Genomic DNA, 113706 nt, shown 5'->3' with positions numbered 1-113706 from the left:
GCGGCACGGCCGCCGGCGAAGTAATAGCGCGCGTAGATTTCATCCGCCATGATCCAGAGATCATGCTTGCGGGCGAGCGCCAGGATATCGCCGAGATCTTTCTTCGTCGCGGTCCAACCCGTTGGGTTGGAAGGGGTGTTTATGAAGATGCCTCTGGTCCCGGGTGTGATGGCGGCTTCGACACGCCCGAGATCGACCGTCCATTTGCCGCCTTCGAACTGCAGCGGGACGCCGACGGAGCGGGCACCTGCTATTTCGAGGGCTGCGGCAATATTCGGCCAGGCGGGGGTGAGATAAACGAATTCGTCGCCAGGCGAAGTCAGCGCCTGCACGCAGATCTGGATCGCCTGCATGCCGGAGCCGGTGACATAGAAATGCTCGGCCGGAAGGCGGACGGCGAAATGCCTGTGGTAATAATCCGACAGCGCCCGGCGAAGCTCCGGAATGCCGCGCTGCCAGGTATAGAAGGTCTCGCCTGCTGCAAGCGCTTCCATCGCCGCCCTGCTGATGAAGTCGGGGGTCGGCAGATCGCCTTCACCGACCCAGAGCGGCAACAAGCCTTCGCGGCCGCGAGCATAATTGACGACTTCGACGATCCCGCTTTCGGGCGCCGCTATGGCGCGCGGGCTGAGGCTTTTCACGATCGACATGCATATCTCCGGTTTCCGCCTTCATAGCGGATTTGCGCCGGTAAATCCCATGATAACAAGTGATGGCATATCGATTTTCGTGATGAATGACGGCCCGCCCGACAGCGGGCCGAAGACCCATCAGACGGCCGGGCGTTTGGCCAGCAGATCGCGAATCTCGGTCAGCAGCTGGACGTCGGCCGGCGGCGGCGGCAATTGTTCCGGCTCCTGCTTTTCCTGACGCTCGACCTGCTGGCGCAGATAGTTCACTGCCTTGACCATCAGGAAGATAATCCAGGCAAGGATCAGGAAGTTGATGAGAACGGTGAGGAAGCTGCCATAGGCGAAGACCGCCCCTTGGGCGCGGGCGGCGGCAAGTGTCGGCGCGTTGACGGCCGACGAGAGCGGCAGGAAATAATTGGAAAAATCGAAGCCCCCGAAAATGGCGCCGACGATCGGCATGATAAGGTCGTCGACCAGCGATTTGACGATGCCACCGAAGGCACCGCCGATGATGACGCCGACTGCAAGATCCATGACATTGCCGCGGGCGATAAAGGCCTTGAACTCATTGAGCATCGGATCCGTCTCCCTTCGATCCCATTTCAGAGATATGCCGTTGTTTCGATTAGCTACATTTTCGTTGCAATTAATCAATTGCAAATCGCAATTATCTGGTGAAGTCGCCACCAGGCCTTTGACTTAAGGTGTAGATGGACGGGAATTTTCAAGGCACCTGAAATGCCTTAAGCTGACTTCGTTGCGGGAGGTGCCGGCGGCTTTTCGCCGGCGGAGGACTAATGCTTCCAGGCTGGGTCATATTCGCGTCTGCCTTCGGCTATCTGCTCCTGCTTTTCGCCGTGGCAAGCTACGGCGACCGCAAGAACCGCGGTCCGGGCGCGCTCGAAGGCGGATGGCCCGTCGTCTATGCGCTCAGCCTTGCGATCTATTGCACCTCCTGGACCTATTTCGGCAGTGTCGGGCTTGCCGCCCAACGCGGCCTGGAATTTGCCGGCATCTATATCGGCCCCATCCTCGTCTTCACCTTCGGCATGCCGCTGCTTCGCCGCATCATCGAGCTTGCCAAGGCGGAGAAGCTCACCTCCGTCGCCGATTTCGTTGCCGCGCGTTACGGCAAGAATCCAACGGTCGCGACGATCGTGGCGCTGATCTCGCTGATCGGCACCATTCCCTATATAGCCTTGCAGCTGAAAGCGATCTCGAGCACCGTCAGCGCGATGGTCAATCCGTCCGACTACGGCATCGGCAGCGGTAATCTCTATTTCCTCGACCTGCCGCTCATAGCCACCCTGGTGCTTGCCTGCTTCGCCATCATGTTCGGCACGCGGCATACGGATGCGACGGAACATCAGGACGGCCTCATCCTCGCCGTCTCGATGGAATCGGTCGTCAAGCTCGTCGCCTTCCTGACAGCCGGGGTCTGCGTCATCTGGTTTCTCTTCGATGGCCCGGCGGACCTCTGGAGCAAAACCGTCGAGAACGACCTAGTCATGTCGGCGCTTAGCTATCATACGCCGATCAGCCGCTGGATCACGCTGATCGTGCTGTCGGCCTTCGCGATCATCATGCTGCCGCGGCAATTCCACGTCACCGTCGTCGAAAACCGAACGGCAAAGCAGCTGAAACTCGCGGGCTTCCTGTTTCCCAGCTACCTCGTCGCCATCAATCTCTTCGTGCTCCCGGTGGCGATCGGGGGCCTCCTGACCTTCGGCGGCACTGGCAATGCCGACTTCTACATGCTGTCGCTGCCGCTTGCCGGCCAGATGCCGGTGGTTTCGCTCATCACCTTCATCGGCGGCTTCTCCGCCGCAACGGCAATGGTCATCGTCGATTCTGTGGCGCTGTCGATCATGGTGTCGAACGACATCATCATGCCGATCTTCCTTCGGCGCAAACTTGCCGGCCGCGCCGGCCAGCGCGACGATTTCGCCAAGACGCTGCTCAACATCCGCCGCAGCGCCATCTTCGCCGTGCTGCTGTTCGGCTATGCCTACTACCGCTCGACCGACAGCACCGCCGGGCTCGCCTCGATCGGCTTGCTGTCCTTTGCGGCGATCGCGCAGATTGCGCCTGCGCTGTTCGGTGGGCTGATCTGGCGGCGGGCAAATGCGCGCGGCGCCATCCTCGGCCTGACCTCCGGCTTCACCATTTGGGTCTATCTGTTGTTCCTGCCGTCGCTCGGCGGTCCCGACTATTCCTATGTGGCGAGCGCCGTGCTCGGCTTCATCTTTCCGGGCGCGACGCTGTTTACCGCGCCCGACGCCGACCCGCTGGTCAATGCGACCGTCATGAGCCTGCTCGTCAACACGGCCTTCTTCATCGTCGGCTCGCTCACCCGCAATGCCCGACCGCTGGAGCGCATCCAGGCCGGCATCTTCGTCAAGCGGCATTCGCGATCGCAGTTTGCGACACGCGGCTGGAAGACCCGCATCAGCGTCGGCGATCTCAAGGCGGCGATCTCGCGTTATCTCGGCGAAGAGCGCATGCAGCGCTCGTTCACGACCTATGAGCAAAGTTCCGGCCGCAAGCTGGAGGACGAACAGCAGGCCGATATGGCACTGATCCATTTCAGCGAACAGTTGCTCGGCAGCGCCATCGGCTCGTCCTCGGCAAGGCTGGTGCTATCGCTGATTCTGCAGAAGATCGAGGACGCCTCGTCCGACACCGCATGGCTGCTCGACCAGGCAAGCGAAGCGCTGCAATATAACCAGGACATGCTGCAGACGGCGCTGTCGCAGATGGATCAGGGCATTGCCGTCTTCGACAGTTCCAACCGGCTGACGATCTGGAACCGACGCTTCCGGCAACTGCTTGAGCTGCCCGAGAGTGCCGGCCAGGTCGGCTTTCCCCTGTCGGAGATCGTTACCACACTCAGCCAGCGCGGGGACATCGCGCCCGGCGATCTCAACCAGACGGTGCGGCATTTCCTGACGCTCGACAAACCCTTCGCGCTGGTGCTCGGCGGCGGCGAGCGGATCATCGAGGTGCGCTCAAACGCCATGCCCGATAAGGGCATCGTCGCCACCTTCACCGATATCACCCAGCGCGTCAGCGCCGACCAGGCATTGAAGCAGGCGAATGAAACGCTGGAGCAGCGCGTCGCCGAACGGACGGCGGAACTCACCCGCGTCAACCGCGAACTTGCCGAGGCGCGGGCGGCCGCCGACGAGGCGAATATCGGCAAGACCCGCTTCTTCGCCGCCGCCGGCCACGACATTCTGCAGCCGCTCAACGCCGCCCGGCTCTATTCCTCGGCGCTGGTCGAGCGCATGGCGCAATCCGACAACAGCCCGATCGTGCGCAATATCGATTCGGCACTGGAATCGGTCGAAACCATCCTAGGCGCGGTGCTCGACATCTCCAGGCTCGATACCGGCGCCATGCGGCCGCGGCTCGCTTCGGTCGCGCTTTCCGACCTCCTGGAGCGAATCGAGACCGATTTTGCGCCGATCGCCCGTGAGAAACAGCTGAAGCTGGTGGTCATGCCGACATCGCTCAGGGTCCGCTCAGACCCGAACCTCCTGCGCCGCCTGGTGCAGAACCTCGTTTCCAACGCCATAAAATACACGATCACCGGCAAGGTGCTGGTCGGGGCGCGGCGGCGCGGGAACCAGGTGATCATTCAGGTGATCGATTCCGGCATCGGTATTCCGCCATCGAAATTTCGCACCGTGTTCAAGGAATTCGCGCGGCTGGATGAAGGCGCCAAGACTGCCTCCGGCCTCGGGCTCGGCCTTTCGATCGTCGACCGCATCTCCCGCGTGCTCAACCATCCGGTCGAGCTGCTCTCGACGCATGGCAGGGGCACTGAATTTCGCATCTCCATGCCGCTCGACGTCTCACGCCCGGCCGAGGCTGCGGTAGCCGTCACCCTCGCCGACCGCCCGGGGCAGCCGCTCAAGGGACTGAAAATCCTCTGCATCGACAACGAGCCGAATATCCTCGAAGGCATGCGGCTGCTGCTCAGCGGCTGGGGTTGCGAGGTGACGGCGCTTGATTGCCTTGCCGACGTGATCGCCATGGACGGCCGGGACGGGCCGCCGGATCTTGCCATCGCCGATTATCATCTCGACGACGGCACCGGCCTTGCCGCAATACTGCATCTGCGCCGACAGTTCGGCATCGACATCCCCGCCTTGCTTGTTACTGCCGACCGCACGCCTGAAGTGCGCAGCGAGGCGGAGCGGCACGATATCGCCGTTCAGCACAAACCGGTACGGCCGGCGGCGCTGCGCGCCTATATCACCCAGATATCCGGCCTCAAACGCGCGGCTGCGGAATAGCCGGCAAGCTCAGCCGGCCGGGCTGATGACGCGAGAGACGAGATCGCGCACACGCGCAGTATCCGGCACCTCGCCAAACAGGATGCGGTACATGATCGGCGCCACAACCTGATCCATCACAAGATCGACGTCCGGGAAGGTTTCGCCCCGCGCCTTTGCCCTGTCGGCGATGACGACGATCTGCTGTCGCGTATATTCGCAGCATTTGCTGGCGTTGGCGCCGGCCTGCGCCGCCAACACGTCGCGGATCATCTCGCGGCCCGGCCCGGAGGACATTTCATCGGCATATTGCTCGGCCCAGGCCTGAAGATCGGCCGTGCCGCTGCCGGCGTCGACCGGCTGCATATCGGGCCGCAGCCGCTCGACGGCGACATCAGCGAGAAGCTCCTGCAGGTCGCCCCAGCGGCGATAGATGGTCGACGGCGTCACGCCTGCCCTGGCGGCGATCAGCGGGATCGTCACCTCGGCGCGGTTCATCTCGGCCAACAGATCGCGTGCCGCCTTGTGCACCGACGCCTGGACCCGGGCGCTTCTGCCGCCCGGACGGAGATTCTCTTTCACTGCCATGCCTGCAACCCGACCTTCATCCTGACATCGATGGTTCAAAATCTTTGACAGGAGCATAAACGCAAATAATTTGCCTTTGCGAGGCATCCACCCTACATCGAGCTAACGCAACAGGTTAGCTTTAAGGGGTTTATATATGTTCGCCGCAGCCAAATCCACAGAGAATGCGCCGCGCCCCTCGATCGGTTTCCATGCGCTGACGCTCGCCACCTTCTTCGGCGCCTCCTCGGTGCCGACGCCACTCTACCGGATCTATCAGGAGAATTTCGCGATCTCGCCGGTGCTGATCACCGTTATTTTCGCCGTCTATGCCTTCGCGCTCTTGGCGGCGCTGCTGACAGCCGGCTCGATCTCAGATCATCTCGGCCGCAGGCCGGTAATCTTTTCCGCCCTGCTGCTCGAAATCGTTGCCATGATCCTATTCGTCGTCGCCAGCGGCCCCGGCTGGCTGATCGCGGCGCGGATCGTCCAGGGCATTGCCACCGGCATCGCCGGCGCCTCTCTCGGAGCAGCCCTTGTCGATGTCGACCGGGCGAAGGGACAGATCGTCAATTCGATCGCGCCGCTTTCCGGCATGGCGCTGGGTGCGGTCGGCACCAGCGCCCTGATTCAGTACGGCCCCTTCCCGATGCATCTCGTCTATGCGCTGCTGCTCGTCGCCTTCGCGTTGCAGGCGGCCGCCATCTGGCTGATCCCCGAGAGCGGCGGCACGCGCCCCGGCGTTTTCGGCTCGCTGGTCCCGCGCGTTTCCATTCCGCCGCAGGCGAGGCGGCCGCTCTCGCTGGTGACGCCGATCAATATCGCCAATTGGACGGTCGGCGGTTTCTACCTTTCTCTGGTCCCCTCCCTAGTCGCTACCACGACCGGCAGCGCCGCACCGCTGACGGGCGGAGCAGTCGTCGCCGCTTTGACGGCGAGCGGCGCGATCGCCGTCTATCTCAGGCGCGGCAGGACGGCCACGGCCAATCTCGGCTTCGGCGTATCGGCAAAGACGCTCGGCATCCTGACGGTCGTCGCCGGCGTGCATCTCGCCAATGTGCCGCTGCTGTTGATCGGCACTATTCTTACCGGCGCCGGTTTCGGCACCAATTTCCTGGGCTCGCTCGGCACCATCATGCCGCTCGCCAAAGCGGACGAGCGGGCCGGACTGCTGTCGGCCTTCTACGTGCAGAGCTACCTCGCCTTCAGCCTGCCGGCGATATTGGCAGGCTTCCTGGCGAAATCCGCCGGCTATCAAGTGACGACGGACATTTATGCGACGGCGATCCTGCTGTTGCTGGGCGTCGGCATCGTGGCCCTTCGCGCCGGCCGAGGAAAGACTGCGGAGAATGCGGCCTAATTCCGGAGGGAGGGTTCACGGCTGGAGATCCAGCAGTGCCCGGCCGCTGCCATCCATGGCGAAAGGCACCGAGGCGTGCTGGTGGGCGACCAGCCAGCGGCCATCCTGCTTGACGAGGCCGAGGGTCTGACGGAACCAGAGATCGACTTCGGTGCCATCGGTCTTCGTCCCGGTCATCCGCGTGAGGCCACTCCAGAAAGCGACATCCTCGCCGACCGTCAGTTTGGCATCGCGCACCTCGCCGCCAATCGGGCCTTCCCAGGTGTCGAACCAGGCCTGCAGGCCTGCCTTGTCCTTGCCGTTGATGACCAGCGGCGGCGCCAGGGAAAATTCCACGGAATCTTCGGCCTCGTAGGAAAGCGCCTCCTCGGCGTTCTTTTCCCCCAGCGCCTTGGCCCGCATCATCAGCATGGCGATGACCGCCTCTTCCTCGTGCCTAACAATTGCTTCGTCTTTCACGGCCGTTCTCCTTTTCCGCTATGGACAGAGGACGAGCGGCAGGAGAACGATCCGACAATGATGCATTTCACTCTCGGCAATTTCGGACACAAGATCGCTGCGTTCTACCGGAATTACTTCAGAGATAACTCGTCACTGCGGGCTCGTTCCACCAGGCATCGTGCCTGCCATCGGCGTAACGAACCGGCAGCCCCGCCAGTTCCTCCGGCCTAATATTATCCAGGCAGGCGATGTTGATCGAGACATAGGCGCCGCCGATCGCCTCGACATAACCGTCGCCATAGGCCGGCACCCCGCAGGTGCGGCAGAAGCGGTGATGGCCGCTCATCGTGTTGAACTGGTAATCGGATGTCTCCGCCGGGTCGGACATCAGGCGGAAATCCTCGGGCTTGACGTTGGCGCCCCAATAGCGCCGCTTGGCACAGATCGAACAATTGCAGCGGCCGGTGCCGGCTTCGAGGTCGATATCCACCTCGTAGTGCACTTTGCCACAATGGCAGCTTCCCTTGTAAGTCTTCTTCATGGCGATCTCCCCATCGGCGTTGCTTTCAGCATGTCAATATGACAATGTGTTGTCATTATGAATGAGATACAGAATAGACAACATGTTGTCAAACAGAATCGGCCGGAGCGAACGGTGGAAGGGGATGCCTTTTCCGCTTTCGCGATCACAGCCCTGCGTCTGGCCGCTCACCTGACGGCGGCCGGCGACCGGTTGGCGAAGCCTGCAGGACAGACCAGTGCGCGCTGGCAGGTGCTCGCCGCGGCAGGGCGCGGCGACCTGTCGGTGGCGCAGATCGCCCGCGCGCTCGGCCTCGCTCGTCAGGGCGTTCAGCGGCTAGCCGACGTGCTGGAGAGCGAAGGGCTGATCGCCTATGCCGACAACCCGCAGCATCAGCGCGCCAAGCTGGTGCGACTGACGACGGACGGGGCGGCACGGCTCGGGGCGATCGAGGTGGCGCAGGCAGGATGGGCAAACAAGCTCGGCGCCGCGTTTACCTCAGCCGAGCTCGATGTGGCGCGGGCTGTCATGGCGCGGGCAATGGAGGCGATGGAGGTGGACGAGGCGTCCGGCGGTTGAGCAATTCGCCCCGCGGTGATGCGCCCGCCGTGGACTGAAAACGAAAAAAGGCCGGGCTAACCCGACCTTCCCTGCCACCTCGACGAACCGTGCCAGTACATCCGTGGTCACGATCCGGAGATGATATTCAAGCCCCGGAGGCTCAGGCCGCCTGGAGGCGGTCTGCCGACATCTTGCCGGATTTGTTGTCGCGGACGAGATCGTAGGACAGCTTCTGGCCATCCTTGAGGTCACGCATGCCGGCGCGTTCAACGGCCGAGATGTGGACGAAAACGTCGGCAGCGCCGTCGTCCGGCTGAATGAAGCCGAAGCCCTTGGTTGCGTTGAACCACTTTACGGTACCTGTGTTCATGACGATATCCTTTCGAATCGCTCATAGAAGATTGCAGCCCGGAAATACCGAACGGCGATGAAAACCGATTTTGGAGGAAGGTCGCCAGGAACGACGCAAGCGCCGTTTCAAAGTTCATCTAGCAAGATCGATGTGCACGGGTGTAATCGGAAATTGTGTCCGCGGCAAGGCGTCGGCAAGGAAAAGTGGAATTCGGCGAACTGGAGAAAGCGGGATTCTTTTGCGCCATGACCTGGCATCCCTCTGCCCTGCCCGGCAGAGGGTGGCTACGTTTGGCGGAAACGATAGCAAAAACAGATTACGCTGCCGCCTTCGCGCCTGCATAGGGATCGAACCGCCCATAAAATGTCTCACCCTTGGCGGCCATATCCTTCAACAGCGGCGTCGGCTTGAAATGCTCTCCGTAAGCTGACGCTAACTTTTCTGCCAGTTCCACGAATGCCTTTACACCCATCCCATCGATATAGCTCAGCGCCCCGCCGGTGTAGGGCGCGAAGCCAAAGCCGAGGATCGAGCCGACATCAGCTTCGCGCGGATCTGTGACGATGCCTTCCTCGACCGTCCGGGCGGCTTCGAGCGCGATGGTGACGAGGAAACGTTGCTTGAGGATGGCGACGTCGACCTCGTCCGGGCTTTTCTGCGGATAGAAGCTCTTCAGCTCCGGCCAGAGCGACTTCTTCGCCGGTTTCGGCGGATAGTCATAGAAGCCCTTGGAATTCTTGCGGCCGAAGCGTCCTTCCTTTTCGACGATGCGGGAGATCAGCTCCATGTGCCTGGGATCGACAGCCCTTTCGCCGAGATCGGCGACCGTCGCCTTGAGGATCTTCAGCGAAAGGTCGATCGCCACCTCGTCGTTCAAAGCCAGCGGCCCCACAGGCATGCCGGCCATCTTGGCGGCATTCTCGATCATGGCGGGCGGCACGCCCTCGATCAGCATGTCGTAGCTTTCCGACATGTAGCGCAGCACGCAGCGATTGACGAAGAAGCCGCGGGTGTCGTTGACGACGATCGGCGTCTTCTTGATCGCCGCGACATAATCGAGTGCGACGGCGAGCGCCTTGTCGCCGGTTTCGCCTCCGAGGATCACCTCGGTCAGCATCATCTTTTCGACCGGCGAGAAGAAGTGAATGCCGATGAAGTCGGCGGGGCGTTTCGAATTCTTCGCAAGGCCCGTGATCGGCAGCGTCGAGGTATTGGAGGCGAAGATCGCGCCCTCGGGCAGCACTGCTTCGACCGCCTCGATAACAGCCTTCTTGACTTCGCGATCCTCGAACACGGCCTCGATGACGAGGTCGGCATTGGCGAGATCGGCATAATCGGCCGACGGCGAGATGCGGGAAAGAAGGGCTGCCGCTTCGTCCTGCGTCAGCCTTCCCTTACCGATCGAATCCTTAACGAGCCCTTCGGAGACGGCCTTGCCCTTGGCGGCCGCTTCCATATCGCGGTCGATCAGAGTCACCGGAATGCCGGCGGCGGCGGTGACATAGGCGATCGAGGCGCCCATGAAGCCGGCGCCGACGACGCCGACATGTTTCAGCTCCGTCTTCGGGATACCGGCCGGGCGGCGTGCGCCCTTGCCGAGCTCCTGCATGGAGATGAACAACGAGCGGATCATCGAGAAAGCTTCCCGGGTCTGCAGCACCTCGGTGAAATAACGCTGCTCAATCTTCAGACCGGTGTCGAACGGCACCTGCAGGCCTTCATAGACGCATTTCAGGATGGCGAGCGCTGCCGGATAATTGCCCGACGTCTCGCGGCGCAGGATCGCCGGCGCGGCCGGCCAGAGCTGCGCGGAGGCCGGCGTCCAGATGCCGCCGCCCGGCAGCTTGAAGCCTTTCTCGTCCCACGGCGCGACCGGCTTCAGGCCATCCCTGATCATTTGCTTGGCGGCGGGGATCAGCTGATCCGGCTCGACCACCTGGTGCACGAGGTTCATTGCCTTGGCGCGCGAGCCGCTCAACGACTGGCCTGTCGTCATCATCTGCAGCGCGTCCTGGGCATTGGCGAGGCGCGGCACGCGTTGGGTGCCGCCGGCGCCGGGGAAGATCCCGACCTTGACCTCGGGCAGCGCGATCTTGACGCTCTTGGCATTGGAAGCGACGCGGCCGTGGCAGGCAAGCGACAGTTCGAAGGCGCCGCCCATGCAGGTGCCGTTGATCGCCGACACCCAGGGCTTGCCGGAGGTTTCGAGCTTGCGGAACAGGCCGCTCATCCGGCCGACCAGACCAAAGAGCGTCTGCACCGCCGTCTCCGGGCTCTTGGCTTTCTCCTCCTGGTAGGAGCTGAACATCGACTTGATCATCGAAAGATCAGCGCCGCCGGAGAAGGAGGATTTGCCTGAGGTGAATACGACGCCCTTGACGGCGACGTCAGCGGTCGTCGCGTCGATGATGGCGTTGAGCTCCTCCATCACCTCGGCGGTGAAGACATTCATCGATTTCCCGGGCATGTCCCATTTGACGAGAGCGATGCCGTCGGCGTCGGTTTCGAGCGTGAAATTGGTGTAGCTGCTCATTGGGAATTCCTCTCCCTGAATTCTCTTGCGGTGAAGCCCTCCCCTTGTGGAGAGGGTCGCGATCCCATCAGACGCGTTCGATAACCGTTGCCGTGCCCATGCCGGCGCCGATGCAGAGCGTCACCAGCGCGGTGTTGAGGTCGCGGCGCTCCAGCTCGTCGAGCACGGTTCCGAGGATCATCGCGCCGGTGGCGCCGAGCGGATGGCCCATGGCGATGGCACCGCCATTGACGTTGATGCTGTCGTGATCGATGTCGAAGGCCTGCATGTAGCGCAGCACCACGGCGGCGAAGGCCTCGTTCAACTCAAAGAGGTCGATGTCCGACAGGCTCATGCCGGTCCGCTTCAACAGCTTTTCGGTCACGTCGACGGGGCCGGTCAACATCAGCGCCGGATCGGAGCCGATATTGGCGAAAGCCTTGATGCGGCCACGCGGCTTCAGCCCCATGCTCTCACCGCCAGCCTTCGATCCCAGGAGCACCGCAGCGGCGCCATCGACGATGCCGGAGGAATTGCCGGCATGGTGGACGTAGTTGATCCGCTCGATCTCGGGATGGGCCTGGATGCCGACGGCTTCGAAGCCACCCATCTCGCCGGGCATCTGGAAGGAGGGGTTGAGAGAGGCAAGCGCCTGCATATCGGTGCCGGGGCGCATGTGCTCGTCCTTATCCAGGATCGTCAGGCCGTTCTGGTCCTTGACCGGGATCACCGACTTGTCGAACCAGCCCTGCTGCCAGGCATGGGCGGCGCGCTTCTGGCTCTCGACGGCGTAGGCATCGACATCGGTTCTGCTGAAGCCGTATTTGGTGGCGATGAGATCGGCCGAGACGCCCTGCGGCATAAAATAGGCCGGGAAATTCACCGACGGATCCATGAACCAGGCGCCGCCCGACATGCCCAGGCCGACGCGCGACATGCTTTCCACACCGCCTGCGATGACGATGTCGTCGGCGCCTTGGGCGATCTTGCCGGCGGCGAAATTGACGGCATCGAGGCCGGAGGCGCAGAAGCGAGAGATCTGCATGCCGGGCGCACGGGTGGAATAACCGGCTTCGAAGGCGGCAGCCTTGGGGATGACGGCGCCGGCATCCATGACCGGGTCGACGCAGCCCATGATGATGTCGTCGACGGTTGTCGTGTCGAGCCCGTTGCGGTCGCGGATCGCTTCCAGCGTCTTGGCGGCGAGGCGGACGGAAGGCACCTCATGCAGGGCGCCGTCCTTCTTGCCGCGGCCGCGCGGCGTGCGGACGTGATCGTAAATGAAAACCTCGGTCATTGTCTCGTCTCCCTGATGGCGCAGACGCGCCTTTGAATTCTGCGAAGACCAAATAGCCCTTCGTTTTAAGCTCAGGGCGTTCGGCGCTCGAAACGATTCACCGGATCGTTTCGTCGGCTGCGCCGACCGCTTTCTCACCCCCAACCCTCCCCACAAGGGGAGGGAGAACCGGCTCAAAACGCTTCCGCGGCCAACGCCATCATCGTGTCGGCGCCGGCTTCGATGCGGGTCTTGCGAAGGGCGGTTTCCGGCATGATCCGCTCCATGAAGAATTTCGCCGTGGTCAACTTGTTCTTCAGGTAATCCTCGCGGGCGGCATCGCCCGAGGCAAGGCCGTCCTCGGCGGCCTTCGCCATCTTCGCCCACATATAGCCGAGAACGACGAGACCGAAGAGATGCATGTAATCGGTCGAACCGGCGCCGGCATTGTCGGGCTTGGCCATGGCGTTCTGCATGAACCACATGGTCGCGGCCTGGACGTCGTTCAAGCCCTTCTTCAGATGCTTGGTGAAGAAGGAGAGCTTTTCGTCGCTGCGGTTCTCCTCGCAGAAATCGCCGATTTCCTTGAACAGCGCCATGGCGGCGCGGCCGCCGTTGAGCGCGAGCTTGCGCCCGACGAGATCGAGCGCCTGAATGCCGTTGGCGCCTTCGTAGATCATGGCGATGCGGGCATCGCGCACATACTGGCTCATGCCGTGCTCTTCGATATAGCCGTGGCCGCCGAAGACCTGCTGGGCCATGACGGCGTGGTCGAAGCCCCTGTCGGTCATCACACCCTTGAGGATCGGGGTGACGAGGCCGAGAATGTCGTCAGCGGTCTGGCGCTCTTTCTCGTCGGTGGCGCGGTGGGCGATATCGGACTTCAGCGCGGTCCAGAGCAAAAAGGCGCGGCCGGCCTCGTTGAAGGCGCGAATGGTCATCAGAGTCCGGCGGATATCGGGATGGACGATGATCGGATCGGCCTTCTTATCCGGCGCCTTGACGCCGGAGAGCGAGCGGCCCTGGATGCGGTCGCGGGCATAATTCGCGGCGTTCTGATAGGCGATTTCGGAAATGGCGATGCCCTGCAGGCCGACCATCAGGCGCGCCTCGTTCATCATCACGAACATGGCATTGAGGCCGCGGTTTTCGGCGCCAATCAGGAAGCCGGTCGCCTCGTCGTAATTCATGACGCAGGTGGCGTTGCCGTGGATGCCCATCTTGTGCTCGATCGCACCGCAGGACACGGCATTGCGGTCGCCAAGAGCGCCGTCCTTGCCGACCAGGTATTTCGGGACGATGAAGAGCGAGATGCCCTTGGTGCCCTCGGGGGCCCCCTCGATGCGAGCCAGAACCAGATGGACGATGTTGTCGGTCAGATCGTGCTCGCCGGCAGAGATGAAGATCTTCTGGCCGGATATTTTATAGCTGTCGTCGGCCTGCGGCACCGCCCGGGTGCGCAGCATGCCGAGATCAGTGCCGCAATGCGGCTCGGTCAGGTTCATCGTGCCGGACCAGGAGCCGTCGACCATCTTCGGCAGATAGGTCTCCTTCTGCTCCTGCGTGCCATGGACGAGGATCGCGGCGATCGCACCCTGCGTCAGGCCCGGATACATCATCAGCGACATGTTGGCGGCGGAGGTATATTCGCCGACGGCGGCATGCAGCGTATAGGGAAGCCCCTGGCCGCCGAATTCTTCCGGCACGGCAAGGCCGATCCAGGCGCCTTCGCGATAGGCATTATAGGCTTCCTTGAAGCCCTTCGGCGTCGAGACACTGGCGTCGTCCTGACGTCTGCAGCCTTCCTGGTCGCCGGAATAATTGACCGGAAAAAGAACTTCTTCGGCCACCTTGGCTGCCTCGCCGAGGATCGCCTCGATCATATCGGGCGTCGCATCGGCAAACCCGGGAAGATTGTTGTAGCGTTCGAGGCCCAGCACGTCGTTCAAAACGAAAAGCGTATCGTTCACCGGGGCCTTGTAGACTGGCATCTCTCAATTTCCTCCCATTCGGATAACCGGATCGCGCCGGCCTTGGTCATCGTCTTACAAAATATTGACGTTTGCGTAAACGTCAAATCCTGCAACTGCGCTCGCTTTTGTGAAAAAAAATCTGATCCTGTGCATCTGCGCCCCATGAGGAGACGTCAACTCCCCTTCCTTGTCCATCGCTGAACGGCGTATAAGCGGAGGCGTCTTTCAATCCGCAAATCGCAATGCTTCAGGGGGAACCGCGGCATGATCAGTTTCGAGGCGATAAGGCAGCGTGCGGAAGAGCGAAAAGGGGGTGCGGCCGCGCTGCAGGCAATGCTCGAGAAGCACCAGCCGGATCACGACCGGTTGCGCGCCATGCCGGATGACCGCATCCTGGCCGACATGACCCGCCGCATCTTCTACAGCGGCTTCGTGCAGAAGGTGATCGATGCGAAATGGCCGGGCTTCGAGGCGGCGTTTTCCGGCTTCGATCCGGCGGCGCTGAATATCGCGCCCGACGATTACTGGCATGAACTGACATCGGACGAGCGGATCATCCGCAACGGCGCGAAGATCATGTCGGTTCGCGCCAATGCCGCCTTCGTCAGAGAGCTGGCGAGGGAATATGGCAGCGCCGGCGCCTTTTTCGCCGACTGGCCGCGGGAGGACCAGATCGGCCTTCTCGATCTGTTGAGTAAACGCGGCAGCCGGCTCGGCGGCATGACTGGCCAGTATTTCCTGCGCGGCATCGGCCGCGACAGCTTCGTGGCCACGATCGACGTGCTCGCCTGCCTGAGATCGGCCGGCGTGCCGCTCTCCTCCTCCGGCACGACCAAGAAGGACAAGCAGCTGATCCAGCAGGCCTTCAACGACTGGGCTGCCGAGACCGGCCTTCCTTTCATCCACCTCTCGCGCATCAGCGCCTATTCGATCGATGCCGCGCACTGAAATTCCGGCCTGGCGATGTCTATCCGATCCGGCGAATTTCACGGCAATTGCCGCCTAAAGAAGCCTTTCGGCTGCAAACGTTAAAAAATTCTCATCTATCTTAACGGCTTGTTTACCACGTTTCGTGAAAGGTGCGGATTGAGCCGTAGTGATCCGCATTCCTTTTCCCAGTCCCGCGTTCCTAAAGAATGCCGCTACATCGTTCAGCCTGAGGAAAGTCTAATTGACTATCTTCTTATGGATGATGCGCTCCGGTCCGCGTGAAGACGTGGGCAGCAGACGAAGAAGCCACGGATCGAGCTCTGACGAGAGGTCGAGCAGTCGAAGCGAGCAAGAAGATGAACGGATCGCGATCAAATCCTTCCCGACAGTCCGACAGGACCTCGCTCGATGCGCTGAACCGCACGATCGAAGGGCTGGAGGCGCGCATCGAAGGGCTGATGGGCAGCGGACGCGATCAGCGGACGCGCACGCCAACGGCCGAGCGCGATCCTTATGCGGCCTCCAATGCGCCGCGCCCCACACGAGCGCCGGTCGAGCCGCGGCCGGATCCGCTGGCGGAAATTCGCCAGCGCCAGCGCGTATTGGAAGCGGGCCGCGAACGCTCCTATGGGCGCGAGCAGGCCACCCAGCTGCGTGACCCCGCACCGCGCGCCGCCGCGCCACTGGCCGCCTCTGCCTTGCGGGCCGGCGACGACACGATGACCGAGATCGCCCAGGCGCTCGTCAACCTCAGGCAGGACTTGAAGCGCGATATTTCCGAGGGCGTGACCCGCGAGATGAGCGCACTGCGCGCCGAACTGCGCGAGATCAAGGCGACCGCCGGAGACAGCCGCTTCGCCGACGACATTCGCGCCGACATGAACCGCCTGGCCCAAAGCATCAGCCAGTTGACCGGCCGCTCGAGCGGCCCGGAGGCCGTCGGCCTGCGCGAGGATTTCGAGGAGCTGCGATCGCTGATGGACGGGCTGGCGCGCGAGGAATCGCTGCGCCATATGGAAAACCGCTGGGACGGCGTCGAGAGCCGGCTTGCCGCACTCGACACCGAGGGGCTGCAGGAAGAGCTCGTTTCGCTGGCCTACCGACTCGACGATATTAAGCGCCATCTCGGCGGCATGGGCGAAAGCCCCGCGGTCCGAGCGCTGGAAGACAAGCTCATCGCCATCGCCACGGCGATGGAGCAGTTCGGCAACATGATCCAGCCGCATGACCGGGTCATGTCCGAGCAGTTCGCCGCCATGGATATGCGCCTCGACGAGATCAGCCGGGCGATTGCGGCAAGCGGCCGCGCAGCTGCCGCCAACGATCCGACGCTGATGCAGCGGCTGGAAAGCCGCCTGTCGTCGCTCGCCGACCAGATCGACCTGATGAGCCACGACGCGGCCAGCCGGGCAACCCCAGCCGACGAGCTGGCGATGCGGCTGGAAGCGCTGACGGAGCGCGTCGAGGAGCTGGCCAAGGCGGAAACGACGTCCCGGCTCGACGAGCGGCTGGAACATCTATCCTACCTGCTGGAGCGCACGCAGAAGGCGGCCGCGCAACCCGACCTCACCGGCCCGCTTTCCGACATCTCCCGCAAGATCGATGCGCTCGAGAATGGAGCGGTCAATGACGTGCTGGCGCAGCGGCTCGATTATCTCGCCCGGCGGATCGACGAGATGGCGTTTCAGCAGCCCGCGCCTGCCGTGGCGATCGATGACAGAGCTTTCCAGCGTCTCGAAGGTCGGCTGAGCGACATCGCCGCCCGGCTGGAAGAAACAACGGCGGCGCCGCCGACCGATCCGCAAGCGCTGAAGAACCTCGAAGACCAGATTGCCAACCTTTCGGCGCTGATGAGCGAGCCGCGCGAAAGTGCCGCGATCCCGGCCGACCTCGACCGGCGCATGGGCGCGATCGAAGATTATATGGCGACAAGCGACGAATATATCATCGAGGCGGCGCGTCAAGCGGCGGAGGCCGTCGTCGAGGCCTATTCGCGCAATGGCGGCCTGCAGGGCGGCGTGCCCGCCGCCGACATGTCGGCGCTGACGGCGCTGGCCGAGGATCTGCGCCATCTCGAGGATATCAGCCGCGACAGCGAGGAGCGCACGCACAAGACCTTCAAGGCGCTGCACGAGACGCTGGTCCACATCGCCGACCGGCTCGACGGCATGGAAGAGCGCGGACGGCCGATCGCTCAGATGCCGATGGCCGACGTCGATTTCGATGTCGACCCCTATGCGCTGATGGTGGCTGAAGCCGCCCAGACGGCGGACGTGCCCCCGGCAGCGAAAGCCTCTCCGGTCATCCGCACAGCCGAGGTCGCGGCGGAACCTGCCGCCCCCGCCCAGGCCGCGAGCATGAGCGCAACAAGCGCGATCGCCATCGAAGCCGCGACGCGGCCGCCGGAGACCCAGACACCGGCGCCGGGAAAAACCAGCCTGTTCGCCAGCCTTGGCAAGCGGCTGCGGCCCGGCAAAAAAGCCGAGGCGCAGGCGAAGGAACGACCGGTGATCGACCCTGCGCCGTCGATCGATCCCGCCGACGTGGTCCCGACGGATGCGGCGAACGAACTGCTCGAGCCGGGTTCGGGCGCGCCCGACGTCAAGAAGATTCTTGAACGGGTGCGCGCCAGCCAGAGTGCCCAACGCGGCAAGCCTGCCATCGAGACGGATCGGGCCGACTACATTGCGGCTGCGCGCCGGGCGGCGCAGGCAGCCGCAATGGAAGTGGACGCCAATCCAAAGCAGGCGGCAACCAAGGCCGACAAAAAGGCCGCAAATGCCGACAAGACGAGCAAGACCGACAAGGCGGGCAAGCCCAGCGCCTTTTCGCGCTACCGCCGACCGATCCTTCTCGCCGTCGGCGCCGTCTTGCTCGCCATCATGGCCTTTCCGCTGGCGCGGACGTTGACGAGCGGCGAACCCGCACCGCAGCCGCCGGCGGAGGTCTCTGCGCTGACGGGGGCGACGGAAAACCCGCAGCCGGTTCCGCCTGAGGTGACACCCGCCCAGCCGGACACCGGCGCTGCCGATCTGAACGTCCCTGCAGCGGCGAGCGCACCGGCCGCCGATCAGGCGCAACCGGAAACAGCCTCGCCGGCCGCAGGCGATCATCTGACCGATGCAACGCCGCTCGATGGCGAAGGGGCTGCAACTTTGGCCCCCGCCGGTTCGTCCGCGACAATGCAGGAAACATCGAGCTTCACTCCGAACAGCCCGACCGCAGCGGCGGCCGCGCCGCAGGCAGCGATCACCATCCCCGACACCGTGCAGCCGAAATCACTTGCCGATGCGGCACAGGGCGGCGACTCCCTGGCGCTGTTCGAGATCGGCGCACGCTATTCGGACGGCCGCAACGGCATGACCGTCGATCAGAAACAGGCCGCAGGCTGGTACCAGCTTTCGGCCGACAAGGGTTTTGCGCCGGCACAATACCGGCTCGGCAGCATGTATGAGAAGGGCAACGGCGTCGAACGCGACATCGCCAAGGCGAAGGGCTTCTACGAGCAGGCGGCGAACCGGGGCAATGCCAGCGCCATGCACAATCTAGCCGTTCTCTACGCCTCCGGCGCGCTCGGCCAGCAGGATTATGCGACGGCGGCCTCGTGGTTCACCAAGGCCGCCAATCTCGGCATCACCGACAGCCAGTTCAACCTGGCGATCCTCTGCGCCAGGGGCAACGGCGTTCCGGCGGATCTCGAAGAATCCTATAAGTGGTTCGCGATCGCCGCCAAGGCCGGCGACAAGGATGCAGCACAGAAGCGCGATGAAGTGGCCAACGCCATGAAGCCTGACCAGCTCGAACGGGCGCGCGCCAAGGCCGACCTCTGGAAGCCGGAACCGCTCGACCATCGCGCCAACGGCATCGACATCCCCGACGAATGGGCTGGCACAGGCATGAAGACGGCAACCGTCGACATGAAGAAGGCGATCCGCAACATCCAGGCGATCCTCAACAATAACGGTTTCGACGCCGGCGTGCCCGACGGCGAAATGGGGGCGAAAACCGTCGCCGCGATCAAGAGCTTCCAGAAGTCGATCGGCCAGGAGCCGGACGGCAAGGTGAGCGACGCGACCGTGAAGGCGCTGCTCGAACGCAACAAGCAGGTCGCCAAGGCGATCTAAGGTGCGTCTACGGAGGTCGAGCCGCCGGGGAAGACCCTGCCCCACAAGGGGGAGGGGCTTGCATGCCGCGCCGACGTTATCTCTTTCACGGATTCACCCGCGGAAACGTTGATGTTGCTGTGGGGTGATGCCGCGCATAGCCCTCCCCTTGGGGAGGGTCTTCGCAGGCCTTGCGGCACTAAGCCGCAAGCTTTTCCGAATTTTTCCCACCCTCGTCACAAAACCTGAAAAAAGCCCGATTATGCCGGACATATCGATCCGCGCATCGCCGAATCTCCCGCCATCGATCTCTATCAATCGGGGCCGATCGAAAGCCTCTGGCAACGATTTCACAGTATGGTGCGCATTCGAACGGGGACGTGACAGGAACCGCCCGGCAGGGGCGGTCATCATTCGGGGTCGGTTGTGACAATTTATCTGCCCATCGCAGAATTGTCGGTGAACATCTTCATCATTCTCGGCATGGGGGCGGCCGTCGGATTCCTGTCCGGAATGTTCGGCGTCGGCGGCGGTTTTCTCATCACCCCGCTATTGATCTTCTACAATATCCCTCCCGTCGTCGCCGTCGCCACCGGCGCCAACCAGGTCGTGGCGTCGTCGATTTCGGGTGCGATCACCCATTTCCGGCGCGGCACGCTCGACGTCAAGCTCGGCACAGTGCTCCTGGTCGGCGGTCTTACAGGGGCGACCGTCGGCATCTGGATCTTCTCGCTGCTGCGCGCCGTCGGCCAGCTCGACCTGATCATCTCGCTGATGTATGTCATCTTCCTCGGAGCGGTCGGCGGGCTGATGCTGCTCGAAAGCATCAATGCCATGCGCCGCGCCGCACGCAACGAGCCGCCCGCGCCGCGCAAGCCGGGCCACCAGCATTGGGTGCACAAGCTGCCGCTCAAGGTGCGCTTCAAGAAATCGAAGATTTTCCTCAGCGTCATTCCGATCATTGCGCTCGGCTTTGCGATCGGCATCCTGACCTCGATCATGGGTGTCGGCGGCGGCTTCATCATGGTGCCGGCAATGATCTACCTGCTGCGCATCCCGACCAATGTCGTGGTCGGTACCTCGCTTTATCAGATCATTTTCGTGACCGCCTATACGACGATCGTGCAGGCGGCGACGAACTTCTCTGTCGACATCGTGCTTGCCTTCATCCTGATGGTGGCGGGTGTCGTCGGGGCGCAATACGGCGTGCGCGTCGGCCAGAAGCTTCGCGGCGAGCAGCTGCGCGCCCTGCTCGGCCTGCTGGTTCTGGCCGTCGGCCTGCGTCTGGCGATCGCGCTGGTCGTGACCCCTGCCGACGTCTACTCGGTGGTGATGGGGACCGGCAACTGATGCGCCTGCTTGCCTCGATCCTCCTGCTCCTGTGTCTGCTGCCGGCGGTTGCCGGGGCGCAATGGCTGCCGGGACAGGCAACGGAAGCGGTGCGGGAGGGGCTGGAGATCGGCACATCGACCAGCGAAATCGCCATCACTTCGGATTTCCACGGTGCCGATCTGACGATCTTCGGGGCGCTCTCGAACACCGACCAGCTGCTGCTCGCCATTGGTCAGTATGACGTGGTGGTGGTGCTGGAAGGCCCGCGCGAGGATGCGACGGTGCGCAAGAAGGAGCGCGTCTTCGGCATCTGGGTGAACAGGCGCTCGATGACTTTCGAGGCGGTGCCGCATTCCTATTCGATGTCGAGCTCGCGCATGATCGACGATCTGACGACGCCGCTGGAACTCACCGACCAGGGGATCGGCATCGACCACATTCCGCTGACGCCGGTCGGCTTCGTCGGCGACGGCAGCAATCTCGGCGAGTTCCGTCAGGCTTTCCTGCGGCTGCAGCAGGTGGGCGCGCTTTACGACCGGAACCCGAGCGGCGTGCGGTTCGTTTCATCGAACCTCTTCAAGGCGAGCCTGCGCCTGCCGGCAAATATTCCGAACGGGGTGCACACGGTGCGCGCCTATCTCTTCAAGAGCGGCAATCTCATCACCGATAAATCGCTGCCGCTGCGCGTCATCAAGACGGGCATCGAACAGATGATCACCGATGCGGCCCATGATCAGCCGATCCTCTACGGATTTGCGGCCGTGGCGCTCGCCGTCGTCACCGGCTGGAGCGCCAGCCTGATCTTCCGCAAGGAGTGATCCGGCGCCGCGAACCGTCGCGCTCGTGTCTCATGTCTTTAGGAAGGCGAGCCGCTCGTCGACGCGTGCGGGGGCAATTTCCAGAATATCGGCGCTGACGACGCCTTCGGCTACGAAAGGATCCTGCAGAATCCTGTTTTCGAGTTCGGCGCGCGAGGTGTTGTGAGCGACGACTGCTCCACCTGCGCTCGGCTGAAGGCCGCCGGCGAGAAGAAAAATCCCGTCGTCGAAGCCTCGTTTGAGCCAGGCATTATGCGCTTCCATCAGAACCGGTGCTTTGGCCCTGCTTTCAGAAAATTTCAGAGTAATGAAAAACATGCAGTGTCTCCTTCAGGAATGCTGTCGTGAAAGGGTGTCGGGAAAGGCGGGTGTTTCTGGCCGCTGCTCCGCCAGCCACGCGCGCATATTTTCCACCTCGTTTTGAACAAAGATTTCGTCGCGATAGGCGGCCGCAAGCGTCGCAACACCTTGGCTCCGCATCAGAATGTGCATGGCAAGCGCATCGGCTTCAGCCTCGCCGCCAAGCTCGCTGAATTGACGTGAGAGCCAATGGCGAAACAGATCGAAAAGTTCGGCAGCACGGCTCTTGGCAATGTGATCGAGCTTGGCGAGTTCGGCGCAAAGCGTGCCGACCGGGCAACCGTGGGCCATGATTTTCGACTGATTCACGATGAGGAGATTGACGAAGCTGAGAATACGCTCGTCAGGTGCCTCGGCCTGTGCATCCCACTCATCGAGCATTGACCTGGTTTTGAGGAGGCGATGGGTGATCACCGCATCGAGAAGCTCGTCCTTCGCCTTGAAGTGATAATAAAAATTGCCTCGCGAGAGTCCGACTGTACCCGCAATGTCGGCAAAGGACGTTGCTTCAAAGCCTCTCTCGTAGAAAAGCCTGTCGGCTGCTTCGACAATTTGCTGCCGGGTGGCCGCAGCGACCATTTTCATTCTCCCTTTCTGTCCGCGAAGCTACGATTCGTAGGTCAATTGACCTAGGAATTAGGACAATTGACCTAGAAGAGTCAAGCGCCGGAACTTCTTGTCGGCGGCCCCTTTGCCTCCAGGACCGCTTGCGTATCGCAACCAGTTGAATTACTGTGAACCAGTTGCTTATTAAAAGCGGTTTGAGGAGGATGAAATGCGGAAGCTTGTCGTCTGGAACCTGATGACGCTCGATGGCTATTTCGAGGGAACGAAACCGTGGGAGATCGACTTCCACAATCTCGCCTGGGGACCGGAGCTCAAGCGCTGTGCCGAGCAGTTCGGCGAGGAAGGTGACCTCCTGGTCTTCGGCCGCAAGACCTATGAGGGCATGGCCGCCTACTGGCCGACTGCCGAGGACGAAGACAAGATCAAGGCCTATATGAACGGCATCGCCAAGATCGCCGTCTCTCGAACAATGACCGATCCCGGCTGGAACAATGCGCGCATCGTCAGCGATCCGATCCCCGAATTGACGAGGCTGAAGCAGGAGGACGGCAAGACGATCTTCATCTTCGGCAGCGCCGCGCTTGCCGACAGCCTGCTGAAGGCGGGCCTTATCGATGAGATCAGGGTCTGCGTGGTGCCGGTCATTCTCGGCGGCGGCAATCCGCTCTTCAAGCCGGCCGAGGCCCAGGTGCCGCTGAGGCTTATTGAATCCTCGACCACGCAAAGTGGCGCGGTGATCCTGCGTTATGAGCCGGTCAGGGCGTAGCGGTGGGTCATGGCTGTCTAGTTCCTGAAAAAGACCCCTCCCCACCCCCCAACAATGGGGAGGGTTGGGGAGGGGTTTTCATAATAACCCCCTCAGAAAAGCTCGTATTCGACTAAAAACCGGTTTTTAACATTTACGAGTTAGTAATCTCTCGGAAATGAGAGGTTCTGTTATGCGTACTCGTATCGTTCTGACCGCCGTGGGTCTCGCGCTGCTTGCCGGCTGCGCGACGGCGCCGAAGCAGACGAGGAACATCTGCGCCGTCTTCGATCAGCGCGAAGGTCTTTTCTCCAGCTGGCAGAGGGCGGCAGAGCGGACGGAGAAGAAATACGGCGTGCCCGTGTCGATCCTGATGGCGACGATGTACACCGAATCGGGTTTCCAGCCCTACGCGCGGCCGCCGCGCACCAAGCTCTTCGGCTTCATTCCCTGGACCCGGCCTTCGACCGCCTACGGCTATTCGCAGGCGCTCGACGGCACATGGGATCACTATCAGTCGCAGACGGGGAACTGGGCGGCGCGGCGCACGAACTTCGCCGACGCGATCGATTTCATCGGCTGGTATCATTACCAGAACAGTGTGGAGACCGGTATTCCGCTCAACGATGCCTATAATCTCTATCTCGCCTATTATTCGGGGCCGACGGGATATAAGCGCGGCGACTGGCGCTCGAACGGGCAATTGCAGCAGACGGCACAGAAGTTCGCGCGAATGGCGGGGACATATCAGCAGCAATTGCAGGGGTGTGATTAAGTTCAAAGGCGTGCAGTGTGGCACCCCCCCACGGCACACATCGAGGACAGACGCTACCCCCGCAAATTCCCATACCTGACCGAATAAATCCGATCGCGTCCCAACAGATGCGCGATCAGCGATTCCTTTTCGAACAAGCCCTTCATCGCATGATGGCCGAGATCGAGGCCGCCGCTCATCACCCCAAAGGCCGGCATGAGGAGGCGAGCGCCGTCCGTGGCGAAGCAGGGGCGGCGGATTGATCGTTCGCGCCGGCGCACGGTCGCCGAAGGATGCAGGTGGCCGGCGATTTCGCCGCTCTGCAAGCCGTTCCTCGGCTCGTGGCGGAAGGTCAGGCCGGCATAATGCACCTCGTCGGCGCAAGCGCCGGGCAGATCGACGATGCCGTCGGGATCATGGTTGCCGTTGATCCAGATCCATTCGCGGCCGCGCGCCATACCGACGATCAGCGCGCGAAAATTTTCCGGCAGATGCTTCGAACCGATGCGGTCGTGAAAATTGTCGCCGAGCGAGATGACGAGCTTCGGATCATAGCGGGAGATGACGGCGGCAAGCACGGTCAGCGTCGCCAGCGTGTCATAGGGCGGCAGCATCATGCCACGGCGCGCGAAGGCTGCGCCTTTTTCGAGATGCAGGTCGGAGACGACGAGCAGTCCGGCATCCGGCAGATAGAGGGCGCCGAGCGGATCGCAGACGGCGGCAATGCCGTTCACCGATGTCTCGATGCCGGGGATCGCAGCCAATCCGGAAATGTCGCGCGCCAGCGCCAGGCGGTTCATCACAGTCGTATTTTTCCCAGTCATCATCATGCCAGAGCTTCGGCGATCAGATCGTCCGCCGCCTCGGCCAATAGCGCATCATGGGCCTCGCCCGGCACCGCCTCCCGGCCGATTTCCAACATCACCGGCACGGCGAGCGGGGAAATATGGTCGAGCGGGCGGTGGGTGATGTGGCCCCTGATTCGCATCAGCATATCGCCAAGACGGCTTATATCCAAAAGCCCCGTCGCCGCGTCCTGTCGCGTTGCCTGCAGCAGGATGTGATCCGGCTCATGGCTGCGCAGCACGTCGTAGATCAGGTCGGCCGAGACGGTGATCTGGCGGCCGCTCTTTTCCTTGCCCGGATGGCGGCGCTCGATCAAGCCCGCAATCACGGCGCAATTGCGGAAGGTGCGCTTCAACAAGAAAGATTCGGCGAGCCAAGCCTCGAGATCGTCGCCGAGCATATCCTCATCGAAGAGGTCGGAGAGGCTCAACCGGCCATTGGCGATCATCAGCCCCATATCCTCGAGACCCCAGACGGCGAGCGAATAATCGGTGGCGACGAAGCCGAGCGGCTTGGCGCCCGCTCGCTCCAGCCGGCGGGTCAGCAGCATGCCGAGCGTCTGGTGGGCAAGACGGCCTTCGAAGGGATAGGCGACCATATAGCCGCGGCTGCCGCGCGGGAAGGTTTCGATCAGGAACTCGTCGCGCTTCGGCAGCATCGACTTGTCGGTCTGCAGCGACAGCCAGTCGCGCACCTGATCCGGCAAGTGGCGCCAGCGATCGGGATCGGCGATCATCGCCCGCACCTGCTCGGCGAGATAGGTCGACAGCGGAAACTTGCCGCCATTATAGGCGGGGATCTTCGGATCGAGCGAAAAGGCCTGCGACGCCAGGCATTCATTTTCGCGTATGCCTTCGAAACGCAGCACCTTGCCCGAAAACACGAAGGTGTCGCCCGGCGACAATTGCTCGAGGAAATATTCCTCGACCTTGCCCAGCGTGGCGCCGCCGCGACCGAGCCGGCCGCCCTCGCCGCGCTTGACCATGCGGATGTTCAGCATCGGGCTTTCGACGATGGTGCCGAGATTGAGACGGTATTGCTGGGCGACCGCCGGATTGGAGACGCGCCAGCGGCCCTCCTTGGTCTTGCGGATGCGAGCGTAACGCTCGTAGGTCCTAAGCGCATAACCGCCGGTCGCGACGAAATCGACGACGCGCTCGAAGGTCTCCCAGCTAAGATCGGCATAGGGCGAGGCGCTGGTGACCTCGTCATAGAGCTCCAGCATGTCGAAGGGTTCGGCGCAGGCCATGCCGAGTACGTGCTGGGCGAGCACGTCGAGAGCGCCGCGGCCGACGGGCGGCGTGTCCTGGGCGCCGATATAATTGGCGTCGAGGGCTGCCTGGCACTCCATGACTTCAAAGCGATTGGCCGGCACGAGGATCGCCTTCGAAGGCTCGTCCATGCGGTGGTTGGCGCGGCCGATGCGCTGGGCAAGGCGTGAGGCGCCCTTCGGCGCTCCGACATGGATGACGAGATCGACATCGCCCCAGTCGATGCCGAGATCGAGCGTTGAGGTGGCGACGACGGCGCGCAAGCGGTTTTCGGCCATCGCCGCCTCGACCTTGCGGCGCTGGGCGACATCGAGCGAGCCGTGGTGGAGGGCGATCGGCAGGTTGTCGTCATTGATCGTCCAGAGTTCCTGAAACAGCATCTCGGCCTGGCTGCGGGTATTGACGAACAGCAGCGTCGTCTGGTGTTCGAGGAGCTGCTTGTAGACATCGGGAATGGCATAGCGGGCGGCATGACCGGCCCAAGGAATGCGCTCTTCGGTCGACAGGATCGAGATATTGGGTTTGGCGCCGCCTTCGACGACGACAAGACCAGCGTGATGTTCCCTCCCCTCCTCCTGGGCGACCAGCCATTTCTGCAAGTCCATCGGCTCGGCGACGGTCGCCGACAGGCCGATGGTCTTCAGGCCGGGGGCAAGGCGGCGGAGGCGCGCAAGGCCGAGCGACAGCATATGGCCGCGCTTGGAGGTGACGAGCGAATGAAGCTCGTCGAGCACGACATATTTCAGGTCCTTGAAGAAGCGCTCCGCCTCACGGTTCGCCAGCAGCAGGGCAACCTGCTCCGGCGTCGTCAGCAGAATATCCGGCGGATTGAGCTTCTGCCGCTGGCGCTTGGCAATCGGCGTATCGCCGGTGCGGTTTTCGATCGTGACGGGCAGGCCCATCTCTTCGACCGGCTTCATCAGGTTGCGCTCGATATCGATCGCCAGCGCCTTCAGCGGCGAGACATAGAGCGTGTGGATGCCGGTAAAGGCGGAGCCTGGCGGAATGCGGCCGCGGCGGGTGAGATCGGTGAGCGAGGGCAGGAAGCCGGCCAGCGTCTTGCCGGCGCCGGTCGGCGCAATCAGCAGTGTGCTCTGGCCAGCCTCGGCGCGGGCGATCAGTTCCAGCTGATGGGCGCGCGGCCGCCAGCCCTTTTCCGCAAACCAGCGGGTAAAGGCGGCAGGAAGCAAGGTGTCGGAATCGATCTGGTCCACGCCCTGAAGGTAGCGAAAAGCGGGCGAAAAAGAAGAGCTGGGACGCCGCTTACATCGCGATATAGCGGTCCTTGCGGTGATTGATGGCGAGCGTCAGGTTGAGCACGACGGCGCCGAGCACCGAGCAGGCGATGATGAAGGGGCTGGCGACGAAGAAGGAGAGCGCCAGCACGATGCCGTCAAAGCCGAGCTGGACGAGGCCGGCGCGCCAGCCGAAGCGATCCTGGATATAGAGGGCGAGAATGCCGATGCCGCCGAGGCTGGCGCGGTGGCGGAAGAGCGCCAGCATGCCGGCGGCAATGACGAGGCCGCCGAAGAGCGCTCCGGCAACCGGATGGACATGCGTAACGCCGATGAAGCCGGGCACGAATTCGGACAGGACCGAGGTCAGCCCGATTGCGACGAAGGTCTTGATGGTGAAGGCCGGGCCCAGACGGCGGAAAGCGAGATAATAGAAGGGCAGGTTCACGGCAAAGAAGCACAGGCCGAAACTGATCCCGGTGGCATAGTGGGCGAGGAACGCAAGGCCCGCGGTGCCGCCGGCGAGCAGGCCGGCGCCGGAAAGAAGCGTGACGCCGAGCACGGCGAGCATGCTGCCGGCGACGATGCCCTGCGCGTCGTCGAACAGCGAATGCCGATCCGCGCTGGAATTCAGAAGGCCTGTGAAGGCGTTGGATGCCATGATGTTCCCCTGTCGGCTTTTTCCGTCTTCTACCCGGCGTAGCGATAAAGGCAAGCAGGGACGGCGCCTCTTGACATCAGCGCTAATCGTGGATATTTTTTATCTACGAATTGAGGAGCCCACGAGCATGAAGATGAGCGACGGGGTCGAGCAGGCCATTCACAGTGTTGCCATGCTTGCCGGCCTCTCCGCAGGCGGCGTGCTTTCGGCGGCCGCACTGGCGGAATTCCACGGCGTGTCGACGAGTTATCTGTTGAAGCATCTGCAGGCGCTGTCGGGCGCCGGCATCCTCGATACCGTGCCGGGGCCGAAAGGCGGGTATCGGCTGGCGAAGGCGCCGGAGGAGATTTCGCTGCTCGACATCCTGCTCGCCGTCGAAGGACCGGCACCGGCCTTCCGCTGCGCCGAAATCCGCCAGCGCGGGCCGAACCCGGTTTCCGACCGCTTCTTTTCCAAGCCCTGCAACATCAGCGCGGCGATGCTGCGCGCCGAACGGGTCTATCGGGCAGAACTCGCCAAGACGAGCATTGCCGATCTCGGCATCGAACTGAATGCCCTCGACGACGGATCGATCGCAGCCCGAGGCTGCGCCTTCCTTGAACTCCATGAACGCAAGACGGCTCGCTGAGCCACTCACACAGGAGAAAGACCATGCAACCCCGTTTCAACTTCGCCAAAGCCGCTCCCGAAGCCTACAAGGCGGTCGCAGCCCTCGAACAATATGTCCAGTCCTCCGGGCTGGAGCGCCGCTTCATCCATCTGATCAAGCTGCGCGCCTCGCAGATTAACGGCTGCGCCTATTGCGTCGACATGCATGTGAAGGAGGCCCGCCACGAAGGGCTCAGCGAACAATGGATCAACCTGATGTGCGTCTGGCGGGAATCACCAGTCTACGACGCGCGCGAACGGGCCCTGCTCGGCTGGGTCGACGCGGTGACCAGTATCGCCAAGACAGGCGCGCCGGACGCCGACTACGAAGCGCTGAAGGCGCATTTCTCCGAGAAGGAAATGACTGAGATTACCGTGGCGATCGGCGCAATCAATATCTGGAACCGCCTTGCCGTCGGTTTCCGGTCGCAGCATCCGATTGATCGCGCAACCAAGGCTGCGTGAGGTTTGCCCAACCGAAAGATGGTATGCGTGGTATTGCCCCTCACCCTAACCCTCTCCCCGTAAACGGGGCGAGGGGACGTGCCTCGCGAGACGTGGTGGGTACGGAGAGGCTGCGACATGTTCCCTTCGCCCCGTTTACGGGGGTCTGAAGGACGGGTCGAGACCAGTGGCTCGACCCCGGTCGGTGGCGGCAGCCGGATGAGGGGCTAGCGTCTCGACGCGGCGATTGTAGGCGAGCAACCCACCTCATGACCGACCCGAAAATCTCGGGTCGGTCGAATATCGGGTCAATCGTGATCTCTGGCGGCCCACAGGGCAACGACGTCAGACCTATTGTCCGAGAGGTCGATGCTGTTGAATATGTCGCGGACGACCTTCGTAATTTCCTCTGCGGAAGCGCCCTTGGCGTATTCTTCCTGCATGCGGCGTCTCACAAGTTTTTCCAAATCTGACATAGTTCACCTCATCAAATCCGGCGCGAGTGGAGTGTCGCGCCGGGGTAGGTCTGAGGCAAGTTACGAATTGTTTAGAATGGGTTACGGATTTGTAAGGTTAGTCCGTTTGGTGAAGGTCGAGTAGGGCACGTCCCCTCTCCCCGTAAAACGGGAGAGGGTTAGGGCGAGGGTAAATCACATGGAACGACTTCAATGAGAGGCCCGAAGCCCAAAACCACGGCCCGCGCGCGATTGCTGCGTCAGTCGGATAACGAGGCAGAGGACAAATTATGGAACGAGCTGCGTGACCGCCGGCTCAACCGATACAAGTTTGTCCGGCAATTACCGGTCGGCCCCTATTTTGCAGACTTCGCCTGTCGCGAACTGCGGCTTGTCGTAGAAATCGATGGCAGCCAACATGCGGAAAGCCGACGGGATCGAATTCGTGATGCCTTCATGATCACCAATGGCTGGTCGGTTGCTCGCTTCTGGAACGTGGACGTGTTGAGAGCGCTGCCATCCGTGCTGGAGACGATCGTTGCAATCTGCGACGGGCGGCTGGTCGAACGCGTCGACGCGACAGATTTGCGATTCTATCCAACTGCGAGCCAATAGCGATGGCGTGCCGAGGGCTGCCCCTCACCCTAACCCTCTCCCCGTAAACGGGGCGAGGGGACGTGCCCTATGGAAGGCCTGCGAGGAACGGAGGGGTTGCGGCACGTCTCCTTCGCCCCGCGTGCGGGGAGAAGGTGCCGGCAGGCGGATGAGGGGCAAATCACACGGAAGGGCTTCAATGAAGGGACGCAAGCGGCCCCGGGTCAGCCGCAAATCACCCCTACAGTGCGATGTAGCGGTCGGCGCGGTGGTTGATCGCGACGAAGAAGTTGAGGACGACGGCGCCGAGGACCGAGTAGAAGACGACCGGCGGCGTGGTGACGAAGAAGGCGGCGGCGAGCACGCACATGTCGATGGCGAGCTGGACGAGGCCGGCGCGGATGCCGAAACGTTCCTGCAGATAGATGCCGAGAATGCCGACGCCGCCGAGGCTGGCGCGGTGGCGATAGAGCGCCAGCAGGCCGAAGCCGAGCAGCAGGCCGCCGAGAAGGGCAGCCCAGGCCGGATGAATGCTCGAGATCGAAAAGAAACGCGACTGCACATCAGCAAGCACCGAGGTCAGGCCGATGGCGATGAAGGTCTTGATGGTGAAGGCGATGCCGAGGCGCTTCCAGGAGAGATAGAAGAACGGCAGGTTGAGCAGGAAGAAGGCAAGGCCGAAATTGACGCCGAAGGCATAGTGCAACAGGAAGGCGACGCCGGCGGTGCTGCCGGTGAGCAGGCCGGCGCTGGCGAGCACATAGAGGCCGAGGGCGGCGACAAGGCTGCCGGAAAAAATACCCTGCACATCTTCGATCGGGGTATGGCGGGTCGCGCTGGTGTTCCAGACGCCAAGGGCATTGATGAGCTGTGTCATGGCGCCAGTCTCCACGGTGGACGAGTTCGTGAAGCCTCCGACGAAATCCCGGAAGCGATGAAATATTCGATTTGTCAAATGAGCCGGAGGGCCAGGCGTGTTATCGCCCGCACTCGCTGCCGATATCAGTGCAATATCAGGCTTTTGCCATCGATATCAAGCGAAATAGGTAAGCATTGCTGACCTATTAAAAAATCGCAAGAAATGTTCGCTCATGCCGCCTTGCGCGTAAGGAACAGAATGCCGGAAACCAGTTTTCCGCCATCTTTGCGAATGACCGTCTTCACGGTTTGCAGGGTTTCGAAGCCGTGACGGGAAAGCAGCGCCCTCACATAGGCTTGCGAATGCGCATAACGCAGCGACGGCGCAAGATGGAAGCCATCGCCGTCGCCCGCATCCTCGACGGAAAAGGCGAAATCCGCGGTGGCGGCGGCGAGTTCGCCGACGATCGCAAAGACGCTCTCGAGATTGCCGAGATACATCAATACGTCGGCGGCCGTCACGAGGTCGGCGCGCCGGGGTTCCGCATCGACAAACAGGCCGGAGAGATCGGGCGTAAGCGACAGATCGGCCTGGGCGAGGTGATCATAAACCTGTTTCTCGGCGGCCTTGGTCAGCATGTTCTGCGAGAGGTCGAAGCCTTCGAGACGGCCGACGCAGGCGCGGATCTCCGGGCCGAGCAGGCCGGTGCCGCAGCCAAGATCGACGGCGCATTCGTAACGTCTGCCGGTGGAGGCGATCAGCGCCGCCAGCTTTTGTGGGACGCTGTAATCGAGTTTGTCGACGAGAGCGGTTTCGAACCGGTCGGCATAATCGTCGAACAGGCGCTCGACATAGCGGCTCGGCGGCCGGTCGGGCGTGTCCGCATCGCCGAGAAGGGCAAGCTTCAGGGTGGCGCCGAACATATCCTCGGGATCGAGGGTGAGCGTCCTGCGATAGGCTTCGATCGCGGCATCACCCCTGCCCGCCTTTTCACGATAGGTGGCGAGGCAAAACCAGCCGGCGGCCCAGGCGGGTGCGAGCTCCAGCGCCTGCTCCATCAGCTCGGCCGCCGCCTCCGGCTCGCCGCCCTCTTCGAGCATCCTCGCATAATCGGCGCGGCGGTCGGCGATGACGTCGCCTGAGGAAAGCTGGTGGTGCATCAAAGGACCTGTTGTTTCGTTTGCATTTGGCGGCGGCCACAAAAAAACTCAAGTCCTATCTCAGAGGCGAAGCAGCCAATCTCGGAAAGGGCTTGCGGGCGGCGCACCGCGACCTTATTCCAAGGGCAAACAGGAGATGGCGCATGTCCGATCAGGTGAACAGGTTCCTCGGCGATTCGCTCGGCCGCACATTGATAAAACTCGTCGTGGTGTCGCTGATCGTCGGTTTCGTCATGACCGTGTTCGGCCTGACGCCGTGGAACATCATTTATGGGTTCCGCGACTTCGTCCTGGACCTCTGGCACCGGGGCTTTTCGGCGCTCGGGCGCGTCGGCGACTATCTCCTCCTCGGGGCGACGATCGTCATCCCCATCTTCATCATCCTTCGCCTTTTCAGCTTTAACCGCTAACATGACCTCGATCGATCTTTCCAGGCGCGGACTGCTCCGCCTCTCCGGACTTGCGCTCGCCGCCGGTATTGCCGGCTGCACCACGACCCCACGCCTTGCCGGCACGCCGTCGAACGGCGAGGACGAAACGGTGAGCGTGCTGCCGCTCGTCAACCAGCTCCGAGCCAAGAACGGCCTGCCGCCGCTTGAGGCCGATCCGGCAGCCCAGACGGCTGCCCTCTTCCAGGCGAAACGCATGGCGAGCGCCGGCAAGATGGCGCATCTGATGGGAATGACCGACAGTTTCGGCGCCCGCGTCACGGCGAGCGGCGTCCGCCTGCCGGCGGCGGAGAACATCGCCTCCGGCCAGCAGAGCGTCGATGCCGTGGTGACGGCCTGGATCAACTCGCCGCATCACCTTGAGAACATGCTCGGGCGCTATGACGGCCTCGGCGTCGCCGTCGCCCATAATACGTCTTCCCGGAACCTGCCCTATTGGGCCATGGTGCTTTCGAGCTGAGGTGATTCCGCCTTCAAAGCATGTCGCGCAAAAGTGTGCCGCGGTTTTGCGGCAACGACATGCGTAAGACAAGAACCTAAAGTGCCAGAAGCGAATCTGAAAGATCGTGACGCGCTTTGGACGAGGCTTCTATGGATACCCGCAGCAATCACAATGCCCTCGCTTTCGAAGTGACGCACCGGCTGGTGCTATCGATCGCCATTCCGATGACGCTCGGCTTCATGACGACGCCGCTGCTCGGGCTGACGAACACCGCCGTCGTCGGCCGTATGGGCAATGCGGAGGCGCTGGCGGGGCTGGCGATCGGCGCAATGCTCTTCGATCTGATCCTCGGCAGCTTCAACTTCCTGCGCGCGTCGACGACAGGGCTGACGGCGCAGGCTTACGGGCGGCGCGACCGGCACGAACAGCGGGCGGTCTTCTCCAGGGCGCTGATCTCGGCGCTCGGCTGCGGGCTGGCGCTGCTCTGTCTTTCGCCGCTGCTGAGCGCGGCGGGGTTGAAACTGATGGGCGCGGAGGGAGCAATCGCCGAGGCGACCAGCACCTACTTCTCGATCCGCATCCTGGCCGCACCCGCGGCGCTTGCCAATTACGCCATTCTCGGCTTCGTGCTCGGGCGCGGACAGGGCAATGTCGGATTGTTGCTGCAGGCTGTTATCAACGGCATCAATATCCTGCTTTCCATCTATCTCGGCCTGACGCTCGACTGGGGCGTGGCGGGGGTCGCCTGGGGAACGATGGCCGGCGAAACCGTGGGCGCGATCGCCGGACTTGCCATCGTGCTGCGTGGCTTCGGCAAGGCGGAGCGGCCGGCCTGGGCGGAGATATTTTCGCGGCACCGGCTGGCGGAACTTTTCGCGCTCAACCGCGATATCCTGATCCGCACCTTCGTGCTGATCGGCGCCTTCACCGTCATGACGCGGATCGGCACCAGCTTCGGCGCGGTGACGCTTGCCGCCAATGCCGTGGTGATGAATTTCTTCCTGCTGTCAGGCTATTATCTCGACGGGCTTGCCAATGCCGCCGAACAGATCATCGGCCGGGCGATCGGCGCGCGTTACCGGCCGGCCTTCGATCGCGGGCTGAAGCTGACGACCTTGTGGTCCTTCGGGCTGGCGGCGATCGGCGCTGCCTTCTTCTTCCTCGCCGGACCCTGGCTGATCTCGGTGCTGACCACCTCGCCCGAGGTGCGGCAGGCGGCCGAAACCTATCTGCCCTGGGCAGCGGTGACCGGGCTGACCGGCGCGCTCGCCTTTCTGATGGACGGGGTCTTCATCGGCGCGACATGGTCGGCCGACATGCGCAACCGGATGTTGATGTCGTTTGCCGGCTATCTCCTGATGCTCGCGGTTTTCGTGCCGCTCTTCGGCAATCACGGCCTGTGGCTGGCGATGAATGCCTTCCTGCTCTTCCGCGGCGTCTTGCTGGTGATGCTGGTCAAGCCGCGGGCCGATCAGACTTTTCGCGCTGCCCAATAATCCAGCCTGGTATCGCGCAGCTCACGGATCGAGCCGGCCTTTTCGCGGTCGAGCAGCCCTGAGAGACCGCGGACGATATCGCCGGGCAGGCCCGGACCTTCATAGACCATGCAGGAATAGAGCTGGACGAGATCGGCGCCGGCCCTCACCTTCTCCAGCGCGGTTTCGGCCGAGGAGACACCGCCGACGCCGATGATCGGCAGATCGGGGCCGACGCGCTTGCGCATCCGGGCCAGTACGGCCGTCGACTTTTCGAACAGCGGCACGCCGGAAAGGCCGCCCGTCTCCTTGGCCTGGCGCTGATCCTTGAGGCCTTCACGCGACAGCGTCGTGTTGGAGACAATCAGTCCATCAAGCGCATGCGACAGCGCTTCCGCGGCGATATCGTCCATGCCTTCCTCCGTCAGATCGGGGGCGATCTTCAGGAAAACCGGGATCTTGCGGCCGGACTTCGCCGCCTGCTCGTCGCGCGCCGCCAGCACGGCCGAAAGCAGCGCTGCCAAGCTTTCGCGCGCCTGCAGGTCGCGCAGGCCGGGCGTGTTCGGCGAGGAGATGTTGGCAGTGAAATAGCGCGCGAGCGAATAAAAGCGGCGGATGCCGGCGACATAATCGGCGATGCGGTCCTCGCTGTCCTTGTTGGCGCCGATATTGACGCCGACGATGCCGTTGCCCCTCAGCGCGGCAAGGCGCCCATAGGCAGCATCATGGCCTTCATTGTTGAAGCCAAGGCGATTGATGACGCCTTCATCCTCGACAAGGCGAAAGATGCGCGGGCGCGGATTGCCGGATTGCGGTTTCGGGGTCACCGTGCCGATCTCGGTAAAGCCGAAGCCGAGTTTCAGCAGCGCCTCCGGCACTTCGGCATTCTTGTCGTAACCGGCGGCCATGCCGAGCGGGTTGTCGAAGGTAAGGCCGGCGACGGTCTGGCGCAGACGCGGATCCGGGGTGATCTGACAGGCCGGGACCAGACCGGATTTCAGCGCGGCGATCGACATGCCATGCGCCGTTTCCGGATCGAACAGGAAGAGGCCCTTGCGGGCGAGATGCTTAAAGGGACCGATCATGGCGTAAGCTCCGGGAAGACATGGGCGCCGCTGCCGTCGAGCGGCAGCACCGCCTCCCAGAGCACGGCGGTTAAAGGCAACTCGGCATAGAGATGCGGAAAAAGGTCGCCGCCGCGCGAGGGTTCGAAAATCAGCCTGTCGCCAAAGCCGCTGCCGTCGATGGCGATCAGCAACAGGCCGGACTGGCCGGCGAAATGCAGGGCGGCGGTCTGCTTCACCTGGGCTGCCGTCGACAAATGAATGAAGCCATCCTTGAGATCGATGCCGGCGCCATGAAAAATGCCGGTTTGTCTGGCTTCCTGCCAGAGCGCTTCCGTCACGATCTTGTAAAGGGTCGGTGTCACGCTCATCATGGCCTCACGATAGCTGGTCCTCGTCATGAGCGCTTTGCCGGAAAGAGGCGGCGATGTCCACGCCCCGCGCTCAAAAAGCAGGACCGGCACAAGCAAATCCGGAGGATGAGATGATGAAGGTTTTGGTTTTGACCCTTGCTATTGGTCTTCTGCCGCTCGCCGCCGCGGCGACCGACGCCGATGCGAGCCGCTTCCAGCTCGAAAGGAGCGGCGACCATTTCGTCCGGCTCGACCGGCAGACGGGAGCGATGTCAATCTGCCAGGACAAAGACGGCGCGCTGGTCTGCCGCATGGCAGCCGATGAGCGGGCGGCCTATGAAGACGAGCTCGACCGGCTTTCCGAGCGGGTGACGAAGCTGGAACAGGGCGGCCTCGTCCAGCGTGCGCTGCCGAGCGATGCCGAGATCGACCGCTCGATCAGCATTATGGAGCGGATGATGAAGAGTTTCATGGGGATGGTGAAGGAGCTCCAGTCCGAGGACAAGGCCAATCCCCTTCCGCAGAAGACCTGATCTGATATAGTCATCCCGAGAAAGCGGCCTGCGGCGCGGAGGGATGGCGACGCAAGCGGCGTGATCGAGCTCTTGGGAGGGAGTCTTCGATGCAGGAACAAACCATCATCATTGCGGACGATCATCCGCTGTTTCGGGACGCATTGCGTCAGGCGGTCATCGGTATGGAAGGCCGGCAGGCGATCGTCGAGGCCGGCGATTTTGCGGCCGCGCGCCGGGCGGCCGGCGCCCATGCGGATGCCGACCTGATGCTGCTCGATCTCGCCATGCCCGGCGTCAGCGGCTTTTCCGGCCTGATGGCGCTGCGGGCCGAATTCGCCAGCCTGCCGATAGTCATCGTTTCGGCCAGCGACGACGCAACGACGATCCGCCGGGCGCTGGAACTCGGCGCTTCCGGCTTCATTTCCAAATCCTCCGGCATCGAGGACATCCGCCGCAGCATCCAGACGGTGCTGGCCGGCGATATCGCCACGCCGGAAAGCTACCGCGACGGGCAGGAGCAGGATCCCGACGTCGCCGATCTGATCCATCGCCTGCACACACTGACGCCGCAGCAAAGCCGGGTGCTGACCATGCTGGCCGAAGGGCTGTTGAACAAGCAGATCGCCTATGAACTCGGCGTCTCCGAGGCGACGATCAAGGCGCATGTCTCGGCGATCCTCTTGAAACTCAATGTCGACAGCCGCACGCAGGCCGTCATCCAGCTCGGCAAGATCAATATGGCGATGGTCGCCTGAGAGGAGCCGAAACCGCCGATCGCAGGATTTTATTCCTCCTTTACCTTTACGGGCGCTGCGTGGTCGGTTAAGATTGCGTCCGGCTGAAGCGCGGCCTGAAACAGGCTGCACGGAATCGGGCGCGCATATGCTGTCACACGAGCAGATCTGGGAGGCGATCGACAGGCTTGCCGAACGGCACGAGCTGACGCCCTCCGGTCTTGCGCGCCGCGCCGGGCTCGACCCCACCTCCTTCAATAAATCGAAACGACTTTCCGCCGATGGGCGTCTGCGCTGGCCGTCGACGGAATCGATCGCCAAGGTGCTCGATGCGACAGGGGCGAGCATGGAGCAGTTTCTCGCCTTCCTGCGGCCGGCCGCCAGTTCTCCCGGAGAGCGGACCGACGAACGGGCCGGGCACCCGCAAGGCGGCGCCATTCCGCTGCTCGGCTTCGCGCAGGCCGGCGCCGGCGGCTTCTTCGACGATGGCGGCTTTCCGGCCGGCCAAGGCTGGGACGTGGTGGAATTTCCGGCCAACCCATCGCAGAAATCAGGGGTCTACGCGCTGGAGGTGCAGGGCGAGAGCATGATGCCGCTCTATCGCGATGGCGACGTGCTGATCGTCGAACCGGGGGCGCAGGTGCGCCGCAACGACCGCGTCGTCGTGCGCACCAACGAGGGCGAAGTGATGGCCAAGGTGCTGCTGCGCCGGAGCCCGCGGTCGATCGAGCTGATGTCGCTCAATCCCGAACATCCCAACCGCACACTCGATCTGTCCGACGTCGATTGGATCGCCCGGATCATCTGGGCCAGCCAGTAGGAAGATATTCCATGCGTCCTGCCGCCTTCATCACCGGTATTGTGGGGATGGCGGTCGTGGCCGGCCTGCTTATGGCTGGGGAAGCACGGCTGCGCGGCGGAACAAGCGGGAAAGAGACGGCCACGATAGAGCAGCCGGCAACCGGAACGGCGGCGGACCCTACCTCCAAGCCCAACCGCCCGGCAGCGCCGATCTCGGATACAGATGCCGAAATCATTGCCCGCGCGGCGCAGCCTGCGCCTCCACCCTCCCCCGTGCCGCCTGCCGCGGCTGCCGCCGAACCGGCCGATACGGTGCGGCAGCAGGACGCCGCCGCCGGGCAGGCGGCGGGTTCGGCGGCGCAAAAGCCGATGGAGCTGACGCGGCCGGTGGCGGAGAATGCCGGCATTCTTTCGTTTGGCGGGCGCAGGCTTCAGCTTGCCGGCATCATCCCGACGCCGGTCGACAGGATCTGCGGGCCGGCAGGCCGGCAATGGCCGTGCGGCATGATGGCCAAGACCGCGCTGCGCCAGCTCTTGCGCAACCGCAGCCTCACCTGCGACCTCGACACGGCCGAATGGCAGGGAACGGTGATCACCGCCTGCCGGCTCGGGGCGCAGGATCTCGGCACATGGCTTGCCGAAAGCGGCTGGGCACAAGCAGGGCCGGGATCACCGCTTGCATCGGTCGCCGAGAAGGCGAAGCAGGCGCAGAAAGGCATTTACGGCGGCGACCCGCGCCGCAAATGACGGGCCGCCGGCGGCGCGAGATGGAGTCGATCCCTTGTAAAGGCTGCCGCCAATTCCTAATCTCGGCTGATCAAAAAGGAATCAGAGATGAACAAGCCGCTTTCCGCCCATGATGCCCTGATCTACGTGATGGTGATGGCCTCCGCCGTCGACAGCACCATGAACGACAGGGAGATGGAAAGGATCGGCCAGCTGATCGGCTTCCTGCCGGTATTCCGGGATTTCGACGACGACAAGCTGATTTCGGTGGCGCGCGACTGCGCCTCGCTTCTGGCCGGGCCCGAGGGCCTCGACGTCGTTCTCGAAACCGTGCGCGACACGCTGCCGGCAAAACTCTACGACACGGCCTATGCGCTTGCCGTCGAAGTGGCCTCCGCCGATCTCTCGGTCAAGGCGGAGGAACTGCGGCTGCTCAGCCTGCTGCGCGACCGCCTCGGCCTCGACAAACTCACCTGCGCGGCGATCGAACGCAGCGCCATTGCCCGCTTCCGCAAGGGATAGGCCCGACACTCCTTGTTTTAGGTATGACGTTATCCCAAAACCGTTGCGCAGTTTTGGGCGCCATTAGGTCAGTAGAGCCCATAGGGGAAATAGCGCAGATAGATTTCCTGGAGACGGCCATTGCGCGACAGCGCGGCAAGCGCGTGGTCGATGGCCGAGGTCAGCACGCTGTCCTTCTGCCGCAGCATGATCGTCATGCCCTCGCCGAGGAAATGTTCGGAGAGGTAGGGGCCGTCAAACAGCGCGCAGCATTTGTCCGATCCCGGCGAAGAGACCCAGAAAGAAAGCTGCAGCGCATCGGCGAAGGCGGCATCGACCTTGCGCTCCTTCAGGCCCGCAAGCAGGGCCTCCTTCGTATCGAAGGCCTGTGCTTTCAGCGCCGGAAAAAAGGCGGCCAGCATCGCCTCGTGTACCGTCCCTCTGACGACACCAACGGGGCGGCCGGCAAGGGCGGCAGCCGTCTTGCCGTCGGCCGGCATCGCGACGTTGCGCACGAAGCGCGCCGGCAGCATCAGATAAGGCCGGGAAAAGACGAACTGCCGGCGAAGCTCCGGCGTCACCGCAAGGCCGGCGATGACGGCATCGCCCTGCGAGGCGGCGAGCGCGTCCTTCAGATCGGCGAAAGGGATTGCCTGGATCTGGCACTTGTCGGAGATTTCCAGCTCACTGCAGATTTCGCGAGCGAGATCGACGTTGAAACCGGAAAGCTTGCCGTTCTGATCGGTGAAATTGAAGGGCGGGAAATCGACCGACGTCAAAAAGCGCAGGCGGACCAGCGAAGAGAGATCGGGCCTGGCGAGACGTTCGCGGGCGTCGAAGAGCAGCGGCAGCGAGGGAGCGGCCTGCTGGGCGGATGCGGCAAAACCCGACAAAAGTGCTGACAAAAACAGGCCGAATGCGAAAAACCCCTTCAGAGTCAGGGATGCCAGCTTGGATTGCGTCATCGTGATCTTGGTCTCGGGGTTGAACGGGAAGCGTCGCGGGAAGATGTAGCAGAGTCACGCGGGACGGGGAATATGGGTGGAGTGAGGGAGCGGATGACGGTCGGATCCCGCGCCCGCCCAGGCCGATGATGCCCGAAGCAGCACACACGACAGATTGAAAACTGTCAGGTATCAACCCGGTCCAAAGTGTCGACCATCAACCCGGTCGTCAACTTGCCGGGGATAACAATTCAGCCCCTAAAAATCGCGGGCATCCGCCGCCCCGCGTTAGCGCGGAATTAAAGAATATCGCCTTTTATTTTTGGCGACGACATCGGGCCCCGCCAGCCGATCGCATGATGCACGCGTCAGTCCTGACCTATCCTTGAACCGCAATATTGAAGCAGCGCTTTTTCTGCAGCAATTGATTTCAAAAGCATCGGGCGCGCCACACGCCCAGCCAACCGGGTGACATTTCCCATGCTGAAGCATCTGAAAATCCGCACGAAAATCATATCGGTCGTGGCGCTGCTCGGCCTCATCACGATGGCGGGGCTCGTCTATGTCATCTCCGAGTTCCGCCGGGCCGACGCCGCCTACAGCGCCTTCATCGATCGTGAGGCGACGGCCTCGATGCTGAGCGCGCGGGCCAGCGCATCGGTGGTGGCCTCCGTGCTGCAGGTCACTCTTCTGGCCGAGACGAAGCCCGATACGCCGGCCTTCCAGACGGCGCTCGCCGCGCCGAGCCGGCTGCCGCAGGCCCGTGACCGGATGAAACAGGCGCTGACGCTGGTCCCGAGCCGCAAGGCCGCGATCGACGAAATCCAGGCCGGCATTGATGACATCGAAACGCTGGCAAACAAGATCACCGAACAGAGCAAGGCCAAGGACAGCGCCGGTGCGGCTTCGAATGGCGCCCTGATCAATGCCAAGCTCAATGCGCTGACACCGAAGATGATCGCCAACAATGATGCAATGATGGCGCTGCTCAACGATGGCGGCGACGCGCTCTCGGCCTCCGTCAACGGCCGGATCACCTTCTCCTTCGTTCTGATCGGCATTGCCGTTCTGCTGGCGATCGGTTGCGGCGTCGCCGTGGCGCAGAAAGGCATCGCCGGCCCGATGGCGAGGCTCAGCCTGCGCATGACGCGGCTTGCCGAGGGCGACACCGACAGCGAGATCGCCGGCCTCGAGCGCCGCGACGAAGTCGGCCAGATGGCAAAGGCGGTTTCGATCTTCCGCAACAACGCCATCGAGCGCCGGCAGATCGAGGCCCGCGCCGAGGCAGACCGCAGCGTCAGCGACGGCGAGCGCCGCGAACGCGAGGCGCAGAAAGCCCGCGAGGCCGCCGAACTCGAACGCGCCGTCGCAGCACTCGGCGATGGCCTGCGCCGTCTGGCCGCCGGCGATCTCGCCTCGCATATCGACGAGCCCTTCGTCGCCCATCTCGATGCACTGCGGCAGGATTTCAACCACTCGGTCGAGAAGCTCGATGAGGCCTTGCAGGCGGTCGGGGCCAATGCGCGGGCGATCGGCGCCGGCGCCAACGAGATCCGTTCCTCCGCGGACGAGCTGTCCCGGCGAACTGAACAGCAGTCGGCCTCCGTCGAAGAAACCGCGGCGGCGCTGGAAAAGATCACCACGACGGTCCGCGACGCCGCCAAGCGCGCCGAGGAGGCAAGCCAACTCGTCACCCGCACGCGCCTCGGCGCCGAAAAATCCGGCGAGATCGTCCGCAAGGCCGTCGCCGCCATGCAGGAGATCGAAAAGTCCTCCGGCGAAATCTCCAACATCATCGGCGTCATCGACGACATCGCCTTCCAAACCAATCTGCTGGCCTTGAATGCCGGCGTCGAAGCCGCCCGCGCCGGCGAAGCCGGCAAGGGTTTTGCGGTCGTCGCCCAGGAAGTGCGCGAGCTCGCCCAGCGTTCCGCCAAGGCCGCAAAGGAAATCAAGGACCTGATCAACAATTCCGGCACGCATGTGCAGACCGGCGTCACGCTGGTCGGCGAGACCGGCAAGGCGCTCGATGTGATCGTCACCGAGGTGCGGGACATCAACCAGCACGTCCACGCGATCGCCGAAGCTTCGCGTGAGCAGTCGATCGGGCTGCAGGAGATCAACACCGTCGTCAACACCATGGACCAGGGCACGCAGCAGAATGCGGCAATGGTCGAGCAGTCGACGGCCGCCAGCCACAGCCTCGCCAGCGAAGCATCGGCGCTCAACACGCTGCTCGGCCAGTTCCGATTGACCGGCACCGGCGGCTTTGCCGCCGCCGCACCGATCGCCTCGACCCGGCCGCCGGCCGCAGCACCGCGTGTTGCCCCGCGCCCGGCCGCCAGGCCAGCCTCGATCCGCGTCGCCAAGGAAGGCACGGCCCGCCCCGCCGCCTCACCGGCGCGCGCCCTCGGCCAGACCCTCGCCAACGCCTTCGGCGCCGGCAGCGCGCCGAAAAGCCAGGATGGCGACTGGACGGAGTTCTGAGCCACGACTGTTTAGCTCCCACCCAAAATTGCCCCTCACCCTAGCCCTCTCCCCGTGAACGGGGCGAGGGGACGTGCCCAGCGCGAGATTGGTGGGGAACGGAGAGGTCGCGGCACGGTTCCTTCGCCCCGCAAGCGGGGAGAAGGTGCCGGCAGGCGGATGAGGGGCAGGCTACGGGCCGTACCCTTCCTTTTAGGATCTCATCTACTCCGGCCGCCACCCAACCTCGACCAGAATATTTCCAGGAGCCGTGCAATAAAACAGCCAGCCGCCGCGCATGGCGGCCGGTGGGCCGGACAGGTCTGCACCTGAAGCAACGAGCCCGGCGTGGACAGCATCGACATGCGCCCTATCGGCCAGAATGAAGCCGATATGATAGGTCTGACGCTGCAATTCGACCTGGTCTGACGTGCCGAATTTGGCGATCGCGTGGCTGAGGACAATTTCGAGGCCGGCGTCGTCGGTCAGTATCGCCAGGCCATTCTGGCCCCGCATATCCTTGAGCATCAGGCCGAAGTGGCGGATGAAGAAATCCGCCGTCGCGGTAATATCGGGAACGTGAAAATCGAGATGGTTCAGGCGCATGACAGTCTCCGTCTGAAAAAATCCCGGGACTGCCTTTTGCCGTCTCCGCACGCCGCCGGGATCCCGCATCTTGATGCGGATCACGTCGCGGGTTCTCATGCCATAGGCCACGGAGCAGAGCTTCTTGAGAGCGCTCACGACGCTCCAACGGAAGGGATCGGGCTTACCTCAACCGATCCTGCCTTTTTCGACACTGCCGATCTAGCAGACACCGCCGGTTTCGGCAACGCATGGATTTCCTGCGCTCCGGGCAGCACCTCTCGAACGAGTGAAGGCGGAGACGCCGTTTCATCTGGTGCGTCTGTTGCGATCGGGAGTAAGATCGCAACGTTCTGCGCATCGGAAGGGATGGATATGAAACCGGCAATCATCGGCCTCATCGGCACTCTCGTGCTTGCGGGATGCAACACCGTCAGCTACAGCGGGCCGGGCCTTGAACCCATCCCGGGCAGCATCACCGATAATGGCCAGCCGCGGACCAAGCTCACCAAATCGCCGCCCGGCTCCTCCTTCCCCCATGATTTCATCGACCAATATGGCCGGCAGGTGGAGGAAACCTACATCATCCAGCCCGACCGAAGCCTGATCATCGCGCACCGGCAGTACAAGCCGATCCGGTTCTTCGGGGATTAGGCCTCGATGGTATGACGTCGTCGGTTCACCATTGCTCGATTCTGTTGAAGCCGACGACGTTGGAAAATAAGAATAAACTTAGGACGCGCTTCGCTTTCCGAAGCCGAATGTCTTACGCAGGCTGCTATCGACAGCGCTTGCCGGCATAAACCTGCGCAACCGGCTTAAAAGCTTCGCCTGGCCACCGGCTGGTTGGCGCATTCGATACGGACCATTGATCGCAGCTAAGATTTTCTCTGCTACTGCCCGCGGCGACGGCGCGGTCCTGATCTGGGCCTGCACCGCTTTGATGGTCGCGTCAGCCTGCGTCGCGTAGACTCCCAGGGGAACCTCGGTTTCTGCTGCGTTCACATCGAGTTTCGTGTTCGTGAAGGTGGGTTCAAGGAGCACCACGCGCACGTTGAACTCACGGATCTCATGGCCGAGAGACTCGGACAGCCCTTCCAGCGCATGCTTGCTGCTCGCATAAACTCCCATAAATGGCGCAGGCAGGAAGCCAAGGACTGAGCTGACATTGATGATCAGCCCGCTCCGCGCGGCTCGCATGGAGGGCAAGACGGCGCGGATCATGCGCAGAGGGCCGTACACATTCGTATCGAACACCGTATGCGCTTCCGAAATCGACGTGTTCTCGACGGGGCCGACCAGTGAAACGCCTGCATTGTTGATCAGGATATCGATCTTGCCTGCCTCGGATAAAACCCATTCGACGAAGCTCGAGACCGAGGCATCATCGGTGACGTCCACAGTGCCTAAGCGCACGCCGGCGATCGGATGAGCGCGCTTCGGGTCGCGTGCACCCCCAAAGACCTGGAAACCATTTTGTGCAAGAAGGCGCGCCGAAGCTTCGCCTATTCCGGAGGAGGCTCCGGTGATCACTACAACCTTATCTTTAGACATGCATGCTCCTGGATTGGCGCGGGTCATCAATTATGGGCTTCAGTAGAAGCGGCTGCTTCGGCAGCAGGGCATCACTCGGCAGCCAATGCTGCCTGCAGTTCCACTTGCCTTGGTGAATTCTCGTGACTTTCGTTTTGGTCGGTTTGATGCGGAACCAGGTGGCGTAGAGAGCAGGGAGGAAGAGCAGGATCATCACCGTGCCGACCGCCGTGCCTCCGATCAGCGTGTACGCCATCGACCCCCAGAAAACCGAATGAGTGAGAGGAATAAAGGCAAGGACGGCCGCAAGTGCTGTCAGCATGACCGGACGTGTTCGCTGCACCGTCGCCTCGATCACGGCGTGATAGTCGTCGAGACCTGCCGCCTGGTTCTCCTTGATCTGCTCAGTCAGGATCAAGGTGTTGCGCATCAGAATTCCCGCCAGTCCGATCAACCCGAGAATGGCATTGAAGCCGAAGGGCTGATGGAAGAGGAGCAAGACCGGAACCACACCCGCAAGACCAAGCGGCCCCGTCAGCATCACCATAGTCATCGTCGACAGGCTGCGGACCTGCAGGATGATGACGATCAGCATGGCGGCAATCATCGCCGGGAAGATTTTGACGAGGGCGACGTTGGCTTTGAGTGATTCTTCAATGTTTCCGCCCATCTCGATACGATATCCCACAGGAAGCGAGGCAATCAGCGGCTGAAGCGCCTTCAGAATCTGTTGCGAAACTTCCGGGGGCTGCGTCGCCTCATTGATGTCCGAGCGGACCGTAACGACAGGCGTTCGATCGCGCCTTTTCAGAATCGGCTCTTCAAACCGGATTTCGGAATGGCCGATCTGATCGAGCGGCACCTGCCGGCCATCCCGGCTCATCAGCGAGAAGTCTGCCAGTCTGGACGGATCGAGCCTGTTTTCGCCGGCACTGCGCGCGATGACAGGCACGTTGCGAATGTTTTCACGAACCTGCGTGATCGGAATGCCGCTCAACAGCAATTGCATCTGCTGGGCTGCTTCCGCCGGCGAAAGGCCGATGAGGCTCAGTCGATCCTGGTCGGGAAGGAAGCGCACCACCGGCACACGGTTGCCCCAATCGCGATTGGCCTGGCGGACATCCGGTATGCCCTTCATGATGTCGAGGGCCTTCTTCCTCGGACCTGCCCACTTCGACGCATCGCCAGCGCATGGGTTTAAGGCTTCAGTTGGTCGGCTGATGCAAGGCCCGACGGCTCGGTGACGGTTGCCGACCTCGAATGCAAGGGGCAGTGGAACCTTTTAGCCACCCCAGAGACACCAGAATGGCTTATGATTCACGTGCCGCGCGAGGGTCTCTCCGGAACGACGCGACGGAAAATCACGACAATAGCATCACCCGGCCAGATACTGCTTGGGGAAAGCCTCGAGGCATGCCAGCCACAAGTTGTCGGATACTAAGCGCCCCGATTAATCCTTAATCACCTGCCAAAGGTCGGCTGGTGAGCCCGCCAATGGCTGATAAGCGAGCTCCCGCCAGCTTAGGATCACAGCGCTTGAGGCAAATTTAGAAGGATAGTCTTTGCGAGCAAGGCTTAGAACCGATGCTAACTTTCTCATGCTGCTTTCGTCGCGGACTCTTACGTTCGGCGTATTCGCATGACAGAGAGCTGGGATCAGCCAAGGCGCTTCAGCAGGGCTATACCATTGGTTCCAATCATATTTACTCAGCAGTTCCCCCGATGCGAAATGGAGCGACAACATTATCGCGGCTGCCGCTTTAATCGCGATTGAAACGCTTTGATCGGATATCAGGTCAGCAAGCTTATTTGGGTCACATATGTAGCCTTTTACGATGTGAGATATCCCTTCGTCAGGAGACGCCTCACCGTTTAAAACAAGCTCCATGCTTGCGCGTTCCGTAAGCATATTCACGATCCAAGGAAGAAGGCATGCCTCTTCGGGTAGCCGAAGCTCGAATGGGAGCACTTTGCGAACGTAGGCCGGGTTGCCCAGATTGCCGTCACCAAACTCGACTACTTTCGCAATCACAGCCGACCTAAGATCCTCCGGCACAGAGTTAGGAAGGTGGGAGATGATGCTAGCTAGTTGATCAGGGTCGAAATCGCATATAGCGTCTATAAACTTAGGTGAACTCCAGATCGCGGCAGGGAGATGGCGCTCGCCGAACGTCAACAAATGACAAAAATGTTCGGGGATCTTATGGAGGATTTCGATCCAATCCTCCTCGGTGAATTCTCTAGGACCATGGTGGTATATTGCGCGCAGTTTACCAGCATACGGCGAGTTGTCCACTATGTGCCCGCAATCACTGAATGGGGATGCTGTGACCAGTGCCTTCCGGTTAAAAGCAAGGCCGAGGTGCCCCGGAAGCTTACGCAGCCATTCGAGGTTCGGGCTAATGTCGAACAGAGCTTCGTACGTCGCGTGTGTAGGTGACTTCAGATACTTACAGACTGCTGCTATTGCTTTGAAATAACCGCCTGCGGCAGTTAGTTCTGCCAAAATCTCTGACGACCACGTATTCCAATCGCGTGGGCCATCATTTGGAATGTAGTGTATCTCAATCTTCTCCTTGCAGAGCATTTCCTTCGATAGTGAATTTGTATTCCCGAGATGGCGATAGTCAATAAAGCGACTAAAGGTCGCCGCAGTGTCCCTGCTGAAGAACTCGTGTAGAAATTGACCTGAGCGATGCGCTTCGAGAATGACCGCAGTGAGTGAACTGATGACATCCTCGGAGTCGAGGTACCAGTTATCAGCCTTGAGAACGTCAAAGGCTATTCTTCCTACCCAGTTTGCGGTGCCGCGTTCGTCTTCAGGAAATTGTGATTCCCGAAAGAGTGCCGACCGGAATGAAGTCGATTTCGTTGAAATTAACTCGAAAGCTTCATTTGAAGAAGGGTGCCCATCATCTATCATTGCGATTAACGTCGCTGCGGCACCTAACACTTCCTCCTCAGATTTTTCTCGAAGAGATCGCAAAAGGAGATCGATCAGCCAGGACCGAGAGTGATCTCCCGGAGTAGCTGCCAAATAACTCGGTGCTTCAGGTGTAGTTAGAAGAGCCGACAAGCAGTTAGCAAATTGATTTCTAACTCGTCGATCATGCTCGAGGACGCCCTCGACTAAAATACGGCGCACAATTAGCCCGCCATGCGCTAGTCGACGATTTAGATCGCGTGTGTCGCTCTGCCCCTCATCTAATTCCAGCAACGACGAGATGGCGCTCGATATCTCCAAGCGACGCTCGTTTTCAACGAACCCACTCAGCAAAAAGTGCACGACTTCGGCCCAGTGGGAGTCCCCCGCAATCGTCTGAAATCTCTGAGCTACAATATCCGGTGCTGCGGCCGCGATCTCCTCGGCAGCGAAGAATTCCTGGAGTTGTCGGACATCAAAACGAACTGTTTCGCCGTTTTCGGGAGTATTTACCAGCACCAGCCTTTCAGTGGCTGCTTCCATAAGCGTCGACACTGTCTCATCGATGTCAATGTCCTGCAAACTTGAAACAACTTCGGTTACCACGACCTCAAAATCTGAGCGTGTTAGAGCCGTTGTGGCACCACTTTTTGTCTCTGCTCTCGAATGCAGTTCGAACCCAAGGCGATTGTGCAAGGCCCGAATTAACTTGTTTTCTGAACTCAAAAGTTTATTTAGCCGAGCATCGGGGAAGTCTTTGTCTGCCTCCCTCTTCTTAATAACTTCATAGAATCGATCAAACAGCTTCCACTTTCGCTCAGGGGGACGACCTCCGATTCGAACGATAATCGCCATGATGTGCGACTGCAGTGGCGTGGTCATCAAGGAAGCGACGCTGGGAGACGAGAGCGCTTGCTCTAGGATGCCAATTTTAACCGAGCTGTCTTTCTCTGACATCTTATGGCGTAAAAGAGGTTTAGCGCACGCGAGCGCCTTTTCACGAGAAAGCTTTGCAAGTGTTAGATTTGCTGATTGGAAAACGTCGAACTGACCCGAATAACCTTGAGGTCGCGAAGTGCAGACTATCGAGGCATCGCACTTCAATCCCACCAATAGATTATCGACAAAATGCACCACCTCATGGGCAACCTTGTCTTTAATGTCTCCGGGAACTTCGTCGAGGCCATCGAAAATGAACAACCATCGTCCAGATGAAAACAGACGTTTCAAGGTTCCAGGTAATACGCCTTGGGCTAACTCCCGAGTGAGCAGATACTCTAGATAAGCTAGTAGTCGCGTTGCTTTATCCGGCTGCTCACCAAACCACTGCGCGTAAGACTTCAACTCTACCGTTACCGGAATGCGTGGCGCTATTGGCCACAACTCCAAATCGATGCCAACTTGCTTGATGTTTCTCGCTAATTTCTTTTGCTTTGGAGTGACGGACGGTCCGTCAGCAGTGAGTATCAAAGAGGCGCGCTGAACTTGAGCGATGAATTGGGTGATCGTCGATTTCCCCTGGCCTGGACCGCCTTTTATGAACCAGATGCGTGCTCGTTCGGGGTCGCGTTGCCACCTCTCCCAAAGGTCGATGTCGGCGACGTCGTCGGGAAGAGCTTGAGGATAAGCAAGTGATTTAGCTAAAGCTTTCGCCGCAAGTTGGTTTTTTGCCGGCGTTATAAAGGGAAGGTCTGTAAATATGTCTTGTAGAGGTGGCTTGTCCTCTTCGTCGGAGCCTGCTTGTTCAAGCTTGGAGTAGAGCTGGCCCTGAAAATCCGTAACAAGAAAATGCCTTAATATGTCGTCTCCGTCCGCAGAGGCGTCATTTAGGGTTTTGTAAATATTTCTGATTACGTGTCCAGCCGTTACAAACTCGCCATACTGGGCCGCAACAGCCTCGTATGTGGAGAGCAGGCTGAGAATTTTTGCTCCACCCCAAATGTGGAACCGCTTAACTAGCTGCGGGCGGTATTTCTTCACTAACGCTTTGGCTTGATCATATACACCGGTCTCAGGTACGCCAGAGGGGTCGAAATTGGTGGCGAGGATGTAGATGTCCGGCCATTTGCGCTTCGTATTTTGAGCGGCGAAGGCTTTTAGCTCTTCTTCCAGTTGAGCCAAAAGCCATTTGCCATGGTCTTTGGAAAGGTTAGGCGCGTGAAACTTTGACTGGATATACCATATCCCGGACCAAGCATCTTTTTCGCTTGGATAATTCGAAGCGCCCTCGAAGAATCCATCACGACCGCCATCAGGTCCAGGCCCAAATCCCGTGTGCCCAGCACCTAGCACGTGCAACGCCAATGAGTTTACCAAGTGTTCGAACGTATTTGGATCGAGGCGCGTCAATTCGAATTCGGAATACGTCACACAAATAGCTCCCATGCCAACGAATCAATATCAAAAGTTGCGTTCAACTCTTTAGAGCGTTGAGCAACCATTGTCGCTACTATCGACACAACCATTGTATAAATATTGATTCAGGGTCAACTTCTGGCGGCAGATGGATTATATCGGGGTATGCGCCACTAAAGGAAGTTAGCAGGCACCAACTGTCATCGCATATTGTTACCCGCGAGCCTAAGTAATATTCAGGCTATCGTGTTCTTTAATGAACATTTCTGCGCGTCGCCGGAAGGATCGCTGGAGCGGGTGAAGGGAATCGAACCCTCGTATTCAGCTTGGGAAGCTGCTGCTCTACCATTGAGCTACACCCGCGATGCGCTGAGATTTCCAACAGATGGGGGCGGCTGTCAAGTCGCGTTTCAGATCCGGAAGTGCTTCGAGAGCTTGAGGCCCTGGGCCTGGTAGTTGGAGCCGAGGCCGGAGCCGTATAGGCTGGCCGGTTTTTCCTGCATGTGCTCGTAGACCAGGCGGCCGACGATCTGCCCGTCTTCGAGGATGAAGGGCACTTCGTGGCTTCGCACTTCGAGCACGGCGCGGCTGCCGCGCCCGCCGGCCGGCGCGTGGCCGAAGCCCGGATCGAAGAAGCCGGCATAGTGGACGCGGAATTCGCCGACCAGCGGATCGAAGGGGGTCATCTCGGCGGCATAATCCGGCGGCACATGCACGGCTTCACGCGAGACAAGGATATAGAACTCGTCGGGATCGAGGATCAGCTCGTTGCGGCCGCGGCTGTAGAGCGGTTCCCAGAAATCAAAAATATCGTGCTGGTCCTTCTCATCGACGTCGACGACGGCGGTATGGTGTTTGCCGCGATAACCGATCAGGCCGTCCTTGTCGCCGGTGAGATCGATCGACAGCGCAATGCCGCCGCCCGAGACGTTCGGCTGCTTGCTGGCAACGAGCGTTTCGCTTTCATGCAGCCTCAGAAGTTCCGGCTCGCCGAGCACGGACTGGCCGACACGGAAGCGGATCTGCGACAAGCGCGAGCCGCGGCGCACGACGATCGGGAAGGTGCGCGGGCTGATTTCGAGATAGAGCGGGCCGGAATAGCCCGGCGGGATCTTGTCGAATTCCTGGGCGTAGTCGGTGATGACGCGGGTGAAGATATCGAGCCTGCCGGTCGAGCTCTTCGGATTGGCCGAAGCCGACATGTCGGCAGGCAGCGCTAAGCTCTCCATCAGCGGCACGATATAGACGCAACCGGTTTCGAGCACCGCGCCCTGGGAAAGGTCGATCACGTGCAGGCTCAGCCGATCGAGCTTGTCCGAGACCAGATGCGAGGGGCCGGGCATGAAGGAAGCGCGCACACGAAACGCCTTGCTTCCTAAGCGCAGGTCGAGACTTGCCGGCTGGATCTGATCGCGGTCGAGCTCCCGCTCGGAGTTCAGACGCCCCGTTTCGAACAGTGCCGCAATCGCGCGGTCCGCCAGAATTCCAGTTTCGCGAGCCATCATGCCCCATCCATCATTTTGCCGCCGACAAAACCAAACTCGGGGAATTGACGCAAGCAGCTAACAGCAGTATTGCAGAATTATCCCGTGGTGATTTGGCCGGTCGGCTTGCAGCCACGTTAAACAAGTGGCTAAAAAGACCGGGTTATGAAACCGGTCTGCTTTTGCGGCCGGTTTTTTTGTTATGTGAAGGTGATGGCATGAGCAAGACCTGGCGCCCGGCAACCCAACTCGTGCATGGCGGCACGCTGCGTTCGCAATATGGCGAAACATCAGAGGCAATCTATCTCACCCAGGGTTTCGTCTATGAGACGTCGGAAGCGGCCGAAGCCCGCTTCAAGGGCGAAACGGACGGCTTCATCTATGCCCGCTACGGCAGCCCAACCAACGACATGTTCGAAAAGCGCATGTGCGCATTGGAAGGCGCTGAAGATGCCCGCGCCACCGCCTCCGGCATGGCGGCCGTCGCCGCCGCCGTCCTCTGCCAGGTCAAGGCAGGCGACCACATCGTCGCCGCCCGCGCGCTGTTCGGCTCCTGCCGCTGGGTCGTGGAAACGCTTGCGCCGAAATACGGCATCGAGTGCACGCTGGTCGACGGCCGGGATCTCGCCAATTGGGAAAAGGCGGTCCGCCCGAATACCAAGGTATTCTTCCTGGAGAGCCCGACCAACCCGACGCTCGAAGTAATCGATATCGCAGGCGTCGCCAAGCTCGCCAACCAGGTCGGCGCCAAGGTGATCGTCGACAACGTCTTCGCGACGCCGCTCTTCCAGAAGCCGCTCGAACTCGGCGCCCATATCGTCGTCTATTCCGCCACCAAGCATATCGACGGCCAGGGCCGGTGCCTCGGCGGCGTGGTGCTCGCCGACAAGGCATGGATCGACGAGAACCTGCACGACTATTTCCGCCATACCGGCCCGGCCATGTCGCCGTTCAATGCCTGGACGCTTCTGAAGGGCATCGAGACGCTGCCGCTGCGCGTCAAGCAGCAGACTGAGAATGCGGCGAAGATCGCCGATTTCCTGGCAGAGCAGGGCAAGGTCGCCAAGGTGATCTATCCCGGCCGCAAGGATCACCCGCAGGCTGACATCATCGCCAAGCAGATGACCGGCGGCTCGACGCTCGTCTGCTTCGAGCTGAAGGGCGGCAAGGAGGCGGCCTTCTCGCTGCAGAACGCGCTTGAGATCATCAAGATCTCCAACAATCTCGGCGACAGCAAAAGCCTGATCACCCATCCGGCAACGACGACGCACAAGAACCTGACGGAAGAGGCGCGTGCCGAACTCGGCATTTCTCCGGGCACGGTGCGGCTTTCGGCCGGCATCGAGGATACGGACGACCTGATCGAGGATTTCGCGCAGGCGCTTTCCAAGGTTTCGGCCTGATCGACTGGAATAGCGGCCGGACTTCAATGAGGAGCCGGCCGCCGATCTGCGGGAACAAGTACCCGCGCGCCGGCGTTGCGAAGTAAAATTAACGCTGACGATTAGGCTTAACGATCGAAAACCATACGATGATCACCATTTGACCGCTGATCAACGTTCCGTTTCTTGACGGACGGGGCCTCTTTATAAGATACGGGTAACATATCTTGACTATGGTGCAAGGCATGTATCGCGCCCTCACAAGAGATATCGAAGTCGTGGTCGAACCGTTCTATCTGGAGGAGCAATCCGATCCGGAAGACGATCGCTATGTCTGGGGTTACCGGATCGTCATCAGCAACAATTCCGGCGTCGCCGTTCGCCTCATCAATCGCTACTGGAACATCACCGACCAGAACGGGGTGGTGGACGAGGTGACCGGCCCCGGCGTCGTCGGCGAACAGCCGCGGCTCAGCCCGGGCGACACCTACGAATATTCCTCCGGCTGTCCGCTCGACACGCCCTCAGGCCTGATGTTCGGCCATTACCAGATGGAAACGGATGAAGGCGAGCTATTCGACGTCGACATCCCCGCCTTCTCGCTTGATTCGCCGGGGTTGCTGCGCGTGCTGAACTGAGCGCCGGCCCCAAAGTGGATATGCCCGATTCACCCCCAGATGACATGCATCAGAGATCAAAAGGATCCGAGGCCGTCCGGGTATCCGGCTTTGCTTCGAACGGATCCTTTGATTGGGGCGTGGCTGGCCGCTGAGCGACTGCAGCGTTTACCGCCTTCTGGCAGGTGAGCATCTCATCCGTTGCCCTGACGGAATTTTTTAAACTCAGCGCAACAATCTGCTTTCCGTTGAAGGTGGCGCGAAAACCCAGTTTACGAGCGAACTCGGCAATGAGACTGGAATCCTTAAAATCGATCCATAATCCCTTGAAGCCATCAAGATCGAGAGCGCTCGCATTCGCCGTCCATTGAGAACGATCTAACGACAACTCGATGGGATATTGCTTTCCCACTTCCAAGGATTTCCAATTCGGATTTGCGATCACAATGTAAAAAGGGCTCTCCTTTTTTGTAAAATTAAAGCCCAGACGAAAAACGGTGCCGTCATCAAATGAAGTGAGAACAAAACAGCCGTTGCCCAAGGTCGGGTCGACAGCCACGGTCCAGCCGCCAACCTCTTTCCATTTGATTGTTTCGTCATCAGCCAGGACAATCCGTGGCATCGCAGCAATGAATGCGAATACAAAATACAAAAGCCGCATTGACGTCCCGCCCCCAGAACCAGTTGGGATAATAGGTGCACAGTGACTACTAAAAGTCGAGTCACTGTGCCGCTGCAATGCGCATCTTTTTCGCGCCAAGCGCGACTAATGTTATTCCGCCGGCTGAAGCTCGGCTGCTTCGAAGCGGTAGGTGGTCGAGCAGAATTCACAGGTGACGGATATCTCGCCGTTTTCCTGGCTGGCCTCGATCTCCTCGGCGGTGAACCCCTTCAGCACGTTGCCTATTTTTTCCCGCGAGCAGCTGCAGCGGTCGAAGACGGCGCGGGGCTCGAAGACGCGCACGCCGCGCTCGTGGAACAGGCGGAACAAGAGACGTTCGGTGCCGACCTGCGGATCGGTCAGCTCGTCGGCATCGATGGTCTCGACCAGCGAGCGCGCTTCGGTCCAGGCGTCATCCTCGCCATGCGGACGGTCGCCGTTATCGCCGTCGCCGCCGTGGAGATCAGGCTGGCGCATGCGCTCCGGTGCCTCCGGCAGGAACTGGGCGACGAGGCCGCCTGCCCGCCAACGATGGCGTGGCTTGCCGGCATCGTCACGATCGAAGAGTTCCGCCGCAGCCAGGCGCACCCGCGTCGGGATCTGCTCCGACTGGCGGAAATAGACCCCGGCGATCTCCTCGAGCGAAGTGCCGTCGAGGGCGACAATGCCCTGGTAAGGCTGCGCGAACTTGCCCTGGTCGATGGTGAAGGCGAGCACGCCCTTGCCGAGCAGCTGCTCCGGCTCGGTCTCGCCTGAGGCAATCGCCTGGTCGAGCAGCGCCCGGTCGAAACGGGCATAGGCACGCACGTTCTCCGGCGTCGAGAAATCGGCGACGAGCAGATCGACCGGGCCGTCGCCCTTGGTCTGCACGGTGAACTTGCCGTCGAACTTCAGCGAGGTGCCGAGCAGCACCGTCAGCACGACGACTTCGGCGAGCAGCCGGGCGACGGGCGCGGGATAATGATGGCGCTCGAGGATCGCATCGAGCATGGGGCCGAGCTGGACGGCGCGGCCGCGCACATCCAGACCCTCCACCTGAAAGGGGACGACATGATCATCGCCGGCGAAATCGAACTGGCCGAGGGCGGCTGCAGCTTCTGCCATGGCTTTACTCCTGGTTTCTGGAGCGGCGGCCAAAGTGTCCGGCGCTCGCGCAGTCGGGCCGCAAGCTTATGACTCGCAACATCCGATTATGGTTCAGATCGCGCCCAGGCACCAAGCAAGAATCGACTTCTGCGCATGAAGACGGTTTTCCGCTTCATCGAAGACCACGGATTGCGGGCCGTCGATCACCTCGTCCGTCACTTCCTCACCGCGATGCGCCGGCAGGCAATGCATGAACAATGCATCCTTGCCGGCCTTGGCCATCAAGGCCGCATTGACCTGATAAGGCTGGAAGACGTTGTGACCCCGGGCCCGATGTTCCTGATTCATGGAGACCCAGGTATCGGTCACCACGCAATCGGCACCTTCGACCGCACGGTCGGCATCATGGCAGAGCATGACTTCGGCGCCCTCATTGCGGGCCCAGTTCAGATAGTGATCCTTGGGCTCGGAACCAAGAGGCACGGCCATGTTCATGCGGTAGCCGAAGCGCGCAGCCCCTTCCACCAGCGAATGCAGCACATTGTTGCCGTCGCCGGTCCATGCGATCGTCTTGCCCTTGATCGGGCCGCGATGCTCCTCGAAGGTCATGATATCGGCCATGATCTGGCAGGGGTGGGTGTCGTCCGTCAGCGCATTGATCACAGGCACGGTCGCGTGCTCGGCGAGCTCCAAAAGCCTGGAATGCTCGGTGGTGCGGATCATGATCGCATCGACATAACGCGACAGCACCTTGGCGGTGTCGCCGATCGTCTCGGCGCGGCCGAGCTGCATTTCAGTACCGGAGAGAAACAGCGTTTCGCCGCCGAGCTGGCGCATGCCGACGTCGAAGGAGACGCGGGTGCGGGTCGACGGCTTCTCGAAGATCATCGCCAGCATCTTGCCGGCGAGCGGCTTGTCGCCCTTGCCGGATTTGAAGGCCTGCTTGCGGGCGAGCGCGTCGTTCATGATAGTTCTGAGGTCGGCCGAGGTGACGGCCGAAAGATCGAGGAAATGTTTAGGAGCCATGTTCTTACCTGTCGTGCGCCCGAAGGCGGCGATCCCTTCAAGCCGTCTTCTTGATCTTGGCGGCGCGGATGCTCTCGGCGGCGCGCTCGAGGCGCACGAGCCCCTCGCGGGCTTCTTCGGCAGTGACCACCAGCGGCGGAAGAAGGCGGATGACGTTGTCGCCGGCCGGCACGCCGAGCAGATGCGCGGCGCGGATCGCCTGCAGCAACTCGGCCGAGGGAACCGCAGCCTTGACGCCGAGCAGAAGCCCCTCGCCTCGGATATCCTCGATCACATCGGGATACCGATCCTTGAGCGAGGCCAGCCCCTGGCGGAAGACGAGCGCGACGTCGCGCACATGCTCAAGGAAGCCATCGGCGAGGATGACGTCGAGCACGGCACTGCCGACCGCCATGGCCAGCGGATTGCCGCCATAGGTCGAACCATGCGTGCCGGCCTTCATGCCGGAGGCAGCCTCGGCCGTGGCAAGGCAGGCGCCGAGCGGGAAACCGCCGCCGATGCCCTTGGCAACGGCCATGATATCGGGCGTGATGCCGGACCATTCATGGGCGAAGAGCTTGCCGGTGCGGCCGACGCCGGTCTGGACCTCGTCGAGGATCAGCAGCAGGCCGTTTTCGTCGCAGATCCGGCGAAGCGCCTTCATGAATTCGCCGGTGGCGGGGCGCACGCCGCCCTCGCCTTGCACCGGCTCGATCAGGATTGCGGCCGTCGCATCGGTAATGGCGGCGCGGACGGCCTCGATGTCGCCGAACGGCACCTGATCGAAACCCGGAGCCTTGGGGCCGAAACCTTCGAGATATTTCTCCTGACCGCCGGCGGCAATCGTCGCGAGCGTGCGCCCATGGAAGGCGCCCTCGAAGGTGATGATATGGAACCGCTCGGGATGGCCCTTGGAAAACTGGTAGCGGCGCGCGGTCTTGATGGCGCATTCGAGCGCCTCGGCGCCCGAATTGGTGAAGAACACCTTATCGGCGAAGGTAGCGTCCGTCAGGCGCTTGGCGAGGCGCTCCTGGCCGGGGATTTCATAGATGTTGGAGAGGTGCCAGACCTTGTCGGCCTGCTCCTTCAACGCCGCGACCACATGCGGGTTGCCATGGCCGACGGAGGTGACGGCGACACCGGCGCCGAAATCGAGATAACGCTCGCCGCTCTCGGTGATCAGCCATACGCCCTCGCCTCGCTCGAACCGCAGCGGGGCGCGAGAATAGGTGTCATAAAGCGGCGCGGCTTCAGCCATGGCGCGGGTCTCCCGTTCAATGTTCTCTTGCACGGACTCCGGCTAACAGAACCAGGTCCAAAAAATCAAAAATGCCGCCTTTCGGCGGCGAGCGGTACTATTTCCTTTTCGCGCTGCAATGTCAACAAAACTGCCGCCTTAGCCTATGCAGCAAGCTTGTGCAGCGGCACTTTCGGCCTTCAACAGGCATTATTGCAGAAATGCCACGCAGAGGCAGCAAGTTGGGGAAAACTTGAAATTCGATTCATCCGGATTCCCGCGACTCTTGTCACGGAGTCAGCCTCACACTAGGTTAAAGTTCAATTACTAGACTGCATGCGGCGGAACTAGTCACCAAAATTGATCAAGCGTTTCTTGTTTCGGAGGCTTCCGGGACAACGGTGAGGGATTCTGCCATCACCAACGCAAAAGGTGGAGACAGGGCATGAACTGGACAGACGAGCGGGTCGAGAAACTCAAGAAGCTTTGGGCCGAAGGACTGAGCGCCAGCCAGATTGCTGCGCAGCTTGGCGGCGTCAGCCGAAACGCCGTTATCGGCAAGGTGCACAGGCTCAGCCTTCCCGGCCGCGCCAAAGCCGGCGGCACGGCCACCGCGGCGCGCACGCCGAAGCGCCAGACGTCCGCGCCGCGCGCGCCGAATTACGCCTCCCGGATCACCACCCGCACCGTGACCCGTCAACAGGGCGCAACGATGCTGAAGGAAGAGATCGAGGTCGATGCCGTCGACGAAATGGAATATGTGCCGGCCGGCAATGTGGTCGTGCCGATTTCTCGCCGCCTCGGCCTGACGGAGCTCACCGAACGCACCTGCAAATGGCCGGTCGGCGACCCGCTCAAGGAAGATTTCCATTTCTGCGGCTGCGAGTCCCCCGACAATTCTCCCTATTGCAGCTATCATCAGAAGCTTGCCTATCAGCCGATCAACGAAAGGCGCCGGGCCGCGGCACGGGTCAGCTGAGAAGGCGACATCGCCGGACATAAAAAACGGGCCGAGCGGCCCGTTTTTTATGATTGGAGTGGAAGCGCTGGGGTTGCCCCTCATCCGGCTGCCGCCACCTTCTCCCCGCACGCGGGGCGAAGGGACATGCCGCAACCTCTCCGTTCCCCGCCGACCTTTCGCAGGGCACGTCCCCTCTCCCCGTCAGAACGGGGAGAGGGCTAGGGTGAGGGGCAAATCTTTGACTTTAGCAGCAGTAGAAACCCTCAGGCTTCCATCGAATAACCCGCGCCACGGACGGTGCGGATGACGTCCTGCATGTTGGAGAAGTTCAGCGCCTTGCGCAGGCGGCCGACATGGACGTCGACGGTGCGCTCGTCGACATAGATGTCGTGGCCCCAGACGCCGTCGAGCAGCTGCGAGCGGGAAAAGACCCGGCCCGGCGACGACATCAGGAATTCCAGCAGGCGAAACTCGGTCGGGCCGAGGCGGACTTCGCGGCTCTTGCGGTGGACGCGATGGGTTTCGCGGTCGAGCTCGATATCGCCGCATTTCAGCACCGAGGACAGCACCTCGGGACGGGCACGGCGCAGCATCGCCTTGACGCGAGCGACGAGCTCGGGGGTCGAGAAGGGCTTGACGACATAATCGTCGGCGCCGGTGGACAGTCCGCGCACACGCTCGCTCTCCTCGCCGCGCGCCGTCAGCATGATGATCGGCAGTCGCTCGGTTTCCGGCCGCATGCGCAGGCGCCGGCAGAGTTCGATGCCGGAGACGCCGGGCAGCATCCAGTCGAGGATGAGCAGGTCGGGCGTGCGCTCCTGAAGCCTGATTTCGGCCTCGTCGCCGCGCAGGATGGTATCGACCTCGAAGCCTTCGGCTTCGAGATTATAGCGAAGGAGCACGCTGAGGGCTTCCTCGTCTTCAACAACTGCGACTCTCGGGATCATGCGTGTCCGTCTCCTCGCGCACAAGCCTTAAACCGGGGTTCTAAGCAGGCGTCCTGCGCAAATTCAGAAATTGGCTGCGACCTCTTTGCGCGCCCCGAACGGGCGCGCACGCAATCTTGGAAGGATTATTCCGTCGCGGCGCCAACGGTGTTGGCGCTGTCATCCTTCGGACGATCGCCTTCCGGCTGGGCGCCTGTCGCCATGTAGTAGATCGTCTCGGCGATGTTGGTGGCATGGTCGCCGATGCGCTCGATGTTCTTGGCGCAGAAGAGCAGATGCGTGCAGCTCGTGATGTTGCGCGGATCTTCCATCATGTAGGTCAAGAGCTCGCGGAACAGCGAGGTGTACATGGCGTCGATCTCGTTGTCGCGTTCGCGGATGGCGGTCGCCTTGTCGGCAGCGCGTGTCGTATAGACGTCGAGCACTTCCTTGAGCTGGACAAGCGCCAGCTCGGAGAGATGCTCGAGACCGCGGGCGAGCTTGCGGGGAACGCCGGTGCTCTGCACGGCGATGACGCGCTTGGCGGTGTTCTTGCCGAGGTCGCCGACGCGTTCGAGATCGGCGGCGATGCGGATCGAACCCATGATTTCGCGCAGGTCCGCGGCCATCGGCTGCCGGCGGGCGATGGTGACGATCGCCTTGTCGCCGATTTCGCGCTCGGTGTGATCGAGGATCACGTCGTCTGAGATGACCTTCTGCGCCAGCGCGGTATCGCCGTTGACCAGCGCCCGGACGGATTCGGCGACCATCTGTTCGGCCAGGCCGCCCATTTCGGAAATCCGCCTGGACAGGAACTTCAGATCATCATCATAGGCAGAATAAATATGTGTCGATGCCATGGGGCTTTGTCCTCGAATAAGGGGAAGGCTTCGGATGGCCGTGATCAGCCGAAGCGACCCATGATGTAGTCCTGGGTACGGGGATCGTCCGGATTGGTGAACATCTTGTCGGTGTCGTTCTCCTCGACAAGATTGCCGAGGTGGAACATGGCGGTGCGCTGCGAGACGCGCGCGGCCTGCTGCATGGAGTGGGTGACGATGACGATCGTATAGTTTTCGCGCAGTTCGTGGATCAGCTCCTCGACCTTGGCGGTGGCGATCGGGTCAAGGGCCGAGCAGGGCTCGTCCATCAGGATGACTTCCGGGCTGACGGCAACGGCGCGGGCAATGCACAGGCGCTGCTGCTGACCGCCGGAGAGGCCCGTGCCGGATTCGTGCACGCGGTCCTTGACCTCGTTCCAGAGCCCGGCGCGCTGCAGGCTGCTCTCGACGATCTGGTCGAGATCGGCCTTCGACTTGGCGAGACCGTGGATGCGGGGGCCGTAGGAGACGTTTTCATAGATCGACTTCGGGAACGGGTTCGGCTTCTGGAAAACCATGCCGACGCGGGCGCGAAGTTCGACGACGTCGATATCCGGATCATAGATATCGTCGCTGTCGAGCGTAATCTTGCCGGTGACGCGGCACCCCTCGATCGTGTCGTTCATGCGGTTCAGGCTTCGCAGGAAGGTCGACTTGCCGCAGCCCGAGGGGCCGATCAGGGCGGTTACGGTGTTTTCGCGGATGTTCAGGTTCACGTCGAAAAGCGCGCGCTTCTCGCCGTAGTATACGGAGACATCCTGTCCGATCATTTTATACGGGACGTTGCTCATCTTCTGATCCAGCGCCTTTTCAACTGCAGCTTCCGTCAGCATGTTCATGATGTTTGACTCCGTTTACCAGCGGCGCTCGAAGCGACGACGCAAGAGGATGGCGCCCATGTTCATGACGACCAGGAACAGGAGCAGGACGATGATGGCACCCGAAGTACGCTCCACGAAGGCACGTTCGGCCTCGTTCGCCCACATATAGACCTGCACGGGCAAGGCCGTCGAGGGCTCGAGCGGTGTCGCGGGCGCATTGGCGACGAAGGCGACCATGCCGATCAAGAGCAGCGGCGCGGTTTCGCCGAGCGCGTGCGCCAGGCCGATGATCGTGCCGGTGAGGATGCCGGGCATGGCAAGCGGCAGGACGTGGTGGAACACCATCTGCATCTTCGAGGCGCCGAGGCCGAGAGCTGCAGCGCGGATCGAAGGCGGCACGGCACGCAGGGCCGCGCGGGTAGCGATGATGATCGTCGGCAGGGTCATCAGCGTCAGCACCAGGCCGCCCACCAGAGAAGCCGAGCGCGGCAGGCCGATGAAGTTGATGAAGACGGAAAGGCCGAGCAGACCGTAGACGATCGACGGGACGGCTGCGAGGTTGTTGATGTTGACCTCGATCAGGTCCGTCAGCCTGTTCTTCGGCGCAAACTCCTCGAGATAGATCGAGGCGGCGACGCCGATCGGCAGCGACAGAACCAGCACGATCAGCATCAGGTAGAGCGAGCCGATGAGCGCGACGCCGAGTCCGGCGGCCTCCGGGCGGCTGGAATTGCCGTTGACGAAGAGACCGGTGTTGAACTGCTTCTGGAGAGTGCCGCTCGCCTTCAGCTGGTTCATCCAGTTGACCTGCTTGTCGTTGACCTTGCGGTTCTTCTCATCGACGGAAAGATCGATCTGGCCCTTGTTGGCGCTGTCGATATTGGCATCGGCGAGCAGGGTGACATTGACCGTCTTGCCGATGATCGAGGGATCGGTGACAACCAGATCGCGCAGCTGGATCGGCGCGCTCTTGGAGAGCATGGCGGTTGCATCGCGCGCATCCGGACGGCTCGATGCATTGATGTTCAGCTGCTTGACGATCGCGTCGCGCAGCAGAACCGGATAGTTGGCGGCAATCAGCACCGAAGGATCGGTTGCCCGCTTGCCGTTCGGATCGATCGTCTTTTCGGCGAATTCGATCGGCAGGGTGATCGTCGTCTGCTGGAAGGCGGTGTAACCTTTGCCGATCACCGTCCACAGCAGGACGAAGAGGAAGATAAGGCCGAAGGCGATGGCGGCGATACCGTAGGCCTGGAACCGGCGCTCGGCGGCATAGCGGCGCTTGATGCCGATATCACGGCGGGCCGGCGCTTTGGAAACGGTGGCACCGATGGCGGGAGAAACAATATTCGTCATTCGTACTGCTCCCGGTATTTGCGCACGATGTAGAGCGCATAGATGTTGAGGCAAAGCGTGATGCAGAACAGCGTGATGCCAAGCGCGAAGGCAACCAGCGTCTGCGGCGAGGTGAACTCAAGGTCGCCCGTCAGCTGGTTGACGATCTTGACGGTCACCGTGGTCATCGGCTCGAAAGGGTTGATCTGAATGCGGGCGGCGACACCCGCGGCCAACACGACGATCATGGTCTCGCCGATGGCGCGCGAGGCGGTCATCAGCAGCGCGCCGACGATGCCGGGAAGCGCGGCCGGCAGGACCACCTTCTTGATGGTTTCGGAGCGTGTGGCGCCGAGACCGAGCGAGCCATCACGCAGTGCCCGCGGCACGGCGGTGATGATGTCGTCCGACAGCGAGGAGACGTAGGGGATCAACATGATGCCCATGACGATACCGGCCGTCAGAACGCTCTGCGCCTGGATGAAATTGGTGTAGCTGCCGGAGAGCAGGCCGCTGATCTGTGCGGAGAAATCGCGCAGGAACGGACCGACGGTGACGAGCGCGAAGAAGCCGTAGACGATCGTCGGGATGCCGGCCAGCACTTCGAGAAGAGGCTTGGAGACGGAACGCAGCTTCGGCGAGGCGTATTCGGCCATATAGATGGCGGCGAAGAGGCCGACCGGAACCGCGACCAGCATGGCGACGAGGCCGATATAGAGCGTGCCGAGTAGGAGCGGGATCAGGCCGAACTGGCCGAAGGAGGAGCTGCCGGCGCCGGCAAAGCGCGGATCCCAGACGGTGCCGAAGAAGAATTCGCCGGCGGGAACGACGGCAAAGAAGCGGGCGGCTTCCGACAGCATGGACAACACGATGCCGACCGTCGTCAGGATGGCGATCGAGGAGGCGAGCAGCAGGCCCCAGAGCATGACGCGCTCGACGCGGTTGCGGGCGCGGAAGCGCGGCGCGATGGCGCGTAGCGCATAAAGGGCGCCGGCAACGGCCAGAATGAAGACAATCGCCGTCATGGCGAGGCGGCTCGTCATGCTCATGGAATTCAGCGTCTTGGCGGCCTCGACCATGTAAGGCTGCGGCTGGCCGGCGAGCGGCACGCCCTTTTCGCTGAGCTTGGCCTGCAGGGCGGCCGGATCGTTTGCCACCGCGGCGGCTTCGTCCGATGTCAGCATCGTCAGCCCGCGCGCGACCGTCGCCACCATCGAATAGCTCAGATCCTGTTCGACTGCGGCCTGAGCCTTGACGTCAGCAGGGAAAGCTCCCCGAACCGAGGACTGGATGATGCCGGGGCTGACGGAGAGCCAGACGCAGAGGACGATGAGGGCGGGAAGAACCGTCCAGATCGCGGCATAGGCGCCGTAATAGGCCGGCCGGGAATGCAGTGCGGAGGACCTGCCTCCGGCAAGGGCCGTGGCACGGCTGCGCGCGACCAGATAGGCGGCGGCGCCGATCACCACAAGGCACAGAAGTATGACGGATGTGCTCATTCGTTACGTCCCCAGGCCCGTGGCCCCCAAAAAGCGCGGCGGCTTCATCAGCCTGCCTTCGGCTTCCAATCATGGAGAAGGAATTCAACCCTGCAGCGGAAAGACCGCCACGCAGGGACATTAACGATGCCGGCGCGGGCTTTGAAGCACCGCGCCGGCAAAATCATTACATGGACTTGCCGGCTTCGACGTCCTTGCGGATCGCATCACGCTCGGCATCCGGAGCGGCAACGAGGCCGTATTCAGCCAGCGGGCCGTCGGGGCCGATCATCTGGTCGGATACGAAGAAGTTGACATATTCCTTCAGGCCCGGAACGGCGCCGAGATGTGCCTTCTTGACATAGAAGAACAGCGGGCGGGAAACCGGATAGGTGCCGTTGGCGATCGTTTCGGTGGATGGAACGATACCGTTCACGCTGGCGACCTTGAGCTTGTCGGCGTTGTTTTCATAGAAGGAAAGGCCAAATACGCCGACGCCGGTCTTGTTGGCGGCGATGCGTGCGAGGGTTTCCGGATAGTCGCCGTCGATGTCGACTGCAGCGCCGTCCTTGCGGACTGCGACGCAAGCCTTGGTCTGGGCAGCCTTGTCGGTGATTTCCTTGGCGATAACGTCGAGAGCGCCCGAAGCCTTGCAGCCGGCGGCAAGAACGTTCTGTTCGAAGACTTCGCGGGTGCCGTGCTTTTCGCCCGGGATATAGGCGGCGATATCAACGGCCGGGAGCTTCGGGTTGACTTCCGACCACTTCTTGTAGGGGTTGGCGACGAGCTTGCCGTCGACGACGACCTGGGCAGCGAGGGCCTTGTAGATGTCGGCCGGAACGTAAGCGACATCCGGGTTGGACGAGTCGGTTGCGAAGACGATGCCGTCATAACCGATCTTGACTTCCTGGATGTCGGTTACGCCGGCGGCCTTGCAGGCTTCGGCTTCATTCTTGTTGATCGGACGCGAGGCGTTGGCGATGTCGATGGTGTCTTCACCAACGCCCTTGCAGAATTCCTTCAGACCAGCGCCCGTGCCGCCGGATTCGACGACCGGCGTCTTGAAGTTGGTGAAGGTCTCGCCGAAGGACTCGGCAACGATCTTGGCGTAAGGCAGGACGGTGGACGAACCAGCGATCTGGATCTGGTCGCGAGCGACGGCTGCGCCAGCGAAAGCGGCAGTTGCAGCGAGCGCGGCAACGGTGAGCTTGAAGGTGTTCATTAGAAATCTCCCGCATTGGGCTTGTGTGAGTGCGGCCTATAGAGAGGCCCTCGCATGCCTTTTTTCATCGGCGGGACTCTCTTAACGCTGTAAGCACCGTCCTTTTATGTCAAATCCGTGAAACATTTGTGACAGGTTAAGCTTCTGTTTTATAACGATAAATTTTATGGATGCCGCTCCAAAGTGCCGACGATCGGGAAAGTTTGGATCCGAGCTCGACCTTGCATTGCAAGTTTACCGCACGTGGCCCGGCGGTTGCGGAAAGGCATCCTGGCCCTTCCCGTTCTTTCATTCAGGTCCGCCCGTGGGATCTGCCCCTCATCCGCCTGCCGGCACCTTCTCCCCGTTTTGACGGGGAGAAGGGGATATGCCGCGACCTCTCCGTCCCGCCCAAAACTCTCGACAGGGCACGTCCCCTCTCCCCTTCATTACGGGGAGAGGGTTAGGGTGAGGGGCAATCGCACGGCACGCCATCGTTATTCACGCACGGCTGGAAAGAACCGCAAATCCATTGCCTCGACGCGTTCGACCAGCCGCCCGTCGCAGATCGCAACGATCGTCTCCAGCACGGATGGCAGCGCGCTCAGTACATCTACATTCCAGAAACGAACCACCGACCAGCCATTGCCGGTCATGAAGGCATCCCGGATTCCATCCCGTCGGCTGTCCGCATGCTGGCTGCCGTCGATCTCGACGACAAGCCGCAATTCACGACAGGCGAAATCTGCGAAATAAGGGCCGATCGGCAACTGCCGGACAAACTTGTGTCCGTTGAGCCGGCGGTCGCGCAGTTCCTTCCATAATTTGTCCTCTGCGTCGTTATCCGACTGGCGCAGGGATCGCGCTCGTGCTGTGGTTTTGGGCTTGGGGCCTCTCATTGACGTTTTCCTTGTGACTCGCCCCTCATCCGGCTGCCGCCACCTTCTCCCCGCTCGCGGGGCGAAGGGGATATGCCGCAACCTCTCGGCTCCCCGCGAGCCTCTCGCATGGCACGTCCCCTCTCCCCGTGATTACGGGGAGAGGGTTAGGGTGAGGGGCAGCGTCCGCGGTACGCATCGCTTATCGCTCGCGTCGCGTACCACGCTAGAACCGCACCGTAAAATCGGTGCCCTTGCCTACCTCGGACTTGACGATCAGCCGGGCGCGGTGGCGGGTGAGGATATGTTTGACGATGGCAAGGCCGAGGCCGGTGCCTTTCTTCGAGCGGCTGTCCTCGATGCTGACGCGGTAGAAGCGCTCCGTCAGACGCGGCACGTGCTCGGCCGGGATGCCCGGACCCTTGTCGATGATGCTGACCTCCACCGGGGCGCCGGCGCCGTTCTTCAGCCAGACGTCGACGATCTTGCCTTCCTGACCATATTTGCAGGCATTCTCGATCAGGTTCTCGAAGACCTGGACAAGCTCGTCGCGATCCCCCAGCACCTCCACCTTGCCATCCGGCAGATGCAGGTCGATATCGACGCCGACATCCCTGGCGAGCGGCACCAGCGAGTCGCGGACATGGCCGAGCAGCGGCACCAGATCGACCTTCTCATCCGGCGCGATATGCGATTTCAGCTCCAGGCGTGAGAGCGACAGCAGATCATCGACCAGCCGGCTCATGCGGGTGGTCTGATCGAGCATGATGCCCAGAAACTGTGCCTGCGCCTTCTGATCGTTCTTCGCCGGCCCCTGGATCGTTTCGATGAAGCCGCGCAATGAAGCAAGCGGCGTGCGCAGCTCATGGCTGGCATTGGCGACGAAATCCGACCGCATGCGGTCGATGCGGCGGACCTCAGATATATCGCGGAAGGAGAGGATGAAAAACCGCTCCCGCTGGCCCTCGGCCTGGAATTCGACAGGCGCGCTGCGGACGATATAGACGCGTTCGGACGGCAGCCGCTCGGCATGCTCGATCTGGTTCGGCGCGTTGGTGGCGATGGTTTCGCGCACCATGTCGAGCACGCCGGGCGAGCGCAGCCGGGCCGACATATGGGCGCCGAGCGCCACCTCACCGAAGGCCTTTTCGGCGGCAGGGTTCTGGAACAGCACCGAGGCGTCGTCCGACAGCACCATGGCGGGAATATCGAGCCCGGCAAGCGTGGCGGAAACGTCAGGCAGGCGGCTTGGCGGTGCTTGCGGCTCCGCTGCCGCCGGCTCGACGGGTTCCGCCTTGACGACAGGCGCCTCCTTGAACAGCGCGGTCAAGATCATGACGAGAAGGAGAACGAGCACCACCCACTTGTTCATCCCGGCGGCAAGGGCGGCAAGCGCGCTGAGGATGGCCGCAAGCAGCACCGGACGTTCGCGCCGGATGCGCGCCAGCAGGCTTTTTCTCCAGGGGGTTTCGTCTTGCAAGTGGGCCTCGAGGCGTCGATTCGTTTTCTCTATATTGAACTCTGCCTGATAGCGGCAATTCATGACAGAAGTTTTCGGCTGGCGCCGGTCAAGCGAAAGACTTCAGCGCAGGCTCGGGAAAAATCACCGGCCAAAAGCGAAAGATTTGATTTTCAACGGCAAATATGTTCGCCTACGGCAAGAGGACCACCAGCGCAGGAGGAGCATATGGGCGAGACTGTCGAAAGCAGGGCGGTGGAGCTCGATATCCGCGGCAAGAAACGCATCTTCGACGTCGATGATCCGGTCCTGCCGGACTGGGTGGAGGAAAACGCCCTCGAGTCCGGCGGGTTTCCCTACAAGAAGAAGCTCAACGAGGAGGACTATCTGGAGCAGCTGGAAAAACTGCAGGTGGAACTCGTCAAGGTGCAGTTCTGGCTTCAGGCGACCGGCAAGCGGGTGATGGCGCTGTTCGAGGGGCGGGACGCGGCCGGCAAGGGCGGCGCCATTTCGGCCTCGTCGGCGCATATGAACCCGCGCCTTGCGCGTGTCGTCGCACTCGCCAAGCCGACCGAGCGCGAGCAGGGGCAATGGTATTTCCAGCGTTATGTCGCGCAATTCCCGACCGCGGGCGAATTCGTGCTGTTCGACCGCTCCTGGTACAACCGCGCCGGCGTCGAACCGGTCATGGGCTTCTGCACGCCGCAGCAATATGAAGGTTTCCTCAAGCAGGCGCCGCAGCTCGAAAAGATCATTGCCCATGAGGGTATCTTCTTCTTCAAGTTCTATCTCGATATCGGCCGCGAGATGCAGCTCAAGCGTTTCCATGATCGCAGGCACGATCCGCTGAAAGTCTGGAAGCTGTCATCGATGGATGTCGCGGCGCTGACGAAGTGGGGCGATTACAGCCAAAAGCGCGATCGCATGCTCAAGGAAACCCATAGCGATTTCGCGCCATGGACCGTCATCCGCGCCAATGACAAGCGGCGTGCGCGTCTGCAGCTCATCCGTCACATGCTCGACAGGATCGACTATGACGGCAAGGACAAAGCGGCACTCGGCGAGATCGACGAGGAGATCATCGGTTCGGGGCCTGGATTCCTGAAATAGGTCACCGGCCGCTGGATAAGAGGCGTCACCGCCCCGGCAGGATGCGGATCGCGAAAAGGTTGATGCCACGCGCCTTGCCATCGAGATCGCTGTTGACGACTAGCGTGCCGGGCGAATTCGGGGCGAGCGAGCGGTCGAAGCTCACTTGCAGCAGCGCATCCGACTTTTCGCGGGTGACGCTGAAGCGATGGCGGGCGCAATTGCCGAGCGACTGGAAATTGCATTCGACCGCCACCTGGGTCGGCTCATCGGTGGTCGATTGCAGCGTCAGCGCGATGGTTGAGGATTTGCCGGCGAGCTGCTGCAGTACAGAGGCGGGAACACTGACCGAAATATTGCCGTCAGCCGCACCGCTTTCGGAAATCAGGCGCACGGCCGGCCCGTCATTCTCGGTGATCTTTTCGGTGCGCGCCCGCGGGCCGCTTTTGATCTTGTCGGCCTCGTCCGGCTTGAACACCGGGATCCAATCAGCCGAAAAACTATTCTGCGGATCGATGGTCACCGGCTGATCGGTGTGGGTAGCCGCATTATCGGCGCTATCGTCATCGCCGGTGAAATCCTCCGGCTGGGTGCTGGCCGGCGGATTGGCGACGCTGGTGTCGCGCTCGGCCGCCGTCAGGAGCAGGCCCGACGTATAGGCCCACCAGGCGCCGATGCCGATGAAAGCCAGCAGGACGCACCAGACGAGAAGCCTCGAGAAGAACTTGCGAGGCTTGCGGCGGCCGGCCGCCCGCTCCGGACGGAAATCCATGTTGGCGGCGCGCTGACCGCGCGCGAGCCGCTCGTCGCCGACCGGGGCGGCTGCGAGATGATCGGCATTGCTCGCATGCACGTCGTCGAGGCGCGACTCGTCGCTGCTGCGGTGCATGATGACTTCGGGCGCGCGGGTCTCGCCTGCCGCCACCGGACTGTCGATCAAGCTGTCGATATCGGCCACATCCCCTCGGCGAACCGGCGGCGCCGGCATGTCGACGACCGGCGGCACCGGCACTTCAGGCGGTCTCTGGCGCGGGTGAAGCCGCTCGCGCTCCTCGCTTTCGATGGCGTGGATGGTGGTTTCCAGGCGATGGCGGTGATGGGCGACGGCATCGGCATCGGTGATATCCTGCTTGCGCAGGCCGGCTTCCAGCGCCTGCCGGGCTGACTGGTAGATCCTCGCTCGAACCTCCGGATTGTCGCGATCGGCATTTTCGAGCGCTGTTCTGATGGCCGTTTCTAATCCGCTCACGTCAAGTCCTTCACTTCGAACCCGGCATCGGACTGTCGTCCCCGCCGTTCTCCATCAAAATTCGGTAGCGGCAAGCGCGGCAAACCGCAAGCCTTGCAGCCCGCCCGCCGCTGATCGGCAGCGATAATCGCCAGCTTTTGCGGCTCGCGGGGCTTACCTTGCCCGCCATCTCCGCCTGATATATCGGCGTGAAATCGACGAAGACGTGGCGGCTGCTCTTTTATCGGCATTTCTTCTCTGTTATCAGTTTGACGTTTTCGTAAACGTCAATGCGAGCGGTAAACCATGGCCCTCCCCCCGATCCTCAAGGACAAACTCAGACTGCCGGTGATCGGCTCACCGCTCTTCATCATCTCGCATCCGGCGCTGACCCTGGCGCAATGCAAGGCGGGCGTCGTCGGCGCCTTTCCGGCGCTGAACGCCCGGCCGGAAAGCCAGCTCGACGAATGGCTGGCCGAGATCACCGAGGAGCTCGCCCGCCACGATGCCACCCATCCGCAACGGCCGGCCGCACCCTTTGCCGTCAACCAGATCGTCCACATGTCGAACAAGCGGCTGGAGCACGACCTCTCGCTCTGCGTCAAATACAAGGTGCCGATCGTCATCTCCTCGCTCGGCGCCGTGCCCGAGGTCAACGCCGCCGTGCATTCCTATGGCGGCATCGTGCTGCACGACATTATCAACAACCGCCACGCCCATTCGGCGATCCGCAAGGGCGCGGACGGGCTGATCGCGGTGGCTTCAGGCGCCGGCGGCCATGCCGGGACGCTGTCGCCCTTCGCGCTCGTCCAGGAAATCCGCGAATGGTTCGACGGGCCACTGCTGCTTGCCGGCGCAATCGCGACCGGCGGCGCCATTCTGGCCGCAGAAGCGATGGGCGCCGACATGGCCTATATCGGCTCGCCCTTCATCGCAACAGAAGAGGCGCGCGCCGCGCCCGCCTACAAGCAGGCGATCGTCGACGGCGCAGCCAGCGACATCGTCTACTCCAACTATTTCACCGGCGTGCACGGCAACTATCTCAAGCCCTCGATCATCGCCGCCGGCATGGATCCCGACAACCTGCCCGTCGCCGGCCCCTCCAAGATGGATTTCGACCAGGCGACCGGCGGCGCCAAGGCCTGGAAGGACATATGGGGCAGCGGCCAGGGCATCGGCGCCGTCAAGGCGGTGGAGCCGGTGGCAAATCTCGTCGACCGGCTGGAGGCCGAATACAGGGCCGCCCGCGCCCGCCTCTCGCTCTGAGGGTCTTCCACCCCCCCTCCCCTCTTTTTTGCCAAAGGCATGACAGGGTGCTTGAAATCTTCAAACAATGCCTGTATCAGCGCCATGCAAATCGCAGGCCGCACGCTTCGGCCGCCAAATGCCGCTTTAGCTCAGTCGGTAGAGCACATCATTCGTAATGATGGGGTCACGTGTTCGAGTCACGTAAGCGGCACCAAAATCTTCAAGAAAAACAAGCATATATTGTTTCAGGTGTGAAACGTCTCCTCTAATAGAGCGTCCTGGGGGAAAATCTGGGGGAAAGTCGGCTTTCCGTTTCCCCGGCGTTCTGTCATTCTTCCCCCATGCCCGTTACCTCGAAAAGAACGCCGTCATCCGATCCGCACCGCTCCTTGCGGGCGGTGACGGTCGCGAATCCGTACTACACCCATGCGCATGACGGCGATGCGAGCAACCCTCGTACCGTACCGGCGATCATCAACATCAAGGAAAGCGCCATCACCATGTTGGCCTCACGCGGCCGGATAGACGCGGCTCAGCTCGCCGCAGCGACGAGGTTCCGCGCCTTGTGGGAAGCGATGTGCCGGAGCACGCGGGCGATCGACTACGGTCGCGAGCCGGTAGATGGCGGCGGTATTGCGGACCCGATCGGTCACCGGCAGATGCTTGCGGCCGAGGAGCTTCGTCGGGTTCGACCTCTGCTTGGCGAGAACGGGTACTGGCTGGTGTCGCGGATTTGTGGCGAGGGCTATTCTCTCGGTGAGATCGTCGGCCCAGGTAGCAGCAAGCGGACCAAGCTGAAAGCCGCCCGCGACCTCCGCGAATACCTCGATCTGCTCTGCGAATTCTGGAACCTGTCCACCCGGCGCTGATGCGTGGAGCCCATCAGCGGCATTCCGGGCACCTTCTCCCTGTATTCGATGGGTTGGCAAGTTTTGGTTGCCGTGGCATCATGTCGACAGGTCTCAAGATGCGGACCGAGTTCCGGCGCCGACCTGATCCGAGGCGCCGGGGCGTCGAGAGTGAGGGACACCTCTCTCCGATTGTTGCGGTGAGGCATCACAAAGCTACTGGTAGGACGGCCCGACGAGCGTGATCAGGGGACGGCCACTGCCTTCTCTCAAACTCAACACTTGAGGAGGCTTTGGTATGTCCAAAGATAACCCCACCACAGAACTGTCAGTTTTTGCTGCTGCCCTCAGTCAGACGGCGCTCGAATGTGCCCAGAACTCCGTGATCCGGGTCGGGTATGGCCGGGGGTTCTTGGCGCAAACGGTCGATAGTCCAGTCATCATCACCTGCGCCCATTGCCTACCGCATATGCCGCCTGCCATCGGAGACATAATGATGACCGAGGAGAAGACCTATCCCCGCCTAGTCGGCGCGCTCGGGGATGAGCAATCGATCACGGTGGAATGCCTGTTTGCCGATCCGGTAGCCGACGTTGCAGTGCTTGGCGAACCAGACAGCGACATTTTATGGAAGGAAGCCGAAGCCTATCACGCTTTCGTTGAGGCCCGGGAGGGCTTGCCTATTGCCCTCGAACAGAACCCGGCATTGAACGGGGTGCAAGAACGCATGGGCGCATGGTTGTCACTCGACGACAGATGGGTTTACTGCGGTTTGGCCGTTGCCGCCCAGCGGGTTTTGACTAGCGAACGAGCCAAGGCCGGGATGAGCGGAAGCCCGATCATCCTCGATACGGTGCGTAGAACCGTCGTCGGCGTGGTCTCGAACACCGAGTTTCACCCGCGACTGGTCACAGCATTGCCCGCTTGGCTCTTGCGGAAACTCGTACTGCGCTGATCACCGAGCGGTTGGCAAGGCGGCGCTGATGCTCCGCCTTGCCTCTCACGGGGCCGCCAGCGCGTTTCGTCGGCAAGGCCGGGGGAATAGCTCCGTGCGCCTAACATCGCGCGTTGCCGGCGCCCAGGAACTGTTCAAGTATCGGCGCGACGAGGGCGGATTCCAAGGCTGGCTTGAAAGCCGATTGCCAAACATTCCTCGCCGGTCGGCTTATCAGGCGATCGAAATATTCAGAAGTTTGAACGAGGAAATGTGTGCAAGCTTTGCACACTTAAAACCAGCCGCCATTGCCGAGGTGGCCAAGGCCGAAGCCGGGCATTCAGGCTCTGATCGGAGCGCGTCGAAGCGGGAACTTTATGGCGGGTGTCCGGAGTGCTATGGCGACAAATACGAAAGCCTTGCGCATTTAACCCGCAAAGCAAGCTATGCGCTGGGGCCGGCCCCCATCGAGACCGTTACGGATAAAAACTTGTGCTTTTTTGGGAAGTCATTTATCCGTAACACATGGCCAATCCACACTGCCAGAGCTGCAGCCGCGTCTATGCTGCCGACGAGCCGTCTTACTGGGTGCGCCTCGGCAACGGTTCCTATCTCGGTTTTCCCAGGCAGTTCACCGGGTACGTATGCGAGAGGTGCCTTGGTCGTTTCGGCGCTTACAAAAAATGGCAACCGGTGAGGCCATGCGAGCACTGCAACCGGCCGGTTTTCTATGAGCAGAGTTTTGCGGGAAGGCGTTACCGCCCCCCGAAGCATCTCGTGTGCTCTGACGCCTGTAAGAGCGCTGTTTATTATGCCGTCGCCAGAGCGCGGAAAACGAGACAGCGGAAACCGGAAGTCTGTCCGTGCGGTAAAACATTCATTCCAACACGTGCGGACGCGAAATTCTGCACTAGCGCGTGCAAACAACGTGCTTACCGCTCACGCCGGTCTGACCGGCGAGACTTCTTCACTAAGTGAAGATGTGACTTCCCGCACTGAATGCGGGATGTCTTCTCCGAATCCAGATCGTGTTTTGCCGGCATCGGGGCTCTTCGAGGACTTCTCCTTGAAGGCTACGGGTGAATCGATTACATATTGCGTGCCGGGAGTGCGTCACCTTGCACGATGGGGTTAAGGCCCCACCCGGCGTCCTCGTTTCTTACACCACCGGACCCGTCCATCCGGCTTTTGGAAACCTGCAAATCCCGAATCCATCAATTTTGCCATCCGGGCTCGTCCTGAACGCAGGCTTGATCGCGTCGAACCAAGTCTCGTCGCCTGACTCGAATCTCCGCCAAATAGCGCCCGCGACCATATCTGCAAATTGAACACCTACACTCATGTGGGATGGAGCGAGGAACAGTCCCTCGACGAGATTTGGATAGTTTGAGGTGTAGGACGTGTCGGCCTCACCTCGATTCGTTTGAAGGGTAGGATCAGAAAATGCGGCCCATGGGCCGTATCTCTTAGCCGTTCATCGTCGCCATTACGGCGGCAAATACGAACCATGGTTCGCACCTTGGAGCCGTTCTCCGTAGACAACCCACTCCAGCGGGCCATCAGCTCTGGCGCGGCAGATATCGCGACCAACCGAAGCGGGATTGAAGCAAGAAAACGGCCGCCCGGAGACCGATGTCGCCCCGGCCGGCGGCAAGCTCATAGAGCCGCAGCACAAGCGCGCATTCGAACTTCGATGCTCCTCGACGTAGCTCCGGCGCGTAACGCAATCTCAGCGTTTTCCCGGAAATGCCGAGGACGTAGCAGATTTCGGACTGCCGCGCTCCCTGAGAAGCCAACAGTTCAACGGCACGGCGGTCAGTTGGACTAGGGCTATGCGGTGGACGTCCGGGGGTCGTTTTAGCCATTTCCATCTACGGGCGGGAAAAACCTATCATGCAGTTTTGGCCGCCAGAAAAAAAATCTACAAATGAGAGGCGCGCGGGTCTTTTGACGGCGGCCATTTTGGCTTTGGTCAGCCCCCCCCTAACGAGGGTAGGTGCTGTTAGAATTTGTTCACGTCTGGCCTCTCGCGAACTCCGTGAAGCATTGCTATTGTCGGCACTGACGCCAACGGCGTAGATGCGGCTCGTCACCGCCGGACAGGCTCGCCACTTGTCTTTCACCGATGCTCAACGTTTTGGAGACCCTAATGATCATCCAATACAAGCTGGTTGGCGAGAATGACCTTATCGAGGTTACTCGGATGAGCCAGCTATCCTTCCTGTTTGCGGAACCTACCACTTCAACACTCTACACGCTGGACCGTGAAGATGTCGAAGAGGGGCTTCTTTGCGATTATGATCAGTTGCTTTCGCTTTTGATCTAACAGCGATTACTGTGCCCGGAGGATAAAAACTCTGGGCACAACCTGTCGGAAACCCCGAGTATCACAGCCGCCTGAGCAGCAACCACCCTAATTGGCGCCATTCCACCGACAAGTCCTCGAAGGCGTCCTCCTCGACCATCATGGGCAACGGGATCGACCAGAAGATCGTTTCATCGTCGGCTCCCCAAGCGTAAAAGCCGACATTCCTGCCGCTTTCGCAAAGCGTAACATCGATCTGCTCGACCTCATCGACCGTCATCATGCTGCCGGCCCCGAGCGTGCCGCGATACGGACAACCGGCCGGCTCTTTGTCGTGCCGGCCTGAGCTTCAAGAAGCGTGATGCGGCTTTCCAACTGCTCGATCCGAGCGGCCATGGGAGACAGGGTCCGTTCGAGATAATCCGTCACGATAGCGACGACTTCCTTGCCGAAAGCCTCTCCATCAAAGGTCTTCATCTGCATGACCCTCCTCAGCCCGAGACTACCGGGGGCCACTCGACACCCGTCAGGACGGCAATCGCATCAGGCGTGCCGGCAGCGACACCGAACAGGGCGCTCACTTTGATCGCCACGGCGTTGGTTTGCCACAAGCTGACAAGGTTCGTGGCTGTCGGCGTGACCGCGCTATTCGTCGGAGCATCGTTCATTTCGAGGGCGGCATGGCGTGAAATGTCGATCCCGAGGCTCTCGATGTCCGCGAGGATGCGGTCGCCGTCGAGGAGAATGAGCGTGCCGGGGCTGACGCCGGCCGAGACGGCGAAAGGCAAGTTCAAGAACTCCGAAACGCCTTCCGGTGAGGCGCTTCCTCGGCCGTCATTGAGCAAGGCAATGCTGTTCGCGGTATCGGGCGAGGCGATCCAGCAGAGCCGGCCTTCCCCGCTGTTGACCGCGTCCAACAGCCGCTTCAGGTCGGCGGCATGATTGTCGGTGGCGGCGAACGACGGTGTGGTGGATGTGATGAGCGTGCTGAGGGCGCCGACGTCGAGCGCTTTTGCGACCGCACGGCGGAGCTGCCGGCTCAAAAACGCCTGGGCGGCGGCCGACGAGTTCTCGATGATTTCCCTGGACAAGACAATGATCGCGTCGGCCTGTTGCGGCTGGAGCTGATCGCCATTGAGCGTCATGCGCGAGACAGGCCGGGCTTCACCATCGCCGGTCACATCAGCGATCACGCCCTCGGAGAACGCGCCGACGCGGGACCGAATTGGCGCGCGCGTGAGAACGGCTTGGTCGAGGAGAGAGGCGAAGGCTGACCGGCCGCCCAGCGCTTGCAAGAAGGCGGAACTCGCGGCTTGCATGTCGGCCAACTGCCCGGCCCATGAGGGATCGGCCAACGTGCCGGCGCCGACCGCCGCTTTCAAAATTCTTTGGGCTGGTGCCGGTATGCGCAGTCGGTCAGCGATGTCGGATGTGGTTTCACCCGTCTTCTCGGCAATGGCGAGGGCGCGGACGAGAGCCAAGAGCGTGCCGGCGTACTCGGCGTGAGGGTTCTGCATGATGGTCTAAACTCCTTGGCGTTTGTGCCAAGGTGCCGGAGTAAACGCGCATCACCAACCCCCTAAAACGCGCAAAACGCGCACGGTCACCGGCCGATATGCCGACGAAGTCGTGGGATTGAGACCATCCATCGGCCGCCGTGCGAAACGCCGATGCCGTCGTTGCGGCACCATCGTCGGAGCTTGTCCTTTGAGACTTCAAAGCGTTGAGCGGCGAGCGGCAGTTCGATCAGATTGCCGGCCGCGAAATCGTCGTCGGTGACGTCGGGCGCCGGCTCCGGTTCCGATCCCGCGACGGCCATTTTCTCCCGCAGTGCCTGCAAGGCCAGGATAGCACGGTCGATTAAGGCAAGCGCATCGTCGCCCGTCATGCTCGCTCCTCCTTAGGGGATTGCCGCCCAGACGGTTAAAGACCGGGCGGCGATCTCTTGCTGTGACTAATTCAGGCTCCGGGCGATTTCGTCCATCGCATCAGCTTCGTTGAGCATGCGCCTCCCGTAAGCGCGCGTCGCACCGGCAAATTCCGCCAGCGTTAAGTCGTCGAACGCCTCCAACAGGCCGGGCAACATGCCTATCACGCTACTGTCCGGGCTCCTCATTTGAAGATGCTCGATCTCGGCGACGACGGCGTCGGTACGATCGACCGTTGGTTTACCCAGGCGGGACGAAACAAGCTGTAAGGCTTCACTTGGCGTCATTTTCCTTCTCCTCTTCGGCCGGGATCGCGGCTCCGGCATTGCCGTCTCTTACGTAACTGAACCCCGCCCGCGAGGCGGGGGTTTATTACGTAGTAATAAGGGTGTGTGCAGCACACGGCGTTTCCTTAATAAAAACAGCGACTTAAGGGGTAGTGCCGCACAAGCAATTTTGTGTGTGGCAGCACCAACAAAATCAATGACTTAACTTTTTGACGCATCGGCTTCTCCGGTCAGTTTCAGCACCTTTTTTGCGCGGCTTGGCGGGCCAATTTCGACAATCGAAATGGCGCGTTTGTCGATCAGTCCATGCATCGCCTTGACCAGTTGGGGCTTGGTCAACCCCTCGCGGGCGTCAGTGAAAAAGAGGTTCGGCGCGTAGCTGCCGCCGCTTTTCGGGTTGGCAGACAGATCAATTCCGCGCTGCTGGAAAATCGCCATGAGCTTCATGAAAACGCGCTCGGCTTGATCCGCCTTGCCGATGTCCGACCCCGCCCGTTCCGGCTTGTCGGTGCAACGATAAGCGCCGCAATCCCAAACCATATTCACGCGCCGTCCGGTCGGGCCGTAGTTGCTCTTCTGCGAGATCAGCACGCGCCGGCCATCATCGACACCGTCGCCCTTGCCTTCATCATCGGCGTCGTCGGGGCGGCGCATATAGACCGTGGAGCGCCCGGTATTCGTCCATGCTGTGCTGCCGGATGCGCCCGTTTTGTTAGCAATGCCGGCCACTGACGGGTGGCTCAAAATCACGATCGCGCTGTCGTAGAGCTTGGCGAGATGGCCGAAGATATTCGAGGCGCGGGTCGCGAGGGAGCGGTCAATCTCGTCGCAGACGATGGCTTGCGCCCGGTTGTCGATGATCACGAGCGCCGGCCGGATTTGGGCAATCTGCTCTTCAAACGCGTTGAAGATCGGGGTTCTCACAAGCCGGTGCCGCTGCGGGCTAACAAGCATCGCTTTATCCAGCCGCGCCGACAGATCGTAAATCCGCAAATCGCGAAGGTCTCGAAGATCAAACGCCTCTGCGGCGGAAGCGGCTTCCAGGCGGCGCTGGCATTCGAATTCGTCGTCTTCGCACGAGACGAACAGCACCGGACCGCGAACGCCGACCGGCGCACCGAGCCAATGAGTTTGAGGACAGGCTGCGATCGGCATCGCAACGGCGGCAGCGAGTTGCAGGGCCACCGTCGTCTTGCCGCCGCCGCCGGGGCCGCTGAGGAAGGAAAGTTCGCCGGCCGGAAAGAAATCGAAGCCGTCGACAAATTTCCGGGCCGGAATCGCACGGCCGGCGAAGGACGAGGCGCGGATACCTTCGAGATATACATCCGCGACTTTACCGGGGGAGCCGCCGTCCATCAGCCCCATCCCCCGCGCTCGCCCGGATAGGGAACTGCCTTCCGGTATCGGCGATAATCGAGGTAGAGCCTCGCCCACTGTTTTTCAATTTCAATAATTAGCGGATCGATTGGCGCCGGCGGTTCGAGTCCTAAGAGCAGTCGGCGCCTCGATTGAACTTCACGTTCAAATTGGGCGGCCGACGCGGTGATGATCGCCAGCAAGCGTTTGTGCCGGCGGACACGCTCGAACCGCTGGTGCTCGGAGTTCGTACGCACATGGGGCCGGCTGCTGCTGGCTCTCGAAATGCCGGGTGGTCGGTTCATCATGGCGCTCTCCACATGGAAAGCCGCCGCCTGTTTGACGTTGAACGTAGCTCGGTTTATTTGAAAGTCTCTCATCCCTTGAGAGTTCTCGATAATCGAGCCCTTGCTGCGTCCGATGCGGCGGGGCTCATTTCGAACTGTTTTGGAGATGCGGCGGCGTGTGCTTCGGCGGTTCTGCCTGCGCGCGCCGGTACTCGGCTTTTGCCCGGCGATCAGCCTCATCAAGCTCGGCCTCTTCAAAATAGTTCCTGTTGCCGTACAGTGCTGGTGGCTTGATTCGTCCGGCCCGAATCCATCTCCAGATTGTCATGTTGCTGACGTTGCCGTAGCGCTCCCTAACTTGCGCCTGGGTCAAAAATTTCGTCCCCATGGGCGTGCCTCCTTGTCGGTTGAAACTTCTTCGGCTGGCACTTCAGGCGACCCTCCACGCCCGCTACCAAACCAAATCAAACAACATCAAAGGCAAACATCTGCGCTCAATGCAAACAGTATTTACACCAGATAATTTTATTTACCTGCAAGTAAAACTTGCGGTATACGCTCACCTCTTCACTTTTTTGACAAGCAAAGCTTGCGCATGCGACTCACCAGCATGCCTAACCTCAAGGGAATGAGCGATTCTATTCGCCGGTCTCCCGCAAGGTTAACTTGCCGAATGAAATGACGTTCGAACCTGGTTCGGCGGCAATAATCGTTTTGATATGCCTTTCCCACAGGATCAGGGCTTCGCGCTTTTCCCTTTCATAGCGTGCATGATTGTAGTGCGCCGCGACGCCGACGCGGGCGTGATTGAGAATCGCCTCCACGGTATGCGGTGCAACACCAAGGTCACCAAGCCGTGTGGCAAGGGTGCGCCTCAGATCATGTAACGTGAAAGGCTCCAGCTTCACCTCCTCGGGATCACCCCTTTCCCTGGCCTCGTTCCAGGCGATTTCCATGATCTTCTCGTCGAGACGTCGCTTGCCCCGTGAATATCCCGAAATGCTGGTGTCGCCGGTGGTCGAAAGGATAAAATCTCCCCCGCCCTGGATGCTAGGCAGGTTGTTCAAAATGGAGATCGCCGTCGGCGCCAAAGCGACCTGTTGCTCATTACCGTTCTTCGCCCTTCCCGCTGGGATGGTCCAGAACGGCTCCCGGCCGGTCAAACTGAATTCCGACCAGCTCGCGGCGGCGACCTCCTCGCGGCGCTGCCCAGTTAACATGAGCAGTTGCACCAATGGACCAAACGGCCAGCCGATTGCCTCGGCACCCTTCCACACCAGCCGTAACTCGAAATCGGAAAGCACGCGCTTGCGCTTGACCAGCGGCGCCGGAATTGGAATGCCGGCACAGGGTGAGGCATCCAGCCAGCCGGTGCCGACGGCCCAATTGAAGAACTTGCGCGTGAGCGCTAGCAGGCGTACCGCCGCCTGAGGCCGACCGCTTTCAACAACGTCATCCAGCATGGTGACGATATCGCGCCGGCGGATAGCCGCAACGTGCTTCCCCTTCCAACGTGGTATCAGTTCCTTGTCGATGTAGCGCTGTTGCGCCTGTGCCGTGCTGTCGCGGTTCTTGCGCTTGACGTGCCGCTTCACAAATTCGGCGAGCACGTTTTCAATCAGATTGTCATCGGAGAGCAGTTCTTTCTTCTCGGCGCGCGGATCGCGGCCCTCGTCGTAGGCCCGCATAATTCGGCCGGCCTCCTTCCTCGCGTCTCCGAGTTTCCAAGCGGCGACGCTCCCGATCGTAAACTTCGGATGGCCCTTATATCTGACGGCCCAGCTCTTCGCCCCGCCCGGACGCGGTTGGACAACGAGGTAGAACCCCTTCAGGCTCGGATCGGCAATCTCCTGTCGCTTGTCGGTTGCCGCGACGGCCTCGACCCACTTTGCCGTAAATGCGCTCTTCGCTTTTGTCATTCTCCACCCCCAAAATTTTCCCCGGAACGTCCGGGGGAAAGCTGGGGGAAAATTATAGAGGTGTTTTAGAGTGATAGCTAATGTTAAATTCTTATATGTTAACTTGTTGTCTAATATATGTTTTTTCCAGATTTGGCCGGAATGATGTTAGGGAGCGTTACGCTGTTTTTGGGGCTGACACGTTATTCGTAATGATGGGGTCACGTGTTCGAGTCACGTAAGCGGCACCAGTTCTTTTCAGATTTGATGTTGCAGAGGCAGTGCGCCAAAGTAGGGTATTGCTTCGACGCTGTTCCAGTCGAGGGTGCAGCCCTTGCGGCGGAGCCCGCCTGCTTGCGGGTAAGATCTCAGAACCTCATAATCATCCTCGGTCATCAATAGACTCGCTGGGTCCCGATCCGGAAAGCGGCGGCGCAGGTATAACCCCGTTATCTTTTGAACCGCCTCAAAACTTCATGAAGAATAAGAAAAGAACACATGCTGATCCAGCCGCCCCAAAGGCAAATCATATAAAACGAGCTAAATCTAAAATTGCCAAATAACTCGGTCGCGCCTCGGCACTTCGCGTTGGTACATGTCGTGATCTGACCCATGCCATAGGCAGCGAGCGCAACGAGAGCCAGACCTGAAAGCGCAATGCCTAACGCCTTGGCGGTTGAAACCTGTGGGTCAGGTTTGCGTTTAATCTGGCGTGAGTAGAAGAAATAGATTGCTAAACAGGCGCACGGAAGGGCCGTCGCCAGCGAGGCCGACAGCATTGAAGCGGGCGTCTGATCTACCAGGATCGAGAAAACATTCGCCCAGATATAAGCAAAAATAGGGACGCAAAGCAGTGACGTCTCCCAGCTTTTTGGGCCAGGTTTATAGAACTCTTGAAAAACAATGACGAAATGCGACGCCAGCGCGAACAGCGATGGAAGCAGAGGGAACTCCCATCGTAAAATAAGCAATCTCAACAATCTAAAACCTACCTGGCACTCCTGCCGAAGACAAAGCTACGATGCATTGCGCTTCATCTAAAAGAAGCAACTCTCCACGGTCCAGGAGCCCCCCTGAATTTTCAGGCATGCATAGCCTTGTGGTCCGGCAAGCCGTTATCTCGGCTCATGCTTGTCACACCTCCACGCAAGCGCTCCCAGAATCTTTTCTATTCAGAGGTCATAGCTTTTTCCCACGCTCGTTGAAGCCGGTTCCCACTTCCTCGACGTAGACACGTGATTGCTGTTGGGCGGTAGCACATTTAAGTCTCACACAATCCTTCTGAAATAGGCACCGGCTAGACCATGGGGGTACCGATGCCGAAGATGCTTGCATACTCATATCTGCGACCATGCATACGGATAATTCTTGCGCTGATGCTTTCCTTCCCAGGTGTGGCAGCCGCTACGCCTCCATGTCGTGACAACACGTTTGCGAAGGCCAAGCTCGTGGTTGAGGCACGCGTGATATCGTTCTCGATCGGAGAGTCCGGCCTGCTGTTGCCTCCGGACTATCCGGATCGAATGATACGGATCGATCTGGAGATTAAAAGGGTCATCAAAGGCACCTTCGCCGGCAAGAAGGCGACATTGTATGGTTTTCCGTTCCCCCTCCGGATAGGTTATGGGAGCTTAGCATGATGGCTTTGATAGGTGGTCTGGGCGGCCAAGATACGTTTGAGTGGGAACTTTCGGCCAACAAAATAGACGGCGCCGTGTCCTTTTATTCATTGAACAATTGTAACTATTCCAAATTCCCCGCTGACGTTTCACGGTGGCCGCGGCCTTGATATCCATCAGCGCCGGCGAGAACCCGGTCGAAGTCCTGGTGTCCTACGGCCGAAAAATTGCCGAAGCCGCCCGTGCCGAACGACTTGGCAAGCCATACGCCAAGACGGCTCACTCAAAGCTTCAACGGCTTGAGTACTTCTTCACGCAAGGCCAGGCTTTCATCTGCATGCGATCAAACGAGAATAGGCTTGGCAATTAGAGCATTTCCGTTTTTCTCGAATCATGAAAATATCGTTTTATTTTTGCGCAATTCCGGACGCAAAACCGCTCCACACATTTGCTGGAAATCGCTCAAGGAGGATTTATGAGGATATCGCTTCTGAGTATCGTTCTTTTCACCTTTACCATGTCCCCGGCCCAGGCGAAGGATTTCCCGCTCGCTTCATGTGCTGGATGGAACGGAACGCTTGTCAGCAGGACCGGCACCAATTCAAGCACCGCAGTCATGGAAGGGAACGTCAATCAGGCCAACTTCCAGGAATATTGCGAGCGAGATCCGGGAGGCGAGACGACCGCACACGGAGGGAAACTGACCGTAGAGCAGTGCGTGGCGATGTACATGAAAGAAAATGGGAAAGACACTTACCGTTCCACCGCCAATTGCTGCAAGGGCACCCTGTCCTTCTTTCCTCCTGGCGGAGAACCGCTGCGCGTCACTTTTCCATTACCGGAGGATGCAGATGTGTCGTGCGCCTCAGGCATGCCGCCGCTGATCGAGCAGTTCACGATGCTCTGCCCTCAGGCGGCACGAAAGTTTAAAATGATCGATGGCGAGTGACAGGATGGCCGCTTCGGCACTGCCGACGGATTCGCATTTGCTCCTCGACCCGTAGTTTTGGCCGGTATAGCGGCGCAGCCGCTGGAGGCGCGGTGGAGCAACCCATCCGTTGATGATCGCGCCGGCGGCTCTAGGTCGCCACCTGCCTCGGCTGTGTCAGGCGCCGGCCAACCGTCTGGCCGGGCAACTCAATGAACTTGTAGCCCATAAAGGACAAGACATAGACGATCGGGATGGTGACGATCAGCGTCATTAGCCAGCGAGCGGGATTGCTGAGGTCGGTATTTCCGATCAGCCAGGCGATGACCGGCTGCATGATGAGCAGGTGAATGAGATAGGCCCCGAAGGAAAGTTCCCCGAGGTTTCGGAAGAAGCTGTTGCCGAGCACGGAATTGACCGAGCGCGAACAATGGCCGGCGGAACCCGGAAAACGATCGGCGTGCACCAGGACAAAGAACAGCACCACGATCCCCACGCGCACAGTTTCGTGCAGCACGGTCACGTCGCCGCCCAGAGGGATAAGGACCAGCAAAGCCGAAATCGCGAAAGCCAGGTAAGCTCTGCCCTGCGGCATCCATAGTGCACCCGCCAGCAGCATGCCGGCGGCGAAGATGTGCATTTTCATCGGCAGGAATGACGGCATTGGGAAGCGAAAGCCCAGGTGATGGACCACCCAGGCGGCGATGACGGCCAAGCCGACGGTGACGAGCATGCCCTTTAGCCAACCCAACCGCCCGAGAACGATCATGATGAAGGGCAAGGCCGCATAAAACTGCATTTCCAGGCCGATGCTCCAATCGGGAAGCGCGGTGCGGAAAGCATGGGCCGGCGACAAGCCGAACAGGAAGGAGAGATGCATCACGTAGTTGGTCAGGCTGTCGTCCAGATAGCGCGATGCGGCTTGCGGCGGATTGCCATTGAAAGCATCGATGACCATTCGAGCCTGATAAATCTCGGGTCCGACAACGAGAGCAATCACCAGCATGACGTAATAGAGCGGTGCGATGCGGAAGAAGCGACGAGCCCAGAAGACCGCCCATGTTTGCGGGCTCTCCCATGGCTCTCTGGCCTTGCGTCGCTGATAGTGGAACACCATCAGGAAGCCCGAGAGCATGATGAACAGGTCGACCCCCAGCTCCGGATCTCCGATAACAGGCACCTTGAAGCCCGTCAGGATATGCGCATGGCCGATCAGCACCCATAGCGCTGCCAAACCACGCAAGCCATCCAGACATTCAATGCGTCTGCCGCCCTTCATCGCGTCCATGAGATACTCCTGTTCATTCGTATCCGCGGGCAGGGTTAGCATCTTCGACGGCAACCGGATAGTGTTAAACGGATTTTTGTGAGCTGTGGCACAACTTGTGCGGGTTGACCACCGATGAAGAACCGTTGGCGTCAGGCCTTCGACTGCGGAATATCCGGACGGAACATGCCGCTCCCGAGCAGGTTTCTCCCTTGAGACTACAAGGATGGAGAAGACCATGTCCTGCAAACTCATTACGATATCCCTCCTTTCGATCGGTCTTGCCGGCTCGGCTCTGGCCCAGACCGCGGGTGGGGCGAATTCCAGCGGCCGGCTCTCGGTGGCGCCTGTCATCGGCGGATCAGGCAGTTCGGGCACGGGATCGGCCGGCACCGGCTCCGTCGGCACCGGGTCGGCGGGCACGGGGTCCGTCGGCACCGATCCCGGCACGACCGGCAGCACCACCGGCAATGGCGGCCTCGATCTCAACAGCGGCCGCAGCACGATCAATCCGGGCGGCGTCAATCCGGATCTGCAGCAGGTGCCGGGCTGCACCGCAGGGACCGGTTCGCTCAGCGAAGCCTGCCAGCAGTGAGGACGGGCGACGGCTCGCCTCCCGACGGAGTGAAGGCCCGGTGCGGAACGGCGCCGGGCCTTCGGCTGCCGCCCTGATGGCACGCAAAAACGATGGCTGCGGCGAGAACTGCTTTACCGGCCCCGCGTGAGGTCGTAAAAGAACAGCATCCCTCCGCAAACGGCGCGTCGTCCCACATCCAGCCAGCCTGCCGATTTTTCCGGCCCTGCGGAGCACCCGAAGAGGATCGTCATGTCGAATGCAGCGCATCGCTCGAACCGCGTGCTTGTCGTCGCGACCATCATGGTGGCGACATTCATGGTTGCCATCGAGGCGACGATCGTGGCGACGGCTATGCCGCGCATAGTCGGGCAGCTCGGCGGCTTTTCCTATTACAGCTGGGTTTTTTCGGCCTTCCTGCTGGCGCAGTCGACGACGACGGTCATCTACGGCAAGCTTTCCGATATTTTCGGACGCAAGCCGGTGCTGATCGGCGGCATCCTGATCTTCCTCGCCGGCTCTCTGCTCTGCGGCTTTGCCTGGTCGATGATGTCGCTGGTGCTGTTCCGGCTGCTGCAGGGGCTCGGCGCCGGCGCGATCCAACCGGTGACTATGACCATCATCGGCGACCTCTTCAAGCTTGAGGAACGCGGCCGCGTGCAGGGCGCGATGGCGACCGTCTGGGCGACATCGGCCGTCGTCGGACCGCTTGCCGGCGGCATCATCGTCGACACCTTCTCCTGGGCCTGGATCTTCTGGATCAACCTGCCGATCGGCATCGTCTCGATCACCGCCTTCATGATCTTCCTGAAGGAGGACGTCGCGCACAAGCAGGCGAGGATCGATTATCTCGGATCGGTGCTGTTTTCGATTTCGATCGTCGCCCTCCTCGTCATGCTGACGGAAACCGAAGCGAGCGCTTGGATCCTGCTGTCGCTCTTCGCCGTCTTCGTCGTCGCGGGGCTCTTCTTCCTCGCCCAGGAGAGGCGGGCGCCGGAGCCGATCATTTCGATCGCCCTCTGGAGCCGCCGGCTGATCGCGACCAGCAATGCCGCCACGCTGCTTGCCGGCATGGCGCTGATCGGCCTTTCCACCATCCTGCCGATCTATGTGCAGGGCGTGCTCGGCCGCACCCCCATTGTCGCCGGCTTCACGCTCACCATGCTCATCGTCGGCTGGCCGCTGGCGGTAATGCTCTCCAGCCGCTTCTACAGGGCCTTCGGCATTCGCCGCACACTGCGCGTCGGCAGCCTGCTGTTTCCGTTCGGCGCCTGCTTCCTGTTGTTCCTGACGCCCGAAAGCTCGCCGGTTCTTGCCGGCGCCGGCTCCTTCTTCATGGGCTTCGGCATGGGCCTGATCAGCCTGACGAGCATCGTGCTGGTGCAGGACAGCGTCGAATGGTCGATGCGCGGCAGCGCCACGGCTTCGATCATCTTCGCCCGCAGCCTCGGTAATACGCTCGGAGCCACGGTCCTCGGCGCCATTCTCAATGCCGGCATCAGCCATTATGCGAGCGGCGAAACGGCGGCCGCCCTTCATAAGGTGCTGAACCAGCCGACCGGCCTCTCGGCGCTCGCTGCCGATCCGGCGATCCGCAGCATTTTCGACGCAGCCCTGCACTGGAGCTTCTGGGGCGTGGTCGTCGTCGCGGCGCTGACCTTCTTCACCACCTGGCTGATCCCCGTCGGCCACCGCAAGACGCGCGAAGAGCCGGCGGTGGCAGGCGAGGCAGCCTCGCATTGACACGGTTGCTCCTGACGGGGAGCGTCTGGCAATTTTGCTGAAAACGTTTCCTCCGTCATGCCCGGCCTTGTGCCGAGCATCTAAGCACCGCAGTTATTTTACAGGAAACGATTTAATTTTCAGATACTTATTCGACGTGCGCAGATCCTCGGCACAAGGCCGAGGATGACGTCGCGGGTATCCCCGCAAGTGCGAAAAACCGCTTCGCAGTTCCTGGAATTACCTTATCGGCGGTTGTCCAAAACGCGCAGGATCAGGTTTCGTCTTCCCTTGCGCTGGGCGAGATCGATATCGCTGACGAGCTTGGCGCCGCCCTCGCGCCGCTCCAAGGTGATCTTGCGGCTATGGAAGGCTTCCAATTCGGCGCGATGCGCCACGCTGATGATGGTCGCCGTCGGCAATTCGTCGATTATCGTCTCCATCATGCTGTCCTGGCTCTTCTCGTCGAGTGCCGAGGTCGCTTCGTCGAGAACGATGATATCGGGGGCATGCAGCAGCAGCCGCGCGAAGGCGAGCCGTTGCTTTTCGCCGCCCGACAGGGTCTGATCCCATGGCGCGTCTTCCTCGAGCTTTTCGCTCAGATAATCCAGGCCCACTTTGGCAAGGGCGTTCTTGATTTCCTCCGGCGTCCAGCTGTCGGCGGCGCGGGGATAGGCCACCGCGCGGCGAAGCGTTCCGGACGGGATATAGGGCCGCTGCGGCAACATGAACAAGCGTCGGTCGCCGTGGAAATCGACGCTGCCGTGACCCCAGGGCCAAAGACCGGAGATGGCGCGCACCAGCGTGCTTTTGCCGGAGCCCGATTCGCCTGCTACGAGCACCCGCTCGCCTGGTGCGATCTCCACCTGGGTTTCCTTGACCACCGCGGTACCGTCGTCGAGAGTCACCGAGAGATCGTTCAAATTCAGGATTGCATTGCCCTCTGTTTCACCGTGCTTGATGCGTCCCAAGGCATCGCTTTGTTCGGCCCGCTCAAGGCCGTCGAGCGACATCATCAGCGAGGCGACGCGTCGCGCACAGGCGTTCCAGTCGGCGAGACGTGGGTAGTTGTCGACCAGCCAACCGAAGGCCGTCTGAACGATGGCGAAGGCGGAGGCTGCCTGCATGACCTCGCCAAGCGTCATGCCGCCTGCGAGAAATTTCGGTGCGCAGAGCAGGAGCGGCACGACAGGGGCAATCAGCATCGACCCGTGCGAGACGAAGGTCGTGCGCATGTGCTGGCGCGCAAGCAGCGCCCATTGCCTGAGCACATTGGAAAATGTCTTGTCTAGGTCGCTACGCTCCTCTTCCTCGCCACCGAGCAAGGCGATGCTCTCGCCGTTTTCGCGCACACGGGTCAAGGTGTATCGAAGCTCGGCCTCCACCTGGTTCTTGACCTCCGAGACCTGGACGAAATGGCGGCCGATGACCGCAATCACGGTTGAGGTGATCACGGCGTAGAGAACCGCGGTGACGACGAGAAAACCGGGAATGGTGATGGTCGACCCGGCGAGCGGCAGCGTGAGCGCTCCACCGATCGTCCACAGCACGACGATGAAGGTCGAGGCCGATAGAAAGGCTGATATGACGCCGGCGATGAAATCGACCGGCGCTTCGGTGGCAATCCGCAAATCTTCCGAGATGCGCGCCTCAGGATTCTTGTGGTCGCCGCCGATGAGGTTCAGCTGATAATAACGACCGTTGGCCAGCCAGCGCGTGATCACCGTCTTCGTCAGCCAGGAGCGCCAGCGGCGCTGGATCATCATGCGAACATAGACTTGTGCGGTCACCAGAGCGACGCTTCCGAGCACGAGCGGCACGAAGACGGCGCTGAGATAATAGACGGTGCCGGCGTCGTGCCGCTCTATCGCGTCGAAGATCCCGCGGTTCCAGCGGTTGATCCCATATTGGAACCCGACATTCATGCAGATCATCGTCAACAGACCGATCGAGCATGGCCAGGCGAGCTTGTCGCCACCGCGGCCCCAGTAACGGCGGGCGCTGATCCAGAAACGCCTGAGCAAATATCGCTTGCGCGCCTGCTCTGCCTCCTCGGGCGTGAGCTGCGGACTGGGTTCGATGACATCCGGCGGCGCGATCTCGACAGTCGATGCCTTCTGCTGGCGCGACTTCTCGGCACCGTCCTGCTCGGTGCCGTCGACCGATTTCGGGTTGAATGTAACGTCGGTCATAAGCACGATAACGGCTTACAAATCAGAAGGTTTCATGGCGCCGCGCCGACGTGGCGCTCGCATCAAGCTGACGTCTGCCGAGATAGGCCCCTCAGGCGTTGTCGCTCATGGTCTGCGGCAGAGATTGCAGCAGGGTCTGACGGGCGGAGCGCAGGTGGACGCGGCAGGCTTTTCCGATCGCTGCCTGATCGCCGGATTCCAATGCGGCGATATAGTCCAGATGTTCGTGGATGGCGCGCTCGTTGCGCTCGCGGGCGGCGGTCTTGTTCCACTGGTAGTGATAGTGGAAGATGATGGCAATCGCATCGTAGAAATCGGCGATGAAGCGGTTCTTCGAGGCGCGGTGGATCAACAAGTGGAAGCGCTCGTCGAGGACGGAGAAATCCTTGAAACGCTGGTTGATGTCGGCAAGCATGGCGAGATGCTCCTCGCGCATGGCGGCAAGATCGATCCACGCTTGATTGTCTTTGGGAAGTCGGCCGAACTCGGCAGCCGAATGCAACTCGAACATTTCGCGGACATCGGCAAGTTCGAGCGCGAATTCGCGGGTGAAGCCCTTCAGCGTCCAATGACTGTTCGGCCGCTTTTCGATCAGGCCGAAGCGGGAAAAGCGGATCAGGAATTCGCGCACGCTCGTCGTGCCGGTGCCGATCTCGCGGGCAAGCTCCAGTTCGTTGATCTGCATTCCGGGCGCGGCATCGTCGGCAAGGATGCGCCGCATGAAACTACGCTCGATGATGTCATGCAGCGAATCCGTCTCTTCGGAGGGAAAAAGGTCACGGTCGGTGGGCTCGCGCAGCACGATCTTCTGACGCTTGTTCCAGCGGATGATGCCTTCATCGCTGAGGCGGGTGAGGATGGCGCGCGCGGTGGAACGGCTGACGCCGAGCTGGGCGGCGATCTCCGGCTCCGACGGCAGCGCCGTATCCGTGCGCAGGGCCGCGGCATACCTGTTGTATGCTTCCTTGAAGACCGTGTTCTGCCTTGCCATCAGATCCCCCGCTTTCCGCCCGCGTGCCGGGATTTCCTTCCCGCTTCAAAAAGCGAAAAGGCGACCGACTGGAGCTTGTTCAAAATCCATTAGCGTATTTCCGATCGTCTGCGGCGCATTGCCTCCCTCGTCCACAGGATCAATATTCCCGTTGACTTGAAAATGTTTATTGTAGATAAAAAACAAAATCAATCGCATTCGCCGATGCAGCGAGCGTTTCCTTCAGGGAGAAGAGATTGGACAAGCAGCCTTGGATCATCCTGTCGGCCGGCGACAATGTCGCGGTCGCAACGTCCGCCATCGCTGAGGGCTCGACGGTTGCCGGCGTCGAGGCCCGCCAGAAGATCGAGCCGGGCCACAAGGTGGCGATCGCCGATATTCCGCTCGGGTCGGCCGTGGTGAAATATGGGCAGGCGATCGGCCGCACCACCGCCGAGGTCAAGGCCGGCGACCATGTGCACAGCCATAATCTGCATTTCGAAAACGATCGGCTCGCCGTCACCGCCAATTCGGCACCGGAAGAAGCGACCGCCGAGGACAAGGCGCGCACCTTCATGGGCTACCGCCGCGCCGATGGACGGGCGGCGACGCGCAATTATATCGGCATCATCGCCAGCGTGAACTGTTCCACCACCGTCTGCCGGGCGATCGCCGACGAGGCGAACCGGACGATCCTGCCGCATTATGACGGCATCGACGGTTTCGTGCCGATCGTGCATGACCAGGGCTGCGGCATGAGCTCGACCGGCGACGGCATGAACGTGCTGCACCGGACCCTTGCCGGCTATACCCGGCATGTCAATTTCGGTGGCGTGCTGATGATCGGCCTCGGCTGCGAGGTCAACCAGCTGACGCTTTACGGCCAGAGCGGCGCTGGCGCCTCCAAGCGCCATTTCAACATCCAGGATGCCGGCGGTTCGCGCCGTGCGGTCGAACGCGCCATGGGCGTGCTGCGCGAGATCGCCGCCGATGTCGGCAAGGAGAAGCGGGTTCCGATCTCGATCGGCGAGATCATCATCGGACTGCAATGCGGCGGCTCGGACGGCTTTTCCGGCATCACCGCCAATCCGGCGCTCGGCGTCGCCGCCGATCTGCTGGCGGCGGCCGGCGGCACGGCGATCCTGTCGGAGACCTCGGAGATCTACGGCGCCGAACATCTGCTGCGCAGCCGCGCCGTCAGCGACGAGGTGGCGAGAAAGCTCGATGAGAAAATCGCCTGGTGGGAAGACTATGTCGCCCTGCACGGCGCCTCGCTCGACAACAACCCGTCGCCCGGCAACAAGCGCGGTGGTCTCACAACCATCTTGGAAAAGTCGCTCGGCGCCGTCGCCAAGGGCGGCCGCTCTCCGCTGACGGCGGTCTATGGTTATGCCGAGCGGGTGACAGCCCCCGGCCTCGTCTTCATGGACACGCCCGGATACGACCCGGTTTCGGCAACCGGCCAGGTGGCGGGCGGGGCGAACATGATCGCGTTTACCACCGGCCGCGGCAGCTGCTTCGGCTGTCGGCCGGCGCCGTCCTTGAAGCTGTCGAGCAATTCGGCCCTCTATGCTTCGATGGAAGAGGACATGGACATCGATTGCGGCACCATCGCAACCGGTGACGCGACGATCAGCGGCAAGGGCCGCGAGATCTTCGACCTGATCGTCGATACGGCCTCCGGCAAGAAGACCAAGAGCGAGATCTTCGGTTACGGCGATAACGAATTCGTGCCTTGGCATCTCGGTGCAACGCTCTAGATGCGATGCTAAGCTTTTGTTTTTATGCAATTCCCGAGGGGGCATGATGAAGACGAGACGGATCGGCAAGACCGGCCTTGAGGTGACGGAGATCAGCTACGGCGCAGCGCCCCTCGGCGGTCTCTACCGCGCCTGCCCGCGTGAGCAGGCGATGGAAACGCTACAGGCGGCCTGGGACAGCGGCATCCGCTACTTCGACGTCGCGCCGTGGTACGGTCTCGGCCTTGCCGAACGGCGCGTCGGCGACTTCCTGCGTGAACAGGCGGACGGTGCCTACGTGCTTTCCACAAAGGTCGGGCGGCTGCTTCGGCCGGTGCCGACGGGATCGGTGCCGGATTACAGCTATGTCGATCCGCTCTCCTTCGATGCCGATTACGACTATTCCTATGACGGCATCATGCGCTCGGTCGAGTTCAGCTATGCGCGTCTCGGCCTCAACCGCATCGACATTCTCTACGTCCACGATATCGGCGTCTATACGCATGGCGCGGCGAAGAACGCGGTCTATCAGAAGCAGCTGCTCGATTCCGGCGTGAAGGCGCTGGAAGAGCTGAAGTCTTCCGGCGCAATTTCCGCCTTCGGCCTCGGCGTCAACGAAGTGCCCGTCTGCCTCGATGTCATGCGCCATGCCGATCTAGACTGCATCCTGCTTGCCGGCCGCTATACGCTGCTCGACCGTTCGGCGGTTGACGAACTCCTGCCGCTCTGCCGGCAGAAGGGCACGTCGCTCGTCGTCGGCGGCGTCTTCAACTCCGGCATTCTCGCCACCGGCCCGGTGCCCGGCTCGCATTTCGATTATATGCCGGCAGACGAGGAGGTGCTCGCCAAGGTCGGCGCGATGGAGGCGATCGCCAAGCGCCACGGCGTGCCTCTCGCGGCCGCCGCCATGCAGTTTCCACTGCGCGATCCGATCGTCGCCTCGGTGCTGATCGGCACGGCCAAGCCCTCGAGCCTGACGCGCAACATGGAAACGGTCGCGACGCCGCTTGCCGACGGTGTCTTTGCCGAATTCGAACCCTATACGCTCACCGCGCCGCCGCTCGGCACCGAGGCGGTCCGGGTCTGAGGAGACACCATGCTTAAAGGTATTCATCCGCTGCTCGGCCCCGACCTGCTCCATGCGCTCAAAACGATGGGGCATGGTGACGATATCGTCATCGCAGACGCCAATTTTCCCGCCGGCTCGATGGGTCCGCCGGTCATCCGCGCCGATGGCGTCAGCGCCACCGACATGGCCGCAGCAATCCTGGCGCATATGCCGCTCGACACTTTCGTGCCGGAAACCGCATGGAGGATGGAGGTCGTCGGCGACCCCGGCGCCGTGCCCGAAGTGTGCGCGGAGTTCCAGCAGATCGTCTCGAAGCGCGCCGGCGATTTCCGGATCGTTCCGGTGGAGCGTTTCGCCTTCTACGCCATGGCTCGCAAGGCTGCCTATATCGTCGCGACGACGGAATTCCGGCTGTACGGCAATCTGATTTTGAAAAAGGGCGTCGTGCACCCGCACGAGGTCGATCTGACCTGATAGCTATTTTAGGCTATTGGAGTAATGAAATAAAATCAGGTGCTTGGAGGGAGTTTTCCGGAGTAAAAAAGCGCATTTGACGCCCTTGCAATTTGCATGCGCCTCGGCTAGCTTCTGCCTGCAAATGTTTTTTATCGATAAAAACCTTCCGCCAGCGTTCAGCGGTCCGGTTTATTTGGAGGAGAACGCATCCTGAGAGGAGAACCTTTATGAGCATCGTGAAATCCCTTCTGTCCCGCCGCGCCTTTACCGCGCTGGCAGGTGCAGCCGTCATCGCCACGGCAATGCCGGTCACGTCCTTTGCCGCCGATGTGACGATCCCGATCATCGTCAAGGACACGACGTCCTTCTACTGGCAGATCGTTCTGGCCGGCGCCCGCAAGGCCGGCAAGGATCTCGGCGTCAACGTGCCGGAACTCGGCGCACAGGCCGAATCCGACATCAACGGCCAGATCAGCATTCTGGAAAACGCCGTCGCCGGCAAACCCGCCGCCATCGTCATCTCGCCGACCGAGTTCAAGGCGCTCGGTAAGCCGATCGACGAAGCCGCCAAGTCGGTTCCGATCATCGGCATCGACTCCGGTGCCGACTCCAAGGCATTCAAGTCGTTCCTGACGACCGACAACGTCCAGGGCGGCCGCATCGCCGCCGACGGTCTTGCCGCCGCGATCAAGGAAATGACAGGCAAGGAAGAAGGCGACATCGTCATCCTCACCAATCTTCCCGGCGTCGGCTCGCTCGAACAGCGCCGCGAAGGCTTCCTCGATCAGATCAAGACCAAGCATCCCGGTCTCAAGGTCATTGCCGACAAGTACGGCGACGGCCAGGCAACCACCGGCCTCAACATGATGACCGACCTGATCACGGCCAACCCGAAACTCGTCGGCGTCTTCGCCTCGAACCTGATCCTGGCGCAGGGCGTCGGCCAGGCGATCGCCGAAAACAAGCTCGGCGACAAAATCAAGGTCATCGGCTTCGACAGCGACGACAAGACGGTCGGCTTCCTCAAGGACGGCGCCATTGCCGGCCTCGTCGTTCAGGACCCCTATCGCATGGGTTATGACGGCATCAAGACCGCGCTTGCCGTCTCCAAGGGCGAGAAGGTTCCGGAAAATGTCGACACCGGCGCCAACCTCGTCACCAAGGCGAACATGTCCGACCCGAAGATCGACGCGCTCTTGAACCCGAAGATCAAGTAAGACGACAGACGGCCGCGCCGGCTTCCAAAAACCGGCGCGGCCTTTTCCATCCATGGTATGGTTCACCAGGGTTGGAGCAGACGCGACAAGAGGAGGAGAGGTCCATGATCGGACTGGAAGAGGTCAGTCATCGCCACGATGACAGCGCCACGCTGAAAGAAGCCAATCGCATCGCCGCCGGATCGCCCATCCTCGAATTCAAAGGCCTGCAGAAGAATTACGGTCACGTGCAGGCGCTGAAGCCGGCGACGCTGACCTTCCTGGCCGGCGAAATCCACGCCATCGTCGGCGAAAACGGCGCCGGCAAATCAACCCTGATCAAATTGCTCACTGGCGTCATCACCCGCACGGCCGGCGAGGTACTGTGGTGCGGCCATCCGGTGGGGTTATCGACGCCGAACGAGGCGATCGCCCGCGGCATCAACGCCGTCCACCAGGAAGTGGTGCTCTGCCGGCACCTGACGGTCGCCGCCAATCTCTTCCTCGGCGACGAGGTCAACCGCTACGGCCTGATGCGCAAGAAGCAGATGGAGAAGATGGCGCAGGCCGTGCTCGACGATCTCGGCTTCGGCCTGCCGGCCGGCGCGCTTTTGAGTTCGCTGACGATCGGTCAGCAGCAACTGGTGGCGACGGCACGCGCGGCGATGCGCGGCACGCAGTTCCTGATCTTCGACGAACCGACCGCCTATCTCACCCGGCAGGAATCGGCGCAGCTGTTCAAGCTGATCCGCCGCCTGCAGGGCGAAGGCGTCACCATCGTCTATATCAGCCACCGCATGGAGGAAGTCTTTGAGCTCGCCGACCGTGTCTCGGTGTTGCGCGACGGCACGCATGTCGGCACCCGCCTGATCGGCGAGACCAACGATGCCGAGCTGATCGCGTTGATGATCAATCGCTCGATCGAACAGATCTATCACAAGGAAGAGATTGCCATCGGCGAGACGATCGTCGAGGTCCGCGGCCTCTCCGGTCCCGGATTCGAGGACGTGTCGCTCAGCGTCAAAGCCGGGCAGATCGTCGGACTCTACGGTCTGATCGGTGCCGGACGCAGCGAATTTGCGCTCGGCCTCTACGGGCGCCAGCCGATCAGCGCCGGTGACATCCAGTGGATGGGCAAGCCTGTCGATATCCGCAATGAACGCACGGCGATGGAGCTCGGCATTGCGCTGGCGCCCGAAAGCCGGCGTGACCAGGGGCTCTGCCTCAACCTGCCGATCGGCCTCAACATCAACCTGCCGGTGTTCGGGCGGTTGAGCCACGGGCCTGTGATCAATCACGCACGCGAATCGGCCAATGCCGACAAGCAGATACGCGATCTCAGCATCAAGACGCCGAGCCGGCGGGTTCCCGCCTCCAGCATGTCGGGCGGCAACCAGCAGAAGATCGTCATCGGCAAATGGCTGAGCCATGGCGCGCGGCTGTTCATCTTTGACGAGCCGACCGTCGGCGTCGACGTCGGCACCAAGGCTGAAATCTACCGGCTGTTCGCCAAGCTTCTGAAGGAAGGAGCGGGCATCATCCTGATCTCATCGTATCTGCCCGAGGTCTACGAACTGGCCGACCGGCTGCACGTCTTCCGCGGCGGCAGGCTGGTCGCGAGCCATGATTTTCACGCGGCGACGCATGAACAAGTGCTCAGCGAAGCGATCGGCGTCTGAGCCAGAAGACTGGAGCAATTCCAGCAAAAAGTGTGAAGCGGTTTTGCGTCCGGAATTGCGTAAAAACACATTGATAGAGCATTTCTGCGGTTCGGAGAAAACGGAAGTGCTCTAAGAGGGAGAAAATTCATGACTGTCACCCCCACCGAAATCGTCGCGCCGCCGCCGCGCCGGAAAATGAACATCCTGTTCGGCCTCACACTGATCGGCCTGCTGGTCTTCCTCTGGATCGTGCTCGGCTTCGTCACCGCCAGCTTCTGGACGCCGCTCAATATCTCCAACCTGCTGCGCCAAGGCGCAATGACGGCGATCCTGGCGCTCGGCCAGACCTTCGTCATCATCACCGCCGGCATCGACCTGTCGGTTGGCGCAATCGTCGGCTTCTGCACCGTCATCATCGCCTGGCTGCTGCAGGCGGGCGTGCCGCTCTGGGGAGCGATCGCGCTGACGCTCGCCATCGGTGTTGCGATCGGCGCCTTCCATGGCTTCGGCATCGTGCACATGGGCCTGCCGCCCTTCATCATCACGCTGGCGACGCTGACCTCGCTGCGCGGCATCGGCCTCCTGATCACCAACGGTTCGACGATCAGCATCACCGACGAGAGCTTCAGCAATTTCGCCCGCGCCGATTTCCTCGGCATTCCCAGCCTGTTCTGGATGGTCATCCTGGTGGCGGTGCCCTCCTTCGTCTTCCTGCATCTGAGCCGCTGGGGCCGCTATCTCTTCGCGGTCGGTTCGAATGCGGAAGCCGCGCGGCTTTCCGGCGTCAACGTCAAGGGCATGATCTATCTCGCCTATATCCTCTCGGCCGGCTTTGCCGCCTTCGTCGGCGTGCTGCTCGCCTCGCGCATCGCGATCGGCAATGCGACACAGGCCGACGGCTGGGAACTGCAGGCAATCGCCTCGTCGGTCATCGGCGGCACCAGCCTGTTCGGCGCCGTCGGTTCCGTGCACGGCCCGCTGATCGGCGCCTTCATTCTCGCCACCATCAACAACGGCGCGAACCTTCTGAACGTCAACTCCTTCTGGCAGCGCATCATCACCGGTCTGCTGATCATCGTGATCGTCTTCTTTGACCAGCTGCGCCGCCGCAAGAGCAGCTGAGCGGCGGGCAGGAAATCGCCGCCTGCCGCCCCTCATCCGCCTGCCAGCACCTTCTCCCCGTAAACGGGGCGAAGGGGATAGCCGAAACCTCTCGGTCCCGCCAACGCCTCGTTTGGCACGTCCCCTCGCCCCGTTTACGGGGTTCCGCAGGACGGGTCGAGACGAGTGGCTCGACCCCGATAAGGTGGGGGAGAGGGGCAAGTTTTCCGCACGAACCGAACAGCAGTGGCCGACACAGAGTAAAGAACGAAGAATGCGAGACCTGTCATGAAAGCAGTTGTTTGCCGGGAACCCGGCGTGCTCGACATCATCGACCGCCCATCACCCGCCGCGCCGGCGCCCGGCTGGGTGCGGCTGGCCGTCAGCCATGTCGGCATCTGCGGCACCGATTATCATATCTTCGAGGGCAAACACCCTTTCCTCGAATATCCCCGGGTCATGGGGCACGAGATCTCGGCGACGGTGATCGAGGCGGGCGACGGTGTCGCACTTGCGGCCGGCACATCGGTCATCGTCAACCCCTATCTCTCCTGCGGCCAATGTGTCGCCTGCATCAAGGGCAAGCCGAATTGCTGCACCAACATCAAGGTGCTCGGCGTCCATACCGACGGAGCCTTTTGCGAGGAGATCTCCGTTCCCGCCGATAATCTCTATCCCGGCAGGGGCCTCAGCCTCGAAGCGGCGGCGACGACGGAGTTTCTGGCGATCGGCGCTCATGCGGTGCGCCGCTCGCTGGCCGGTGCCGGCGCGCGCTCGCTCGTCATCGGCGCCGGGCCGATCGGGCTCGGCGCGGCGATCTTCTCGCGCATCGCCGGCCATGAGGTAACGCTGCTCGATACCAGCGCCGAGCGGCTGCAGATGGCCGCCGAGCGCTTCGGCTTCACCTCCGGCATTGTCGCCGATGAAGGAACCGCGGATGCCGTGCGGGAAAAAACCAATGGCGACGGTTTCGATGTGGTCTTCGACGCGACGGGTTATGGTCCGTCGATGGAGAAAGCCTTCTCCTTCGTCGCCCATGGCGGCGCACTGGTGCTGGTCAGCGTCGTCAAGGACGATATCCGCTTCTCCGACCCCGAATTTCACAAGCGCGAAATGATGCTGATCGGCAGCCGCAATGCCACGCGTGCCGACTTCGAGCATGTGGCGGATTCGATCGCCAAGGGGCTTGTGCCGGTGGACAAGCTCATCACCCATCGCACGACGCTCGATAATGCGCCGCGCGATCTCGCCCGCTGGGCGCATGAGAAGAGCGGGCTGATCAAGGCGGTGATTCGGGTTGGGGGGTAGGTAATTCCTGCCGGGGCGTGACTGTTTTTACAAGGGGACGTGGGGAACGGAGACGGTGCGGCATATCCTCTTCTCCCCAGCGGGGAGAAGGTGACCCGAAGGGTCGGATGAGGGGGCCACACGGAACACCCGCACGTTCAAAACTATCCCGCACGCAGGGGCACACGATCGAAGGACGCCGTTGCCGTCGGAGGCCGGTAACCTTATCGGAAAAACCGGCGTTGGCGGCCCCCTCATCCGCCCTACGGGCACCTTCTCCCCGCTGGGGAGAAGAGGGAATCGAGAGGCTGCGGCTTGTCCTTCGCCCGTTTACGGGACCAAGGGCGAACTTAACCCGCTCCCTCGATCGCCCTACACATGTGCCTGACCACAGCGACATCCGTCCGGTTCGTACTCTTCGCCTCGAAACCAAACGCCACCGCGCGCGGATCGGCGCTTTCGACCGGCGAGCTGCAGGATCCATGCACTTCCCGGGCGCCGGTCGCACGGAGAATTTCGCCGACATTGGCGGGGCGGATGCCGCTGCCGGGCATGATCGAGATGCGGCCGGCCGCTTTCTCCGAAAGACGCTTCAGCGTGTCGATCCCATCGGCGGCCTTGACCGCGCGGCCGGAGGTGAGGATGCGTTCGCAGCCGAGTCCGATTGCCTGTTCCAGCGCCTGATCGGCGTCCGGCACCAGGTCGAAAGCGCGGTGCAGCGTCGAACCGAGGCCGACGGCATGCGCTTTCAGCCGGCGGATCAGCGGCAGGTCGAGCGTGCCGTCCGGGCGGTTGGCGCCGATGACGACGCCGGCGAGGCCGGCGGCGCGCACCGCCTCGATATCGAGCATCATCGCCTGCTCGTCGAGGCCGTCGAAAATGAAGGGGCCGGCATGCGGGCGGATCATGGCATAGATCGGAACGGGCGCCCGGGCAGCGATGCGCATCAGGCTCGGCAGTGGCGTCAGGCCGCCGAGCTCCAGCGCCGAGCAGAGCTCGATGCGGCCGGCGCCGCCTTCGATCGCGGCGGCGAGACCCGCGGCGCTGTCGACGCATACTTCGAGCAAAATCGTCATGCAGTGTCCCTGGCTCCGTCGACCTGTCTTGTGATGTGCGCGGCCGTTTCCGACGTCATTCTGGCAACCGCAGCGATGATCATCTCGCAGGCATCGGCAGCGGCTTTTCGATGGTTGAAGGCGACGTGATAGGACATCGGCAGACGCTCGTCGAGATCGACGATGCGCACCTTGTCGGCGATCGGCATGGCGCTGACGCGGCCGAGGAAGGAGACGTAGCCGTGATTGGCGACGAGGTCGACGATGACAGGCAGCGAATCTGCCGCGGTGATATCCCGGCTGCGCAAGCGCCGGTCGGGTGCGCGCTCGTCACTGAAGACCATGGCCGCGTGACCGAGGCCGGTGCGCGGGCTCGGCGTGCAGATCGCATGCGCGGCGACGAGTTCGGCGGCCGAGGTTTGCGTGCTTTGCGGCGGCGCGATCACTACCATGTCGGTCTGCAGCAGTTCGCGATGCCGGAAGTTTTCGAGCCCGAAGACCGAATCCAGGATCGCGACGTCGATGCGGCCGCTTTTCAGCGCCTCGCGCAGATCGTCGGCGGTCATCGAGACCAGCGAGATCGCATTGTTGCTGCGGTGCGCATTCCACTCGGAAACGAGCAAGCCCAGGCAGCGCGCCACCCAGCTTTCCGATCCGGTCGGGATGATCGAGCCGATGCGCAGCGATCGGGCGGTGCGCCGGTAGCGCTCGTCTGCAGCCGATTTCAGATCGTTCCACGCCTGGCTGATCGCCATGAAGATCTGGTAGGCGTGCCGGCCCTCCTCCGTCAGCACCGAACCCTGCGCCTGCCGCTCGAACAGGCGGCGACCAAGGAACTTCTCGAGATTGGCAAGCTGCAGCGAAAGCTGCGGTTGCCCCAAGCGAAGGCGGCGGGCGGCGCGGTTGATGCTGCCCTGGTCAGCCACCTCGAGAAAACGCTCGATCGCGACGACCTTGACGGGAATACGCGACGCCCAGGATTCGTAAGCCTCGGCGGTCGCGCTCTCATGGCCCACGAGTTGATGAAGCTGCCCGATCGCAGCAGTGATCGGCTCCAGCCCTTCCTGCACCCTGTCGCTTGCGAGCAGCGTCGCCAGCTCGCCCGACGAACGTTCCGTCAACTTCATCGCCAATTCGGTTTCAAGCTGGCGGATCGCCGTCGAGGCGGTGGAGGGCGACAGCTGGAAGCGGCGCGCGGTCTCGCGGATCGAGCCGGAACTCAGGACGTGGCCGGCAATGAAAAGGGCACCCAGATGCAAAGAACTCGCTCCGAAAGCGCTGGAAAAACCGGACGATATGATGTGTTCGGCAAAAAAGATATCCCCGCATGAGGATCGGCGTTCTATCGTCTGCGGCATAAAAATCCGGGCGGCGATGTTTTCGCAAAAAGAGCACCGGAACACCGTGGAAACACGCAAGGGGACAAAAACAAATCGCGCCGGCCCTGGAAAAGGGAATGCGTTTCCGCGCAGGGAGATGCGTTCGCCGCCATAATCGTCAGCGCGACCGCAAATACTGGAGGGGGCTTGCATCGATTTTTCGGGTAGGCACGCTATTTCCATGACGCACGCAATTCGGATGATGGCGGCCTCACCGCCCTCGCCGGCGGATTTCCTGCGCGCAAGCTCCCGGGCTTGAGCCTTATCAACGGTGTTTAAAAGGGGATATTCCATGCTGAAGAAACTCGCACTTGCCGTTTCACTCTCCGCCTTCGCGGCGGGTGCGGTTCAGGCCGCAGACGTCGTCGTCTCGTCGAAGATCGATACCGAGGGCACGCTGCTCGGCAATGTCATCGCGCTGGCACTCGAAGCGAACGGCATCAAGACGCAGGACCGTATCGCGCTTGGCGCCACACCCGTGGTGCGCAAGGCGATCACCGCAGGTGAAATCGATATCTATCCCGAATATACCGGCAATGCCGGCTTCTTCTTCAACAAGGCCGACGACGCCGCCTGGAAGAACAACGAGCAGGGTTACGAGCTGGCGAAGAAGCTCGATTACGAAGCCAACAAGATCGTCTGGCTGACGCCGTCGCCGGCCAACAATACCTGGGCGCTTGCCGTGCGCAACGACGTCGCCGAGCCGAACAAGCTGAAGACCATGTCGGACTTTGGCAAATGGGTCGCCGGCGGCGGCGCCGTCAAACTTGCGGCTTCGGCCGAGTTCGTCAATTCCGCCGGCGCGCTGCCCGCCTTCCAGACGACGTACGGCTTCCAGCTGAAGCCCGACCAGACGGTCGTGCTCTCGGGCGGCGATACCGCGGCGACGATCAAGGCGGCCGCAGACCAGACGAACGGCGTCAACACCGCCATGGTCTATGGCACCGACGGCGCGATCGAGGCGGCCGAGCTCACCGTTCTCGAAGACGACAAGGGCGTGCAGCAGGTCTATGCGCCGACTCCGATCATCCGCGAGGAGGTGCTGAAGGCCAATCCGAAGATCGAGGAAATCCTCTCGCCGATCTTCAAGAGCCTGAGCGCCGACGAATTGCGCAAGCTCAACGCCAAGATCCAGGTCGACGGCGAGCCCGCAAAGTCCGTCGCCGAAGCCTATCTGAAGGAAAAAGGCTTCCTGAAGTAATCATCGCCCGCTCCGCCCCTCGCGGGCGGAGCCTCCCTTTGCCGACAGGCCAGACAGGGTTGGATTGATGGAAGAAACCTCAGCGGTCCGCAGGCTGGATCGGCTCGGCGTGGTTCTGGTTGCCGGCGGCTTCGCGGCGACGGCGCTGATGCCCTTCATCTATGTCAAGGCGAACCGCATCGCCGCCGGCAAGCCGATGCTGCTGACGCAGCTTCTTCCCCAGCCCTCCGTCATTGTCCTTATCGTCCTCCTCGTCCTGACCGCCTTAGCCACCTTGTTCCTCGCCAATGCAGTGGCGCGGCTTGTGGTCGCCACATTTTGCCTGGCGGCGCTGGTCGCGGCGATCGGCCTCGTCTCGACCGCGGCGACGCCGCCCGGCAGCACGGTGGCGCGCATGACGCCCGGCGGCGGTTTCTGGCTGCTGTTTGCGGTGATCGGGCTGATCATCTCGGACGCGCTGGTCAAAATCCGGCTGGCGCCCTGGATGCGGGTGGCAGCGCTGGCAGCTTACACGGCGATGCTCTTCACCTTCCTCGCCTCCGGCCTGCTCGACAGCCTGTCGATTATGAAGGAATTTTCCACGAGGGCGGCGCAGTTCCGGACGGAGGCATTTTCGCATCTGCTGCTGGCGCTGGGCTCGCTTGTTATCGCCATTGTTCTCGGCCTGCCGCTCGGGATCCTCTGCTTCTGGGTGCCGAAACTGCGCGCCGTCGTTCTGCAGGGCCTGAGCCTCATCCAGACGATCCCCAGTCTCGCCCTCTTCGGCCTGTTGATGCTCCCGCTTGGTTATCTCGCCACCCATGTGCCGCTGGCGGCCGCTGTCGGCATCCGCGGCATCGGTACGGCGCCGGCGTTGATCGCGCTGGTGCTCTATTCGCTGCTGCCGATCGTGGCCAATACCGTCGTCGGCCTGCAGGGCGTCGATCCCTCCGTGCGCGATGCGGCGGCCGGCATGGGGCTGACCCGCCGGCAGATCCTTACCGGCATCGACATGCCGCTCGCCTTTCCGGTCATCCTCACCGGCATCCGCATCGTGCTGGTGCAGGCGATCGGCATGGTGACGATCGCCGCGCTGATCGGCGGCGGCGGTTTCGGCATCTTCATCTTCCAGGGGCTCGGCCAGACCGCGATGGACCTCGTCCTGCTCGGCGCCGTGCCGACCGTCTTCTTCGCCTTCTCATCGGCCGTCATCCTTGATGCGGTCATCGACAGCATCCGGGGGCCCGCCGCATGAGCATGATCGAGATCAGCAACGTCACCAAGCGCTATGGTCCGGCGACCGTCGTCGACAAGGTCTCGATGCGTGTCGAGAAGGGCGAGATCACCGTCATCGTCGGCACGTCCGGCTCCGGCAAATCGACGCTGATGCGGATGATCAACCGGCTGGTGCCGATCAGCGAAGGCGAGGTCTTCGTCGGCGGGCAGAATGTGATGGATGTCGAGGTGACCGAGCTTCGCCGCCGGATCGGTTATGCCATTCAGGGACACGGCCTGTTTCCACACCGCACCGTGGCGCAGAATATAGCCACCGTGCCGCAGCTGCTCGAATGGGATTCCAAACGCATCGCCGCCCGCGTCGAGGAGCTGCTCGGGCTTTTCAACCTCGATCCGGCTGAGTTCGCCGACAAATATCCACATCAGCTTTCCGGTGGCCAGCAGCAGCGTGTCGGCGTCGCGCGGGCGCTGGCCGCCGAGCCGGAACTGCTGTTGATGGACGAGCCCTTCGGCGCGCTCGATCCCGTCATCCGCGGCAAGGCGCAGGACGACCTGCTGGCGATCCAGAAGCAGTTCGGCACAACCATCATCCTCGTCACCCACGATATGGACGAGGCCTTCCATCTCGGCAATCAGATCGCGGTGATGAGCAAGGGCCGATTGCTGCAATGCTCGACGCCGGAAAAGATCCTCACCGAACCCGCCGATCCCTTCGTGCAGCAGCTGACCGGCACCTCCGACCGCGCGCTGAAGCTGATGTCGCTGCTGCCGCTGAAGGAGAGCATGGAGCCGGCCAAGGGCGGTCTTTCCTATGCCTTGCCGCAGTCGCTCAGCCTGCGCGACGCGCTGGCCGAAATGATCTGGCAGGGGGTCGACGAGGCGGCGGTGCAGGACGGCGAAAAGGCGCATGTGGGATCGATCTCGATGGCGCGGCTGCTCGAACTGGGCCGCAAGGCATGAAACTCGTCGCCGCCAATTTTTTCCGCGTGGCCGCGCTTGCCCTGCTGCTCATCCTGCTGTTCAGGACGGATTGGCTCTCCTTCCTGTTTGTGCCGCTGACGAACAATAATGCGCCCGCGGTCTACACGCAGAACAGCCTTGTCTCGCTGGCGCTCGGACATCTGCAGCTGGTGATCGGATCGATCGCCTGCAGCGCCGTGCTTGCCGTTCTCGGCGGCATCTTCGTGACGCGGCAAAGCGGCGCCGATTTCCTGCCGCTGTCGCGTGCCATCGCCAATGCCGGGCAGACCTTCCCCCCTGTCGCGGTGCTGGCGCTGGCCGTGCCCGCCACCGGCTTCGGCGCCATGCCGACGCTGATTGCGCTCTTCCTCTACGGCCTGCTGCCGATCTTCGAAAACACCGTCGCCGGCCTGAAACAGGTGTCGCCGCAGGTGCTCGACGCCGCCGACGGCATGGGCATGAACGGCACGCAACGTCTTTTCCGCGTCGAGCTGCCGCTTGCCCTGCCGCTGATCCTCGAAGGACTGAAGGTGGCGACGGTGATCAATATCGGCACGGCAACGATCGGCTCGACGGTTGCCGCCAAGGGCCTCGGCGAGGTGATCATCGCCGGGCTGATATCCGACAATACCGCGTTCATCCTCCAGGGCGGGCTGATCGTCGGCTTGATGGCAGTGTTGATCTATGACGCCATGGGCCTCGTCGAAGCGGGGATTACCCGAAGAATCGGCTTGCGCGCGGCTTAAGATGACCGCTACCAAGGCTGCCGTGATCGACGTAATGGGAGGCAGAATTGGCGAAGATGATCCACTCCATGATCCGTGTTCTCGACGAGGCGCGCTCGGTCGAGTTCTACGGCAAGGCGTTCGGTCTTACGATCGCCGACCGCGTCGACTTCGACACCTTCACGCTGATCTATCTGAGCAATGCCGAGACCGGATTCGAGCTGGAGCTGACCGTCAACAAGGGCCGCACCGAACCCTATGATCTCGGCAAAGGCTATGGCCATCTCGCCGTCTCGGTCGAAGAAGTCGCCATTGAGCGCGAGCGCATGGTGAAACTGGGGCTCAAACCCGGCGAGCTGGTGGAGCTCAACCGCGACGGCAAGTTGTTCGGCCTGTTCTTCTTCGTCAGCGATCCCGACGGCTACAAGATCGAGGTGCTGCAGCGCCACGGGCGGTTTCTCTAGGAGATAAGATGATTGCGAAAACTGCGCTCGATTCCGGCTGGACGCTTCACTGCAACGATACAGGAAGACCGGGACTGCCGGATGCGATACCGGCGACGGTGCCGGGCTGCGTCCATACCGACCTTCTCGCCAACCGGCTGATCGCCGATCCCTATATCGACGTCAACGAGATCACCAATGACTGGATCGGCAAGACCGACTGGACCTATCGCTGCCGGTTCGAGGCCGCGCCGGATGAGGGCAGAGTGCATGAGCTCGTCTTCGACGGGCTCGATACGATCGCGGTGATCAGCCTCAACGGCGAAGAGATCGGCCGCACATTCAATATGCACCGCACCTACCGTTTCGATGTTTCCGGGCTGCTGAAGGCCGGCGTCAACGAACTCTCCGTCACCTTCCGCTCCGCCTATGCCTATGGCGCAGAGATGGAGAAACATTACGGCTACCGCCCCAACAACTACCCAGGCCCGGGCAATCTGATGCGCAAGATGGCCTGCAATTTCGGCTGGGACTGGGGACCGACGCTGGTGACGGCGGGCGTCTGGAAGCCGGTGCGTCTGGAAAGCTGGGACCGGGCGCGGCTTGCCGAGACGCGGGTGTCTGCAAGCCTTGCCGGCGGCGACGGGCTGGTGACGGTGCATGCGGGACTGGCGCGGCATGGCGATCACGGGCCGTGCCGGCTGGCCGCCGAAATCGGCGGCGTGACCAAGACAGTAGCAATTGGCCCCGGCGAAGACGCGGTTTCCTTCGAACTCCGCCTCCCCTCGCCGCAGCTCTGGTGGCCGCACCATCTCGGTGCGCAGCCGCTCTATCCGCTGATGCTCACGCTGATCGACGAGGCCAGCGGCGATCTGCTCGACAGCTTCGAGCGCGAGCTCGGCTTCCGTTCGCTCAGGCTCGATACCTCGGCCGACGAGCGCGGCTCGGCCTTTACCTTCGTCATCAACGACGTGCCGCTCTTCATCGCCGGCGCCAACTGGATTCCCGACGATTGTTTTCCGTCGCGGGTGACGGCCGACCGTTACGCCGCACGGATCGACGAGGCGAAGGCCGCCAATATCCATATGCTGCGCGTCTGGGGCGGCGGCATCTTCGAGCGTGATGAGTTCTACGCTGCCTGCGACCGGGCCGGCATGCTGGTCTGGCAGGATTTCCTCTTTGCCTGCGCCGCCTACCCGGAGGAGGAGCCGCTTCGAAGCGAGGTCGAGGCGGAGGTGCGCGACAATGTCGCGCGGCTGATGCCGCATGCCTCATTGATCCTCTGGAACGGCAACAACGAGAATATCTGGGGCTTCGACGAATGGGGCTGGCGGCCGGTCATCAGGGCCGGCGAGAGCTGGGGGCTCGGCTATTATCTCGACCTCCTGCCGAAGCTCTGCCGCGAGCTCGATCCCGACCGGCCCTATTATCCCGGCAGCCCCTATTCCGGCTCGATGGAGATCGAACCCAATGCCGACGGACATGGCTGCAAACATATCTGGGACGTGTGGAACGATGTCGGCTACGAGATCTACCGCAACTATATCCCGCGCTTCTGCTCCGAATTCGGCTGGCAGGCGCCGCCCGCCTGGGCGACGATCGAAGAGAGCGTACACGATCAGCCGCTGACGCCACAATCGAACGGCGTTTTCCATCATCAGAAGGCGACGCAGGGCAATGACAAGCTGATCCGCGGCCTCGCCGGCCATCTGCCGGAGCCAAAGACGATGGAGGACTGGCACTTCGCCACCCAGCTCAACCAGGCGCGCGCCATCCGTTTCGGCATCGAGCACATGCGCTCGCATCGGGCTATCTGCAAGGGTGCGGTGGTCTGGCAGTTCAACGACTGCTGGCCGGTGACCTCCTGGGCCGCGCTCGATTCGGCTGGACGCCGCAAGCCGCTCTGGTATGCGCTGAAATCAGCCTATGATCCGCGCCTGCTGACGATCCAGCCACGCGAGGCCGGACTGGCTGCGGTCGCCGTCAACGAGAGAACGCTGTTCTGGCGGGCGAAAATTGCCGGCAAGCGTTTGACGCTCGATGGAACCGTGCTCGCCGAATTCGAATTCTGGCGGCTGCTCTGCGACCGTTTCGAAGCGAAAGAGTTTCCGCTGCCGAGCGATATCGTCACTCCGAACTTACCGAAGGACGAAGTCGTTGTCGTCGAGATGCTGGACCGGCGGGCGTTTCACTATTTCGTCGAGGATATCGACCTCGCCCTGCCAGCGCCGCGGCTGAGCGTCGATGTCACCGGGATCGACGGGGGCTTCGCCATCACGGTGACGGCGGAGAATTTTCTCAAGGACCTCTGCCTGATGGCGGATCGGCTGGATCCGGAGGCGGTTGTGGATTCCATGCTGGTGACGTTGTTGCCGGGCGAGAGCCATGTGTTTGCGGTGAAGACGGTAAAGGAGATCAAGGCAGAAGATATCACCGTCGGCACCGTGCTGCGATCGGCCAATGATCTTGTTGCCCGTTCGCGCCAGTGACTGCCCCTCACCCTAGCCCTCTCCCCGCTTGCGGGGAGAGGGGACGTGCCCTGCGCGAGTTTGGTGGGAACGGAGAGCTTGCGGCATGGTCCCTTCGCCCCGTTTACGGGGAGCAACCATGTTCAATTTTTCCGGTATTGGGGCGTCCATTCGGTCTTTCGAAAGAGGATTGTGTTGGCGAGGACGATGAGTTTTCGGGCGACGGCTATGACGGCGCACAGGTGTTCCTTTCCGTTCTGACGCAAGCGCGTGTAGAAAGCGGCGAGATCCGGATTGTGCCGGGTTGCCGTGAATGCGCACATGAACAGGCTCTTTCGCAGGCGTTCGCGACCACCCTGGATGCGGCGTCTGCCGTGATATTTTCCGCTATCGTCGTCATAGGGTGCGACGCCGGCAAGGGCGGCGATCTCGGCGCGGCTGGCATGGCCGAGTTCGGGCAGCCGAATGATCAAGCACAGGGCGCTGCGCAGCCCGATCCCCTTGATGGAGATCAGCAGATCGAGCCGTTGCGCCAGGTCGCAATCGTCGCGAACCGTCTTTTCGAGCCGCAGCAGATGGGCCTTGCGGCAGGTTTCGAGGCGGGCGACCTCGCGCAGGTGGCGGCGTTTGATCGCCTCCGACAAGGCGGTCTCGGCAAAGGTCTTGACCAGCGCGATCTGCTGCTCGATCTGTTCCAGATAGGTCAGTTCGGCGGCCAACTTGTCGAAGCGTGCGTCCGGCAGCGCCGGCAACTGCTCGAGACTTGCCGTAAACAACGCAATCAGCATGGCATCGAGCCGATCGTTCTTGGCCCGCTTGAGCGGCTCTTGGCGAAGAATCGCAGTTGCGCCGGCTGTAGACGCGCCGCTGGCCGCTTGCCGGCCCGCAGATGCGCCAGCAGCCGCCATTCATAGCCGCCGGAGGCTTCGAAGCCGATGCGGCTGACGTCATGCTCTCGAAGAAAGGCGTCAAGCGCCTTCAGGCCAGCGGTGTCGTACGTGACCCTCAGCCTTGCCTTACCGGGATGGAGGGCAATGTCGAGATGGCTTTTGCCGACATCGATTCCGGCACAGATCATGCTATTATCGGTCATCTTCGTCGTCCCTGTCGTGGATACGAACCCCAAGGTTCCTGCAACCACACGGGCCAGATGAAGAGCCGGTTGCGATCCTGCTCCCCACAGCCCAAAACGGCTAAGAAGGTGACGATCCGACAACCAGCTGCCGGGCGGGCGGCCACCCGCCCGGCAAGCATCAATATCCTACATTTTTCTTATCCAAGATGGTGGCGGCAGCCGGTTGAGGGGCCGCCAAGCTCACGACATCACCAACACCAAAAGGCCCCGCTGCTAACGGGGCCCTTCCAGCTCGGTCCATCGGACGAGATTACATCCAGTAGGGCGGCACGCCGTAATAATCATACACCCGGCGGCCATTATCGTTGTACCAGGTGTCGTCATCGTCCGAATAGCTGGGTGCGCCTTCGATCTGCTCCTTGGTCAGGTCGATTCGATAACCGTCCAGCTGGGTGTCGTAGTTCAGCTTTTCCCAGGGCAGCGGATAGTGGTCGTGACCGATGCCCAGGAAGCCGCCGAAGCTCAGCACGGCATAGGCGACGCGGCCATCACGCTTGCCGATGATCAGGCGTTCGATCGAGCCGATATGCCGGCCATCAGGGCCATAGACTCGGGTTCCTTCGACGCGGTCGCTGGCGATCAGCGAATGCGTTTCCTTCGTGTTCGGGTCACGGCGGCTGGCGTCGGTGTCCTGATTCAACATTTGAACCTCCTTTGGGTGTTTCCTCATGATTGGTATGAAGGGTCAACGCCATTGCGGACTCAAAGTTCCCACCCTTTCGACGACCGCGATGGGCTATTGTTGACGTTTACGTCAAGGTTAGTATAGCTTCATACGGCTTGAACCATACAGGCAATGGCATAAGCTGCGGGACTGGAAGATGGAGGATGCTTCCGGTCAATTGCGGGCCGGTCGACCACGATTCGATCGGCGCGGCGGCCGCAAGGGAGAGAGAGACACGATGAGCAGCATTTCCGTCCATCCGAACGGAGCAAAAGCGGACAAGCCCTGGCTTGCCACCTATCCCGATATGGTTCCGGCCGAACTGCCGCCGCTGGAACATGCCTCGCTCGCCGAACTTCTGGAAAAATCCTGCGCCCGTTACGCCGACCGGACGGTTTTTTCCAGCATGGGCAAGGCGATGAGCTATCGCGAGCTCGAAAGCCAGACGCGCAAGGTCGCCGCCTGGCTGCAGAGCATCGGCCTCGAGAAAGGCGACCGCGTCGCGGTGATGATGCCGAATGTGCTGCAGAACCCCGTCGCCACCTATGCGATCCTGCGGGCCGGCCTGGTGGTCGTCAATGTCAATCCGCTCTATACGCCGCGCGAACTCGAACACCAGTTGCGTGATTCCGGCGCCAAGGTGGTCTTCGTGCTGGAGAATTTCGCCCGCACCGTCGAGCAGGTCCTCAACAAGACCGACCTGCGCCATGTCGTCGTCACCTCGCTCGGCGAAATGCTGGGGCCGAAGGGGCTGATGGTCAATTTCGTCGTGCGCAAGGTCAAAAAGCTCGTTCCCTCCTGGTCGATCCCGCAGCATAAGAGCTTCAGTCAGGTGCTCAGTGAAGGCGCAAGGAAAAGTCTCCAGCCGGTCGCGCTGACGGGTGGAGACATCGCCTTCCTGCAATATACCGGCGGCACAACGGGCGTTGCCAAGGGCGCGGTGCTGACACATCAGAACCTGCTCGCCAACAAGCTGCAGCTGTCGCTGTGGCTGCGGTCGGCTTTCCAGCGCAAGAAGCAGCCGGAGGTGCTGAATTTCCTCTGCGCGCTGCCGCTCTACCACATCTTCGCGCTGACGGTGAATTCGCTTATGGGCATGTCGCTCGGCGCCCACAATATCCTGATCGCCAATCCGCGCGACATTCCCGGCCTCGTCAAGGAGTTCGGAAAGTCCAACATTCACATCTTCCCCGGCCTCAACACGCTGTTCAACGCGCTGATGAACAATGCCGAATTCGCCAAGCTCGATTTCTCATCGCTCGTCATGTCGCTTGGCGGCGGCATGGCCGTCCAGCGCCCGGTCGCCGAGCGCTGGCTTGCTATGACCGGCACAGCGATAACGGAAGGCTACGGCCTTTCCGAGACATCGCCTGTCGCCACCGCCAACCGCTTCGATTCGGTCGAGTTCACCGGCTCGATCGGCTTGCCGCTTCCCTCTACCGAGCTCGACATCCGCGACGAGGAAGGCCGTTCGCTGCCAGCAGGCGAAATCGGCGAGATCTGCATCCGCGGGCCGCAGGTGATGGCCGGCTATTGGCAGAAGCCGGAGGAAACGGCGCGGGTGATGACATCAGACGGCTATTTCCGCTCGGGCGACATGGGTTTCATGGACGAGCGCGGTTACACCAAGATCGTCGACCGCAAGAAGGACATGATCCTCGTCTCCGGCTTCAACGTCTATCCGAACGAGATCGAGGAAGTCGCCGCCATGCATGCCGGCATCCTCGAAGCCGCGGCGATCGGCGTGCCGGACGGCCATTCCGGCGAGGCGGTCAAGCTCTTCGTCGTCAGAAAGGATCCGAACCTGACGGAAGCGGAGGTAAAGGCCCATTGCATCGCCAACCTCACCAATTACAAGCGCCCGCGTTTCATTGAATTCCGCGCCGAACTGCCGAAATCGCCCGTCGGCAAGATCCTGCGCAAGGACCTGCGCGGCTGAATTTGACACTGTGATGAAATTCAAGCCATCCGCTTCCCGCGGGTGGCTTTTTTCATATTGGAGCGACGGCTGAACTTGATTTGCGCCTGAGAAAGCGAATAGTTTCCGCAACCTTTCCGCCTCAAAAGGAGCCTCCCATGAACGCCATCGTCGAACAGCTGAAAAACACTGCTGACGCCACCAAGGCGACCGATCTCCGCGCCGCCTTCGCCGCCGATCCGCAGCGCTTTTCGCGCTTTTCCGTCTCGCTCGACGATCTGCTGATGGACTATTCCAAGACGGCGGTGAATGACGAGATCCTTAAGCTTTTGGTCAAGCTCGCCGAAGAGGGCGGCGTCGAAAAGAAGCGCGAGGAGATGTTCTCCGGCAAGGCGATCAATTTCACCGAGGACCGCGCCGTTCTGCATACCGCGCTGCGCAACCGCTCCAACACGCCTGTGCTCGTCGACGGCAAGGACGTCATGCCTGACGTCAATGCCGTGCTTGCCGCCATGGGCAAGTTTGCCGACGACATCCGCTCCGGCGCACTGAAGGGCGCCACCGGCAAGGCGATCACCGATGTCATCAATATCGGCATCGGCGGCTCGGATCTCGGCCCCGTTATGGCGACTCTGGCGCTTGCTCCCTTCCATGACGGCCCGCGCGCCCATTTCGTCTCCAATATCGACGGCGCTCATATCGCCGATATCCTGAAGCTGGTGCAGCCGGAGACGACGCTCTTCATCGTCGCCTCTAAGACATTCACGACAGTCGAGACGATGACCAATGCGCAGACGGCGCGCAATTTCATCGCCAAGGCGCTCGGCGATGCAGCCGTGCAGCACCATTTCGCCGCCGTCTCGACGGCGCTCGACAAGGTCGCCGCCTTCGGCATCGACAGCGCCCGCGTCTTCGGTTTCTGGGACTGGGTCGGCGGCCGCTATTCAATCTGGTCGGCGATCGGCTTGCCGCTGATGATCGCCATCGGCCCGGAGAATTTCGGCAAGTTTCTCGACGGCGCGCACGCGGTCGACAATCATTTCCGTAAGGCGCAGGTTACCGAGAACCTGCCGATGCTGCTCGGCCTGATCGGATTCTACCACCGTAATGTGCTCGGCTACCCGACCCGCGCCATCCTGCCCTACGACCAGCGCCTGTCGCGTTTCCCGGCCTATCTGCAACAGCTCGACATGGAATCCAACGGCAAGGGCGTGACCGTCGACGGTACGCCGGTCGAGGGCAATTCCGGCCCGGTCGTCTGGGGCGAACCCGGCACCAATGGCCAGCACGCCTTCTATCAGCTCATTCACCAGGGCACGAGCATTATCCCGGCCGAGTTCATGATCGCCGCCAATGCCTTCGAGCCGGAACTGCGCCACCAGCACCAGCTGTTGATCTCCAACGTGCTTGCCCAGTCCGAGGCGCTGATGAAGGGTCGCACCTTCGCGGAAGCCAAGAAACAGCTGACCGACAAAGGCATGGACGACAAGAAGGCCGATTTCATCGCGCCGCACCGTGTATTTGCCGGCAACCGGCCGTCGATCACCTTCGTCTACGACAAGCTGACCCCTTACGCCCTCGGCCGCCTGATCGCGCTCTACGAACATCGCGTCTTCGTGGAAGGCGTGCTCTTCCGCATCAACTCCTTCGACCAGTGGGGCGTCGAGCTCGGCAAGGAACTGGCGACCGGCCTGCTGCCCGTCGTCGAGGGCAAGCAGAGCGCGGCGAGCCATGATTCCTCCACCCAGGGCCTGGTCGCGGCGCTGGCGAAGCTTGCAAAGTAAATATGAAGAGTTTTTTGTCCTGTCGCCCCTCACTCT

At 61.5% G+C, this 113706-nt stretch carries 106 protein-coding genes, 3 tRNA genes, 1 pseudogene and 1 riboswitch (1 of these 111 only partly in view); of the genes and pseudogenes, 52 read left to right on the top strand and 58 right to left on the bottom strand.

Annotated features, from left to right (window positions below; all coding sequences use genetic code 11):
* Positions 1-650: the 5' portion of a pyridoxal phosphate-dependent aminotransferase gene (locus NMA58_RS01110; protein ID WP_434712029.1), read on the bottom strand. Its footprint begins 517 nt before the window's first position; the window shows 650 of its 1167 coding nt (coding positions 1-650); it begins with the start codon at positions 648-650; the stop codon falls past the left edge of the window.
* A 120-nt stretch (positions 651-770) separates the two neighbouring features.
* Positions 771-1208, bottom strand: a complete 438-nt coding sequence (gene mscL, locus NMA58_RS01105) for a large conductance mechanosensitive channel protein MscL (RefSeq protein WP_011423936.1) — start codon at positions 1206-1208, stop codon at positions 771-773.
* Between the two features lie 221 nt (positions 1209-1429).
* Here mscL and NMA58_RS01100 point away from each other — a divergent pair, with 221 nt between their 5' ends.
* Positions 1430-4933: a PAS domain-containing hybrid sensor histidine kinase/response regulator gene (locus tag NMA58_RS01100; RefSeq protein ID WP_221113064.1), complete on the top strand. Its 3504-nt coding sequence runs from the start codon at positions 1430-1432 to the stop codon at positions 4931-4933.
* A gap of 9 nt (positions 4934-4942) precedes the next feature.
* Here NMA58_RS01100 and NMA58_RS01095 read toward each other — a convergent pair whose 3' ends face one another.
* Positions 4943-5500: a TetR/AcrR family transcriptional regulator gene (locus NMA58_RS01095; RefSeq protein ID WP_183705953.1), complete on the bottom strand. Its 558-nt coding sequence runs from the start codon at positions 5498-5500 to the stop codon at positions 4943-4945.
* A gap of 136 nt (positions 5501-5636) precedes the next feature.
* Between NMA58_RS01095 and NMA58_RS01090 the strand changes: the two genes are divergently transcribed.
* A complete protein-coding gene (locus NMA58_RS01090) occupies positions 5637-6839 on the top strand; it encodes an MFS transporter (protein WP_434712028.1) in 1203 nt (400 codons plus the stop codon).
* Positions 6840-6854: 15 nt separating this feature from the next.
* Here the strand turns inward: NMA58_RS01090 and NMA58_RS01085 are convergent, their stop codons facing one another.
* The gene (locus NMA58_RS01085) at positions 6855-7298 is read right to left on the bottom strand and encodes a YybH family protein (protein ID WP_434712027.1); all 444 of its coding nucleotides are present in this window, start codon (positions 7296-7298) and stop codon (positions 6855-6857) included.
* Positions 7299-7416: 118 nt separating this feature from the next.
* On the bottom strand, positions 7417-7821 hold the full coding sequence (locus tag NMA58_RS01080) for a GFA family protein (RefSeq protein WP_085776860.1): 405 nt from the start codon (positions 7819-7821) through the stop codon (positions 7417-7419).
* A gap of 57 nt (positions 7822-7878) precedes the next feature.
* On the opposite strand from NMA58_RS01080, the gene NMA58_RS01075 reads away from it, so the two are divergent.
* Positions 7879-8379, top strand: a complete 501-nt coding sequence (locus tag NMA58_RS01075) for a MarR family winged helix-turn-helix transcriptional regulator (protein WP_434712026.1) — start codon at positions 7879-7881, stop codon at positions 8377-8379.
* A gap of 142 nt (positions 8380-8521) precedes the next feature.
* Here NMA58_RS01075 and NMA58_RS01070 read toward each other — a convergent pair whose 3' ends face one another.
* The 4 genes from NMA58_RS01070 to NMA58_RS01055 all read right to left on the bottom strand — a co-directional run bounded on the left by NMA58_RS01070 (position 8522) and on the right by NMA58_RS01055 (position 14492).
* Entirely contained in the window at positions 8522-8731 is a 210-nt protein-coding gene (locus tag NMA58_RS01070; protein WP_011423929.1) for a cold-shock protein, read from the bottom strand.
* A gap of 298 nt (positions 8732-9029) precedes the next feature.
* Complete coding sequence (locus tag NMA58_RS01065; protein ID WP_183705960.1) at positions 9030-11246, bottom strand: FAD-dependent oxidoreductase; 2217 nt, start codon at positions 11244-11246, stop codon at positions 9030-9032.
* A gap of 67 nt (positions 11247-11313) precedes the next feature.
* On the bottom strand, positions 11314-12522 hold the full coding sequence (locus NMA58_RS01060) for an acetyl-CoA C-acetyltransferase (protein WP_085776857.1): 1209 nt from the start codon (positions 12520-12522) through the stop codon (positions 11314-11316).
* A 173-nt stretch (positions 12523-12695) separates the two neighbouring features.
* Positions 12696-14492, bottom strand: a complete 1797-nt coding sequence (locus NMA58_RS01055; protein ID WP_434712025.1) for an acyl-CoA dehydrogenase C-terminal domain-containing protein — start codon at positions 14490-14492, stop codon at positions 12696-12698.
* Positions 14493-14738: 246 nt separating this feature from the next.
* Between NMA58_RS01055 and NMA58_RS01050 the strand changes: the two genes are divergently transcribed.
* The 4 genes from NMA58_RS01050 (at position 14739) to NMA58_RS01035 (ending at position 21657) form a co-directional block, all read left to right on the top strand.
* Positions 14739-15422, top strand: a complete 684-nt coding sequence (locus tag NMA58_RS01050) for a DNA-3-methyladenine glycosylase I (RefSeq protein WP_434712024.1) — start codon at positions 14739-14741, stop codon at positions 15420-15422.
* A 338-nt stretch (positions 15423-15760) separates the two neighbouring features.
* The gene (locus NMA58_RS01045; protein ID WP_434712023.1) at positions 15761-19528 is read left to right on the top strand and encodes a peptidoglycan-binding protein; all 3768 of its coding nucleotides are present in this window, start codon (positions 15761-15763) and stop codon (positions 19526-19528) included.
* A gap of 405 nt (positions 19529-19933) precedes the next feature.
* Complete coding sequence (locus NMA58_RS01040) at positions 19934-20857, top strand: sulfite exporter TauE/SafE family protein (protein ID WP_430956893.1); 924 nt, start codon at positions 19934-19936, stop codon at positions 20855-20857.
* Positions 20857-21657 (top strand): TIGR02186 family protein, encoded by an 801-nt coding sequence (locus tag NMA58_RS01035; RefSeq protein ID WP_434712022.1) that lies wholly within the window; start codon positions 20857-20859, stop codon positions 21655-21657. The genes NMA58_RS01040 and NMA58_RS01035 overlap by 1 nt, the downstream gene beginning before the upstream one ends.
* A 30-nt stretch (positions 21658-21687) precedes the next feature.
* On the opposite strand, the gene NMA58_RS01030 is transcribed toward NMA58_RS01035, so the two are convergent.
* Together NMA58_RS01030 and NMA58_RS01025 are read right to left on the bottom strand one after the other, a co-directional pair.
* Entirely contained in the window at positions 21688-21975 is a 288-nt protein-coding gene (locus NMA58_RS01030; protein ID WP_434712021.1) for a YciI family protein, read from the bottom strand.
* Between the two features lie 12 nt (positions 21976-21987).
* Positions 21988-22596 (bottom strand): TetR/AcrR family transcriptional regulator, encoded by a 609-nt coding sequence (locus NMA58_RS01025; RefSeq protein WP_434713481.1) that lies wholly within the window; start codon positions 22594-22596, stop codon positions 21988-21990.
* Between the two features lie 196 nt (positions 22597-22792).
* Here NMA58_RS01025 and NMA58_RS01020 point away from each other — a divergent pair, with 196 nt between their 5' ends.
* Together NMA58_RS01020 and NMA58_RS01015 are read left to right on the top strand one after the other, a co-directional pair.
* Entirely contained in the window at positions 22793-23350 is a 558-nt protein-coding gene (locus tag NMA58_RS01020) for a dihydrofolate reductase family protein (protein ID WP_434712020.1), read from the top strand.
* 172 nt (positions 23351-23522) lie between these two features.
* Entirely contained in the window at positions 23523-24104 is a 582-nt protein-coding gene (locus tag NMA58_RS01015) for a transglycosylase SLT domain-containing protein (RefSeq protein ID WP_434712019.1), read from the top strand.
* Positions 24105-24157: 53 nt separating this feature from the next.
* Here NMA58_RS01015 and pdeM read toward each other — a convergent pair whose 3' ends face one another.
* Genes pdeM through NMA58_RS01000 form a run of 3 tightly spaced genes read right to left on the bottom strand, consistent with a single transcriptional unit; the run spans position 24158 to position 28096 of the window.
* Positions 24158-24883: a ligase-associated DNA damage response endonuclease PdeM gene (gene pdeM / locus NMA58_RS01010; protein WP_434713480.1), complete on the bottom strand. Its 726-nt coding sequence runs from the start codon at positions 24881-24883 to the stop codon at positions 24158-24160.
* Positions 24884-24909: 26 nt separating this feature from the next.
* Entirely contained in the window at positions 24910-27414 is a 2505-nt protein-coding gene (locus NMA58_RS01005) for a ligase-associated DNA damage response DEXH box helicase (protein WP_434712018.1), read from the bottom strand.
* Positions 27415-27463: 49 nt separating this feature from the next.
* A complete protein-coding gene (locus tag NMA58_RS01000; protein WP_097601595.1) occupies positions 27464-28096 on the bottom strand; it encodes a YitT family protein in 633 nt (210 codons plus the stop codon).
* 127 nt (positions 28097-28223) lie between these two features.
* Here NMA58_RS01000 and NMA58_RS00995 point away from each other — a divergent pair, with 127 nt between their 5' ends.
* The gene (locus NMA58_RS00995; protein WP_434712017.1) at positions 28224-28724 is read left to right on the top strand and encodes an RrF2 family transcriptional regulator; all 501 of its coding nucleotides are present in this window, start codon (positions 28224-28226) and stop codon (positions 28722-28724) included.
* Positions 28725-28747: 23 nt separating this feature from the next.
* A complete protein-coding gene (locus NMA58_RS00990) occupies positions 28748-29209 on the top strand; it encodes a carboxymuconolactone decarboxylase family protein (RefSeq protein WP_434712016.1) in 462 nt (153 codons plus the stop codon).
* Between the two features lie 287 nt (positions 29210-29496).
* Here the strand turns inward: NMA58_RS00990 and NMA58_RS00985 are convergent, their stop codons facing one another.
* Positions 29497-29631, bottom strand: coding sequence for a hypothetical protein (locus NMA58_RS00985; protein ID WP_434712015.1), 135 nt, complete (start codon positions 29629-29631; stop codon positions 29497-29499).
* Positions 29632-29856: 225 nt separating this feature from the next.
* Between NMA58_RS00985 and NMA58_RS00980 the strand changes: the two genes are divergently transcribed.
* A complete protein-coding gene (locus NMA58_RS00980; RefSeq protein ID WP_434712014.1) occupies positions 29857-30258 on the top strand; it encodes an endonuclease domain-containing protein in 402 nt (133 codons plus the stop codon).
* 220 nt (positions 30259-30478) lie between these two features.
* Here NMA58_RS00980 and NMA58_RS00975 read toward each other — a convergent pair whose 3' ends face one another.
* Positions 30479-31114: a YitT family protein gene (locus NMA58_RS00975; protein WP_434712013.1), complete on the bottom strand. Its 636-nt coding sequence runs from the start codon at positions 31112-31114 to the stop codon at positions 30479-30481.
* Positions 31115-31326: 212 nt separating this feature from the next.
* A complete protein-coding gene (locus NMA58_RS00970; protein ID WP_434712012.1) occupies positions 31327-32259 on the bottom strand; it encodes a methyltransferase in 933 nt (310 codons plus the stop codon).
* A gap of 140 nt (positions 32260-32399) precedes the next feature.
* Between NMA58_RS00970 and NMA58_RS00965 the strand changes: the two genes are divergently transcribed.
* The 3 genes from NMA58_RS00965 to NMA58_RS00955 all read left to right on the top strand — a co-directional run bounded on the left by NMA58_RS00965 (position 32400) and on the right by NMA58_RS00955 (position 34643).
* Positions 32400-32666: a DUF6460 domain-containing protein gene (locus tag NMA58_RS00965; protein ID WP_434712011.1), complete on the top strand. Its 267-nt coding sequence runs from the start codon at positions 32400-32402 to the stop codon at positions 32664-32666.
* A gap of 1 nt (position 32667) precedes the next feature.
* On the top strand, positions 32668-33165 hold the full coding sequence (locus NMA58_RS00960) for a CAP domain-containing protein (protein ID WP_434712010.1): 498 nt from the start codon (positions 32668-32670) through the stop codon (positions 33163-33165).
* A gap of 131 nt (positions 33166-33296) precedes the next feature.
* A complete protein-coding gene (locus NMA58_RS00955) occupies positions 33297-34643 on the top strand; it encodes an MATE family efflux transporter (RefSeq protein ID WP_434712009.1) in 1347 nt (448 codons plus the stop codon).
* Here the strand turns inward: NMA58_RS00955 and NMA58_RS00950 are convergent.
* Positions 34619-35707: a quinone-dependent dihydroorotate dehydrogenase gene (locus NMA58_RS00950; RefSeq protein ID WP_434712008.1), complete on the bottom strand. Its 1089-nt coding sequence runs from the start codon at positions 35705-35707 to the stop codon at positions 34619-34621. The genes NMA58_RS00955 and NMA58_RS00950 overlap by 25 nt on opposite strands.
* Positions 35704-36057, bottom strand: coding sequence for a DUF952 domain-containing protein (locus NMA58_RS00945; protein ID WP_434713479.1), 354 nt, complete (start codon positions 36055-36057; stop codon positions 35704-35706). The genes NMA58_RS00950 and NMA58_RS00945 overlap by 4 nt, the downstream gene beginning before the upstream one ends.
* 116 nt (positions 36058-36173) lie before the next feature.
* Between NMA58_RS00945 and NMA58_RS00940 the strand changes: the two genes are divergently transcribed.
* The 5 genes from NMA58_RS00940 to NMA58_RS00920 all read left to right on the top strand — a co-directional run bounded on the left by NMA58_RS00940 (position 36174) and on the right by NMA58_RS00920 (position 39337).
* Complete coding sequence (locus NMA58_RS00940; RefSeq protein WP_434713478.1) at positions 36174-36572, top strand: hypothetical protein; 399 nt, start codon at positions 36174-36176, stop codon at positions 36570-36572.
* Between the two features lie 89 nt (positions 36573-36661).
* Complete coding sequence (locus NMA58_RS00935) at positions 36662-37309, top strand: response regulator (RefSeq protein ID WP_434712007.1); 648 nt, start codon at positions 36662-36664, stop codon at positions 37307-37309.
* A gap of 127 nt (positions 37310-37436) precedes the next feature.
* The gene (locus NMA58_RS00930) at positions 37437-38108 is read left to right on the top strand and encodes a S24 family peptidase (RefSeq protein WP_434712006.1); all 672 of its coding nucleotides are present in this window, start codon (positions 37437-37439) and stop codon (positions 38106-38108) included.
* 11 nt (positions 38109-38119) lie between these two features.
* Positions 38120-38836, top strand: a complete 717-nt coding sequence (locus NMA58_RS00925; RefSeq protein WP_434712005.1) for a thermonuclease family protein — start codon at positions 38120-38122, stop codon at positions 38834-38836.
* An 87-nt stretch (positions 38837-38923) separates the two neighbouring features.
* A complete protein-coding gene (locus NMA58_RS00920; RefSeq protein WP_003570543.1) occupies positions 38924-39337 on the top strand; it encodes a tellurite resistance TerB family protein in 414 nt (137 codons plus the stop codon).
* Between the two features lie 68 nt (positions 39338-39405).
* On the opposite strand, the gene NMA58_RS00915 is transcribed toward NMA58_RS00920, so the two are convergent.
* Positions 39406-40281, bottom strand: coding sequence for a transporter substrate-binding domain-containing protein (locus tag NMA58_RS00915; protein ID WP_434712004.1), 876 nt, complete (start codon positions 40279-40281; stop codon positions 39406-39408).
* 459 nt (positions 40282-40740) lie between these two features.
* On the opposite strand from NMA58_RS00915, the gene NMA58_RS00910 reads away from it, so the two are divergent.
* Positions 40741-42747, top strand: coding sequence for a methyl-accepting chemotaxis protein (locus NMA58_RS00910; protein ID WP_434712003.1), 2007 nt, complete (start codon positions 40741-40743; stop codon positions 42745-42747).
* Between the two features lie 204 nt (positions 42748-42951).
* On the opposite strand, the gene NMA58_RS00905 is transcribed toward NMA58_RS00910, so the two are convergent.
* Complete coding sequence (locus tag NMA58_RS00905; RefSeq protein ID WP_430957239.1) at positions 42952-43332, bottom strand: VOC family protein; 381 nt, start codon at positions 43330-43332, stop codon at positions 42952-42954.
* A 354-nt stretch (positions 43333-43686) separates the two neighbouring features.
* On the opposite strand from NMA58_RS00905, the gene NMA58_RS00900 reads away from it, so the two are divergent.
* Positions 43687-43965: a hypothetical protein gene (locus tag NMA58_RS00900; RefSeq protein WP_434713476.1), complete on the top strand. Its 279-nt coding sequence runs from the start codon at positions 43687-43689 to the stop codon at positions 43963-43965.
* Between the two features lie 78 nt (positions 43966-44043).
* Here NMA58_RS00900 and NMA58_RS00895 read toward each other — a convergent pair whose 3' ends face one another.
* The 5 genes and pseudogenes from NMA58_RS00895 to NMA58_RS00875 form a co-directional block, all read right to left on the bottom strand.
* Positions 44044-44865: an oxidoreductase gene (locus NMA58_RS00895; protein ID WP_434712002.1), complete on the bottom strand. Its 822-nt coding sequence runs from the start codon at positions 44863-44865 to the stop codon at positions 44044-44046.
* A gap of 74 nt (positions 44866-44939) precedes the next feature.
* Positions 44940-46000: pseudogene (locus NMA58_RS00890) on the bottom strand (efflux RND transporter permease subunit); the annotation flags it as partial.
* A gap of 294 nt (positions 46001-46294) precedes the next feature.
* The gene (locus NMA58_RS00885) at positions 46295-50137 is read right to left on the bottom strand and encodes a hypothetical protein (protein ID WP_434712001.1); all 3843 of its coding nucleotides are present in this window, start codon (positions 50135-50137) and stop codon (positions 46295-46297) included.
* A 274-nt stretch (positions 50138-50411) separates the two neighbouring features.
* Positions 50412-50485: transfer RNA gene (locus NMA58_RS00880), tRNA-Gly, on the bottom strand.
* 47 nt (positions 50486-50532) lie between these two features.
* Complete coding sequence (locus NMA58_RS00875) at positions 50533-51627, bottom strand: 2'-deoxycytidine 5'-triphosphate deaminase (protein ID WP_085776833.1); 1095 nt, start codon at positions 51625-51627, stop codon at positions 50533-50535.
* 74 nt (positions 51628-51701) lie between these two features.
* Positions 51702-51780: riboswitch (SAM riboswitch) on the top strand.
* A 44-nt stretch (positions 51781-51824) separates the two neighbouring features.
* Between NMA58_RS00875 and NMA58_RS00870 the strand changes: the two genes are divergently transcribed.
* Complete coding sequence (locus tag NMA58_RS00870) at positions 51825-53009, top strand: O-succinylhomoserine sulfhydrylase (protein WP_434712000.1); 1185 nt, start codon at positions 51825-51827, stop codon at positions 53007-53009.
* Between the two features lie 224 nt (positions 53010-53233).
* On the top strand, positions 53234-53626 hold the full coding sequence (gene apaG / locus NMA58_RS00865; protein ID WP_010029240.1) for a Co2+/Mg2+ efflux protein ApaG: 393 nt from the start codon (positions 53234-53236) through the stop codon (positions 53624-53626).
* 49 nt (positions 53627-53675) lie between these two features.
* Here apaG and NMA58_RS00860 read toward each other — a convergent pair whose 3' ends face one another.
* From NMA58_RS00860 to NMA58_RS00845, 4 genes are all read right to left on the bottom strand, one after another.
* Entirely contained in the window at positions 53676-54266 is a 591-nt protein-coding gene (locus tag NMA58_RS00860) for a hypothetical protein (protein WP_085776831.1), read from the bottom strand.
* Positions 54267-54377: 111 nt separating this feature from the next.
* Complete coding sequence (locus tag NMA58_RS00855; protein ID WP_085776830.1) at positions 54378-55370, bottom strand: Hsp33 family molecular chaperone; 993 nt, start codon at positions 55368-55370, stop codon at positions 54378-54380.
* 93 nt (positions 55371-55463) lie between these two features.
* On the bottom strand, positions 55464-56378 hold the full coding sequence (gene argF, locus NMA58_RS00850; RefSeq protein ID WP_434711999.1) for an ornithine carbamoyltransferase: 915 nt from the start codon (positions 56376-56378) through the stop codon (positions 55464-55466).
* 37 nt (positions 56379-56415) lie between these two features.
* Positions 56416-57615: an aspartate aminotransferase family protein gene (locus tag NMA58_RS00845; RefSeq protein WP_085776828.1), complete on the bottom strand. Its 1200-nt coding sequence runs from the start codon at positions 57613-57615 to the stop codon at positions 56416-56418.
* A 424-nt stretch (positions 57616-58039) separates the two neighbouring features.
* Here NMA58_RS00845 and NMA58_RS00840 point away from each other — a divergent pair, with 424 nt between their 5' ends.
* Positions 58040-58573, top strand: coding sequence for a GcrA family cell cycle regulator (locus NMA58_RS00840; protein WP_430956878.1), 534 nt, complete (start codon positions 58040-58042; stop codon positions 58571-58573).
* 245 nt (positions 58574-58818) lie between these two features.
* Here NMA58_RS00840 and phoB read toward each other — a convergent pair whose 3' ends face one another.
* The 8 genes from phoB to phoR all read right to left on the bottom strand — a co-directional run bounded on the left by phoB (position 58819) and on the right by phoR (position 67522).
* Positions 58819-59502, bottom strand: coding sequence for a phosphate regulon transcriptional regulator PhoB (gene phoB / locus NMA58_RS00835; protein WP_004672768.1), 684 nt, complete (start codon positions 59500-59502; stop codon positions 58819-58821).
* 125 nt (positions 59503-59627) lie between these two features.
* Positions 59628-60341, bottom strand: coding sequence for a phosphate signaling complex protein PhoU (phoU, locus tag NMA58_RS00830; RefSeq protein ID WP_004672769.1), 714 nt, complete (start codon positions 60339-60341; stop codon positions 59628-59630).
* 44 nt (positions 60342-60385) lie between these two features.
* Positions 60386-61201 carry a phosphate ABC transporter ATP-binding protein PstB gene (gene pstB / locus NMA58_RS00825; RefSeq protein ID WP_085776826.1) on the bottom strand — a complete coding sequence of 272 codons (816 nt, stop codon included), beginning with the start codon at positions 61199-61201 and terminating at the stop codon, positions 60386-60388.
* A gap of 15 nt (positions 61202-61216) precedes the next feature.
* Complete coding sequence (gene pstA / locus NMA58_RS00820; RefSeq protein ID WP_434711998.1) at positions 61217-62539, bottom strand: phosphate ABC transporter permease PstA; 1323 nt, start codon at positions 62537-62539, stop codon at positions 61217-61219.
* Positions 62536-64017 (bottom strand): phosphate ABC transporter permease subunit PstC, encoded by a 1482-nt coding sequence (gene pstC / locus NMA58_RS00815; protein WP_434711997.1) that lies wholly within the window; start codon positions 64015-64017, stop codon positions 62536-62538. Before pstC ends, pstA begins: the two co-directional genes overlap by 4 nt.
* Before the next feature lie 166 nt (positions 64018-64183).
* Positions 64184-65218 (bottom strand): substrate-binding domain-containing protein, encoded by a 1035-nt coding sequence (locus NMA58_RS00810; RefSeq protein ID WP_183706011.1) that lies wholly within the window; start codon positions 65216-65218, stop codon positions 64184-64186.
* Positions 65219-65694: 476 nt separating this feature from the next.
* Positions 65695-66096: an endonuclease domain-containing protein gene (locus NMA58_RS00805; protein WP_434711996.1), complete on the bottom strand. Its 402-nt coding sequence runs from the start codon at positions 66094-66096 to the stop codon at positions 65695-65697.
* Positions 66097-66301: 205 nt separating this feature from the next.
* Entirely contained in the window at positions 66302-67522 is a 1221-nt protein-coding gene (phoR, locus tag NMA58_RS00800; RefSeq protein ID WP_434713474.1) for a phosphate regulon sensor histidine kinase PhoR, read from the bottom strand.
* Between the two features lie 240 nt (positions 67523-67762).
* On the opposite strand from phoR, the gene ppk2 reads away from it, so the two are divergent.
* The gene (gene ppk2 / locus NMA58_RS00795) at positions 67763-68644 is read left to right on the top strand and encodes a polyphosphate kinase 2 (protein ID WP_430960684.1); all 882 of its coding nucleotides are present in this window, start codon (positions 67763-67765) and stop codon (positions 68642-68644) included.
* 25 nt (positions 68645-68669) lie between these two features.
* On the opposite strand, the gene NMA58_RS00790 is transcribed toward ppk2, so the two are convergent.
* On the bottom strand, positions 68670-69872 hold the full coding sequence (locus NMA58_RS00790; protein ID WP_430960685.1) for a regulator: 1203 nt from the start codon (positions 69870-69872) through the stop codon (positions 68670-68672).
* A gap of 285 nt (positions 69873-70157) precedes the next feature.
* Here NMA58_RS00790 and NMA58_RS00785 point away from each other — a divergent pair, with 285 nt between their 5' ends.
* The 5 genes from NMA58_RS00785 to NMA58_RS00765 all read left to right on the top strand — a co-directional run bounded on the left by NMA58_RS00785 (position 70158) and on the right by NMA58_RS00765 (position 73578).
* Positions 70158-71117 carry an NAD(P)H-dependent flavin oxidoreductase gene (locus NMA58_RS00785; RefSeq protein ID WP_434711995.1) on the top strand — a complete coding sequence of 320 codons (960 nt, stop codon included), beginning with the start codon at positions 70158-70160 and terminating at the stop codon, positions 71115-71117.
* Between the two features lie 120 nt (positions 71118-71237).
* A tRNA-Thr gene (locus NMA58_RS00780) sits at positions 71238-71313 on the top strand.
* Positions 71314-71440: 127 nt separating this feature from the next.
* On the top strand, positions 71441-71968 hold the full coding sequence (locus NMA58_RS00775) for a hypothetical protein (RefSeq protein WP_434711994.1): 528 nt from the start codon (positions 71441-71443) through the stop codon (positions 71966-71968).
* A 277-nt stretch (positions 71969-72245) separates the two neighbouring features.
* Positions 72246-72902 (top strand): hypothetical protein, encoded by a 657-nt coding sequence (locus NMA58_RS00770; protein WP_434711993.1) that lies wholly within the window; start codon positions 72246-72248, stop codon positions 72900-72902.
* A 94-nt stretch (positions 72903-72996) separates the two neighbouring features.
* The gene (locus tag NMA58_RS00765) at positions 72997-73578 is read left to right on the top strand and encodes a hypothetical protein (RefSeq protein ID WP_434711992.1); all 582 of its coding nucleotides are present in this window, start codon (positions 72997-72999) and stop codon (positions 73576-73578) included.
* A gap of 462 nt (positions 73579-74040) precedes the next feature.
* Here NMA58_RS00765 and NMA58_RS00760 read toward each other — a convergent pair whose 3' ends face one another.
* Complete coding sequence (locus tag NMA58_RS00760) at positions 74041-74244, bottom strand: DUF3800 domain-containing protein (RefSeq protein WP_434713473.1); 204 nt, start codon at positions 74242-74244, stop codon at positions 74041-74043.
* 786 nt (positions 74245-75030) lie between these two features.
* On the opposite strand from NMA58_RS00760, the gene NMA58_RS00755 reads away from it, so the two are divergent.
* The gene (locus NMA58_RS00755; protein ID WP_434711991.1) at positions 75031-75207 is read left to right on the top strand and encodes a hypothetical protein; all 177 of its coding nucleotides are present in this window, start codon (positions 75031-75033) and stop codon (positions 75205-75207) included.
* Between the two features lie 61 nt (positions 75208-75268).
* Here the strand turns inward: NMA58_RS00755 and NMA58_RS00750 are convergent, their stop codons facing one another.
* The 9 genes from NMA58_RS00750 to NMA58_RS00710 all read right to left on the bottom strand — a co-directional run bounded on the left by NMA58_RS00750 (position 75269) and on the right by NMA58_RS00710 (position 80963).
* On the bottom strand, positions 75269-75469 hold the full coding sequence (locus NMA58_RS00750) for a hypothetical protein (RefSeq protein WP_434711990.1): 201 nt from the start codon (positions 75467-75469) through the stop codon (positions 75269-75271).
* Positions 75466-75663 (bottom strand): hypothetical protein, encoded by a 198-nt coding sequence (locus tag NMA58_RS00745; protein WP_434711989.1) that lies wholly within the window; start codon positions 75661-75663, stop codon positions 75466-75468. The genes NMA58_RS00750 and NMA58_RS00745 overlap by 4 nt, the downstream gene beginning before the upstream one ends.
* Positions 75664-75677: 14 nt before the next feature.
* Positions 75678-76703, bottom strand: a complete 1026-nt coding sequence (locus NMA58_RS00740; RefSeq protein ID WP_434711988.1) for a phage major capsid protein — start codon at positions 76701-76703, stop codon at positions 75678-75680.
* Positions 76704-76789: 86 nt separating this feature from the next.
* Positions 76790-77074, bottom strand: a complete 285-nt coding sequence (locus tag NMA58_RS00735; RefSeq protein ID WP_434711987.1) for a hypothetical protein — start codon at positions 77072-77074, stop codon at positions 76790-76792.
* Between the two features lie 66 nt (positions 77075-77140).
* Entirely contained in the window at positions 77141-77401 is a 261-nt protein-coding gene (locus tag NMA58_RS00730; protein WP_434711986.1) for a hypothetical protein, read from the bottom strand.
* A gap of 201 nt (positions 77402-77602) precedes the next feature.
* Entirely contained in the window at positions 77603-78757 is a 1155-nt protein-coding gene (locus tag NMA58_RS00725) for an AAA family ATPase (protein WP_434711985.1), read from the bottom strand.
* On the bottom strand, positions 78757-79065 hold the full coding sequence (locus NMA58_RS00720) for a hypothetical protein (RefSeq protein ID WP_434711984.1): 309 nt from the start codon (positions 79063-79065) through the stop codon (positions 78757-78759). Before NMA58_RS00720 ends, NMA58_RS00725 begins: the two co-directional genes overlap by 1 nt.
* Positions 79066-79189: 124 nt before the next feature.
* Positions 79190-79432: a helix-turn-helix domain-containing protein gene (locus NMA58_RS00715; protein WP_434711983.1), complete on the bottom strand. Its 243-nt coding sequence runs from the start codon at positions 79430-79432 to the stop codon at positions 79190-79192.
* 250 nt (positions 79433-79682) lie between these two features.
* Positions 79683-80963, bottom strand: coding sequence for a tyrosine-type recombinase/integrase (locus NMA58_RS00710; RefSeq protein WP_434711982.1), 1281 nt, complete (start codon positions 80961-80963; stop codon positions 79683-79685).
* Between the two features lie 161 nt (positions 80964-81124).
* Here NMA58_RS00710 and NMA58_RS00705 point away from each other — a divergent pair.
* A tRNA-Thr gene (locus tag NMA58_RS00705) sits at positions 81125-81193 on the top strand.
* A gap of 198 nt (positions 81194-81391) precedes the next feature.
* Here NMA58_RS00705 and NMA58_RS00700 read toward each other — a convergent pair.
* Positions 81392-81919: a hypothetical protein gene (locus NMA58_RS00700; RefSeq protein WP_434711981.1), complete on the bottom strand. Its 528-nt coding sequence runs from the start codon at positions 81917-81919 to the stop codon at positions 81392-81394.
* 339 nt (positions 81920-82258) lie between these two features.
* Between NMA58_RS00700 and NMA58_RS00695 the strand changes: the two genes are divergently transcribed.
* Both NMA58_RS00695 and NMA58_RS00690 read left to right on the top strand, forming a co-directional pair.
* Positions 82259-82582 carry a hypothetical protein gene (locus tag NMA58_RS00695; RefSeq protein ID WP_434711980.1) on the top strand — a complete coding sequence of 108 codons (324 nt, stop codon included), beginning with the start codon at positions 82259-82261 and terminating at the stop codon, positions 82580-82582.
* Positions 82583-83036: 454 nt separating this feature from the next.
* Positions 83037-83510 carry a hypothetical protein gene (locus NMA58_RS00690; RefSeq protein WP_434711979.1) on the top strand — a complete coding sequence of 158 codons (474 nt, stop codon included), beginning with the start codon at positions 83037-83039 and terminating at the stop codon, positions 83508-83510.
* Between the two features lie 130 nt (positions 83511-83640).
* On the opposite strand, the gene NMA58_RS00685 is transcribed toward NMA58_RS00690, so the two are convergent.
* A complete protein-coding gene (locus NMA58_RS00685) occupies positions 83641-84777 on the bottom strand; it encodes an acyltransferase family protein (RefSeq protein ID WP_434713472.1) in 1137 nt (378 codons plus the stop codon).
* Between the two features lie 205 nt (positions 84778-84982).
* On the opposite strand from NMA58_RS00685, the gene NMA58_RS00680 reads away from it, so the two are divergent.
* Positions 84983-85351: a hypothetical protein gene (locus tag NMA58_RS00680; protein ID WP_434711978.1), complete on the top strand. Its 369-nt coding sequence runs from the start codon at positions 84983-84985 to the stop codon at positions 85349-85351.
* 231 nt (positions 85352-85582) lie between these two features.
* Positions 85583-87073: an MFS transporter gene (locus NMA58_RS00675; protein WP_434711977.1), complete on the top strand. Its 1491-nt coding sequence runs from the start codon at positions 85583-85585 to the stop codon at positions 87071-87073.
* Between the two features lie 224 nt (positions 87074-87297).
* Here the strand turns inward: NMA58_RS00675 and NMA58_RS00670 are convergent, their stop codons facing one another.
* Together NMA58_RS00670 and NMA58_RS00665 are read right to left on the bottom strand one after the other, a co-directional pair.
* On the bottom strand, positions 87298-89244 hold the full coding sequence (locus NMA58_RS00670; RefSeq protein WP_434711976.1) for an ABC transporter ATP-binding protein/permease: 1947 nt from the start codon (positions 89242-89244) through the stop codon (positions 87298-87300).
* A 91-nt stretch (positions 89245-89335) separates the two neighbouring features.
* Complete coding sequence (locus tag NMA58_RS00665) at positions 89336-90235, bottom strand: GntR family transcriptional regulator (RefSeq protein WP_085776815.1); 900 nt, start codon at positions 90233-90235, stop codon at positions 89336-89338.
* A 236-nt stretch (positions 90236-90471) separates the two neighbouring features.
* On the opposite strand from NMA58_RS00665, the gene NMA58_RS00660 reads away from it, so the two are divergent.
* The 7 genes from NMA58_RS00660 (at position 90472) to NMA58_RS00630 (ending at position 98744) form a co-directional block, all read left to right on the top strand.
* Entirely contained in the window at positions 90472-91974 is a 1503-nt protein-coding gene (locus tag NMA58_RS00660; protein ID WP_085776814.1) for a UxaA family hydrolase, read from the top strand.
* Positions 91975-92020: 46 nt separating this feature from the next.
* Positions 92021-93040, top strand: coding sequence for an aldo/keto reductase (locus tag NMA58_RS00655; protein WP_434713470.1), 1020 nt, complete (start codon positions 92021-92023; stop codon positions 93038-93040).
* Between the two features lie 9 nt (positions 93041-93049).
* Positions 93050-93496 (top strand): RbsD/FucU family protein, encoded by a 447-nt coding sequence (locus tag NMA58_RS00650; RefSeq protein ID WP_430960747.1) that lies wholly within the window; start codon positions 93050-93052, stop codon positions 93494-93496.
* A 209-nt stretch (positions 93497-93705) separates the two neighbouring features.
* Positions 93706-94695: an ABC transporter substrate-binding protein gene (locus tag NMA58_RS00645; protein WP_085776812.1), complete on the top strand. Its 990-nt coding sequence runs from the start codon at positions 93706-93708 to the stop codon at positions 94693-94695.
* Between the two features lie 104 nt (positions 94696-94799).
* The gene (locus tag NMA58_RS00640; RefSeq protein ID WP_434711975.1) at positions 94800-96353 is read left to right on the top strand and encodes a sugar ABC transporter ATP-binding protein; all 1554 of its coding nucleotides are present in this window, start codon (positions 94800-94802) and stop codon (positions 96351-96353) included.
* A gap of 129 nt (positions 96354-96482) precedes the next feature.
* A complete protein-coding gene (locus NMA58_RS00635) occupies positions 96483-97457 on the top strand; it encodes an ABC transporter permease (protein WP_085776810.1) in 975 nt (324 codons plus the stop codon).
* 267 nt (positions 97458-97724) lie between these two features.
* Positions 97725-98744 carry a zinc-binding alcohol dehydrogenase family protein gene (locus tag NMA58_RS00630; RefSeq protein ID WP_434711974.1) on the top strand — a complete coding sequence of 340 codons (1020 nt, stop codon included), beginning with the start codon at positions 97725-97727 and terminating at the stop codon, positions 98742-98744.
* 329 nt (positions 98745-99073) lie between these two features.
* Here the strand turns inward: NMA58_RS00630 and NMA58_RS00625 are convergent, their stop codons facing one another.
* Both NMA58_RS00625 and NMA58_RS00620 read right to left on the bottom strand, forming a co-directional pair.
* Positions 99074-99799 carry a copper homeostasis protein CutC gene (locus tag NMA58_RS00625; protein ID WP_434711973.1) on the bottom strand — a complete coding sequence of 242 codons (726 nt, stop codon included), beginning with the start codon at positions 99797-99799 and terminating at the stop codon, positions 99074-99076.
* The gene (locus tag NMA58_RS00620; protein WP_434711972.1) at positions 99796-101037 is read right to left on the bottom strand and encodes a LysR family transcriptional regulator; all 1242 of its coding nucleotides are present in this window, start codon (positions 101035-101037) and stop codon (positions 99796-99798) included. Before NMA58_RS00620 ends, NMA58_RS00625 begins: the two co-directional genes overlap by 4 nt.
* A 412-nt stretch (positions 101038-101449) precedes the next feature.
* Between NMA58_RS00620 and osmF the strand changes: the two genes are divergently transcribed.
* The 6 genes from osmF to NMA58_RS00590 all read left to right on the top strand — a co-directional run bounded on the left by osmF (position 101450) and on the right by NMA58_RS00590 (position 108190).
* Positions 101450-102358: a glycine betaine ABC transporter substrate-binding protein OsmF gene (gene osmF, locus NMA58_RS00615; RefSeq protein ID WP_285191837.1), complete on the top strand. Its 909-nt coding sequence runs from the start codon at positions 101450-101452 to the stop codon at positions 102356-102358.
* 67 nt (positions 102359-102425) lie between these two features.
* Positions 102426-103592, top strand: a complete 1167-nt coding sequence (locus tag NMA58_RS00610; RefSeq protein WP_434711971.1) for an ABC transporter permease — start codon at positions 102426-102428, stop codon at positions 103590-103592.
* Positions 103589-104533 (top strand): ABC transporter ATP-binding protein, encoded by a 945-nt coding sequence (locus tag NMA58_RS00605; protein ID WP_434711970.1) that lies wholly within the window; start codon positions 103589-103591, stop codon positions 104531-104533. The genes NMA58_RS00610 and NMA58_RS00605 overlap by 4 nt, the downstream gene beginning before the upstream one ends.
* Positions 104530-105279, top strand: a complete 750-nt coding sequence (locus NMA58_RS00600) for an ABC transporter permease (protein WP_434711969.1) — start codon at positions 104530-104532, stop codon at positions 105277-105279. Before NMA58_RS00605 ends, NMA58_RS00600 begins: the two co-directional genes overlap by 4 nt.
* A gap of 47 nt (positions 105280-105326) precedes the next feature.
* Positions 105327-105722 carry a VOC family protein gene (locus tag NMA58_RS00595; protein WP_434711968.1) on the top strand — a complete coding sequence of 132 codons (396 nt, stop codon included), beginning with the start codon at positions 105327-105329 and terminating at the stop codon, positions 105720-105722.
* Between the two features lie 8 nt (positions 105723-105730).
* Entirely contained in the window at positions 105731-108190 is a 2460-nt protein-coding gene (locus NMA58_RS00590; RefSeq protein WP_434711967.1) for a glycoside hydrolase family 2 protein, read from the top strand.
* Between the two features lie 122 nt (positions 108191-108312).
* Here the strand turns inward: NMA58_RS00590 and NMA58_RS00585 are convergent, their stop codons facing one another.
* The 3 genes from NMA58_RS00585 to NMA58_RS00575 form a co-directional block, all read right to left on the bottom strand.
* A complete protein-coding gene (locus NMA58_RS00585; RefSeq protein ID WP_434711966.1) occupies positions 108313-108957 on the bottom strand; it encodes a transposase in 645 nt (214 codons plus the stop codon).
* Positions 108951-109262: a hypothetical protein gene (locus NMA58_RS00580; protein ID WP_434711965.1), complete on the bottom strand. Its 312-nt coding sequence runs from the start codon at positions 109260-109262 to the stop codon at positions 108951-108953. The genes NMA58_RS00585 and NMA58_RS00580 overlap by 7 nt, the downstream gene beginning before the upstream one ends.
* A gap of 292 nt (positions 109263-109554) precedes the next feature.
* Complete coding sequence (locus NMA58_RS00575) at positions 109555-109947, bottom strand: PRC-barrel domain-containing protein (protein ID WP_085776800.1); 393 nt, start codon at positions 109945-109947, stop codon at positions 109555-109557.
* A 259-nt stretch (positions 109948-110206) separates the two neighbouring features.
* Here NMA58_RS00575 and NMA58_RS00570 point away from each other — a divergent pair, with 259 nt between their 5' ends.
* Positions 110207-111907, top strand: a complete 1701-nt coding sequence (locus NMA58_RS00570; protein WP_434711964.1) for a long-chain fatty acid--CoA ligase — start codon at positions 110207-110209, stop codon at positions 111905-111907.
* A gap of 137 nt (positions 111908-112044) precedes the next feature.
* Positions 112045-113670, top strand: coding sequence for a glucose-6-phosphate isomerase (pgi, locus tag NMA58_RS00565; protein WP_434711963.1), 1626 nt, complete (start codon positions 112045-112047; stop codon positions 113668-113670).
* The last annotated feature ends 36 nt before the right edge of the window (positions 113671-113706 follow it).

Source organism: Rhizobium sp. YTUHZ045 (assembly GCF_051124255.1).
Classification (GTDB): domain Bacteria; phylum Pseudomonadota; class Alphaproteobacteria; order Rhizobiales; family Rhizobiaceae; genus Rhizobium.
Note: the sequence above shows the minus strand (reverse complement) of the source record. Positions and strands in the feature narration are given on the sequence as shown.

Excerpts from the sequence above, each read along its gene's own strand:
- NMA58_RS00900 (WP_434713476.1), top strand. The coding sequence starts at position 43,687 with ATGAAACCGGCAATCATCGGCCTCATCGGCACTCTCGTGCTTGCGGGA.
- NMA58_RS00810 (WP_183706011.1), bottom strand. The coding sequence starts at position 65,218 with ATGAACACCTTCAAGCTCACCGTTGCCGCGCTCGCTGCAACTGCCGCT.
- NMA58_RS00955 (WP_434712009.1), top strand. The coding sequence starts at position 33,297 with ATGGATACCCGCAGCAATCACAATGCCCTCGCTTTCGAAGTGACGCAC.
- NMA58_RS00645 (WP_085776812.1), top strand. The coding sequence starts at position 93,706 with ATGAGCATCGTGAAATCCCTTCTGTCCCGCCGCGCCTTTACCGCGCTG.
- NMA58_RS00985 (WP_434712015.1), bottom strand. The coding sequence starts at position 29,631 with ATGCAGGAAGAATACGCCAAGGGCGCTTCCGCAGAGGAAATTACGAAG.
- pstA (WP_434711998.1), bottom strand. The coding sequence starts at position 62,539 with ATGACGAATATTGTTTCTCCCGCCATCGGTGCCACCGTTTCCAAAGCG.
- NMA58_RS00680 (WP_434711978.1), top strand. The coding sequence starts at position 84,983 with ATGGAGAAGACCATGTCCTGCAAACTCATTACGATATCCCTCCTTTCG.
- NMA58_RS01065 (WP_183705960.1), bottom strand. The coding sequence starts at position 11,246 with ATGAGCAGCTACACCAATTTCACGCTCGAAACCGACGCCGACGGCATC.
- NMA58_RS00930 (WP_434712006.1), top strand. The coding sequence starts at position 37,437 with ATGCTGTCACACGAGCAGATCTGGGAGGCGATCGACAGGCTTGCCGAA.
- NMA58_RS01095 (WP_183705953.1), bottom strand. The coding sequence starts at position 5,500 with ATGGCAGTGAAAGAGAATCTCCGTCCGGGCGGCAGAAGCGCCCGGGTC.
- NMA58_RS00580 (WP_434711965.1), bottom strand. The coding sequence starts at position 109,262 with ATGACCGATAATAGCATGATCTGTGCCGGAATCGATGTCGGCAAAAGC.
- NMA58_RS01045 (WP_434712023.1), top strand. The coding sequence starts at position 15,761 with ATGAACGGATCGCGATCAAATCCTTCCCGACAGTCCGACAGGACCTCG.
- NMA58_RS01030 (WP_434712021.1), bottom strand. The coding sequence starts at position 21,975 with ATGTTTTTCATTACTCTGAAATTTTCTGAAAGCAGGGCCAAAGCACCG.
- NMA58_RS00805 (WP_434711996.1), bottom strand. The coding sequence starts at position 66,096 with ATGAGAGGCCCCAAGCCCAAAACCACAGCACGAGCGCGATCCCTGCGC.
- NMA58_RS01035 (WP_434712022.1), top strand. The coding sequence starts at position 20,857 with ATGCGCCTGCTTGCCTCGATCCTCCTGCTCCTGTGTCTGCTGCCGGCG.
- NMA58_RS00870 (WP_434712000.1), top strand. The coding sequence starts at position 51,825 with ATGAGCAAGACCTGGCGCCCGGCAACCCAACTCGTGCATGGCGGCACG.
- NMA58_RS00965 (WP_434712011.1), top strand. The coding sequence starts at position 32,400 with ATGTCCGATCAGGTGAACAGGTTCCTCGGCGATTCGCTCGGCCGCACA.
- NMA58_RS00685 (WP_434713472.1), bottom strand. The coding sequence starts at position 84,777 with ATGGACGCGATGAAGGGCGGCAGACGCATTGAATGTCTGGATGGCTTG.
- NMA58_RS01080 (WP_085776860.1), bottom strand. The coding sequence starts at position 7,821 with ATGAAGAAGACTTACAAGGGAAGCTGCCATTGTGGCAAAGTGCACTAC.
- NMA58_RS00770 (WP_434711993.1), top strand. The coding sequence starts at position 72,246 with ATGTCCAAAGATAACCCCACCACAGAACTGTCAGTTTTTGCTGCTGCC.
- mscL (WP_011423936.1), bottom strand. The coding sequence starts at position 1,208 with ATGCTCAATGAGTTCAAGGCCTTTATCGCCCGCGGCAATGTCATGGAT.
- NMA58_RS00855 (WP_085776830.1), bottom strand. The coding sequence starts at position 55,370 with ATGGCAGAAGCTGCAGCCGCCCTCGGCCAGTTCGATTTCGCCGGCGAT.
- NMA58_RS00575 (WP_085776800.1), bottom strand. The coding sequence starts at position 109,947 with ATGTTGAATCAGGACACCGACGCCAGCCGCCGTGACCCGAACACGAAG.
- NMA58_RS00695 (WP_434711980.1), top strand. The coding sequence starts at position 82,259 with ATGCCGAAGATGCTTGCATACTCATATCTGCGACCATGCATACGGATA.
- argF (WP_434711999.1), bottom strand. The coding sequence starts at position 56,378 with ATGGCTCCTAAACATTTCCTCGATCTTTCGGCCGTCACCTCGGCCGAC.
- NMA58_RS00875 (WP_085776833.1), bottom strand. The coding sequence starts at position 51,627 with ATGATGGCTCGCGAAACTGGAATTCTGGCGGACCGCGCGATTGCGGCA.
- NMA58_RS01050 (WP_434712024.1), top strand. The coding sequence starts at position 14,739 with ATGATCAGTTTCGAGGCGATAAGGCAGCGTGCGGAAGAGCGAAAAGGG.
- NMA58_RS01055 (WP_434712025.1), bottom strand. The coding sequence starts at position 14,492 with ATGCCAGTCTACAAGGCCCCGGTGAACGATACGCTTTTCGTTTTGAAC.
- NMA58_RS00690 (WP_434711979.1), top strand. The coding sequence starts at position 83,037 with ATGAGGATATCGCTTCTGAGTATCGTTCTTTTCACCTTTACCATGTCC.
- NMA58_RS00675 (WP_434711977.1), top strand. The coding sequence starts at position 85,583 with ATGTCGAATGCAGCGCATCGCTCGAACCGCGTGCTTGTCGTCGCGACC.
- phoU (WP_004672769.1), bottom strand. The coding sequence starts at position 60,341 with ATGGCATCGACACATATTTATTCTGCCTATGATGATGATCTGAAGTTC.
- NMA58_RS00640 (WP_434711975.1), top strand. The coding sequence starts at position 94,800 with ATGATCGGACTGGAAGAGGTCAGTCATCGCCACGATGACAGCGCCACG.
- NMA58_RS00925 (WP_434712005.1), top strand. The coding sequence starts at position 38,120 with ATGCGTCCTGCCGCCTTCATCACCGGTATTGTGGGGATGGCGGTCGTG.
- NMA58_RS01000 (WP_097601595.1), bottom strand. The coding sequence starts at position 28,096 with ATGGCATCCAACGCCTTCACAGGCCTTCTGAATTCCAGCGCGGATCGG.
- NMA58_RS00585 (WP_434711966.1), bottom strand. The coding sequence starts at position 108,957 with ATGCTGATTGCGTTGTTTACGGCAAGTCTCGAGCAGTTGCCGGCGCTG.
- NMA58_RS00655 (WP_434713470.1), top strand. The coding sequence starts at position 92,021 with ATGAAGACGAGACGGATCGGCAAGACCGGCCTTGAGGTGACGGAGATC.
- NMA58_RS00715 (WP_434711983.1), bottom strand. The coding sequence starts at position 79,432 with ATGGGGACGAAATTTTTGACCCAGGCGCAAGTTAGGGAGCGCTACGGC.
- NMA58_RS01090 (WP_434712028.1), top strand. The coding sequence starts at position 5,637 with ATGTTCGCCGCAGCCAAATCCACAGAGAATGCGCCGCGCCCCTCGATC.
- NMA58_RS00995 (WP_434712017.1), top strand. The coding sequence starts at position 28,224 with ATGAAGATGAGCGACGGGGTCGAGCAGGCCATTCACAGTGTTGCCATG.
- pstC (WP_434711997.1), bottom strand. The coding sequence starts at position 64,017 with ATGAGCACATCCGTCATACTTCTGTGCCTTGTGGTGATCGGCGCCGCC.
- NMA58_RS00665 (WP_085776815.1), bottom strand. The coding sequence starts at position 90,235 with ATGGCAAGGCAGAACACGGTCTTCAAGGAAGCATACAACAGGTATGCC.
- NMA58_RS00940 (WP_434713478.1), top strand. The coding sequence starts at position 36,174 with ATGAAGGTTTTGGTTTTGACCCTTGCTATTGGTCTTCTGCCGCTCGCC.
- NMA58_RS00735 (WP_434711987.1), bottom strand. The coding sequence starts at position 77,074 with ATGACGGGCGACGATGCGCTTGCCTTAATCGACCGTGCTATCCTGGCC.
- NMA58_RS00740 (WP_434711988.1), bottom strand. The coding sequence starts at position 76,703 with ATGCAGAACCCTCACGCCGAGTACGCCGGCACGCTCTTGGCTCTCGTC.
- NMA58_RS00610 (WP_434711971.1), top strand. The coding sequence starts at position 102,426 with ATGGAAGAAACCTCAGCGGTCCGCAGGCTGGATCGGCTCGGCGTGGTT.
- NMA58_RS00905 (WP_430957239.1), bottom strand. The coding sequence starts at position 43,332 with ATGCGCCTGAACCATCTCGATTTTCACGTTCCCGATATTACCGCGACG.
- NMA58_RS00895 (WP_434712002.1), bottom strand. The coding sequence starts at position 44,865 with ATGTCTAAAGATAAGGTTGTAGTGATCACCGGAGCCTCCTCCGGAATA.
- NMA58_RS00590 (WP_434711967.1), top strand. The coding sequence starts at position 105,731 with ATGATTGCGAAAACTGCGCTCGATTCCGGCTGGACGCTTCACTGCAAC.
- NMA58_RS00920 (WP_003570543.1), top strand. The coding sequence starts at position 38,924 with ATGAACAAGCCGCTTTCCGCCCATGATGCCCTGATCTACGTGATGGTG.
- NMA58_RS00980 (WP_434712014.1), top strand. The coding sequence starts at position 29,857 with ATGAGAGGCCCGAAGCCCAAAACCACGGCCCGCGCGCGATTGCTGCGT.
- NMA58_RS00720 (WP_434711984.1), bottom strand. The coding sequence starts at position 79,065 with ATGATGAACCGACCACCCGGCATTTCGAGAGCCAGCAGCAGCCGGCCC.
- NMA58_RS00915 (WP_434712004.1), bottom strand. The coding sequence starts at position 40,281 with ATGACGCAATCCAAGCTGGCATCCCTGACTCTGAAGGGGTTTTTCGCA.
- NMA58_RS00750 (WP_434711990.1), bottom strand. The coding sequence starts at position 75,469 with ATGATGACGGTCGATGAGGTCGAGCAGATCGATGTTACGCTTTGCGAA.
- pgi (WP_434711963.1), top strand. The coding sequence starts at position 112,045 with ATGAACGCCATCGTCGAACAGCTGAAAAACACTGCTGACGCCACCAAG.
- NMA58_RS01100 (WP_221113064.1), top strand. The coding sequence starts at position 1,430 with ATGCTTCCAGGCTGGGTCATATTCGCGTCTGCCTTCGGCTATCTGCTC.
- NMA58_RS00950 (WP_434712008.1), bottom strand. The coding sequence starts at position 35,707 with ATGATCGGTCCCTTTAAGCATCTCGCCCGCAAGGGCCTCTTCCTGTTC.
- NMA58_RS01025 (WP_434713481.1), bottom strand. The coding sequence starts at position 22,596 with ATGGTCGCTGCGGCCACCCGGCAGCAAATTGTCGAAGCAGCCGACAGG.
- NMA58_RS00605 (WP_434711970.1), top strand. The coding sequence starts at position 103,589 with ATGAGCATGATCGAGATCAGCAACGTCACCAAGCGCTATGGTCCGGCG.
- pstB (WP_085776826.1), bottom strand. The coding sequence starts at position 61,201 with ATGAACATGCTGACGGAAGCTGCAGTTGAAAAGGCGCTGGATCAGAAG.
- NMA58_RS00725 (WP_434711985.1), bottom strand. The coding sequence starts at position 78,757 with ATGGACGGCGGCTCCCCCGGTAAAGTCGCGGATGTATATCTCGAAGGT.
- NMA58_RS00650 (WP_430960747.1), top strand. The coding sequence starts at position 93,050 with ATGCTTAAAGGTATTCATCCGCTGCTCGGCCCCGACCTGCTCCATGCG.
- NMA58_RS00960 (WP_434712010.1), top strand. The coding sequence starts at position 32,668 with ATGACCTCGATCGATCTTTCCAGGCGCGGACTGCTCCGCCTCTCCGGA.
- NMA58_RS00840 (WP_430956878.1), top strand. The coding sequence starts at position 58,040 with ATGAACTGGACAGACGAGCGGGTCGAGAAACTCAAGAAGCTTTGGGCC.
- NMA58_RS00860 (WP_085776831.1), bottom strand. The coding sequence starts at position 54,266 with ATGCGGCTTTTGTATTTTGTATTCGCATTCATTGCTGCGATGCCACGG.
- NMA58_RS00910 (WP_434712003.1), top strand. The coding sequence starts at position 40,741 with ATGCTGAAGCATCTGAAAATCCGCACGAAAATCATATCGGTCGTGGCG.
- osmF (WP_285191837.1), top strand. The coding sequence starts at position 101,450 with ATGCTGAAGAAACTCGCACTTGCCGTTTCACTCTCCGCCTTCGCGGCG.
- NMA58_RS00990 (WP_434712016.1), top strand. The coding sequence starts at position 28,748 with ATGCAACCCCGTTTCAACTTCGCCAAAGCCGCTCCCGAAGCCTACAAG.
- NMA58_RS00745 (WP_434711989.1), bottom strand. The coding sequence starts at position 75,663 with ATGAAGACCTTTGATGGAGAGGCTTTCGGCAAGGAAGTCGTCGCTATC.
- NMA58_RS00945 (WP_434713479.1), bottom strand. The coding sequence starts at position 36,057 with ATGAGCGTGACACCGACCCTTTACAAGATCGTGACGGAAGCGCTCTGG.
- pdeM (WP_434713480.1), bottom strand. The coding sequence starts at position 24,883 with ATGAACCGCCTGGCGCTGGCGCGCGACATTTCCGGATTGGCTGCGATC.
- ppk2 (WP_430960684.1), top strand. The coding sequence starts at position 67,763 with ATGGGCGAGACTGTCGAAAGCAGGGCGGTGGAGCTCGATATCCGCGGC.
- NMA58_RS00775 (WP_434711994.1), top strand. The coding sequence starts at position 71,441 with ATGCCCGTTACCTCGAAAAGAACGCCGTCATCCGATCCGCACCGCTCC.
- NMA58_RS00670 (WP_434711976.1), bottom strand. The coding sequence starts at position 89,244 with ATGACCGACGTTACATTCAACCCGAAATCGGTCGACGGCACCGAGCAG.
- NMA58_RS00730 (WP_434711986.1), bottom strand. The coding sequence starts at position 77,401 with ATGACGCCAAGTGAAGCCTTACAGCTTGTTTCGTCCCGCCTGGGTAAA.
- NMA58_RS01020 (WP_434712020.1), top strand. The coding sequence starts at position 22,793 with ATGCGGAAGCTTGTCGTCTGGAACCTGATGACGCTCGATGGCTATTTC.
- NMA58_RS01075 (WP_434712026.1), top strand. The coding sequence starts at position 7,879 with ATGAATGAGATACAGAATAGACAACATGTTGTCAAACAGAATCGGCCG.
- NMA58_RS00785 (WP_434711995.1), top strand. The coding sequence starts at position 70,158 with ATGGCCCTCCCCCCGATCCTCAAGGACAAACTCAGACTGCCGGTGATC.
- NMA58_RS01060 (WP_085776857.1), bottom strand. The coding sequence starts at position 12,522 with ATGACCGAGGTTTTCATTTACGATCACGTCCGCACGCCGCGCGGCCGC.
- NMA58_RS00710 (WP_434711982.1), bottom strand. The coding sequence starts at position 80,963 with ATGACAAAAGCGAAGAGCGCATTTACGGCAAAGTGGGTCGAGGCCGTC.
- NMA58_RS00635 (WP_085776810.1), top strand. The coding sequence starts at position 96,483 with ATGACTGTCACCCCCACCGAAATCGTCGCGCCGCCGCCGCGCCGGAAA.
- NMA58_RS00755 (WP_434711991.1), top strand. The coding sequence starts at position 75,031 with ATGATCATCCAATACAAGCTGGTTGGCGAGAATGACCTTATCGAGGTT.
- NMA58_RS01070 (WP_011423929.1), bottom strand. The coding sequence starts at position 8,731 with ATGAACACAGGTACCGTAAAGTGGTTCAACGCAACCAAGGGCTTCGGC.
- NMA58_RS00625 (WP_434711973.1), bottom strand. The coding sequence starts at position 99,799 with ATGACGATTTTGCTCGAAGTATGCGTCGACAGCGCCGCGGGTCTCGCC.
- NMA58_RS00600 (WP_434711969.1), top strand. The coding sequence starts at position 104,530 with ATGAAACTCGTCGCCGCCAATTTTTTCCGCGTGGCCGCGCTTGCCCTG.
- NMA58_RS01015 (WP_434712019.1), top strand. The coding sequence starts at position 23,523 with ATGCGTACTCGTATCGTTCTGACCGCCGTGGGTCTCGCGCTGCTTGCC.
- NMA58_RS00570 (WP_434711964.1), top strand. The coding sequence starts at position 110,207 with ATGAGCAGCATTTCCGTCCATCCGAACGGAGCAAAAGCGGACAAGCCC.
- NMA58_RS00975 (WP_434712013.1), bottom strand. The coding sequence starts at position 31,114 with ATGACACAGCTCATCAATGCCCTTGGCGTCTGGAACACCAGCGCGACC.
- phoB (WP_004672768.1), bottom strand. The coding sequence starts at position 59,502 with ATGATCCCGAGAGTCGCAGTTGTTGAAGACGAGGAAGCCCTCAGCGTG.
- NMA58_RS00935 (WP_434712007.1), top strand. The coding sequence starts at position 36,662 with ATGCAGGAACAAACCATCATCATTGCGGACGATCATCCGCTGTTTCGG.
- NMA58_RS00845 (WP_085776828.1), bottom strand. The coding sequence starts at position 57,615 with ATGGCTGAAGCCGCGCCGCTTTATGACACCTATTCTCGCGCCCCGCTG.
- apaG (WP_010029240.1), top strand. The coding sequence starts at position 53,234 with ATGTATCGCGCCCTCACAAGAGATATCGAAGTCGTGGTCGAACCGTTC.
- NMA58_RS00630 (WP_434711974.1), top strand. The coding sequence starts at position 97,725 with ATGAAAGCAGTTGTTTGCCGGGAACCCGGCGTGCTCGACATCATCGAC.